The sequence below is a fragment of the Brevibacillus composti genome, from assembly GCF_016406105.1.
Classification (GTDB): domain Bacteria; phylum Bacillota; class Bacilli; order Brevibacillales; family Brevibacillaceae; genus Brevibacillus; species Brevibacillus composti.
Genome location: NZ_CP066308.1, coordinates 3,610,001 through 3,722,492, shown reverse-complemented (window position 1 = coordinate 3,722,492; position 112,492 = coordinate 3,610,001). Strand labels below are relative to the sequence as shown.

Below are 112,492 nucleotides of genomic sequence, written 5' to 3'. Positions count from 1 at the left end.
GCCCTATCCGCCGGTTTCGCCCTATCCGCCCGTTGCACCCTATCCGCAGGTATCGCCGTTCCCGCCCTACCCGCCTGTAAGACCGCTGCCGCCGGCACCGCCGCCGGTCGTTCATCCTTTCGGCTCGTCGTCGTCTTCTTCCGGGGTGATACCGTATCGCCGTCGCCGCCGCTGCCGGAAAAAAGTGATTCCTTTGGCGCTCTTTTCCCTATTGTCGATTGCGCTGATATAGATCCCCCATCCACCATACATGGGAACAGCCTCAGCCGAACAAGCGGTTTTGAGGCTTTCTTCATGTTTTCAGCTGACGGGGTTCGCCGCCGCCGTGAGTACAACTCACCGGTTTGTCGCACACTAACGACACAAATACCGGAAAGGAAGCGATTGGATGAAAACCATTCAGAGCAGCCTGGCAGGCACGAGGGGGACTTACGGCTATTTTCGCGAGGCACTTGAGCCCGACGGCTTTACCCTGGCCAATTGGGATTACGATCAAGGGTATCTGGATAAAAAGCTGGACGATCAGGGGATGGTGTATCTGCGCATCCCCGTTCAGGTACAGGAGGGAGAGCTGGACGCAGCCGACGCCTGGCTGGAGATGGGGACACCTTTTGTCCTGAAGCACGTCTACCAACGAGACGTGGAGGAAGACATCGGCTACTACTCGGCTGTCGCTTCGGCGGTGATGAACCAGTTTCAGGAGCCGGTGGACAAGGATGACGCGGTGGAGGACCACTGGGTCCGCAAGGCAGAGGCGATCGTCCGGGACCTGGAAATCAGGTTTGAATAGAAAAGGAAAAAGCCAACGGGCCGGATGCATTGCTGCGGTCCGTTTTATTTTGCTTGGGCCCGTTTTTTAGGGAGGGAGGAGCATTTTGTTGCGATTGTCCGCATGGCATGGAGCGAGCAGGTGAGGTAAAATGGTAGCAGATGGAAAGCAAGTCTCACGGATAGGGGGGATGGGGCATGGCCTGGTATCATCCGTTGATCAGCTGGTACTGGCGCCTCAGAAAGCCTCTGACGTTGGGAGTCCGCTTGATCGTGACGGATCGGCAGAAAGGCGTGCTGCTTGTTCGCCATACCTATGTAAAGGGCTGGTATCTGCCAGGCGGGGGCGTGGAAAAGGGGGAGTCCTTTCAGGATGCAGCCAGGCGGGAGCTGTGGGAGGAGTGCAGGGCCGAAGCCAGGTCCATGACGCTTTGCCATTTGTACTACAGCGAGAGAGAAGGAAAGCGGGACTATATTGCTCTTTTCCACGTAGATGACTTTCGCCAGGAGCAGCACGAGCCAAATGATCCAGAGGTGGCTGAGTACCGCTTTTTCCCCTGGGATGGGCTGCCCCGGGAGATGACCCCTGCTACCAGCCGGCGAATTGAGGAGTTTTGCCAGCGGCACTACCCGACCGATCGATGGTGAGGGGCTGGATACATGCATCGGGTTTGCTGCTGTGTTATAGTGAAACCGTGAAAACTCGCAAAAGTCATGATCGTCAGGGGCTTTTGTTTTACTTTTAGCGCAAAGAAGGCTTCGCCGGCAGAAAAGGCTTGGCGAAGCCCCATTTGCCAACGAAAAAAGTGAGGGTGGAGGCACCATGAGAATCGCTACCGTACTGCGCAATGATGACTTTACACGGGAGGTCTGCCGGCAATTGCGGGAGAAGCTTCTCCGGCCGGGGAGCCCGTTTCGTTTTGTGGAACACCCGGATGAGGAGCCGGATATGGTCCTGTCCATCGGAGGTGACGGGACGCTCCTGGAGGCGGTCCACCAATACGGTTTTGAGCCTGCGTATGTGGGCATACATACGGGACATCTGGGGTTCTATGCCGACTGGCATCCGGACGAGCTGGATTCGTTCGTCGAGGTGCTGATGGCGGAGAACAAGCCGTATCTGGCGGAATATCCGATCGTACAGTGCCAGATCCATACCAGAGACGGACAAACCTATGACAAATGGGCGTTGAATGAGTTGGTGATTCGAAATAACTCGCTCTCCACCCTGGTAGCCTGTGTCTATATCAACGGAGACGAGTTCGAGACGTTTCGCGGCGACGGCCTGATCGTCTCGTCCCCCTCCGGCAGCACGGCGTACAACAAAGCGGTCAACGGGGCATTGGTGCACCCGTCGATCGAGGCCATCCAGCTGTCCGAGATCGCCTCGATCAACAATCAGGCGTACCGGACGGTGAACAGTTCGCTCGTCCTGCCTTGCCACCACGAAGTCGAAATCATCGTGATGAATCCGGAGATTATGATCGGACTGGATCGGGAGCAGGCAGTCTGGCAGGATGTGCGGTCGATCACCTGCCGGGTGGGAAGCCGCAAAGTGAAGTTCGCCCGCTATAAAAAAATGACGTTTTGGAGCCGGGTGCGCAAATCGTTTATCACCGGGTAGCCGCCGCGGCATGTTCAGAGAGAAAAAGAGAAGTGAGGGATTGAGGATGAAGAGGATCGGGACAGTCGGCCAGATTTACCGCCATCCGGTCAAGGCGATGCGGGGCGAGCAGCTTCGGACGAGCCTGGTGGACGGATATGGCCTGTACGGCGACAGAAGCTACGCTTTTTTGGATGAATCGCGCAATGGCAAGTATTTGAGCGCCGATGTCGTCCCGGCTATGCTCCGGTACTCAGCCAGGCTGCTTGCTGGCGAGAGCGAAGAGGCCTACCCTGAGGTGCAAATTGCGGCCCCGTCAGGAGCGGAATACGGCTGGGAAGAGGAGCTTTTTGCGGATGTCGCCCGCACGGCCGGCCGTCCGATTACGCCGCTGCGGTCCACCCCCCGGGAGGGCGGCAAGAACTGGGAGGACCATATCCTGCTGGTAACGGATGCCTCGCTGCGCGAGCTGGCTCGCCTGATCGGATGGGAGAGCATCGATCCAAGACGCTTTCGGGGCAATCTGATCATTGCCTTAGATGATGACCGTCCATTCGCTGAAGACGAGTGGCTGGGCAGACAGCTCCAGATTAACGATGTCACGCTCCAGGTGAACAAGCACTGCGAGCGCTGCCATTACGTCAATATCGATCCCGAGACCGGGGAGATCCACCCTGTCGTATTGAAGACCTGTGTGAAGCGGCATGACAATCATTTTGGGGTGTATGCGTCCATCGTCAGCCGGGGCCGCGTCACGGAGGGAGATGCTGTCCTCCTGCTGGACTAGTCCGGCGAATAACAGAAAATCCCCCGCCTCTTCGCCGCAGCAGCGAAGAGACGGGGGATTTTTACATGCTAGGCGGAGAAAGTGCGGGGCTGCTGCCGGTCTTGACCGCTCCGCGCCCTTCGCTCGATGGCGAAGCCGGCGGCGCTCATGATGGCGAGGAACAAACCGCTGACAAAAAAGAGCTGTTCGACGGGCCATTTTCCCAGCCACACGGCGCCCATGCTGCTGGATCCCATGCTGAACAAGGTGAACATCAGCATATTCAAGGCGTATACCTTGCCGGTGTGGGAATCTGCTGCCTTCGTCTGGATGGCCGTGACCGTCGGGATGCCGATCAAAGGGCCGCCCACTCCGGCGATGCCCGCCGCCAGGAAAGCCAGCCAATGATGTGCCAGACCCAGAGTGAGCAGGAGGAAACCGGCCGCCTGTATGAGCCACCCGAACAAGATGACGAGCAGGTGGCGCTGGTAGGAAAACCGGGCCATAAACAGACTGCCCAGCAGGTTGCCGACGCCGTAGGAGCCGATCAGCACCGCGAGCATGCTGCCGTCCCCCTGCTGCATGCCGTTCGCCAGAAAGGGGAAGCCGACATTCCAGCATACCTGCCAGACGAGAAAGCCCATATTGCTGAATAACAGTACGATAAACAGCAGGCGGTTGGTGCGCAGCTCCCCGATGCCTGCGCCGATGTCCCGCACGTACTGTCTGAAATGAAGCGGGCCTGTGCCCATACTTTGACTGCTTCGCGGAATGTTGCCCAGCGTGTAGAGGAAACAGGCGGAGAGCAGGTAGGCGAAGGCATTGATAAAAAACAGATGGGAGAGCGGCATCCAAGAAGCGATTACGCCGATCGTCATGGGCGCCGCGATGCGAACCGTGCGAAACGTCGTGTCGAGAATCGCGTTGGAGCGGCTGAGCTGTTCGACGGGGACGATCGCCTTGAGAGCCACTGTCCGGGCAGGATGAAACAGACTGGAAAAGACCCCGATCATAAATTGGGCGGTGAGGAAGAAGGCGAAATGCTTTACGCTCATGGCCGCCATGATGCCCACCAGTACAGCGACGGCGATCCGCGCCAGGTCCGCTCCGACCATGAGCGAACGCGGATGATACCGATCCGCCAGCACGCCTCCGACCAGGTAAAACAACAAGCCGGCCGTCATCTCCGGAATGGCAAGCAGGCTGAGCACCGTGCCGGATTGCGTGGCTTGCAGGAGATACCACAGCAAAGCAAAGCTATAGCACTGATCGCCGATATTGGCAGTCAGCTGCGCCAGCCACAGCTTGACAAACGACCGATTCTTCCAAAGTGACGACGTCACCACGCTAATCTCTCCGTCCCGCTTTTATTTGTACGCTTGTGAAGATGCTGACGATTGCATCGAATAAAAAGATTTTGATTAGATCAGCATAGCAGGAGGTCTCCTGGATGTAAAGGTGCACGGGAAGCGGGAGCAAGCATGCCGGAATGAAAAAAGAAGCCTGACTCCCAGGCTTCTTTGCTTCCTCACATCGGGCGTATTTCTTTTTTCTCCTGGTTTCGATGGGCTTTGGAGTTGCCCTGATTATCTTCCGTATGCGTGTCGTCAGCGACCGTGCTGCTGGTCAGCCCGGTGACAGCCAGTCCTTTTTGATTCAGGTTTTTGGCGCTTTTCCAGTTGGACATTGCGGTTCACCCTTTCTTGTTGATCCTACCGTTACGTTTCCATTCGAAGCGGTTTGCTACCCATCCAGATTTTGTAGCAGCGGTCCTTTTTTGGGTTTTTGGCTGTCCAGAAAAGTGAAGTATACTGGTCCTATGAAGGGGAACGGAGGGAAGTTGGCGATGGACGGGATACGGGCGATCATCGTAGAGGGAAAGACGGATCGGGAACAACTGCAAAAGGTGTTGGCCGAACCTGTGCTGTTTGTCTGCACCTATGGAACCTACAGCGAGGAAAAGGCGCTCCAGCTGGCCGAGCGGCTGGCGGAAGCGGACGAAATCTATATTTTTACGGATGAGGACGAAAGCGGGAGAAAGCTGCGCGCTCAGCTCCAGGAGGAATTCCCGGAGGCATCCCATCTTCGTACGCAAAGCATATACGGACAGGTAGCCCATACACCGCTGGAGGTGCTGGCCGAGATTCTCGTTCGGGCCGACTTTCAGGTGCGCGGGGAAAAGTGAGAAAAGGGATGCACGGCGGGGATAACTTGCCGGGAGAACGGCAATAACAACAAGAGATGGACTTGTTGGAGGTGTCGTTCGTTTGCGCAACCTGATGGCCTTTCTCAATCGGATGAATGTGTTCGTCTGGCTCATCGGCATTTTTCTGGCCCATGCCCTGCTGTATCTGTTCCTGGGAACGGTCACGTGGCTGGCCACGTCCCTGCTGGCCACGGCCTTTTACGGAATCGTCCTGCTCATCGGCAAACTGGTAGCCAGCCGTTATGAAGACCGTGGCGAGATCAAGTGAGCAAAGCTGGCGAATGGGCCAGCTTTTTGACGTATAGGGGACCCGTACCGCTATCACCAGCCCAGATACTGCATGGCCAGGATGAGGCCTCCGAGAATCCATACATAGACGGCAAAGCCCTTCATCGAGCCGGTGCTGATGATTTTCAGCATCCAGCGGATCGCGACATAGCCGGCGATGGCGGCGAAGCCGGTACCGACGATGAGCGGGATCAGCTCATAAGATTCGGCAGGAGCCTTCGCCAGCTTTACCGTCTGCAGCGCGGAGGCGCCGAGGATGGCTGGCAGCGACAGGAGAAACGAGAAGCGGGCCGCGTCCGCCCGTTCGATTCCGCGCATCAGGGAACCGGCGATGGTGAGGCCTGAGCGGGAGATGGCGGGCAGAATCGCAGCGCCCTGCAGCGTCCCGATCAGCAGGGCGTCGGTGTAGGTAATCTGCGCGAATTTGCGATTCCCCCGGCGCATCGACTCCACTCCCCAGAGAATCGCCCCTGTCGCCAGGAACTCCCAGCCGATGGTGACACCTGTGCGGGAGATCTCCTCAAAATAATCTTCAAAGGCCAGGCCGATCACCGCTGTCGGAATCGTTCCGACCACGAGCAGGCGGGCCAGCTTGCCGGCAGGATTCCGCAGGACCTGGGTGATTTCTGTCCAAAAGACGAGGACGACCGCAATCAGCGTGCCGAAGTGAAGCATGGTATCAAACAGCAGACCGGCTTCTTGCATCCCGAACAGTTTGCGGAATAAGACCAGATGACCCGTGCTGGAAATCGGAAGGAATTCGGTGAGGCCTTGTACGATCCCGAGAAAAATATGTTCCAGTAAGACAATCATCGTCTTCGCTCCCATCTCACGCGTACTTGTACACCATATGTATGACGGAATGGGGCAGACTTGCCTGTTTTTCGCGAAATCTGCCGAACAGCTGCAAAAAGGAGTGGTCATGCGTGGAGGAGAATGGGTATAGTTAGGGTACATATGGAAGCGAGGAAAGCAGAATGAACCAACGAAACCAAAGAAATTCGAGACATCAGGGGAATCGGCCGGGCGCGCGCATCCAGCGCAAAGGACGCGTCCAGCGCGACCTGACGGGAAAGCTGATCCAAACCGGTGCCAAAAAGAGGCCGTATACGCCACCCGCAGGATTGCAGGCGGGGATGCAGCTCGCCATGACTGTGGAGCGGGAGATCGAGCCCGGCTACTTTCTGCGCGCTGGCGAGGATGAAGTGTTCCTGCATCGCCGGGAAGCAGAGCGGAGGCTGTCCCCAGGGGACGAGGTGGACGTTTTTCTTTATCACGACCATGAGAACCGGCTGGCAGCGACGATGGAGCAGCCCTACGTCGGCTTGAATGAATACGGCTGGCTGGAGGTCGTGGACAGCATGCCGCAGATGGGTGTTTTTCTGGACAATGGCATCGGAAAAGACCTGCTGCTCTTTGTCGATGACCTGCCTAAACTCAAATTCGAATGGCCCCGCATCGGAGACAGGCTGCTCGTCTCGCTGAAGCGGGACAAGCTGGGACGTTTGCTCGCAAAGCCCGTAACGGAAGAGGAGATCAACAAAATAGCGGTCCCTGCCCCGGATAGCGCGCATAATCAGTGGGTGGAGGGAACCGTCTATAAAGTCATTAAAGATGGCGCCTTTTTGTTCACTGACGATGAATATGTCATGTTTGTGCATCGGGAAGAGATGACCGAGCCGCTTCGTCTGGGTCAATCCGTTCGCTGCCGGGTCAGCTACGTTCGCGAAGACGGCCGGATCAACGGTTCGATGCGCGTCCGCAAAGAAGTGCAGTACGGGGAAGACGCCGACAAGCTGTTGGCCTACCTCACCCAACGGGGAGGGGCGATGCCGTATACGGACGATACGCAGCCGGATGTCATCCGTGAGAAGTTTGCCATGAGCAAGTCCGCGTTCAAACGTGCCCTGGGCAAATTGATGAAGGAACGAAGAGTGGAACAGGCTGACGGCTGGACAAGGCTGATGGGTGAAGTGCGAGAATAGGCAAACGGGTCCCAAAAAAGGGGCCCGTTTTTCACATAAGAGGGAGGTCCGTTTCAAAAGATAAGCTGAAGGGGTGGTAGCCGTCATGCTTGTCTTTCATTTAGCCGTGATCTTATTCGCCTCGAAAATAGCGGGTGATCTCAGCGTACGGCTGGGACAGCCCTCCGTTCTGGGAAAACTTTTGATTGGCATTGTGTTGGGTCCGGCCGTATTGGGGATCATCACCAATCAGAATATTTTGCATCAGCTCAGCCAAATCGGCGTGCTTCTCTTGATGTTCATCGCCGGTCTGGAGACGGATGTGGAGGAGCTGAGACAGACCGCAAAGCCCTCTACATACGTCGGAATCGCGGGGATTCTGGTGCCCCTGGGATTGGGCTATCTGACCGGTCTGCTAATGGAGCTCTCGACGCTGGAAGCCATTTTTCTCGGCCTCCTGCTGTCAGCGACGAGTGTCAGCATCTCGGTCCAGGCGCTCAAGGAGCTGGATCGGTTGAAGTCCAGAGAAGGCATGACCATCCTCGGCGCGGCGGTGATTGACGATGTGCTGGTCATTATCGCGCTGGCTTTTGTCATGAGTGCGGCTGGCGGAGAAGTAAATCTGGCGGCACTGGTAGGGAAAAAAGCCGCTTTTTTTGGACTCGCGATCCTGGCCGGGTGGAAGGCGGTTCCTTGGATCCTGAAGCGGTTTGCGCCGCTGCGGGTGAGCGAAGCCGTCATCTCGGCCGCCCTGCTGATCTGTTTTTTCTTCTCTGCCTTGGCGGAATACGCCGGGGTGGCCGCGATCATCGGTGCCTATATCGCGGGTGTGGCGATCAGTCTCACCGATTACAAGCACGAGGTGTTTGAAAAGGTGGAGACGATCGGCTATTCCGTGTTCGTGCCGGTCTTCTTTACGACGATCGGGGTCGCTGTCAATTTTACGGGCCTCTCCCGCTATCTGTGGGTCATCGTCCTGCTCAGCGTGTTGGCCATCCTGACCAAGCTGGTCGGTTCCGCCATCGGCGCCCGACTCTCCGGATTTGGCTGGAGGAGCTCTCTCGGGATCGGGGCCGCCATGGTATCGCGGGGAGAAGTCGCCTTGATTATCGCCGCCATCGGCCTGGAAAGAGGCTTGCTTGCAGAATCGCTCTTTCCCGTGATCGTTCTCGTCGTCTTGGTGACGACGGTAGTCACGCCGCCGATGATGAAGGCTTTTTTTAAGCAGTAAAAAAACGGGCTTCCTTGTGGGAAACCCGTTTTTTTGCTTAAGATGCAGCGACTGTTGTATCGCTTTTGCGACCTTTGTAGAAAGAGATGGCGAAAACGACTGCCAAAAGGCCAAGACCTGTAATATCTGTCACCAGACCCGGAATGACGGCCAGAATACCGCCAGCAGCAGCCAACAAGCGCTCGAGCGGATTCAGCTTGGACATCCAGAACCCGATGATGGCGGCGCCCACGCCAATCATACCCAGGATCGAAGTGATCATCACCCACAGCGACTCCATGAAGGTGGTGTCAATGAGCAGCAATTGCGGCGACACGACAAAGATATACGGAGCCATGAAGGCGGCGATTGCCAGCTTGGTGGATTGAACACCGGTCTGCATCGGTTTCGACTTGGCGATGCCGGCGGCAGCAAAGGCCGCAAGTGCGACAGGCGGCGTAATATCCGCGACAATTCCGAAGTAGAACGTAAACATGTGAGCAGCCAGATCCGGAACACCCATCTGGATCAGAGCAGGAGCTGCAATCGTCGATGTAATGATGTAGTTTGCCGTAGTCGGCGTGCCCATCCCCAAGATCAGCGAGGCGATCATGGTGAAGAACAGGGTCAGGATCAAGACACCGCCAGCCAGATCGATCAGGCCGTTGGCCAGTTTCAGACCGATACCGGTCAGGGTGACGGTCCCTACGATAATGCCCGCACAGGCGGTAGCGGCAACGACGCCCAATGCCGTTCTGGCACCGGAAGCGAAGGCTTCCATAATGTCGATGATGGACATCCGCGTCTCTTTGCGGAATGCGCCGACGACGACGGTCGAAGCAATCCCGATAATCGCGGACAGTTCGGGCGAAACGCCGCTCATCAGGGTGACGATGATGACAAAGATCGGCAACAGCAGGTATACCCGCTTCAGGACCGCTTTTTTGTCAGGCAACTCTTCTTTTTTCAGCCCGCGAAGGCCCAGTCTTTTCGCTTCCAGGTGCGTCATGATCCAGACTCCCGTGAAGTAGAGAAGCGCAGGAAGCGCAGCGGCTTTGGCAATTTCAAAATAAGGGATGTTCAAGAATTCCGACATCAAAAAGGCTGCGGCTCCCATGATCGGCGGCATGATTTGTCCGCCTGTGGAAGACGCGGCTTCCACGGCACCCGCGAACTCGGGGCGGTAGCCAAGGCGTTTCATCATCGGAATCGTAAACGATCCGGAGGTCACCACGTTGGCAACGGAGCTGCCGCTGATCGTACCCTGCAGGGCGCTGGAGAATACCGCTACCTTCGCAGGTCCGCCGATGCGGCGTCCGGCTACAACGAGGGCCAGATCGTTAAAGTACTGTCCCACACCTGTCTTTTCCAGAAACGCGCCAAACAAGATAAACAAGAAGATAAACGTGGAGGATACCCCGAGCGGTGTTCCGAGAATCCCTTCCAGTGTGTAGAACGAGTGGCCGATGATGCGGTCCACATCGTTTCCGCGATGCTCCAGGAAGCCCGGCATCCACGGTCCGAAGTAGGTATAGAGCAAAAACAGCGATGCGATGATCGCAATGGGCAAGCCAACGACGCGGCGAGCCGCTTCGATCACCAGGACGATGGCAATGCCGCCGATGATCAGATCAAGCGTCGTGTAGTTTCCGGTGCGCACGACCAAGCCTTCGTAATCGTAGACCCAATACAGGGGCAGGAGGAAGGCGAAGATTGCAAGCACAATCCCGGCAATCCCGATTTTGTTGTTGTTTCGCTTGGTGCTGAGCGGATACATCAGATAAATCAGTCCCAGACCAAAGGCCAAGTGAATCGGTCGGTGAATTTGCGGCGGAAGCGCAAAGAAAATCGTACTGACCAGCTGGTATACGGTAAAGAGTACCAACAGACAAAAGGTAATCCACTTCATCGGTCCGATAAACTGGCGAACGGCGGATTCTTTGTCGTACTGGGCGATTAGCTGATCCATTTCTTGCTGACTCATGTGTTGTTGTGTGCTCATCTAGTACCCTCCAATCTCATTCAAAATGGAACGCTTCTCCACTTGAATGGTAACGGCCGCTCCCGGCTGATCCAGGCTGGCGAGCGGTATTTCCCCTCCAGCGAAAAGCAGTGTATGATTAGCCCTCACCTGACCGATGAACAGGTGCAGGGCAGGGAATACGCGATTCATATTGACGATGCGAAATTGGCCGTCTTGACTGATCAGCTGTTCACCGGGAGCCAACTCGCTTTCCATGCCGATGCCGTAATCCTGAAAAGTCAATTCGGATAAGAGAATCTGCCCGTTTTGGATGAGGTAAGTCTCCACCACGGGAGAGCGGTGAATGGAATGAGTCCAACGGATCTGAAAGGTGCTGTTTTCTTCGATTCGGCTGCTCCAGACGATCCGGTTCGTCTCATTGTCCCGGATGACTAGAGTCGGAAAAAGGGGGATGATAAGAATAGAAAGGACAGCGATCAACAAAAGTAAGGAGAAAAGGCGGAACGAGGTCCGCCCTTTCCCGCTACCAGGTTGTTTTCTGTGAAGCATAAGGTGTTTATTTTACGCCTTTTTCTTCAAAGAATTTCTTCGCACCAGGGTGAACCGGCAAGCTCACACCAGCAAGTCCTTCTTCGATCGTGATTTCTTTCGCTTTTGCATGGCCCAGTTTGTCCGTGTTTTCGAAAATGGCTTTGGTTGCCTTGTAGACCAGATCTTCGCTCAGGTCAGCACGGATAACGAGCATCGCTTTTACAGATACGGTATTGATTTCTTCCGGAACAGTCGTGTAGGTGTTAGCCGGAATGGTGGTCTTTACATAGAACGGATATTTTGCGATCAGCGCATCGATCTTGTCAGCATCGACCGGGATGATTTTCACGCCTTTGGTAGCAGCCAATTCGGTAATGGCAGCAGTTGGCGTACCAGCTGTTTGGAATGCTGCATCCAGCTTGCCGTCTTGAATCGCTTTCGCGGAGTCAGCGAAGGAGAGGCGCTGCAGTTGCAGGTCTTCAAATTTCAGGTCATACATTTCCAGGATTTGCTGCGCGTTCATCTCGGTGCCGCTTCCAGGAGCGCCTACAGAGACGCGCTTGCCTTTCAGGTCAGCTACGCTGCTGATGTTGCTGTCGCTGGATACCACGATTTGGATGGTCTCATTGTACAGAGAACCCATCGCTTGGAAAGAGTCGATTTTGCCGTCTTGCGCAAACATGTTTTCGCCTTTGCTCGCGTAGTCAGCGATGTCGCTTTGCGTGAAAGCGATATCAGCCTTTTTGTCGCGAATCAGACGGATGTTTTCAGCAGAAGCGCCTGTTGCTTGTGCAGTAGCGGTGACGCCGGCGTTTTTGCCGATCAGGTCAGCCATACCGCCGCCAAGCGGATAGTAAGTTCCGCCGGTACCGCCCGTTGCGATGATCAGCTGGGACGGATCGTTGCTTTCGGCTGCACTTCCGCCGTTGCTCCCTGTACCGCCGCTGTTGCCGCCTGCACTGTTGCCGCCACCGCCGCCACAGGCTGTTACGAGCGATGCTGTCAGGAGCAGCGCCAGAGAGAGAAGGAGACTGCGTTTTTTCATGAAAAATCCCCCTTACGATAATTTTCTTTACATTTCCTATAGTCCCTGGTCATCGCAATCATACACGATTTTTGCGAGGACAAAGGAACTACCATCTAGCAGTGTAAGCGCATACCTATAAAAAACTACAAAAAACTATAGAAAAGTATAGTAAAATAGATATCAAAATCATTCGACAAAGAAAGCGGACGATTATGAGAGAAAGCTTGTATATTTTGCTAGTGATGCTTTTGGCCGTTCCCATCGCGGGCGAGTTGAAGTTTCATCCCTTCCAGGATGACTTTCGCATCAGTTTTGGAACGACGGCGTTTTTCTTTTTTTTGCTGTGGCTGCGCAAAATCCCTGCGTATCTCACGGGCACGCTGACAGGACTGGCCGTCGTGTTGTTTCGGCTGGGGCTGGACTGGCTCACCTACGAGTCATTTGACCTGGTCTCCTCTGTTCAGATGCATTTTCCTGCTTTTTTCTTTTACGTGACCTTTTCGCTGATCTTTTCACTGGCCCGCGTCAATCAGCTTCACCAGTTCCCGCTTCTCGTCGGGATTCTGGCGACGGTAGCCGAGATCGCCGCCAATCTGGTGGAGCTGGCATTTCGATCCCCTCACTGGCACGCCATCTTTCAGTGGGAAGTGATCAGTCCGGTCGCGGTCATCGCGCTGATCCGCAGTTTCTTCGTCCTCAGCTTCTTCAACATGATTCAGCTTCGGCAGGCCAAGTGGATGGAGGAGCAGCAGCGGGTGCGAAATGAGCACATGCTCATGCTGGTCTCCAATCTATACGAGGAATCGATTCATCTGAAGAAGACGCTTCAGGACGTGGAGGAAATCACCCGGGACTGCTACGAGCTCTACCGCCAGTTGAAGCAGGATGAGGCCGGCGGGCAGGGGGAGGAGTATGCGCGGCAAGCCCTGCGGATCGCCGGGCAGGTCCATGAAGTGAAAAAGGACAATCAGCGGATCTTTGCAGGCTTATCCAAGCTGATCTCCGATGAGAATGACCGCGATTACATGCCGCTGGGCGAACTGATGAAAGTCGTCGTGCGGGCGAATGAAAAGTACGCCAGGCTGCTGGGCAAAGACATCAGCTTTACGCATCAGGTGGGGTCTCCTTACCTCGCTTGCCATATCTTTACGACCTTGTCTCTCCTGAACAATCTGGTGGCCAATGCGGTAGAGGCCATTCGCGAGCGCGGCACGATCGCCATCGAGGTCAAGCTGGACGCGGACAAGGACTTTCTGTTTACGGTGAAAGACGATGGTCCGGGAATCGTCGTCCGGGATCGCGAGCTCTTGTTCATGCCCGGCTTTACGACCAAGTACGACGTGTCCGGAAATCCGTCGACGGGAATTGGGCTTTCTTATGTAAAGGAAGTCGTGGAAAACCTGAAGGGGCAGGTAGAGTTATTGGAAGGTACAGAGGGGTATTCGACTGTCTTCAGGATTCGTTTGCCGATCGCTAATCTTGTCCAGAAAGGTTGATAGTATGCGATACTTCATCACAGATGACGATCCGGCGGTGCGCTCGATGCTGATGCAGATCATCGAGGACGCGGATCTGGGAGTCGTAGCGGGAGAAGCGGAGGACGGCTCGCAAATCGATGCGGATTACTTGCACATGAAGAGGGTAGACATTCTTTTGATCGATCTCTTGATGCCCAACCGGGATGGGATCGAGACGATCCGGCAGCTGCGGGACTTCGAGGGGCGCATCGTGATGATCTCCCAGATCGAGTCCAAAGAAATGATCGCCGAGGCCTACTCGCTCGGTATCGAATACTATATCACGAAGCCGATCAATCGGCTGGAGGTCTTGAGCGTGCTGCAAAAAGTGCAGGAGCGGATCCTCTTGCAGCGATCGATCGAGGGCATCCAGCGCTCGCTCAGCGTGCTGGGCGGGGGAGCGGCGCGAGAAAAGAAGGAGCAGCCCTTTACCGAAAAAACGATCCAGACCCCCGGAAAGTTTTTGCTCACAGAGCTGGGGATGATCGGGGAAAGCGGCAGCAAAGACCTGCTGGAGATGCTTGGCTGCCTGCACCGGGAAGAGAAGGTAGCTGCCGGGGATTACAAGTTCCCTTCTTTAAAAGACATCTTTCTCCGCGTCGCCCGCCAGAAGCTGGGCGACGCGGCGAGCGAAACCGAACTGCAAAAGGAAGCAAAAGCGGCCGAGCAGCGGGTGCGGCGGGCGATCTACCAGGCGCTCTCCCATCTGGCCTCACTCGGTTTGACCGATTACGCCAATCCCAAATTTGAGAACTACGCTTCTACCTTCTTTGATTTTACGGAAGTCCGCAAACGAATGAAGGAATTGGAGGACCATGTGGAATCGGCTCCGTCCACCACCCGGATCAACGCAAAAAAGTTCATCTACGTGCTGTATCTGGAAGCAAAACGCTTGTTGGGATAACTGTGGGGCAGGAAGCAATCCCTTTTGGAGCGGGCCGGTATTTGTGGTAAGATATCTCTATTGAAGGGAAGGAAATCCAACATCGCCCAACAGGCCTTATTGGATTTGCGATACGGGTGCAACAGTGTTGCCGGCGAGGAGGGAATGACGTGAGAGAGCTACGACATCCGTGGCAATTACTGTATCGGATGTATCGCCATATACAGCCCGTCTTGGAGCGGGAGTTCGGTGCCTGGTACGAGCGGGCGCAAAGAATCGATGATCCGGAATTGCGCAAGCAGGCGATGGCCAGCATGGAGAGTAAAAAATTTCATTGCCAGGGCGGATCGGTATACGCGACACAGGTGATTCCTCACGCGGAGGTCATCGTGCCGCTGATTGTGGCGTACCAGACGATCAGCGACTATCTCGACAATCTCTGCGATCGGAGCACGTCGCTGGACCCCGTGGACTTTCGCCAGCTGCATGTGTCGATGCAGGACGCTTTGACGCCGGGGGCTCCGCTTCGGGACTACTACCAATACCGGGATGAAAAGGACGACGGGGGATTTCTGGCGGAACTGGTGCTCGCTTGCCAGCGGTATGCGGCCCAATTGCCCGGCTACGAAAAAATCAAGCCGCATGTCCTGAGACTATCCTGTCTCTATAGTGACCTGCAGGTGTACAAGCATATTGCTCACGATCAGCGGGAGGCACGGCTGCTCTCGTGGTGGGAGGAACATAAGAGCGAAAACGAGGGGCTTTTCTGGCAGGAATTCGCGGCCGTGACGGGCTCGACGATCAACATCTTCGCCTTGTTCTGCATGGCGACGGAAAAAGAGGTAGCGGATGAAGAGATTGCCGCTGTCAATCAAGCCTACTTTCCCTGGATCAGCGGATTGCATATCCTGCTGGACTACCTGATCGACCTGGAGGAGGACAGGCTCGGCGGCGATCTGAACTTCGTCAGCTACTACCGCTCCGAGCAGGAGGCGACCGAGCGCTTGCAGCACTTTATCAAACAAGCAAAGGCAAGCGTCGAAGGCTTGCCCAATCCAGCTTTTCACCGTATGATTGTGGATGGTCTCGTGGCCTTTTACCTGGTAGATCGCAAAGTAAACCGCAATCAGCCGCGCATTTACACGATCGCCAGACAGCTGTTAAAGCAGGCCAAAGGACTGCCATCCCTGTTGTTTTACGTAAACAGCCTGCTCGTGCGAAGGTAGAATCCGAGAGCTAGCGCATGTGTTTCCGCTTGTAGGAAAAACCGTATCCCATCAGGGCACAGGCGCCAAGGACTCCGCCTATGACACCGAGCGAGCTGCGCTCACCAATCGCAATGCCAACCCCGATGAAGCAGGCGGCTACGCCAAGAGCTAGCGCCAGAGTAACGAATTGATAACGACTCATCGGCATGGAAACCTCCTATCTGTCAATGTTCCCATTATACCTTATTTCCTCAAGAAATGACTCACTTTCATCTGATTGGAAACATGCAGTAAATTTTTTTGTGAAGTGGTGGAGACAGTAGATGGAAAGCTTCTTGCAGATAAAAAAAGGGAAGCAATTTTTTGAAGGCAGCGTTACATACGGGGAGGGAGACCTGATTGAAGTCGTATTTCAGGAAGCCCTGGAGGTTGCCGTGGGCGACCAGCTGCCCTGTTTGCTGACGGATAATTATGAGACCATCAGCAATTTTGAAGCAGTCGTGATCGCCAAGGAGAAAAACCGCCTGTTTCTTTTCCATTCCCCGACCATGATCGAATATCGGGAACAGAGGCGCCGTTATCCCCGCTTTGACGTCAGTCTGGATGCCTGGATTCAGTGCAACTCAGTACCCGGGCAAGGAAATTTTTCCATCTATACCCAAAGGGTGGAGTTGACCAACCTGAGTCTGGGAGGGGTGGCCTTGCGCGCGGACAAGCCGATCCCGCATGAAGAACAGCTGATCTTTTCAACCGAGCTGTACGGCCGCCAGCGAAAAGACGGCGTGGTTCGGGCGGAACTGCAGGTCATCCATGAGCGCAAGGACAAAGAGAGCTATTATTACGGTTGTAAAATAGTTGGAATACAAGCCCGCTATTTTCACACCCTGCGCAAGTATATTCTGGAGAGACAGCTGGAGGAGCGCCGCCAGCTGAAACTCTGAGCCGTTTACTCAACGGGAAGGGACATTTCTCCTCTCTTGGCCTCTTCTCTTTGCCAAATCCATTTTTGCAGCACGATGCCGCAGGTGCCGATGATGCCAATCAGCACCCCGATCCACTGAAAACTGAAGCTGACACCCCAGCTCTGGACCAGCCATCCGCCCAAAAGCGGAGCGATAATAAAGATCGCGCTGCTCAGGGAATCGAGGATGCCCGTGACGCGGCCGATCGCTTCCTTTGGCGTCTCTTTTTGTCGCAGGAAGCTGGAGCCGACGGACGTCAGACCGGTTCCGACTCCCCCGAGGAGCGCTGCGCCGAGCAGCGTCAGCGGGCCATTCTCCGGCTGATACATGCCGGCTGCCGCTACCATGATTCCGATCAAAAGCACGCCTCCCCCTAAAAGCCACCCATACGACTTGATCTCCTTCCTGCGAGACAGCCAGGTCACCGCCAGCAAAGCGCCCACCCCGATCGTACTGACGACATATCCCAATAATTGCGGCTGGTCCGGTGCCTTTTCGCGCAAAATCGTCACAAACTGGGCATCGATCAGTTGAATCGCAGCCAAGGCCAGCAGTGAAAAAATAGTGCTGACCAGCAAAATCCGGTTGGTGAGCAGGATCCGCCAGCCGTCCTTCCAGGTAGTCCGCCAGCTTGTCTTCTCCGGCTGCTGCACGGCAGGTGTCGCCTGACGCGGCGCCGATTCCCGAAGCGGACCGATCCAGAGGAGACAGACCGCTGACAGCAAAAAGCTGATCGCATTGATGATTAGACAGACCGTGGGCGACGTGAAGGCGACGATGGTTCCGCCGAGCAGCGGCCCGATCAGCTTGCCGGATTGAAAGACCGTGCCGTTTAGGGAGGCGGCCTGGAGCAGCTGCTCTTCGGGCACGACATGTCTCGTCAGCGCCTGATGGGCCGGTGCGTAGAAAATCTCGGCTGTGCTGCGGAGCAGAACGAGACTGAGCAGCCACCAGGGATTGGGAGCCAAGGTCAACAGGATCGTCAACACCGCGCGGATCAAATCGGTGCCGATCATCACCCGCAGCTTGCTGCTGCGGTCAGCGGCGATCCCGGCGAACTGGCTGAACAGCACGCTGGGCAGCGCGTAGGCAAGCGGAACCAGGGCGAGCATCATCGGCTCCGCTTTCCAGACGTAGCCGAGCAGCATCGACAAGGCGATGAAGTCAAACCAGTCTCCCAGCGTAGAGAGCCCGTAGGCTGCGAACATTTTGGCGAATACGCGATTTCGTAGCAGCGTCATAAAAAAACCCCCTTCTTCTCAAGAATCAGAATAAAGGGGATTTGTCAGAGCAATATCAGGGGACGATCGGTTAGAGCTGGCGAGCGAACAGCTCCTCCAGCTGCTTGTGAAGCTCCCCGAGGCGGTGCTCCTCCCAGAGTCGTGCCCATTCCTTCCGGTATTTTTGCTGCCAGGCGCTGTCGCCGGGGTAGATTTGAAAAAAGCGCTCTACCTTGCGGACAGCGTAGAGATAATGGGGGACAAATCTCGTCTGCCGGAGGATGTCGATCCCTTCATCGATGAGCCGGCGGGCGCGCGCCTGCTCTCCCCGTTGAAAAGCAAGCATCCCTTCCAGTCCGAGCAGCATTCCTTGTTCCCGCTGCATCGGCTTTTCGGCCAGCAGGCATTTGGCCTCCTCCAGCTTTTTCTGGGCAAGCGCCAGTTCTTTCCGTCTGAGCAGGTATGTCATTTGTTGAAACCAATACGTCAGGGTGTAGCTATTGGATCGCAGGCCGGAGATAGTCTCCGCCAGCTTTTCGATCTGGCTCTCGGCGTGTTGCCACTGCCCCGTTTCCACGTAGAGGGGGATCAGATTCATTTCCAGCTCTACCTCCCACATCCCGGGCAAATCCTCTTTGCGGCTGAGGACCTGCTTGCACAGCGCCAGCGCCTTCGCGGGATCTTTTTCCGTCAAGATGTAGAGATGGGACAGGTAAAACAGCCGCTCCCGCAAAGGGATCTCGGCGGCGCGCAAGAACCAGGCGAACTCCCCCGTCACGAAGCGCACGTACACGGCGTAGAAGGGGTCCAGCGTCAAGCCGAGCACATCCTTGTGCGCAGAGAGTGTCTGCAGCGCAGCGCCCATCCCCAGTCCGTGATACATCTCCAGCATCTGCTTGATGTGCGAAGCAAACTCGGGGTGTACATCCAGCACATTGGCCGGCTGGGGCTCCTTCCAGTGGAGGCGGTAGCCGACTCCGCGCACCGTCTCGATGGACAGCAGATGCTGCCAAAATTGCAGCTTTTTGCGCAGGCGGTACACATGGTCATCCACCGTGCGGTCGGTCGGCATCTCCAATCCCCAGACCCGGTCCAGCAGCTCCTCCCGGCGAAACGCCTGATTGCGATGCAGGTAGAGAAAGCGGAAGAGGAGGTATTCTTTTGGAAGCAGGGTGATGGTTTCGCCGCCCCAGCTGACCTGATGGGTGCCATCATCCAAATAGAGCATGGCCATTGGTCTCAATCCTCGTCATATTCCGTATTTTTTCATTTTATTATACAAGGTTCCCCGCGAGTAACCCAGCAGCTCCGCGGCTGCTTTGCGATTTCCGTAAGTCCGCTCCAATGCCGCCAGGATCCGCTCACGCTCGGATTCTTCCCGGGCGGGCGGGGCGAATCCGGCGAATGCAGGGGCAGCCTGCGCGGCGAAGGAATGGCCCCGCACTCCCGCAGCCAGAGGGGGAGCGGCAGCTTCGCCGGACGGAGCGTAGGGAGCGTGCAAATAGGAAGTCTCCTGCTGCTGTTTAATCGCGGACGGCAGCTGCTCGTAGCGGATCAGCCCGCCTTCCTGCAGAATGGACAGGCGCTCGATCACATTGCGGAGCTGCCTGATATTTCCCGGCCAGGAATAGTCGATCAGAGCCTGCATGACCTCCGGCGTGATGCGCGGCACCGGATGCTCATGGGCGATGGCGTATTCCTGCAGGAAGATATGCACCAATTCGGGAATATCCTCGCGCCTCATCCGTAGTGGAGGAATTTCCAGCGTAAAGACATTCAATCGGTAGTAGAGGTCCTCGCGAAACAATCCTTCGGCCACCATCTGTTCGAGATTGCGGTTGGTAGCGGAGATGATGCGGGTATTCACGGTGATCGGCTCGGTCCCGCCCACGCGGTAAAACTGTCGCTCCTGCAGGGCTCTGAGCAGCTTTACCTGCAGCTCCAGCGGCAGCTCGCCAATTTCGTCCAGGAACAGGGTGCCGCCATGGGCGAGCTCCAGCTTGCCGGGCTTCCCCTTTTTCTCCGCACCGGTAAAGGCGCCGCCCTGGTAGCCGAACAGCTCGCTCTCAAACAGGGCGGCGGGAATCGCGCCGCAGTTGATGGCGATAAACGGTTGATCCCGGCGGCGGCTGGCCTGATGGATGGCCTGGGCAAACAGCTCTTTGCCCACGCCGCTCTCGCCGTCAATCAGCACGGTGGCATCGGTCTGGGCCACCTTGCGCGCAGATTGGATGGCGGATTGGATCTGGGAGGAGTGACCCTTGATCGGAAAAAAGGGATCGTCCGCAGGATGAAAGCGGCTCATCTCCTGCTGCAGATTGTGGAGATGGGCCGTCGTGTGAGCCAGCTCATCGTTGAGGCGGACCAGCTCCGTAATATCTTGTTCAATCGAGATGGCGCCAATGATTTCCGCTTCCTTGCGAATCGGAGCGGCATTGATCAGCACGTGGCGGTCCGGCCGCGGCACATGGTACACCCGGTAGACGGATTCGCCCTGCGTGAGCGCGTCCAACAGGCGGATCGATTCACTCGCGAAGTGCTCGTCCAATCGGGTGCCGACGACTTGGCTGCGATCGATTTCATATATTTTTTCGGCCGCCGGATTCCAGTACCGCACAATATTGTCGGTGTCCACAATCGTAATCGCTTCGCTCAGCGTATCCAGCAGCGTCCGCAGGAGGATGTCCTGGTTGGCCGAGATGGAGATGTAGGCAGCAAGCAGACGCTGGGCCGGTATCCATCCGGTGACGGTGCCGTCGCCATCCACGGTGATGACATCGCACGGCGTATGCAGCCGCTCTGCGTCTCCGAGAAGCTGTTGGCCGGCCGCGGCCAGGGTGGTCGTCTCCGGCAGCAGCCATACGTTCTCTTCGCGATCGCCAATGCGGCGCACACCTGTTGCTTCGTCCCGGCGTAAGCTGATAGAAGCGGGGTCGATCGGATCCGCCAGGCAGGAGATTTTATCGTTCAGGGAAAATAGCGGTTTCAAATCATCACTTCCGATCCAAACTAAGTAGTATACAGACACGAAGTTGACTATAAGCAAAAGTGTACAACAATAAACACGATCTGTACATATATGTACAAAACATGGATGGGCGTAAGGAGAAATTGTCGTTTATTTTTCGATATTGTCGATTGGCACGGTTCATGCTAATAAAAAGGACGCAGATGAATCATTGAGGAGGAGACCGAAACACCATGGAACAATTGATGAAGGATTTTTTCCTGTTCCTTTCCAAGAACAAGGCGCTGAATGCCGCTGCTAAAAAATGGGGCCTGCGCTTTGGCGCCAATCGGTTCGTGTCCGGCGAAACCATCGAAGAGGCAATCACCAAGGTACGTGAACTGAATCAAAAAGGACTGGTCTGCACGCTGGATCACCTGGGCGAATTTGTATTCAGCACAGAGGAAGCAAACGAGTCGGCCGACTACTGCATCAAGACTTTGGAAGCGATTCACAAATCAGGCGTGGATTGCAACCTGTCTTTAAAAATGACAAGTTTGGGCCTGGATATCAGCCGTGAACTGTGCATGAACAATATGCGCCGGATTCTTCAATTCGCCCGCGAACACGGCAACATTTTCGTGCGGATTGACATGGAGGACTACGCTCACAAGAACATCACGCTGGAGATTCTCCACGAGCTGCTGGAAGACTACAGCAATGTCGGAACCGTAATTCAGGCGTATCTGTACGATACGGTCGCTGATATCGAGGCGCTCAAGGATAAAAAAGTAAACCTGCGTCTGGTAAAAGGGGCGTACAAGGAATCGCCCGAGGTGGCCTATCCGAACAAGGCTGACGTGGATGAGAACTACAAGAGAATCATCAAGCAGCATCTCCTGAACGGCAACTACGCCGCTGTGGCGACCCATGATGATGCGATCATCGACTACGTGAAAAAGCTGGAGAAGGAGTACAATATCCCGCGCACCCAGTTTGAATTCCAGATGCTCTACGGCATCCGCACCCAGACGCAGATCGATCTGGCGAAGGAAGGCTACAAAATGCGCGTATACGTCCCCTACGGCAACGACTGGTACGGCTACTTTATGCGCCGTCTGGCAGAGCGCCCGGCCAACGTGGCGTTTGTCCTGAAAGGCATGTTTACGAAGTAGGTTCATTCAATTGTTTCCAAGGCATAAAAGAAGCCCGGCCTCTGGACCGGGCTTTTTGGAGCCATGAGCTACACAAGCACAACAGCTGTCATCCGAAATCGATCGGGTGACAGCTGTTTTTCATCGAACAGACGGCTATTGCTGATAACCCTGCATCGGCTGGTGGTAAGGGACCTGCTGGTACACCTGGCCCAGGGTGGAGACAGTCTCGGCCGGAGCCATCGACACCGCATACCAGCCTTTGCGCACCATGTACTGCCACACTTCATAAGCCTGGTGGGAACACATCCGGAAGGCATCCTCCAGGAAGATGCGGAGCGGGGGAGTGGTGGTCTCGAAGGCTGCCCAGGCGTATTCCCGGCCTGAGCGCTTCAATGTGAGCAGGTAGGAGGTCGCAATCGCCCGGTCATCCAGATGGCTCAGCTTGATCTGCGGCTGAATCGGCTGGTATTGATGCCCCGGAGCGGGCGAGAAGCTCTGGCCGGCGATCGACGGGACATTCAGCGTATCGCGGGAGCCCGCCTGCTGCGTCACGAATTCGACTTTCATGTTGTAGTCTTGTACGTGAGCCGAATAGTGGCGCAGGATCATCGAGCGCAGCTCCGGGTCTTGCGCCTGATTGATAAACAGGGCCATGCTCTGAATCGAGTTGGTGCCGTTTTGTTTTATCTTGCCAGTGGGACAGGAATTGCCCGTATGGAACAAAATGCATAATCCCCGTCTGGCCACACATACTACAAATCCATACGAATCGCTGATCTTCATGTGCTGAAAAAAAATATATTTGAAAAATATCTTGTTTCGTACTATAATCTTTGTTCAGTTGTACTATATGAAAATTTCGCAAAATTTAAAAACTAGAAAGGCATGTGGAGAGGACAGAAATGAGAGAATTATCCAAAAGAGAAACCGTCACAATTGGACTTATGCTGTTTGCCTTGTTCTTCGGGGCTGGAAATATGATTTTTCCACCGGCTCTCGGTCAGGCGGCCGGGACTCATGTCTGGATGGCCATGCTTGGCTTTATCATTACCGGAGTCGGGCTCCCGCTGCTGGGCGTAGTCGCGGTTGGTCTGGCCGGCGGCGGGTTGTCGACGCTGGCGAACCGCGTGCATCCGCTGTTTGGGGTCATCTTTACGGTGATCGTCTACCTTGCGATCGGACCATTTTTGGCGATTCCCCGGACAGGGACCGTATCGTACGAGATGGCGGTGCTGCCGTTCCTGCCTGCATCGGCCGGCCAGAGCTGGCTGCCGCTCTTTCTCAGCACGCTCGTCTTTTTTGCCGTAACGTTCTGGCTTTCCTTGCATCCGTCCAAACTGGTGGACCGGATCGGAAAGCTGCTGACCCCGCTTCTTCTGCTGACGATCGCCTTGATGTTCGTCAAGGGTGCACTGAGCCCCATCGGCGAAATCGGCGCGCCTGTCGGGCCATACGAGAAGACGCCGTTCTTTAAAGGCTTTCTGGAGGGCTATCTGACTTTGGACGCCCTCGCGGCCATGGTGTTTGGCATCGTCGTCACGACAGCAGTCAGGGAGCAGGGCATTACCGACCGCAAAAAGATCTCCCTGGCGACGGCCAAGGCCGGGATCGTCGCTGCACTGGGGCTGGCGTTGGTCTACCTGGCTCTGGGGTATCTCGGAGCGACCAGTCAGGTGCTCGGCGCTTCGGATAACGGCGGACAGATTTTGAGCGGCGTAGTGGCGCAGTTATTCGGTCAGGGCGGCGCATTGCTGCTCGGTGTCGCTGTCACGCTCGCCTGCATTACCACATCGGTCGGACTGGTCACGGCCTGCAGCCGCTACTTCTCTGATCTGTTTCCCGCGATCTCGTATAAAACGATGGCGGCCATCTTGTGCGTTTTCAGCACGGCCGTTGCCAACGTAGGCTTGACGCAGCTGATCAGCTTCTCCGTGCCTGTGCTGATCGCGATCTATCCGCTGGCGATCGTGCTGATGCTGCTCTCCTTCCTGCACACGGCATTCAGAGGCTACTCCTCGGTCTATATCGGAGCGATCATCGCGACTGCCGCGATCAGCCTCATCGATGGCCTGGTGCTGCTCGGGGCGAAGCTGGATCAGATCACCGCTGTGTACAAAAACCTGCCGCTGTATGAGGAAGGCATCGGCTGGCTTTTACCCGCCATTGCCGGCAGCTTGCTGGGCTTCCTCTGGGGAAGTCTTCGTCCGCGCCGTTCGCAGGAAAAAACCGCATACCGGGAAAAAACAAGCGGCACACCCTAATCGGGTGTGCCTTCTTTGTTTTCAGCAGATTGTTGCAGATTGGAGAGCGCCACGCCCAAAAAGATAAAGGCAGCTCCGGCAAAAAAGCCGATCCCCAGATGTTCTCCCAGCAGCAGCCAGCCCAAGGCGGCGCCGACGATCGGCTGGACGAAGAAAAAGCCCGCGCCGCTGCCTGCCTGCATCAATTCGAAGCCTTTGTTCCACAGGTAAAAGGCGCCGGCGGTCGAAATGATCCCGATGTACAGGACGCCCGCCCAGATTTTCCAGCTAAAATGCCACGAGACCGGCGTGACGGACAGCTCCCAAATCATCACGGGACTGGTGAAGATCATCCCGAACAAGGCGACATAGGTGGTAACTGCCAGCGACGAGTAGCGCATCGTCGCTTTTTTGCTCATCACCGTGTACAGGCCCCAGCTCACGGCAGCCACCAGCAGAATCAGATTCCCGATCAGGGAAGACTGGGCGTCTGCCTCGTCCGGAACGCCGATGACGATCAGGACGCCGACCGTCGCCAGCAGGATCCCCGCGATCTGCTTGCGGTGAATGCGCTCCTTCAGCAGCGAGACGGCGAAGATGGCGATAAAGGCAGGGGAAGCGGCCGTAATCAGTGCCCCCATATGGGCGGTGGAGAGCTTGGTCCCCAAAAACTGCGCGCCAATCGAGATGGTCACGCCGACGAAGGCGATGGCCATGATCATCGGAAAATCCCGTTTGGCGATAAATTCGCGCCGCGCGACGACAAAGACGCCCAAGACCAGCGAAGCGATGGCAAAACGGATAATCAAAAGGGTGAACGGCGGAATGACCTCCAGCACGACCTTGCTCACGACGTAGACGCCGCCCCAGATAGCCGCGGCCAGAGCCAGGCAAACCCCTCCAAACAACTGCTGTTTCCATACGGTATTCATCGTAAATAGCCCCTCCCGGAAAAATGATTGCTTTTTCTTTTTCCCAGCCGGGGGGACGCTAGTCAGCCGTTCCCTCTCCGACTAGGTGAGGAGAACGCCGGGTACATCACACTCAAAACGCGGACGTGCGATCATGATTTTCACCACCCTGCCCTCTACAGGCGATTCATTATGTTCTATTGTTCTATTATAGAGAAGAAGAGGAGAAAATACAGCAACATCCTCAGAATATTCCGAAAGGGTGCCGAATGAATATTCACTCAGTTGCTCTGATTCGGTATACTGAGAAAAAGAGAAGAGGGGAGCGATCCATGTGACGCATCAGTTTGATTTGGTCGTCCGTTCCACGGATATTGATTTTATCGGGCATGTAAACAACGCCAAGTACCTCGAGTACATGGAGTGGGCCCGTTTTGACTGGATCTGTCAAAAAGGCTTTACCCTGGACGAACTGCAGCGGCGGGGGCTGATGCCGGTCGTCGTCAATCTCAACATCAACTATCGGAAAGAATTGCGCATGCTGGAGCAGGTGCAGGTGCGCACGCAGGTCTTGGCAGTAGGCGAGAGGAGCTTTGTCATTCGCCAGGAGCTGTACACAGCGAAGAATCAGCTCGCTGCGGATGCGGACGTGACGATGGTGATGATCGATGGACAGACCCGGCGGGCAGTTACGCTGCCGGCGGATCTGGCTGTAGAATTGAAGCAAGCGATGATGCTGGAGGAATGATCGTGGGAGAGAAAACGCACAAGCTGATCCTGTTTGATCTGGATGACACCTTGTTTGACTATACGAAATCGTTTGAGGCCGGCATGCGGCAGACGATCCGGCAGCATCGCCTGTCTGCCGATCTGGACGAGGATCGTTTTTACCGCAGGCTGAAAGCATACAGCGAAGAGCTGTGGCCGGACTTGATCGAAAATCGGATCAGCCTGCAGGAGTACCGCCATACGAGACTGGTGAAGACCGCTGCGGAATGGGGACGGACCGTAGGCGAGGAAGAGAGCCGGGATTTTCAGCGGATGTTTCTGGCGGCCTGCTTCGAGGCGATCGTGCCGGAGCCGAACGTACAGGCATGCTTACACGAACTGGCTGCCGACTACCGGCTGGGGATTGTCACCAATGGACCGGAGGACATGGCGTATACCAAAGTGGAACGGCTCGGCATCGCCCATCTCTTCCCGCGCGAGTCCATCGTCATCTCCGAGAAGGTGGGGCATCACAAGCCGGATCCGCGTATTTTTTCCGCGGCGCTGGAGATATTCGGCCTGCAGCCGGGAGAGACCCTGTTTGTCGGAGACAACTGGGAGGCGGACGTAGCCGGTGCGATGGCGGCGGGCATGGACGCTGTCTGGATCAATCCGCATAAGCTGGCGCCGCCGTCCGGGCCTGTCCCCTATGCCGTCGTCGAGAGGCTGGTTCAGCTGCCGGCACTTCTCGCCCGCCCTATGTAAAAAAGGGAGCCGCGCTCCCTTAGTCCGCAGATCTGGAGGAATTGGTGCCGTTTCCGGTCAAGCCTTGAAAAGTCCTCATCACTTCGGTCGCCATTTGCATCCCGTTCAAAATTTGTCCGATATCCAATGGGGGAAGCCGGAAGAGCGCCGACGCGCGAGGCTTCCTTTTTCGATTCATTTTCGTCCATTCCTGATGGTATTGGTCCAAGAGATCCGGATTCCGCCGAAGCCGTCTCCTGGATACTCCTTTTGTCTTGACCCAGCCCCAAAATTCAGGAGAAAAGCCGTCACTTGCCTGATTAGTCCGTCTGGCCAGCTGATTTCACCTCGCTTTGCCTGCAAATGAAAAATGCAAAGAGAGACGAAAAACAACAGCTCCCCCTTTGCATATCCCTGCTCTTTTTATCTCTCTCTCGATCAGTCACAGTCACAGCCGACGATGACAAGCAAAATGAACAGAACGAGAATCAGCGTAAAGTCGTCAGATCCGTTGAAGATACCCACTTTTCCTGCCCCCCTTTCATTTCGTATTACTGTATGTGGAGTGGCAGGGTCTTGCTTGCGCGGGTGCCTACATCGGGGAAGTAGATGCGCGGAAATTGCGAGAGTCGGGAGCGTGCCAGACGAGGGGCTTATCCGGTCAAATCGATTTTCATCAAGGGGAGCTCGCGGTCCGGGAAGACGGTAGAGCGGACATCCCCGGCGCGAACGGCCCCCATCTTGGCATAAAATCCTTCCGCGTGGGGGTCGCTGTGAATCCAGACGCGCGCAATCTGTTGGGCTCGGGCCAGCTCCAGCATGTGAAGCCACAGCTTTTTCCCCACCTGTCTGCCAATGGCGGCGGGATCGACGAAGAAATCGGCCAGCTCTGCCTCATGTTCACGGGGCGACAAACGGTAAAACCCCAGGAGAACCCCGTCTTGTTCGGCTGCGCGAAGATGACAGCTGGACAGATGCGCAGGGAGAATCGTCAGTTCCTTGCGACAAGCCTCCATGAATGCCTCGTCGTAGCCCCAGTAGGCTTTGGAACGAAAGGCCAGATCGCTGAGAGCCTCGGTTTCTTCCGGGCGAACAGCGCGAATGATCATGGTCAACACCTCCTGATCAACCGTCTATCCTCCTATTCTAGAAAAAAGAGCTGCCGGCAAAAGGCAGCTCTCTCATCAATCATCCGCTAGTGAATGTCACGTTTTTTAAACTGTCCGCCCCGTACATCGTGAATATTGCCAACTGCCAGAAAAGCGGAAGGATCCACTTCCTCGACGATCAGCTTCAGTTTGGCCTCTTCCAGCCGGGTTATGACGCAGAACACGACATTTTTGTCGTCTCCGGAGTAGCCGCCTTCTCCTTTTAAATAAGTGACCGTGCGGCCGAGCCGGGCGACAATCGCGTCACCGACATCTCTGTAGTTGTCCGTGATAATCCAGACGGACTTCGACCCCTGAAATCCTTCAATCGTCAAATCAATCATTTTAAAGGCGATGTAATAGGCAATCAAGGAGTACATGGCTCGATCCGGGCCAAATACCAGAGCTGCGCTGCCCAGGATGAACAGGTTAAAAAACATCACAATTTCGCCAACGGAAAACGGCGTTTTTTTGTTGATCAATATTGCAATAATCTCCGTTCCGTCCAGCGAACCCCCATAGCGAATGACGAGACCTACACCAATCCCCAGAATAATCCCGCCGAAGACTGCGGCCAACAGAGAGTCATCGGTTACGCCTTGGACATCATGCAGCAAAGAGCTGACGATGGACATGGTGCTTACGCCCAGCAACGTGGACAAGGCAAAGGTTTTGCCGATCTGCTTGTAGCCGAGCAGCAAGAACGGCAGGTTGAGGACAAAGAGAAACAATCCGAGCGGCAGCCCCGACAGGTGAGAGGTAATAATGGCGATCCCGACAATCCCGCCGTCAATAATGTGATTGGGGACCAAAAAAATTTCCAACCCCACCGAAAACAGGGTAGAACCAATCAGGATAAACAGGGCCCGCTTAATAAGCTTGGCGATGGATAGCTTTTGATGTGCTGATTTTCCTTGGACTCCTTCCAAAGGCAACTCCTCCTGTATCATTCAATATATTCTCTCTCGTTAAATTATAACATAGCATCAAAAAGCGGCTGTAATCGGAATGGAAAAGAATGTACGGTCAAAGGTCAAATTCCCCCTGACCATCACCTGCTCGCTGCCTTCGCGCAGCTTTGCCTCGACGCGTGACGGCTGGAAGCGGTCGGGATAAAAGAAGAAGCCAATCCGCTCAAAATCGCCGGGGATGTGGGATTCCATCGGAGTAATGGGCATGCATCTGATAGAAGGCCATATGCGCACCTGCTTTCCTAAGGAGAATGAAACAGCTGGAACTGCTTTCCGTTTTCCTCTTTCTCGCGATAGCGGCCGCCTGTATACTCCCCGATGGTTTTTCGCCAAAACGCTTGTGCGGGCAAGTTGGTTGTAAGCTGAAAGACCTCCCACCGGCCGGGAAACATGCGAAAAATCTCATGGGCGACCGCCTTGCCAATCCCCGACCGGCGGTATTTGCGGATGATGAAGAACTCGGCGATGGAATAGGAGCTGCCGGCATCGGGATGATCTCCCGCGATCTTCCTTACCAGGACAAAGCCTGCCCATTTTTCCCCCGATCGAATGAGAAACGGATGGCGATCCGGCTCCGTCCAATACATACCCAACTGGGGATAGCCATATCGCCCTTCTTCATCCACGTCAATCTCGATGAATTCACTGAAGTCGTGGCTGTAGAGCTCTAGCAGATGCTCCAGAATGTGTTTTTGCTCGAATGTGGCTCGGGCGATCGTGAATGACATACGTACGCCTCCTCGTATTTGCTCCCTACTATTTCTCGCAAACTTGGCGTAAATCCTAGGAGTAGTGGAAGTTTTTGTCGAAATATTGCAGTTGCCAATCAGTCGCAAGAGAGAGGGTCCAGAAGAACAAATGATCACAAGTGGGCATCGCGAAGTCACCAGAATGAGGACAAGGGGAATTCGGGAAAGGATGAAGCCGCGCAGCCGAATGAAAATTTGGATGATCGGCCTATTGCTGTTTATCTCCTGCGCTTTCCATATGGATTCGGCATCAGGCAGGGCAGAGGCGATCTTTCAACAACCCTACTATACAGCCGCTTGGGATTCGGGAGGGAATCTGCGCCTGTTGGACCGGTCGGGGAAAGAGATCCTTCGCTCCGTGCAGTATCTGGCGGAGTACGGCGATCTCTACAATCTGCTGGTTCCCCAGATTCCGGCCGGGACCAGCAAAATCAAGCTGGATGCAAAGCCCGTCATTCCGGCGGGCGCCGCAATCGAGATCCGTTCCGAATCATTCGGCGGGAGACAAAACGCGCCGCTCGTCCACCAGGCCAAAGTCACCCAAGTGCAGGGCGATGAGCTATCATTTGCCCCGCCATTGACCAAAGCGATGGATACCAATCTCTTTATCAAGTGGAACGGCACCGTCGTGCGCAACTATCAAAAGGCTGCGGTCCATGTCGAGCGAAAGCCGGAGGGGCTGCTCCTCAGGACCGTCGGCGAGACGCCGGTGGCCGAAATCGAGACAGAATACTTTTTTCACCAGCAAAAGCCGACGGTCGAGGTGCAAGTCAAAACCACCTACAAACAGCAGACAAAGGTCTTTCGGGAAGCGCTGGGCCTCCAGTTCGCGCCGAAGGTCTCCGAGGTGTACCGCAAAAACAGAAAGAGCGATACGCGGGCCTTTCAGAAGCATTATTGGCTGGATCGGGAAGGCGTGCGGTTCGGGCAGGGACAGCAGACCGCCCTCCTCTACCATACGCCGCACATCTCCTCCCTGGAGCTGGACACGGGGCAGAATCAGCTGCTCGTCAATCTGGATCACATGGGCGAACACCGCTATGTCGAGCAGATCTCCGGGAGGCAGGTAGGCAAGGTGCGCCATGCCTCCGAATACAAGCCGCTGGAGCAGCGCATCAATCGCTTCACCCTCGTCGTCGGGTACCAGCCCGGCGTCGTGCCGAGATTGATGCTGCAGCCGCATGGCTACCTGGCGACGCATGTCTGGACCGAGCATGCGGATGAACAGACGCTCGCCAGCAATCGCGCTGTCTACTACGGATCGGAGAGGATCACGAGCCCGGATAAAGCGGTGGGCGGATTTGTGCGATACGGCATCCCCGTCACGAAAAGCGTCTTTTTCGCCAATCCCTACTACCGTCCGGAGCGGCCGCTTCATGTCGCGATCAGTGAAAGTCCGGAATTCCTGCAATTTCTAAAGGATCTCCACAAGCGGGGGACGGAAATCGGCCTGCATACCGTCTATCCGTATGATCTCTATCTCTACGGCGGGGTGGCGGACGACGCTCTCTCTTTTATGAAAAAGGAGTTTCAAAGCGTCACCTGGATTGACCACGGGTATGTGAAGAGCAGCTTTGGCTTCCAGGGCTTAAATGTCCACACGCCTTCTTACCTGGCCGATTATTGGCAAAAACATGGCACCCGCTATTTCTGGCACTACAGCTCAGAAGACGGCACCAACATCAACCGCTCCTTCGATTTGCTGCAGACGCGGCTCGGAGATGGGAAACGGACGCCCCTGTACTGGTCTCACCCCACGGTGACGGGGCCCTTTTACTCCTGGGCAGCCGCGATCGTCCCCGACGATACGGTCTATGTTTATCACGACCAGAATTTGCAGCGGCTGGTTCAGGACCGGGGCGTTCTGATCAATCACGTCTATCCCGCGCGCGTGCCTGCAAACAAGAAGTCCTCGGCCTTTTTGACACGGGACCGACAGGGAGCCTTGGTCGTACAGCCCGGCTTTGACCAGATCCTGAAAAAAATGGCGGGGCTCCGCGATCAGAAGAAGCTGTATCTCACCACGGTGCGCGACATCATGAATTACTGGCTGGCGCTGGAGCAGGTGCGGATGGAGGTTCAACCCGACGGCTCGGTGCATGTGTACAATGACGGTCCGACCAAAATATCCGGGCTGTCGATGGCAGTCCGAAGTGCGCAGATCTACGTAAACGGAAAAAAGCCTCCACAAAAGAAAGACCAGGGAGACCTGATTTTCTGGTTTGATTTGGAAGCAGGGGCCCGGGCCGTGATCACCCCAGGCCCGGCCGTTCACTCGTCAAACTGATTGGAGGCGGTGAGCACGCGCAGAAACGAAAGGTCGGGCAAGCGATAGGAAACCGGGAGACGTTCAGCAAACAGATTCCAGCCATTCTGGTCCCAGCGATGATGGGGGCGGAAAGCGAATCGGGCTGAGAGGTCGTCCCGGTTTTTTCTTTTTTCGCCAGCCGCTGTCTCTACGGTTCGCAGGGAGGCCCGCTTCTCTCTCGCTTGCTGATAGACGCTCTCGATAGTTTCTGCCCAGCTGGCAGAGGACCAGGTTCTCATCCCGAAATTCCTGGCTTCCTTCCCCAGACGTATGGCCAGCAGCGAATCGTCCAGCAGCCGCAGGAGAGAAGAGGCGAGCTGATGACTGCTGCCAGCGCTAAACAGCAATCCCGTCTCGCCATCCCGGACCGCATCCCGGAGGGGGCCGGCATCGAGGGCCACTATCGCTTTTCCCGCCACCTGCGCCTCCATCAGCGGGAGGGGGATGCTCCGAGCCGGGGCCGGCCACACCACCAGATCGGTCTTGGCCAACAGAGAAGGCCAGTCCGGGCGCTGCCCCAGGAATTGGACATGACGCTCCAGATCGTTTGCCGTGCAAAAAGCCTCCAGCTCCCCCCGGGCGGGACCGTCACCGATGATCCACACGAAGAAGTCCTCCCGCTGCTGCTTCAGTATGCAGAGTGCCACCAGGAGGGTATCGTGACCATTTCCCGGTGCCAGCCCGTTTGGATAGGCGATCACTTTGCGGTCTACGGGCAGTTCGACCGGCGGATTCGCCATGTAGGAAAAGACGTAGCGGTCGATGGGAATGCCGCTCTCCCGGATGAGGTCCAGCCGGGGCAGCACGTCCAGCATCCAGTGAAAATAGCTGTCGCCGGCGGTGTAGGCGAGGTTTGCCCATGTCTCGTCACAGTATACCGGCGGGGGGAGGGAAGCCTTGCGAAAAACAGAATGCATCTCCGGCGGCTCAGCCGAATGTTCGATCGAAACGTCCCAGACCAGCTTGTCTTCCGGGGTCAGGACCGCCCCCCTGATCCCCCAGATCCGCCCGTCCGGGATCACGCCGACGAAGGGACTGAAATGATGGGAGTACGGCACCTCATGGATACGATATGTACATCCGGCCGCATCGGTATACGCAAACATAAGCAGCGGCAAAAAAGCGTCGTCTGACTACTAAGAATCGTTCTCATTTTTTTGGGGAAGATGCTTGACATCAGGCGGGTGTCCGAGTATGATCATAAACGAGACAGATAATAATTCTCATTATCAACATTATGATCATTTACTAGCGAAAGGGCGTATTACATATGACCAAGGGAAAACTGACTTCTTCCATTCTCAGTGTTGTCATGGCGGCGGGCCTGCTGGCCGGTTGCGGCACCAGCGGCGGTAATGCCGGCACTGGCACAGATACAGCCAATCAACCGGGAAAGGCAGCAGAAACTCCGGCGGCAAGCGGCGACCAGGTAGTCAATGTCTATACCGCAAGACATTATGAATCCGACGATAAATTGATGGAAGCCTTCACGCAAAAGACGGGGATCAAAGTCAATACCGTCAAAGGGAAAGCAGAGGAGCTGATCGAGCGTCTGAAGCGCGAAGGTGAAAGCACGGAAGCGGACCTGTTTATCACCGTGGACGGCGGCGTATTGAACACTGCCAAGGAAAACGGCGTACTCCAGCCGATCCAATCGGAAACGGTCGACAAGCATGTGCCGAAGCATCTGCGCGACAAAGACAATGAGTGGATCGGGATCGCTACCCGCGCACGCGTGATTGCCTACTCCAAAGAGCGCGTGAAGCCGGAAGATCTCTCCACGTATGAAGATCTGGCCACCGACAAATGGAAAGGCAAAGTGCTGGTCCGCTCTTCGACCAGCCTGTACAACCAGTCCCTGCTGGCATCCTTCATCGAACTGAACGGGGAAGCCAAGACCGAAGAATGGGCAAAAGGCATCGTGGCCAACATGGCGCAGGAGCCAAAAGGCGGCGACCGCGATCAGGCAAAAGCGATCGTAGCCGGCGTGGGCGACGTGGCGATCATGAACACCTACTACGTGGGACTGTTGCTCAATTCCAAAGATCCGGAAGAAGTAAAAGTCGGCGAAAGCATCGGCGTCTTCTTCCCGAACCAAGAGACCACCGGCACGCATCTCAACATCAGCGGGGTAGGTCTGACCAAGCACAGCAAAAACAAGGAAAATGCCATCAAACTGATCGAATTCCTCACCGACAAGGAAGCACAGAGCATGCTCTCCCAGTCCAACTACGAGTTCCCGGTGAATGCCGAAGCGGAAATGCCGGAGCTGCTCAAATCCTGGGGTGAATTCAAAGCGCAGGAGATCGATTTCGCGGCGCTGGGAACCCATAACAAAAAAGCGCTGGAAATCTCCAATAAAGTAGGCTGGAAGTAAAAATGAATAGTCGCACATTCCTGCAAGCCGTCAAACGGAACAGGAACGGGTGGATGGCGATTAGCCTGGTTGGGGTAGCAATTGTATTGCTGCCCAACCTTTATATTCTCATCAATCTGTTCCAGAGGCCCAACGAGAACTGGCAGCACATCCGGGAGTTTATGCTGAAGGAGTATGTGCTCCAATCGCTTTGGCTCGTTCTGTTTACGGGCCTTTTTACCGTGATCATCGGGGTGACGCTCGCCTGGTTGATGACGGCTTATGATTTTCCGGGGAAACGCCTCTACCGCTGGGCTTTTGTCCTGCCCCTCGCGATTCCTCCCTATATCGGCGCGTACACCTACAGCACGATGCTCAGCTACACCGGCGCGGTGCAAAAGGTGCTTCGCAATCAGTTCGGCATCACGCTGGATCAGAAGTATTTCGATTTCATGTCGATGGAAGGGGCGATCTTCGTCTTTACGATGTTTCTCTTTCCCTACGTCTATCTGATCACCAAGACGTTTTTGGAGAGACAAAGCGCCTCCTACATCGAAAACGCCCGCTTGCTGGGCAAAGGGCCGCTGCAAATCTTTTTTCAGGTCGTTCTGCCTCTCTCGCGCTCCGCAATCGTCGGAGGCGTGAGCCTTGTCATCTTCGAGGTGCTGAATGACTTCGGGGTCACCAGCTATTTTGGAATCAGTACGTTTTCCACCGCGATTTTCCAGACGTGGTTTGGCATGTACGACCTGGATTCGGCGATCCGTCTCGCCGCCTATCTGATGGTCGCCGTCATCGGCTTGTTCATCCTGGAGAAGTATCTCCGCAATCGTCAGAAGTTTAGCTCATCGACCAGCAAGGTCAGGCCGCTGACCCCGAAAAAAATGGGCCTCATCGCCGGCGGAGCGGCTTCGCTCTTTTGCCTGCTGATTTTTGCCTGTTCGTTTCTCATTCCGTTTGTTCAGCTTATTGCCTGGGCCAAGCTCAGCTATGCCCACGTACTGAACGATCAATTCGGCCGGCTGGTCTCCAATACGCTGCTGGTCTCGCTGATCGCGACGGCGATCGTCGTCTTTTTTGCCGTCGTCGCGGCCAATGTCAGCCGCATCCAGCAATCCTTCTTTTCCACAATCATCGCCAAGCTGATCGCGATGGGCTATTCCGTGCCGGGTGCGGTCATCTCCATCGGGGTGCTGGCTGTCTTTATCTCGTTGGATAAGAGTCTGGCCGGACTTTATCGCGGACTGGGCCTGGGCGATCAAAAGCTGGTGCTCAGCCTGTCCATCGTCATGCTGATCGTGGCCTACGCGATTCGTTTCATGGCGATCGGCTTCAATTCAGTAGAGACGGGTTTTGAAAAAGTAGGGAAAAAATATTATGAGGCATCCCGGCTGCTGGGCCTGGGGATGACGAGAACCTTTTTTGCCGTCGATCTGAAAATGATCAAAGGGGCGATCCTCAGCGCGTCGATCCTCACCTTTGTGGAGATCATCAAGGAGCTGCCGCTGACTCTGCTGCTCCGCCCTTTCAATTTCGAGACGCTGGCGACCAAGACGTATCAGTACGCCAATGACGAGCAGATCATCGAGGCATCCATACCATCCCTGCTGATCATTGGCATCAGCATGATCACGGTACTGCTATTCCACCGATTCGGAGAGGAGAAGAGTGAGCGATGAATTTCTGTGAAATCAAGGAGCTTTCTTTTTACTACCCCAAGGCAAAGGAAAAGACCATTCAAGACTTCACGCTCACGATCTCGCAGGGAGAAATCGTCGGGATTTTGGGACAGAGCGGGAGCGGAAAGAGCACCCTGCTGCGCCTGATCTCCGGCCTGGAAGAGCCCGCGGGCGGCTCGATTGTGATCGCCGGAAAAACCGTCGTCGATGAGCGCAGGTTCGTCGAGCCGGAGGAGCGCGGGGTCGGCATGGTGTTTCAGGATTACGCCCTGTTTCCTCATCTGACGGTGGCCCAAAACATCGTCTTCGGGCTGCACCGGCTGTCCCGCAAAGAGAGGCAGAAACGCCTCGACGAGATGCTGGAGCTGGTCCAGCTCAAGGGCTTTGAGAAGCGCTATCCGCACGAGCTGAGCGGCGGCCAGCAGCAGCGGGTGGCACTGGCCCGCGCGCTGGCACCCAAGCCGCAAGTCCTTTTGATGGATGAGCCCTTCAGCAATCTCGACGCAGACCTCAAAGAGCGGATCAGGGAGGAGCTTCGCGACATTCTGAAGAAGGCGAAGATCACCTGTATTTTTGTGACGCATGACAAGGAAGATGTGCATGCTATCTGTGATCGGACGGTTGTGATGGGGAAAGGAGCGTAGCGCTTCTGCAGGTGTAACGTGCAAAAGATGCAAGTGAAACGAAGGCTTCGCCAGGAGGTTTGGCGGAGCCTCGTTTTTTTATGCGTAGGTGGCGGGGCTGCACCGGTGAAGAAGCATGTTTCCCTGCTCAGCTCCGGGTTCCGCCCTGCGGGGGAGCATGGACTGTCCGCTCCGTGACGATTTTCGGGGGAGACGCAAAAGTAGTATCGCTCCGCGGTCATCCCAGGGTTGCGCTCCTTTTTCCCGAAAATCGCCACTCCGCTCGGCAGGGCTCCACAGTCGCACCGCAGGGAAACATGCTTCTTCATGTAACCATGGGTTAAAGATGTGTGGGTGAAGCTGCCGTCGAATAAAGAAGATTGAATGCTTGAGGGAGTACGCCACTAGAACGCCATACGTCTTTGACGGGAAGTGCAAAAATACAACCCGACGAAAGCTGGCTGCTCCGGTGAAGAAGCATGTTCCCATGCGCAGCGACTTTGCGGAGCCCAGCTAAGCGGAACAGCGGACCGCGGGAAAAAGGGGCGAAACGTGGGATGACCTCGGAGCGCTGCTGCTTTTGAGCACCCCCGCGGGCCGCTGTGGAGCGGACAGTGAATCATCCTAGCCGGGCGGAGAACGGAGCTTAGCATGGGAACATGCTTCTTCCCACTGCAGCCCCGTAACTCGCATTGGCATTAGGTAAACATAGGTAGCTGCTCAGCCTGCTGCGATGAAGAAGGTGCCGCATCCAGCCATTACATCACAGATTTTTTCTGCGCAAGATCAAAGGAATCATGCCGGCACAGCGGGCAGCCTTTGTTTTTGAGCACTTCAATCGTCGCAAAAGCAGCTTGAAAGCCGACCGTGATCTCTTGGGCGCACTTTTTGCAGCGGTACGTCCGCAGGGTCCGCTTGACCTCGCCGGTGTAGAGGGCGTCTTTGAATTCTCCCGTGAGGAGGGGAGCGGTCTTGTCTGTCGTTTTCAGAATGATCATCTGTCCCCGGTTGCCGATCATCTCAGCCCCTTCATATTCGTTAAACTGGGGAATCACTTCGCTGACCATCAGGCCCATGCGGATAAACTCGCGCTGCATCTCCAGCATGAAGTCGGGCGATTTATGGGCAAACGACAGATAGATCGGCTGTCCTGATTTTTTCTTCAAGACGCTGATGCCCCGAGACAGAAACAGGCTCATCCCCGGCAGGGTGTAGGGCGGGTCTGTAAAAAAGCAGTCAAACGTGCCCAGAGCTGTCCTCGAGAGCGGACGGCGCAGGTCGGCATGGCGGCACTCGATCGGCAGTCCTTCCCGTGCAGCGATCTCTCTGATGTACTGGAGAAAGCGCTGGTCGATGTCGACGACCGTGACCGCTGCCCGGTGATCGACCGCACGCGGGAACAGCCGCTGCAACAGCAGCCCGAGCGAGACGCTGACGAGATCATCGTCTCCAAGACACAGGATTCGGCTGCCGATGAGGGCATGATCTCGCAAGCAGAGGAGCGCTCTTTTCAGGCTGGTTTCCGGCGTGCATTTCGACTGGTCGATCTGCACATCCACCTGCGGACGGGCCTGGAAGATGTCGCCCAGCTTCTGCAACAGGTCAGCCAGCTCTGCGCGCCACGCTCCTTCTTCTTCCATCAGCCTGCGGTACAAAGGCAGATCCAGCCCATCCAGCCCCCATCTGCGGCTTACGTAAGTCTCTCCGTCCGGTGTGCAGCAAACGCCGCGGTCCTGACGCAGCGCACCCAGCCGGATCAGCTCCTTTTTGACGGCGGCCGCGACGGGAACAGGCAAAAGCAGCTGGCGGGCCAGCTCTTTCGTAGAGATGCCGGGTCGCAGATAGCAGGTCAAGAGGAGCTTTTCGATGGCCGGGGGACCTTCTTGCAGTTGTACACGTTTGCTTGCCAATTCGATATAATTTTTCAAGGAAATCACTCATTTCCGCGTTTTTTTAATCAGACAAAAAAAGGCAGAAGATGAACACAGCGTCATCTTCTGCCCTAACCTGATGTTGACCATACCCGCCCGGCCCGCGCCGCGACAATTACATGCAGGCACATGGGGAAGCCACACGCGGGACACAAACAAAAACCGTGCGTAAGAGCACGGTCGTCTGCAGTCAACAAAAAAGATTATTGAAAGGGATGCCGGTTCTTAACTAATGGGGGATCCCCTGTTTTTCTCATCACAAATAAACCACAAATGATGTGGATTTGAAAAAAGATGAGAAGCAGGAAAACCCTATCCAATTTGATTAGTTAAGAACCGACGCGGACATCAAGACATCCCCTACTGAGTAATTTGGTACCCCCATTATACCCGAAGAAAATTGTCAGAGGCAAGGGAGGCTTCCTAGGGGTAAAAGCGATCGCCCGCCTCTTTGGCACCCGATCGCTTTACAGCCGGCGAAGATCAAGATAACTTTAATAGGGAGCGTATTGTCTGATAGAAACAGAGGAATATGGAAATAACGTGAAGGAGCTAGACGCATGAATGCTGACAGAAAAAAAGATCCCTCTCTGCTGCCTGACGGAAGCATGGGGGGAGCGGATGAGCGCGTGCTGATCGTCGTCTCTGTACCCCCTGAGAGAGACGCAGTCTGGCGCGGACTGGACGGAGACGGCCGATTTGACGTGCTGGTAGGCGGCGTAGGGACTGCCCAAGCAGCTGCCAGCACCACCAGCGCATTGGCGAAAAGCGGGACGGCGTACAGCCTCGTCATCTGCATGGGCATTGCCGGCGGCTTTGCTGGCAGGGCGGCAGTAGGATCGCTGGTCGTGGCCAGCGAGATCATCGCAGCCGATCTGGGAGCAGAGACACCGGACGGATTTTGCAGCATCGATGAGCTGGGCTTTGGGTCGGCGCGTGTGGAGGTGGACTCCCGTCTGGCTGCTGCGGTCACCCGGTCAATCGGAGAGGCGGGGCTGCCGGTCTGCTCGGGGCCGGTGCTCACGGTCACCACTGTCACGGGTACAGCGGAGACGGCGGCCGCTCTGGAGGCCAGAGTGCCGGGAGCGGCGGCAGAAGCGATGGAAGGGTACGGCGTGGCAGTCGCCGCCAGAGCACATGGGGTGCCGGTCCTGGAAATCCGCGCAATCTCCAACGCTGTCGGCCCGCGCGACCGGGCAGCCTGGCGAATCAAAGAGGCGCTGGATGCCCTGCAAGCGGCATGCAGTGCCTTACGGGAGGTAGTACGATGAACATTGCATTTTCCCCTTGTCCCAATGACACCTTTGTTTTTCACGCCTGGGTGCACGGATTGATTCCCGGTGCGCCCAAGCTCGATGTGATGTATGCAGATATCGATATCACCAACGGTCTCGCCGCCAGCGGCCAGGGACCGGATGTGCTGAAGATTTCCTATGCGGCACTGCCGTGGGTATTGTCCGAGTATGCGCTGCTGCCTTGCGGAGGGGCGCTTGGCCGGGGCTGCGGTCCGCTCGTGCTGACAAAGGGAAGCCAGACCGCTGAAAAGGATCCGGCAGTCCTCTCCGGCAAGCGGGTGGCCGTACCCAGCGAGCGCTCTACGGCCTATCTGCTTTTCCGTCTCTGGGCCGCGCAAAATGTGCCGGGAGGAGTAGGCGAAATCGTCGTGATGCCGTTTCACGAGATCATGCCGGCTGTCCGCGACGGCCTGATTGACGCCGGACTGGTGATCCATGAGGCCCGCTTCACCTATCCGCAATATGGACTTTCACTGCTCGCCGACATGGGCAGCTGGTGGGAGGCCGAGACGCAGTTGCCGATTCCGCTCGGCGCGATTATCGCCCGCCGCTCCCTCGATCTGGATCAACTGGCTGCCTGGACCCGCGCTTCCGTGGAATATGCCTGGGCCCATCCGGAAGCCTCCCAGGCGTACGTCATGAGCCACGCTCAGGAGATGGATCCGGAAGTAGCGAAGGCCCATATCCAACTGTATGTGAACAGCTTCACGGCCAATTTAGGCGAAGACGGCTACGCCGCCGTAGAAGCTCTCCTCGGCCGTGCCCAAGCCGAAGGGCTGGTGCCGCCGTTCGAGATGGCCGCGTTGCGCAAATAATCGTTCTTCCCTGCGAGAAAACAAGAAAGCTCCTGTCCCTCGTTCGATGAGCGAAGGCAGGAGCTTTTCGATGTGAATAGACTTCCATATGAATCTTCTTCCATACGGGTGAGAAAAGCTTGTGAAAAGGCGAAAAAGAAACAATAATGGAAGCATGATCATTTACAGCAACAGAAAGGAATCCTATCCAGTGAAGTTACTCTCTCGTGTCTTCTTGGTTGTAAGCATCATGCTCGGCGTAGTCGGTTGCAGCTCGGATGACAGTTTGGCCAAAGCGGGGAAGGGTCGTCTGGCACAAAGCGAGTTCTATGTTCTGAACAAACAGATCGGCGATGCGATCTACTATCAGCCGGTAGATTTCAATAAGGCGATCAGTGCGCTTCCCGCGCATATGAAGGAAAACCTGAAGCTGATCGATTCGGCCAAGCTTCCCTTTCCCGTCGGACAGGAAACGGCGTATCTGGCTACCTTTCGCGTGGAACAGGAAGAAGAGGATCGGTATCAGGTGCAGTTTACCTACCTCCCCAAAAAAGAGGGGGGCTGGATGAATGGAGACGACTTTTTTATCATTCGCATGACGGACATCGGAGACGAACTGCCCGCCGGTTTTGAGGCCAGAGAAAGCGGTCTGGACATGTTTGGCAACAAAATTGACGTGGAGCATACCGAGAATGGCGTACGCCTGCATCATCACATCCATCAAACCAACAGCGGATACGTCTATACCTACTATAGCTGGGACGCCAAGGAAAACTACTTGGCGACGGTCGTGACCACCGCCAACGAGATCAATTTCTGCCACAATGGAATCTGGTATCAAATCGGTTATCATATCAACGGAAATCAAGTGGATGAGTCTGTACAAAAGCAGATGGCCGAACTGGCGAAGGAATTAATCGAGGAGTAAGCGATGCCTACTCAATCAGCATCTGGCGCAGATTGAGCAGGCATTTTTCTTCGATTCCGCACGCTTCTATCAAATACTCCTCGATCGTCCCGTACTCGTTCAAGACGGCAGTGAGCGTATCATCCAAATAATCGCGGCGCACCTCCATCAGTGGTTTCATTCGCTCAGGCGATATTTGGAAGAGGCTCATCCAGCGTATATACCTCTCGATTTTTTTCATCCGCGGCTGGATCAGGTCATTACTGGTCCTGGGCCATCATTTCCCGGTGTTTCTCGATCAGTGCCCGCTGTCCCTCCAGCGTGAAAAAGGATTCATCCCGCAGCGGGGTGTAGGTTTGGAAAAATGCGCGGTTTCTTCTCTCCAGATCCAGCATGGCCTCGGCATCTGTGCTCTCCAAAATTTTCACGAAAATTTTTGTTCCATTCAGTCTCATGTCGGTTGCCTCCCTTTTGGTTTTTAATAAAAAACACCACAGGTGTCCCTGCGGTGTTTGGGTAGATCGGTATGCAAACCACAGGGAAGCGACCCGTGGCGTTTCTATTCCCAGGACTTGCTCCGGAAAATCGCTAAGCGAAGGGTGCGAGGTCGCGCGTATCACTGATTTTGGACAGACTTCTCCCTTGGCTCGCAAATACAAAGAAAACGGCAGTCGAGTACCCTAATCCTTTAGCCAGTGATGTCATCGCTCTCTTTTTCATAAGGCACTCTCCTTTCCCGATTTCTGTGACTATGATAGCAAAACCCGGCCGCCTCTGGCAAGGTATGGAAATCCGGGTGGATCACATATTTCGGGCGTTCCCTTTTGAGGGTAGCAGCCGATTCTCTATTTTCTCATAAACGGCGAGCAGCCGGTTTAGAAAAGAGAGCTTCGGCGTCAACCGGTAGGCGATGAGTGCCGCCAGCATGCCAAACAAAGCGCCGACCGCGATATCGACCGGGTAGTGTACGCCGACATAGATCCGGGAGATGCCGACACAGACCGCGAGCGCCAGCCATAGCCAGCCTTCCCTTCCGCGGACGAGCAGAAAAGAGAAGCAAAAGGAAAAAAACAAAATGGTGTGGTCGCTCGGAAACGAGTTATCGATCTCATGGGGCACCAGCGCCGTCACATCCGGCAGGACGGCAAACGGCTGGTGATGGGAATAGAACTGCCCGGCGATGGTGCCGTAAATCTCCGCCAATCCAAAAGCCAGCACGGCCTGAACCACCATCCGCCTGTTTGGGGAGCTACGGGTAAACCAATAGACGACGACTCCTGCGGCCAGCACATACAGCGTGTACTCCGCCAGAAAAACCGCAAACGGGTTCAGGGCCGGATAGTGCTTGCCCAAGTCGTTGATCGAACGAAAAACTTCCTCATGCACTTGCGAAAACGACATCGCTCATTTCCTCCTACTGTTGCAAATGACAGATGCAGGCTGCATCGCTTCCTCCAGTTTACAGATGGATCATTTTGGGAGAAATCGATTTATCTTACAACTGGCCGGAGAAACCTTACAAGGCTGTAAGCTGCCGATCTTGAGAGGGGCGAACCGCCGGCGTTTGCGGCATGAATCATAGGAAAGAAGCGGATGCAGAAAAATAGGGAGGAAGGAAAAACCTGAGCTTGACATGAAACCAAATGGTTTTATAATCAAAGAAAGTGAAACCATTTGGTTTTCTATTTTCTTGGTTTTCTCTTTTCGATGAGAAAGAAGGAGATTGATCATGGAAACGAATCATCAAGATACCCTGCAGGATATCAAGCATGTGGTCGTCTTTGACGCGCCGATCCAAAAGGTCTGGGAAGCTGTCTCCACACAGGAGGGCATTGCCTCCTGGTTCATGCCCAATGACTTTCAGCCGGTACTCGGACATGAGTTTCACCTGCAATCCCCCTTTGGCCCGTCGCCCTGCAAGGTGACCGAGCTGGATCCGCCTCACCGCCTCTCGTTTACCTGGGATGTGAATGGCTGGTTCGTCACCTTTGCGCTGAAGGAGATCGGCGAGCAGACGGAATTCACCCTGATTCACGGCGGCTGGAAACAACCGACATCCGTCGTGCCGAAGGCCAATGAAGACGCCGCGGTCATTCGCGACCGGATGAATCAAGGGTGGGGCGGCATCATGGAGAATCTGCGGAAGGCAGTGGAGGCGTAAGGTGGCTGGAGCCGCACAAAAATACGACGTTTTTCAGGCCATCGCGGACCCGACGCGCCGAGAGGTTCTTCAGCTGCTAGCGGGCCGGGAGCTGCCCATCTCCGCGATCACTTCGCATTTTCCCATGAGCCGGACAGCCGTCGCCAAGCATCTCCACGTCCTGTCCGAAGCGAAGCTGGTCAGCGGACGCAAGGTCGGCAGGGAAAAGCTCTACCGGCTCCATCCCGAGCCTTTGTTGGAGCTGAAGCAGTGGCTTTCCTATTACGAGCACTTCTGGAATAACAAGCTGTCCATGCTGAAGCATGTGGTGGAACACAGGTGACAATCTGCATCTCTACGGATGACGCGGAAGTATCCAAAAAGTTCTTTGAAGCGCTGCAGGAAGGCGGCCAAGTGGGCATGCTGCTGCAGGAAACCTTTTTCAGTCCGGCTTACGGCATCGTAACGGACAAGTTCGGGGGTACCTTCCAGATTTATACGGAGGGCGCACATCAGTAGCAAGCCAGACGCATCCATAATAGTACGGACATATCCATCATGGCAGGAGCATTTGTTTGCAGGGGAGCTTTAGATCAGGCCCCCCTTTTCCTGTAGAAACGGCTTGTGGAAGGGGGAGGTTTTTTGCATGAAAACAATCAAGGTTTGCCACTATGAAGCATTTACCCGCGTCCCGCACAAGGGAAATCCGGCAGGGCTTGTCTTGGACGCGGACGGACTGACCGAGGAAGAGATGAGGGAGATCGCCGAACAGGTAGGGTTTACGGAGACGTCTTTTCCGTTTCCCTCCGATGTCGCCGACCTGCGCATCCGTTATTTTACGCCCGGCCATGAAATGGATCTGTGCGGTCATGCCACGATTGCGACGATATATGCGCTTACGTCGAGAGGGCTGCTGGGGGAGAAAAAAGAGCTTACGATTGAAACCAAGGCCGGCATCTTGCCGATTCGGCTTGAAGATGACGGCGCGGGCGGCATTTCGATCACGATGCAGCAGGCTGCCCCGCAGTTTCAGCCATTTGGCGGCTCCCTGCACGATGTGGCGCAAGCGATGGGAATCGAAGAGAGCGATCTGGATCCATCGCTGCCGGTCATGTACGGCAGTACAGGGATCTGGACACTGCTCATCCCGGTCAAAGGCTTGGAGCCTTTCCGGCGCATGAAGCCGCACAATGAGCGGTTTCCCGCGATATTGACAGAAAGGCCGCGGGCATCCCTCCATCCGTTCTGCCTGGAGACTTACCATCCGGACGCGCAAATGCATGCCCGCCATTTTTCCTCGCCGTATTCGGGGACGGTGGAAGACCCGGTCACCGGCACCGCCTCCGGAGCGATGGGGGCCTACTATGCGCAGTACATACGGGGAGGAGAGGATTCGTCCGTTCGGCTCGTGGTGGAGCAAGGCAGGGAAATGGGCAGGGACGGAAAGGTAGGGGTATCGGTTGCCAAGAGAGAAGGACAGTATGAGGTGGAGATTTCGGGCCAGGCTGTCTTTGTGGATGAATTGGAAGTGAAGATCTAACACGGCCCGGCCGCTCCCTTTTACAAGAGTGGTGGCAAGGGTAAGCCTCAGGCCTCTGATCCTAAACCAGAGTTGTCATGAGCCACTCCGGAACCCTTGACCCAGTTGGCGGAGAGATAGAGAATCTATTTGGGGATGAATCCTTTCATTAAATTAACGGATGTACGGTTGTACGCGATCTTCGAAGAAAATGGATAGCTGTAACAGGATCTGTCCCCAGTTTTGGACTCGGCCTGTCCATTTTCGTAAAACATCCATGGTTACAAGATACAGCATTTTGAGAAGAGCTTCATCCGTAGGAAATACAGCTTTTCCTTTCGTTACTTTCCGCAATTGCCGATGGTAACTTTCAATGACGTTCGTGGTGTAAATCAACTTTCGAATCTCTGGTGGGTATTTGAAAAACGTGGATATTTCTGACCAATTGTTTCGCCAGGAACGAACCAGTAAGGGATATTTGTTCCCCCAGGATTGTTCAAAATGATCCAGTTCTTCTAAGGCAACCTGCTCCGTTGGAGCCTTGTAAATCGGCTTCAAATCTGACGTAATCTTCTTCAAATCCTTGTACATCTTTGTGGCCATCCAAATCGATGCCAATGACCATATACGCTGCTTTGTTGACGATGGCATTTTGTTTGTCACGTTGGAAATGAGCGTTGGTGAGACCTCAATTCCTTAGAGTTGCTGCAGATGATCCTGAATGTCGCGAGTAGAAACGCCTTTGGCGTACATCGCAAGAATTTGATCTTCGATCCCTGTGATGTTCGACTGATTGGAAATATTTAATATGATTGAGCCTGCGCGTTGGAAGGTTAGCAGATTAGATGTTGCGTTTGATTTCCCTACACCTTATAAGGATTGTTTCTTATTGCCGCCGCCGACTAACCTTAGAATCAGAAGGTATGAAACAACCTTATATTATGGGGCGGCAAAGTCAGCGTTATCGGTCTGTCAGTACGATAAACAGAAGCAACTAAAGGAAGCTAAGGGTATTGATTCACTTCCAATGACGAGAATCGAGTTCCGAATGAGACCGAAACAAAAGCCGCTTACAGGATACGATAAGGAAGACTTTATAAAAATGAAAGGCTTCCGGTTCGTTTCCAATACAAAAGAGTTCATTGGTCTTCGATGCTTGCTCAAGAGCGTTATCAATGGTAAACGTGATTGGAGAAACCTAAAGCGGAAAGATAAACAGGCAATTACAGCGGCGGTCAAGGAAAGAACTGTTGACATGCTAGACTTGTTCCTAGAGTATATCGAGGGAGATATAGACGGCTTTATGCTTGACGGTCTTACCATTCCCGTACTCTCACACAAGCCATTCTATCAGGAAGTAGGATAGGTCAGGGCGGCTATATAGTGCGCCCTCAGACCTCTACAATTAGCTTCTAAGCTTACTTTCATATGGAAGGCACGGGTGCCTAGTCGTTTGCATATGAGGGATAGAAAAGTCTTTAGTGGCGTTCTACACGCCTGAAATTTTTCCGAAAATCCTTGTCGGACGTAAATAACCGCCCATTAAGGCGGTTATTTACGTCACGCTCCTTTTTCGTACCATTAACGAACCTAACGTTTTTTAATTCACACTCCAAAGCTAAGTTTACTTACTTTCCTTGAGCGATTGCTTTCGTTTCATGAACTGTACCATATGGGTGCTCAGGCGGTGCATAAATAACGTAAACTTTAAGAGGGCGATTACCTGTATTGATTACATTGTGCCATTTTCCAGCAGGTATCATAATTGCATAGTCGTCGTACGCCATAACTTGAAAATCTAAGCTATCTCTGCTGTCACCCATTTGAACAAGTGCCTGACCTTCTTCAATCCGTATGAACTGGTCAGTTGTTGGATGGACTTCCAAACCTATGTCTTCACCAACATTAATACTCATCAAAGTTACTTGAAAATATTTCCCTGTCCATAAAGCGGTGCGGTAATTGTTGTTTTGCTTGGTTGCTTGGTCAATATTTACTACAAATGGCCTTGTTCCATAATCTTGTAAAGGGATGTTTCCATAAGGATTATGGTAGTAGTTGTTTCGGTTGTAGTAATGGGGATTCCAATCATAACCCGATTTGTTATTCCAGTGGCATTGCATTGGATTATACCATTGATAGTAATAGCATGAATTAGGGTACATACTCATGCTCCTCTCGGTGATTTTCTTATTGACCATTTATCCTATGCAACTGCCTAGTTATATGTAAGCAAAATGGGCAAAAGCCCACTAGTTTACAACGATGAAAAAAAGAGGGGTTCGCCGCCCCTCTTTACAATTTACGCCAATACATCCCCGATTTATTTGTCCTTCCTCACTAACAGTGAACAGCACTCCACATGTGTTGAGTAGACAGCGATAACAATTTCTATTTCCTGCAGAAGCGGGAGTATTCACTTATGTATCACATAGAATTCTTCATGCAAAACGCTGCAGGAAGACGTTGAAGCGATGCGCGAAGAGCCGTGCTTGTGTCGTCAACAACGAAGGGATGGCTCTTTCGTCTTGTACAACTCTTATGAGACTTGCTGCTTCAGTATTGCCACTCTGGAGATTTTGTCCAGTATATAAATATCTTCCTTCATATGTTCTCGAGCTTGAATTCCGGAGTCCTTAATGCATTTTTCGATCCGATCGAGTTCCTTTGCCCTCTTAACAGTTTTAAGAGCATTGACCTTATCGTGAACTAATCCGACTAAGGCTAAAGCGAACGACTCCTGATAACTCAAGGGAAGAAAGCCGGCGCCGCCCAGCATCATTTTGACGAATCCCCCAGAAGACCGCCCCGACGCCTCCACGACTTCGAACAACAAATCGTTGTATTCGTTGATGGTTTGCCTGCGAGTCGCGTCGTCCATCGCGTCCAAACGGTGGAGCAAATTACGGAACGCTTTGGGGGTATCGTACTCGTCCGCCAACAAAGCCACCTTCGTTGCCTTAACATGAGGGTTGGTCTCAAATAGTTTCAAATAGTTGTTTTCCGAATGATTCCGGTCAATAAGGCGTTCGATTTGTTCCAAGTTGGACGCGTCGTACCAATACATTTTTAATAAATCTCCCATCAGATTGGAAACTGCTTGATCGCTGTACATGCCGTCAGGCGTCCTTAACTTGAACGGAAAATAAGTCGATTGCAACGCCGTAGCGAGGTGCGTGCTATCTGCATTCACCATTAACTCAAACGAAATTTGTTCATGAAGGTCCGAACCACGAAAGCTTTCTTCGACAATAAGATTAACTCCGAAATTGGCGACTGACATTGGGCTGTGCTGGTGCAAGTAGCGAAAGCTGGCCGCCGCCGCCGTCACGGGCCAGGCTAACAGCTGGGCGAAGCGTTGCACGAAAGGATCTCCCTCTCTCTTCCCCCGAAGGAACAGTTCGGAGGACGCATCGTAAATGTTCGGATATCGTTTTTCGTATTGTGTCTTCGTTTCGACAAGATGGGCGGCCAATAGCGCATTTAGACCTCGTCGCCCGACGACAGACAGCGGATTGCATTGATAGGCTTGTAGCAGCAGGTTTTGGTCGTATCTGGTCTCTTGATTTGGTAACACAATGACGACCTTCCCCATGTCGACTAGTTCGACTAGATCGGACGCTGTCATGTTCTGTTGCTCCAGAAACGAATCTAGATGATTCTCGATCGGAAGTGCCAAATAGACCGTATCGTATAGTAGCAACACGTCCCGTAGGTCGACGGTTTCGAACACAGAGGCGTTGAGGAAACATTTTTGCAACCCTTCACGAAAAAAAGGGATATCCTGTCTCCCTGTCTTTCCGGTATAAATATCTTCGGCATGCTCGAACCAAAAATCAGCTTCATTGATCGTGAACGGAAGTTGCTTATATAATGATAGGTTCATAACGTTGAAAGAACCAAGTAGATTGTTTACCGTTTCATGACCTGCGCGATCCGCTCCCGCATTTGTCGGTTGCCTCGGGAAATCCTCATGCTTGATTGTTATCCTATCGGTTCCCAAGTCGGCCTGTAGCAGATAATTTTGCATCTGCTCCATCATTTCCGCCGTTGTATCTTCCGAAACCGAAACCACGATTTCAAAGCCTAAGCCGCGATGCGGGATATCCACATTCGTCACATTGATATAATGGAATTTACTTTCCACAAAATTACGAATGTCGCTTTCGGTAACGCAGGTTGCCTTGAACCCGTCCACAACGTTTGATAAGGAAATTCTTTCGATTCTTTGTTTGAACGATTCCGGCGGAGTTTTCGTCAATTCGACATTCGTCCCCATGTGCCTTATAGATGAGTTGAAATCGTCGGCAAGTTCCTCAAAATCACCCTCGTAATTTTCGCAATAAATAACAAACCTAAAGTCATCGAGCTGATATACTTTGGTTTGCAAACCGAGATATTTGATTCGCAATTCGAGATCCATTCGTTTGACTTTACCTTCTAATTTAAGCACCCCAAACACCCCGCGCCTTTATTTTTCCTAATTATACCACACTGGTGATGAGCGCTATAATTTGGGTGTACATTCTGGGTTGCCTCCACTATTTTTGAGAGGCCATACGCTCTATATGTTCCATATTTACTCAACTCCAGATTAGCATTATGAAACATCCCTAGTACGTTCTTCCAAAAAGATTCAACACAATTTCGGTTTTCTGCTTTTATATTTCCTGTCTTTCAAAGAATTGACTCTAGAAATTCTTCATCGACTGATTAACCGTATAGAAATAGAAGCAGACGGGTCGAGTATCTTCCACAGATTCTTGAACCCATATGCTTATTCTTTACTTCTTTCTATCAACGCACAGCTCTCCACATGCGCCGTATGCGGAAACATATCCACCGGCTGCACCTGTACCAGTTCATACCCGGCCAAGAGCTGGGCAATATCCTTCGCCAGCGTAGACGGATTGCACGACACATAGACGATCCGCTTCGGCTTCACCTCCAGCAGCGAGCGGATCAGCGCATTATCCAGCCCGGTACGGGGCGGATCGACCACGACCACATCCGGCTTTACGCCTTGCTTCGCCCACTTGGGCATCAGCACCTCGGCGCGGCCCACATGGAACTGCGCGTTGGCTGCTTGGTTGCGCTCCGCGTTTTTCCGCGCATCCTCCACCGCTTCCGGGATGATCTCGATTCCGCGCACTTCCCGGGCGTAGGGAGCGAGCCAGAGCGCAATCGTTCCCGTCCCGCAATACAGGTCAAACAACAGCTCGCTGCCGGTCAGTCCGGCGGCTTTTTTTACTTCCTCATAGAGCTTCTTCGTCTGTTCCGGATTCAGCTGGAAAAAGGCGCGTGCCGACAGATCAAAAGAGAGCTCGCCCAGCTTTTCCGCGATGGAGGGGCGTCCCCACAGCTCGCGGGTGGTGTCGCCGAAGACGAGGGAGGTCTTCTTCGGGTTGATGTTTTGTACGATGCTGACCAGCTCCGGCAGGCGCGTGCGAAGCTCCAGGATCAGTTCCTTGACGCGGGGGATCTCCGGGGTGGCCGTCACCAAAGTGAGCTGCGTCTCTCCCGTAGCAAATGCGGCCCGCGCCACGACCGTCCGGACGACACCGGTCCGTTTGCGTTCGTCGTAGACGGGGATGCCGAGCTCCTCCATGACGGCTTTGGCCGTGCGGACGATGGCCGTGGTCGCCTCATGCTGCACGTGGCAGGTCTCCAGGTCCACCAGGCGATGGGTGCCCGTCTGATACAGTCCGGCCACCAGCTTGCCGTTTTCCCGGCCTACCTGAAACTGCGCTTTGTTGCGATAGCCCCAGGGGTTGTCCATGCCGATCGTCGGGGCCACCGGCGGATTTTCCAACCGGGCGTATTTGCGCAGCGATTCGCTGACCAGCTCCTGCTTGGCGGCCAGCTGGGCCTGATACTCCATATGCTGCAGGCTGCATCCGCCGCACTGCTCATACACAGGGCAGGGGGGCTGGACGCGAGCCGGGGATTTCTCGACGACACGCAGCAGGCGGGCGGTCGCGTATTTTTCCTTGACCTCGGTCACTTCTGCGTGGACCACCTCGCCGGGGAGAGCTTTTTCGACGAAGACGATTTTCCGCTTGAAGTAGCCGATGCCCTCGCCGTTGATCCCCAGGCTTTTGATCGTCAGGGTCATTTGCTGGCCGACCCTTATTTGCGCATCTTCCTGCCGCGGCGCCTTCCGCTGTTGAGCTGCTGGTCGTTTCATAGGTCCGTTTCTCCTTTTGCTGCTTACTGGTTGTACCTATTATACCGCGATTGCGCAAGAGTCCCAAACCAGCTGCCCGGATGCAAGAACAGGAGAAAAGAACGAAAAGCCAAGGAATGCCAACTTTCTCCCTCGACGCCTTTTTGCTATAATAGGGCAGAGAAAAATGAGGGAGTTGTGACGGAAGATGCAAGAGCTGTTCGATAAAATGAAGGAATACCTGAACATGGACACGGAAATTTCCTTCGACGAGTTTGATGGATACTATAAAAAAGTGACCGCGTTCTTGAACGACAACTGGACGAACTTGAACGAGGACGAGACCATGCATATGCTCTTCATCCTCGACAATCTGAAGTCCAACGGGGAAGACCGCGCCAAGCGCAAGACCAAGGAAGCGAAAAAGTACACCAAGATGACGCAGCGCTGCGAAATCTGGGCGACCGCTCTGATCAACCGCCTGCGCGAAGCGGGCCTCACGGACGAGGAGATCGGCAAGCGCTACGAGGTTATTTACGAGGCTGTCTAAGACGAAGACAGAAGAGCCAGATAGAAGTGAGTGCCATAGCGGAGGAGGCGCCGAACCCCCTCCGCTTTTGTTCCTTTTTGATCGAGCGGGCAGGTTCCCTTGACAAATCGCCCATTTCCCTCTATACTTTCTAACTAATTTGAATATGATGTTTCGATTAAAAACAGCGTAGATAAGGAAGAGTAAAAGCAAAGACGACGCATAGAGAGCCATCCCCCGCGCTGAAAGGATGGACGTCCGCTTGCTTTGAAAATCACCTTGGAGCTGTGTTCTTGAAAGGATGGCGCGATTCGTCCGGGAAGCGTCTGGATGAAGCCCGGTCCCGATCCGAGTAAAGAGCAACGGAAGCCGCCACCGTTACAAGGCGGAGTCTCTAGCTGTCACCGGAGACTCATGGAGTCTGTTTTTCGCAAGGAAGACAGAAAAGCTGAGTGGTACCGCGATGCCCTCGCCTCAGCCAGTCGTGTACATGTTGCACGGCCGGCTGAAGGCGGGGGCTTTCTTCATTTTCGCAGGTCTGCACAGACTGCACAGACTGCACAGACAGACCGCCATCCATACAGACAAACAAACAGACAAACAAGCGCATCCGGGGAGGAACGAAACATGCATACTGTCAAAATGGAAGAGATCATGGTCGCCAATCACTTGCTGAAAGATGTAATCGAGAAAACGCCGCTGCAGCTGAACAAACGATTGTCGGAAAAATACGGCTGCCATCTGTATCTGAAGCGGGAGGATCTGCAGGTGGTCCGCTCCTTCAAAATCAGGGGGGCCTATAATCTGATCCGCCATCTCTCGGATGAGGAGCGCGAGCGGGGCGTGGTTTGTGCCAGCGCCGGCAACCACGCGCAGGGCGTGGCGCACTCCTGCCAGCTCTTGCAGATTCGCGGCACGATCTTCATGCCGGCGACGACCCCGCGGCAAAAGATTTCCCAGGTCAAGCTGTTTGGCGGCTCTTTCGTCGATGTGGTCCTGGTGGGCGACACTTTTGACGACTCTTTTGCCGAAGCGATGAAATTCTGCTTGCAGGAGAACATGACCTTCGTCCATCCCTTTGACGATCCCTACGTCGTGGCTGGGCAAGGGACGGTCGGCGTCGAGATCATGAACGATATCGAAGAGCCGATCGACTACGTGTTTGCCAGCATCGGCGGGGGAGGCCTGGTCGCCGGGGTCGGCACCTATGTCAAAGGAATCAGCCCCGCTACGAAGATCATCGGCGTCGAGCCGGCCGGGGCGGCGTCCATGACCGAAGCGCTGGCTCATGATGACGTCGTGACGCTGGACGAGATCGACAAATTCGTTGATGGCGCAGCCGTGAAACAGGTGGGACAGCTCACCCGCGAGATCTGCAAAGAAGTTCTGGATGATATCGTGCTGGTGCCGGAAGGAAAGGTCTGCACCTCGATTTTGGAGATGTACAATGAAAATGCGATCGTCGTCGAACCGGCCGGAGCCTTGCCGATCGCCGCGCTCGATCTGTACCGGGAGCAAATCGCCGGCAAGAACGTCGTCTGCGTCATCAGCGGCGGGAACAACGATATCGACCGGATGCAGGAGATCAAGGAGCGCTCGCTTTTGTTCGAGGGGCTGAAGCACTACTTTATCATCAATTTCCCGCAGCGGGCCGGCGCTTTGCGCGAGTTTATCGACGACGTGCTCGGACCGCATGATGATATCGCCCGCTTCGAGTACACGAAAAAGAACAACAAGGACAACGGCCCGGCCCTCGTCGGAATCGAGCTGAAATGCCAGAGCGATTACCAGCCGCTGATCGAGCGGATGAAGAAAAAAGGCATCCGCTATGTCGAGATTACGCATGACCCGTATCTCTTCAATCTGCTGATCTGAGAGAAGAAATGCATTCAGGGCGCGGTTTTTCAGGTGTTGTAAAACAGCAGGGAATAGTCGAAAAAGTGTTAATACAGCGAAAACAGAAGGAAACAGCAGCGAGAGAGAGCATATCTGTGATAATACAGCGTAATGTCTTATAACAAAATTTTATAAAACACATGCTGTTATAATACAATAACCTCAACGAACAAATTCGGGAGGTTATCACCATGACACCAATCACGACGTTCTTTCGCAATCTGGAATCCAAATGCTGTGCCGCTTGCGGGCAAGTCATGTCAGAGCAGGCCGAATCCTACATGACGGAGTGCTTTTCCTGCCAAGACCTGGCGACTCGAGATGCCTATCTGTATTACCACACAAAAAAATAAGCGCCCCCCGGAAAAGCGGAGAGCAGCCGCGAAATGATGACCTGTCGGTGCGCAATCGAATGTCTTCACCGGATCGATTCCGGCGCGAATCAGCTCGGAAAAAAGAGGGAGAGAGAAGCAGAGACCCACTCTGACGACTCTATCCCTTTTTTGCTTTGTCCGCCTTTTCCTTGACGTAATCGATCAAGCCGAGCTGAAAGCCGCGGTTTTCCAGCAGGCGCTTGGCCTCGTAGGGGCTGGCGTAAAAGGCGTGCACATGGGGATCGGTTTCCAGCACTTCCCGATACGCCTCTACCTGCCACAGCTCCCGGTACCAATCCGCTTGCTTGATCAAAGCCACGAGCTCCTCATAAGGGGGCTCCGGCTTCTTCCACGGATTCAGCCGATGAATGATTTCTGCCAGGATGGCGACAACTACCAAAATGCCGATCAAAAACATTGCTACACAGCCCAGTTCCCGTTCCGGAAGAGAGGTTCCCGGGTGCCATCAGCCGTAATTCCATCGATGTTCATCTCACCTGAACCGATCATGAAATCTACGTGGGTCAAGCTGGTGTTCAAGCCGCGCTTCTCCATCTCTTCCTGAGTAAGTGACGCTCCTCCCTCAACGCAGACGGGATAAGCATTGCCGATCGCCAAATGATTGGACGCATTTTCGTCGAACAGCGTCTGAAAAAAGATCATTTGGGACTGGGAAATCGGCGATTCATGCGGGACCAGGGCCACTTCTCCGAGGTAGTGGGAGCCTTCGTCCATCTCGATCAACTGCTTGAGCACCTCGTAGCCCGTCTCCGCGCTGAAATCGACGATTCTTCCCTCCTGGAAGGTGAGCGAGAAGTTGTCGATCAGATTGCCGTTATAGCTGAGCGGCTTGGTACTGCGCACGACGCCGGACACGCCTGTTTTCAGGGGAGCGGTAAACACCTCTTCCGTCGGCATGTTAGCCATAAACGGTACGCCCTGGGCATTTTGTTCGCCGCCGCCGATCCAGATGTGCCGCTCCGGGAGCTGGATCGTCAAATCTGTGCCGGGCGCCTGGTAGTGCAGCGCGTGATACTGCTTTTGGTTCAGGTATTCCACTTTTTGGTTCAACTGCTCCTGATGCTCTCTCCAGGCCTGTATCGGATCATCCCGATCGATCCGGGTAGCGCGGAAAATCGCTTGCCACAGCGCGGGGATCCGCTCCTCGGCCGGCAGGTCGGGAAAGACCATCGCCGCCCATGCAGGGGAGGGAGCGGCGATCACAGACCAGCTCACCTGGTTGCTCATGGTGTAGGAGCGGAATTTGTACAAGGCTTTGCCGGCCGATTTTTTGGCGGCGGCCAGGCGCTCGGGGTGAACGCCTTTGAGCAGATGGGGATCGGAATCGAGTATCGTGAGAAAAGCGGCCCCCTCTTCTGCCAGCGCCTCCATGGAGTTGGCCTTCCAGCGGGGATACTCCGCAAAGGCCTCGTCGGGAGCGAGATCGTACTTCATCCGCGTCAGTTCATCGTCCCGCCATTCGATATGTACATCCTTGGCCCCGGCTTCGTATGCTTGTCGGGCAATCTTCCGCACAAAATCTGCGGACACCAGCGATGCGGTAATCACCAATGTCTGCCCCGGCTGGACATTGACGCCGACTTTTACCGCCAGCGAAGCGTAGCGATCCAGCATGGTGTCGAATGAATGCATCATATACCTCCTTGCCTTCGTCCAAATTTTCCTGAAACGGATACGCAGGATCAAAAAAGGCGATGATGTTGATGCTTATTATAACAGAGCGGAACATGGTTATGCCTGTTTTTGCGGGGCCTCTCTTGCATTCCGGGCCAAAGAGAGGCACTCTTGATGGAAAAGGCATGCGGGAAAAAGGAGGAGGGACATGTTTCACCCGCTTATTTTTGACAATATCAAAGTCGTCCTGGAAGGGGCGGTCTACGATCGGGACTTCGACGGGACGATCCTGATCACAGGGCGGACAGACAGCATGGATCTGGCTACCTACCATCGGCTTTATCAGATCGATTTTCGGCTCGCCGGGGAGAAGCGGGACGAAGAGGAGGTCTATGCGCAGATGCAGCTGTGCACCTCTCTGCCGGATATTGCCGGGGAGCTCTTGGAGAAGCCCTTGACCGATCCGATCGGGTGCACGATCTGCATCCATTTCTTCCTCACGGTCGCCGAGGTGGAGCAGGAGACGGAAGCGATCGCCCGGCTGTTGAATGAGATCTGGGGCAATCGGCCGTACATCACCCAGACGATCAAGGCCAGGCTGAAGGAATACCAGCACAAGTGGCCGCCGGAGCGCTTCGAGAACCAGATCACACTCGATTTTCACCGCAAGATCGACGAGGGGAACATCGAGGATCTGCGCGGCCTGGTCGAGCATACGATCGCATCCTTGGAGCAATTGCAGCAAAGAGAGAACAGACGCTGATTCCGAGGGCGGATATCGCAGGCAGCATTGACTGTTTACAAATGAACAGACAGGCAGTATTATTTTGTTAACGGAAATTATAAATTGGTTAACAAATAAGGAGGACCTCATGAGAAACGAACGTTTGAAATGGTTGATGCTGTCTGCGATATTTGCTGCCCTGACGGCTGTCTTGTCTCAAATCACCATCCCGCTTCCGCTCATTCCGATTACGGGCCAGACGCTTGCCGTCGGTTTGACGGCGACGATTCTCGGAAGCCGCTGGGGGACGGTATCCATCCTGATCTATGTGCTGCTGGGCGCGGTCGGCCTTCCCGTGTTCTCCGGCGCCAGCGGCGGACTGCAGGTGCTGGTGGGCAAGACAGGCGGCTACATTTTCGGATTTATTTTCACCGCCTACGTCACCGGCCTGATTCTGGAGAAAACGCGCTTCCAGTTTGCCTGGGGATTGGTCGCCAACATCGTCGGCATGTTTGTCACGCTGGCCTTTGGCGCCGCCCAATTGAAGTACGTCATGGATGTCCCGTGGAATCTGGCGATGGCCTATGGCGTTACCCCCTTCCTCGTGGTAGGTGTGGTCAAAGCGGTGCTGGCCGCCTGGATTGGCATCAAAGTGAGAGAGCGTCTGATCTCCTCCCGTCTCCTGCAGGTGAACAGCAGTCCGCTTTCCCAGTAAACCGTCCGGGGAAGCCGCCATTTAATTCCGTCCGATTTGGCAAACGCCATCTCGTCCATCTCGTCCATCTCGACCGTCCGCCCCTTTGCGGACGGTTTTTTCATGTGGTTCTGGCTTGGGCCATCCCGGCCTGCCCGCATTAAAGAGGCGAGTCGGTCAGATACTACAGACGGAGGAACGGAAAAAAATAGCGGAACATAGGGGGAACTTGCCAATGAACATAACGACTATCCCAGGCCCCAAGGGTTTGCCCATCACGGGCAGTTTGCTTGCGTTTCGCCGCGATCCGCTCCAGTTTCTGCGCGATGCGGCCAAGCAGCATGGCGATGTGGCCCATTTTCGCTTTGGCCCGGCCCGCCATGTCTACCTGATCAGCAGTCCGGACCTGATCAAAGAGGTCCTCGTCACCAAGCAGGCCCATTTTCGCAAGGGAAAAGGCCTGCAGGTGGCGCGTGCGGTGGTGGGAGACGGCATCCTGACGAGCGAGGGACAAAAGCATCTGCGCCAGCGCCGGTTGATGCAGCCTGCATTCCACCGGGAGCGTATCGCTTCTTACGGGGAGAGCATGGTACAGCAGGCAGTCAGTCTGATGGAAGAGTGGACGGACGGCGCGGTTCGCGACGTGCATGAGGATATGATGAAGGTGACGCTGGCGATCATCACCGAGACGATGTTCGGCAAGGGATTGAAGGAGGGGGCGGACAAAATCGCCCGTGCGATCGACATCGGCTTGAAGTATGTGGCGACCAAAGCGACGTCCATCATCGACATTCCGCTGAATGTGCCCACTTCGAGCAATCGGCAGTTCCAGGAATCTGCCGAGGTGCTGGATAGGGCGATCTACGAGATTATCGAGGAGCGGCGCCGGGAAGGGGATCAGGGACGGGGGGACCTGCTGGCCATGCTGCTCTCGGCACGAGACGAAGATGACGGCCAGGGCATGACCGATGAACAGGTTCGGGACGAGGTGATGACCATCTTTGTCGCCGGACATGAGACGACGGCCAACACGATGTCCTGGACCTGGTATCTCTTGGCCACTCACCCCGAAGCGGAACAAAAGCTGTGGGCGGAGCTGGACGAGGTGCTCGGCGGCCGCCTGCCGATGGTAGCGGATATCCCGCGCCTCCCGTACTGCAGCCAGATCATCAATGAAACCCTGCGGCTGTACCCGGCCGCCTGGACGCTCAACCGCGAAGTGGTAGAGCCCGTGGAGATCGGCGGGCATGCCTTTAAGCCCGGGGATACCCTGATGATGAGCCAGTACGTGATGCACCGCAGCGACCGCTATTTTGAGCGGCCGGATGAGTTTATCCCGGAGCGGTTTGCCGGCGATTTGCTGAAGCGCATTCCGGCCTACGCGTATTTTCCCTTTGGCGGCGGCCCGCGGGTCTGTATCGGGAACAACTTCGCCCTCATGGAAGCGGCGCTGTTGCTCGCCACCTTCGCGCAGCGCTACCGCTTCAGGCTGGCCGATCCGGGCAAGCCGGTAGAGGCGGAGCCGCTGATCACGCTGCGCCCCAAAGGCGGGCTGATGATGAAGCTGGAGGAGCGTACCCGCTGATAACAAAGAAAAAGACACGGACCCACGTCAGAGGTTCGTGTCTATTTTATCGCTACAAGATGATCGGCACTTCACGCGTGCTTCGCTTCCAAATCAGATGGTCAAAGCCCTCTCCCCAGTAGTCGCGCAGCACGTAATTTGGCTCTCCCAATCTCTTTTTCCATACCTTTTGCGCTTCTTTATAGCCGCTGTCCAGGCAAAATTCGCCGATCCCCCTGGCCTGCAGGGGGCAGATCATCAGGTTGAGGAGCAGACTGCCGATGCCGCGCCGTTGGGATAAAAAAAAGCATCTGTCCACCGCAACGATTTCGCCTGGTGCCAGATACCGAACTTGGGGTAATTTATCACTGAAAACGAAAAGCTAATACGATTACTTTATCAAACAATTATAAAAGAACAATCAAACGATTATAAAACAATATAAACTCAGTGCTGGGAAAAGGGAATCGTGAAGGAAAAGGAACTGCCTATGCCCAGCTCGCTATTGGCCGTAATCATGCCGCCGTGCCGTTCGACGATGCTCTGGCAGATCGTCAGACCCAGCCCCGTCCCGCCGTTATTGCGGTTCCGCGATTTTTCCGCCCGGTAAAATTTGGTGAATACCTTGGGCAGGTCTTCCGCAGAGATGCCTTCTCCTTTATCAATCACCGAAAACAGCACATGTCCCTCCCGCTGGTCGCAGGTCAACAGGATCGAGCCGCCCGGCTTGTTGTAGTAGATGGCATTGTTCAGGAGATTTTCCAGAACCCGGCGCACCTTGGTCTCGTCTGCTTCGATGTGCAGCTCATTGGAGATGCGCAGCTTGCATTGAAAGTAGAGCCCAGCTTCCTTTATGCGAACCTGATAATCCTCGATGATTCCTTTCAGGAAGTTCTTTACGTTGAAGCGCTTGACGTTCAGCTTCAGCTCCGTACTTTGCGTGGTAAAGTCCTGCAGCTCATCCAGCAGCACTTCCAGATCATCCGTTTTTTGCTCGATTTTCTTCATCTGCTTCTGGATCCGCTCCAGTTCCTGAACACGTCCGGAGGCGATATAGGAAGCATAGCCTTTGATCGTCGTCAGCGGCGTGCGGAAATCGTGGGCGATGGCGGCGATCACTTCGGATTGCCGCTCCTCGGAGAAGCGTAGCTGGTCCACCATGTCGGAAAAATAGCGGAACAGGCGGCCGAACTCGTCCTCGGAGTGGTACGTGAAGGAAACCAGGCGCTTCCCGGCGCGAATCTCTTGGGTGACACGCGACAGCTCGTTGACCGGGCGGAGAATCCAGCGGACGAAGAAGCCGAGCAGCACCAATCCCACCAGGGCGATGCTTCCGTAAATATACATGAGCATCATGCTGACGCCTTTTGTGGCCATGATGTCGGAATCATCGGTATAAAAGTAAATGATCGTCTGCCCCTTTTTGGGAGGCTCGTGCTGATAGTGATATTCGGCCACGACCTTCAAATCCGTATTTTCCCGGTTGGTTTTGCGCGGCGGGTTTTTGAGGTTATAGGCCTGCGAGGTCTTGCTGTAGATCGTGTTGCCATTGGCATCCTTGACGACCATCTTGTAGACCAGATCCTCAGGCAGCTGTTTTTCCAATTCGCTTCGGTCCGTGGGGTCTTTGAAGTTGCTCGCGCTGAGCAGTTGATTGACACGGACCTTTTCCGCTGTTTCCTTTTCGTAGCGGTATTGATTGTGGCGGTCTGTTTTCAGCTGCACGACGATAATGTCCTCGAAGACGAATTTGAAGACGAGGATATTCAGCGCAATCAGTGCGAAAAACGAGAGAAACAGCTTGTTGCGAATGCTCATCTACACTTTCTCCCCGATGAATACGTAGCCCGTCCCCCATTGCGTTTTGATGTATTGGCGCTCGCCCTCCAGCTTTTCCCGCAGGTTCTTGATGTGTACCGTCACCGTATTGAGCGAGCCGTACCCATAGCCCCAGACGCGGTCGTAAATCTGTTCGCGCGTGAAGACGATGCCGGCGTTTTCCGCGAGAAAGGTAAGCAGTTGAAATTCCTTGGTGGACAGATCTACTTTCTCTTCGTTCACATAGACAGAGTAGGTTTCCTTGTGAATTTCCAGCCCTTTGAACTTCAGGACGGTAATGGCGGAATTGGACGTCTCCTTGTCGGAATGTTCCTCCGTATGTTTGCGGATGCGCTCATAGCGGCGCAGATGCGCACGGATGCGGGCAAGCAGCTCCTCCGTGTCAAACGGCTTGGTGATGTAGTCGTCGGCACCGATCTCAAACCCGACGACCTTGTCCACCGCTTTCCCCTTAGCGCTGAGGAACAGGATCGGCAGGTCGGATTCGCGGCGGATCTGCGAGCAGAGCTCGTAGCCGCTCATATTGGGCATCATGATATCGAGCAATATCAGATTCGGCTTCAGGCCCTGCTTCAGCAGCTGCAGTGCGTGTTCGCCGCTTTCCGAGGAGGTCACCTCATAGCCTTCATTGACCAGAATCTCTTCCAGCAGCTCTATGATTTCAAGATTGTCATCGACAAGCAAAACATGTTCCTTCACAGGTATTCCCCCAGTAATCTCAGATCTCCAGCAGGTTTCTTATCTCTATCCAATCATATCACGGTTTGCCGGACGAAGGGCATAGAATCCAACTCTTTCCATTCGTAATCTTGCAGGAAAATGGCGCTTTGCGGCGAATGGGCCTACCACTTCCTCTTGACACCAGGTACTAAATTGCGTCAGAAAAAGCCAGAGACCTAATGTCCCTGGCTTCATTCATGTAACGGATCTTACTTGACAGGCGCATCTGCCTGCGGTTCGGGAGTGGGTACGTCTGCTGCTTGGGCAGGTACCGCTGTCTGTTGCTCAGGTTGTGGCGCTTCTGCTTGAGCGGCTCCCGCCTGTGCCTGCTGCACGGGCTGTTCAGGTGTGGAAGCTGCTTGTACCGCTTTCTTGGCGGCCGGAGCGGCTGTCGGGATGGCATTTGCCTGGAGATGCACGGATGAAATCCGCTTCGCTCCGACAAAACGCTTGCTCCAGTAGTAGGGGTCGCTCAGCTTGGTGTTGACGACACCCCTGCCAGACTCCGAGTGCACAAACGTGTCATTTCCGATGTAGATGCCCACATGCGAGATGCTTCGCCCGTTCGTCTTGAAGAAAACGAGGTCGCCCGGCTGCAAGTCTTTGCGGCTTACAGGCTGGCCTACCTGGTATTGGGAAGCGGAGTTGTGAGGCAAGTCTACACCGAGCGCTTCAAATACATAGCGTGTAAAACCGGAGCAGTCAAAACCCTTTTTCGTGGTTCCGGAAGACTTGTAAGGGACACCGTAAAGGTCTTTGACGACAGTCATCAGGGGGGGGCCCTCCTGAGCATGTGCTGGGACGGTACCCATTGCAAGCAATCCGGCAATCAATAAAGAAACTACCGTCTTGCGCAAAAGAAACTGCTCCTCTCCTGAGCCTACGAGGTTAGCTGAAGGGTTCGGTTGAAAGGATTTCCCTAGACTGCCCGAGATGGCAGCCATTCACCCCAAAGTAAAGTGGGTCCCCCGTTTCCGCGAGCGGAATTCGGCTATTTATCGATGTTTTTTTACACGCACCTCCACATAGTTCACCATGACGCCGGTATTTCCTTTTTTTAGCCTTGTTTGTTCACAAATTTGTCACAAAATTTTGTCATACGCTGTAACGAACGCGACGAGGATGTTCGTCTACGCAGCTTGTCCAAAGGGGGACGGAAGCCCGTCCGGTCGAGGAAGGACACGGCATCCGTCCCGGGACGGAGACGAAAACCAACCGCACGCCCGTTATCCCGAATACCTTCTCCGTCTACAATGAGGTCATAAGGTTCACGCCATACCCGCAACACAACAATCAAGACGATTGGAGGGAAGGAATGATATGAACGAGCGGTCTGGCAAGGTGCTCTTGGGACTGGCTCTCCTGTTGACCGGAGGATTTGTGCTTTTGGATCTTCTGGGCATCGACGGCGGCCATTTCCTCGGTGTGCTGATCCCCGGGCTGATCATGTTATACGGAGCCCGCAAGGTCATCAAAGGTTCCGGTTCCCGCTTCTTTGGGATACTGGTCTTTCTGTTCGGGCTGTTAATGATGATCGGCAAGCTGCATCTGCTGTTCAACGTCATACTCGCGATTGGAGTGATTTACCTGGGCTATCGCCTGATCCGCCGCCGAGACAAGTCAGACGAACACATGCCGACACGATGGGAAAGACAGTGGGCGCAGCAGGTATTAAAGGAAGACGCTTTGGATCGGTGGGAACGCCAAACTACCCAGAAACAGCCGTATTGATCCGCGAGCAGCACCCTTCGCCAAAAAACTTGGCGTAACCAAGAATGCAAGTGATATGATAAGGAGGAACCTAACAATGGGTATCTTTAAAAGACTGCGTGATTTGACAGTAGCATCGGTGAATGACGTCCTGGATTCGATGGAAGATCCGGTAGTCATGCTGAATCAGTATATGAGAGATATGGAAGTGGAGATTGGTCAAGTAGAGGTGGCAGTAGCCAAACAGGTTGCTTTGGAGAAAAAATTCCGCCAACAATGGGAGGAAGCCGTGGCACTCGCGGAGAAGCGCGATCGTCAGGTGAAGCTCGCCCTCGTCGAAGGGGAGGACCTGCTCGCCCGCCGCGCTCTGGCCGACAAGAAGCAGTACGAGCTGCGCGCACAGGAATATGAGACACTGTACCAGACCGCTTCCGAGGCCGCCCAGCAGATGCGTGAAAAGCTGGCTGAGCTGAAAGAAGAATTCTATAAGATGAGAGCGAAGAAGTTCACGCTGATGGCCCGTGCACAGGTCGCCAAAACGCAAAAGCAAGTCAACCATGCGATCGTGGGCATCGGCACCCAGACAGCGGGCAAGGGCTTTCAGCGCATGGAGGAAAAAGTCCTGCGGATGGAAGCAGAGGCCAATCTGAGCGGCCAATGGCGGCAAACGACTGCCGGCCTGGAACAGTCTCTCGACGCGCTGGAAAAAAATGATCTGGACGAAGAATTGGCGCAAATCAAAGCTTCCCTGCAACAGAAAAAGGATGCACCTCCAGTGAAAGCAGAAGCGCCAAAACAGGAAGATAAACCTTCTGTGTAGAATAAATGTGGCAACCAGGCAGCCTGTGTAACAGGCTGCTTTTCCCCTAGGAGGTTCTATCCTTGGCAGACTTTATGGTCTTTTTACGAAGATTTTTTGCCGAACCGGGGCGCGTCGGGAGCATTATTCCGAGCTCGCGCTTTTTATGTGAACAGATGCTCCGCAGCGTCAACTGGGACCAGTCCGATGTGATCATCGAGCTCGGGCCGGGAACCGGCGTCTTTACGCAGAGCATCCTGCAAAAGAAACGGGCGGATGCCACCTATGTGGCGGTCGAACGAGATCCGCTGTTCCGCGATATGCTGATCCGCCGTTTTCCGGATATGACGATTTGGGATGAAGCCCTGAAAATAAATGAGTATCGGGAGAATGCCGGGATCGGAAAGGCAAATGCCATCATCTCCGGACTTCCGTTTGCCAATTTCCCGGAAGAATTGCGCACAGGCATCTTGGATCAGGTGCAATCCGCACTGGTTCCGGGTGGTTTGTTCATTACGTTTCAATATTCCCTGCAATTGAAAGCTGAGCTGCAACAGCGGTTTCAGCGGGTAGAGATTACATTTACGCCGTTGAATATTCCGCCAGCTTTTATTTATACATGCCGCACGGACGGTACGGGAAGCCGGCATGGGGCGTAGGAGAGGAGACCCTTTGTGAAATTGTCCCGCTTGCACAAAATGACGGCTGGTGTCCTGATCATTTTGACAGGTATTGGCCTTTTCCTTGACAGCTTGAATCTCATTCAATTTGGCCTGTTTGATCTGTGGCCGTTGGTGCTCGTGTATTTCGGCGTGCGATTGTGGGAAAATCACAAGCGTTTCCGGGGCGGCCTCCTGATTGCGCTCGGCACGGTGATTGCACTGGACATGTGGCTGCAGGTCAGTCTGTTTAAGCTGATCATTCCGATTTTGTTCATCTACTTCGGCTTCCGGCTGGTGCGTGGGCGCTCGGGTGAAAAAGACGAGCGGCCCGGCCTCCCGAATGACGATGAATTTTCGCACGCTCGCCCAGAGGGTGAGCCGCGCCACTGGCGAAAGAAAATGGAGCAACGCGCGTCCTTTGGTTCGGCGGATCACAGCCGGGAAAAGACATCGGCCTTTGGCACAGGCAGCATCTTGTCGCCAAAAGAGACGAGGAGCTCGTTGATCGGCGACTTTCATTTGACGTCCGGCCGGTTTGAGCTGAGCCAAATGCATATCTGGCACGGAATCGGCGGCGTCGTCATCGACCTGTCCCGGGCGATGCTGATCGAGGACGAAGCGTTTCTCGTGATCGACGGTTGGGTGGGGGACGTCACGATTTACGTTCCGGTAGACATGCCCGTCGCCGTATCCGCTGAGGTAAGCGTAGGGGATGTGGAAGTATTCGGGCACCGGCAAGGGGGCATCAGTCGCAGCGTGATGGTCCGCTCCGAACAGTACGAACACGGAACTCCAAAAATCCATGTACAGATATCGCTGCTCGTCGGCGATATCAAAGTCAAGTACATTTAGGGGTACGGACAAAATGCCGCGACAGCGATTGGCCAGTATCCAATGGCAGTATGTACGCTACGGCTTGCTGCTGGCTGTAGGCTCGGTGACAGCTGCGATGTTATCGGGTTTGTGCGTGTACCATCTGGTGGTGGAGGATCCTGTCATTACAGACTGGCTCGCCGCCTATCTTCATATTCATTTGCCTGCTTCCCTGGATTGGAAGGTGCTGATTTCCTTTTTTCTGCTTGCGCTGCTGGTAGCGGGGGTCATCGGTCTGATCGCCGGCTATATCTGGGGCAATTTGCTCAAAAAAAGGCTGCATGTGCTGTGGGAGGCTGCCACTCATCTGGGGCGGGGCATCCTGTCTTCGCGCGTCCCGGAGCTGGGCGTAGACGAGATCGGCGAGCTGGGCTGGCAGCTGAATCGATTGGCGGCCCAGTGGGAGGAGCAGGTGGCGTCCCTGCAGCGTCTCTCCAACCACAACGCCGCACTGGCGGAGCAATTGAAGCATACCGCAGTGACAGAGGAGCGGCAGCGGTTGGCCCGCGAGCTGCACGATGCCGTCAGCCAGCAATTGTTCGCGATTGCGATGACGACGGCGGCGATGAAGCGGCTGGTGGAAAAGAATCCGCAGCGGGCCGCCCAGCAAATCGAGCTGGTCGAGGAGATGGCCGCTGCCGCCCAGTCCGAGATGAGGGCGCTCTTGCTTCACCTGAGACCGGCCACTTTGCAGAACAAGACGCTGAAAGAGGCGATCCAGGACTTGCTGGAAGAGCTGACCCGCAAAAACGCGATGGACATCAGCTGGGAGATCGAGGATACGAGCAATCTGCCGAGCGGGATCGAAGACCATCTGTTTCGGATTTTGCAGGAATCCTTGTCCAATACGCTGCGCCACGCGCGGGCAAGCCAGATCCAGGTCAAACTGTTTACTTTGCAGGGACAAGTCCGAATGCGGATCGTGGACGACGGCGTCGGCTTTGACCCGGACGGCGAGAAATTGACGTCCTACGGTCTTCGCACCATGCGGGAGCGCGTAGCGGAGCTGGGAGGCTCTTTTGATATCTATTCGGCTGTGGGCAAAGGGACGCAGATTGAGGTGCGGGTCCCGATCATGCTGGATACGGACACGGAAACAGAAAGGGAAGAGGGAGAGCGGACATGATACGAGTGTTGCTGGTGGATGATCATGAAATGGTGCGGATGGGCCTGGCTGCCTATCTGTCGACCGAGGACGATATTGAGGTGGTAGCGGAAGCCTCCAGCGGAGAGGAAGGCGTGAAGCTGGCCGAGGAGCTGAAGCCGGACGTGGTGCTGATGGACCTCGTGATGGAGGGAATCGGCGGCGTCGAAGCGACCAGGCGTATCCGCGACAAGAACCTCTCATCCAAGGTCATCGTCCTCACCAGTTTTATTGACGATGAAAAAGTGTATCCCGTAATTGAAGCGGGAGCGTTTAGCTATTTGCTCAAAACCTCCCGCGCTTCCGAGATCGCCCGTGCCATCCGTTCGGCAGCAGCAGGGGAGCCGGTTCTGGAGTCCCGTGTCGCCGGCAAGATCATGGCCCGTTTCCGTCATGGACAGGAGGCCCAGCCACATGAGCAATTAACGCCGCGGGAGCTGGAGGTATTGAAGCTGATCGGCCAAGGCAAGTCCAACCAGGAAATCGCCGACGAGCTGATCATCGGCATCAAGACCGTCAAAACGCATGTGAGCAATATCCTGGCCAAGCTGGGGGTAGAGGACAGAACGCAGGCGGCCATTTACGTGCATACGCACAATCTGGATTAGCAGATAGACTCACCCGGAGGGGTGGGTTTTTTTGTGAGAAGCTGGTAAAAATAGAAAGTAGGAAAAAGCGGAAAGGAGTGCGGGCAATGAGGCATAAACCGCGTACACGCGCCAAGATCATGAACGGTGATCAGGGTGTCGATATCGTAGGCGATGTGCACGCCTGCTATGGCGAGTTTTTGGAACTCTTGCAGCGCCTGGGGTATGTGCGGTGCCATGATGGCACGTACCGTCATCCTGCGGGCCGAAAGCTCCTTTCCCTCGGAGACATAACGAGCCGTGGTCCCGATTCGATCCGGATGCTGCAATTTTTCGTGCGTCACGTGGCGGCCGGTTTGGCAGAGATGGTAGACAGCAACCACGGCTGGAAAATCGCGCGCTGGCTGGACGGACGCCCGGTTATGCTCGGGCATGGGGATGAAAAGGTGGCAGTGGAATTTCAAAAGTTCGAGCAGGAGAACGGAACCAGACGGGTCAAACAGTTGAAGGACCAGAGCAGGAGGCTGCTGTTTACCTCCCCTTCCCACATGATGATCCACTACCGGGACCAGCTCGCCGCAGTCGCCGTGCATGCGGGCATCCGCGACGATTACATCGGCAAGGAAACGCCGTCGATCCAGAGCTTTTGCCGCTATGGCGAAGTGGCGGGCACCGCAGCGGACGGCAGGCCGATCCGCAGGGACTGGGCGGCAGAGCGGACCCGGACAGAGCCTCTGATCGTCTGGGGACATGACCCTCGTCCACAACCGGAGCGAAAAAACGGTACGCTCAATATCGACCAGGGCTGCGTCTTCGGCGGGCTCTTGACCGCCTATCGCTTCCCGGAGGACGAGATCGTGAGCGTACCTGCGCAAGAAAATTATTCAGGGCTGGAAGAGACTCCGTTGACGCGGTATCGTGCGGAGTCGAGCTGATCTAGACGCGTTGTTCCGCGGAAAGCGGCTCCTCCTCAAGTGCGGCGGGTGCCGCCTCGTCGATCATGCTGGGCATGCCGGCGCCAGTTGCGCCCATGCCGCTCGTGCTTCCGATGCTGCCGCCTGAAGTCTCCCGGATCGTCTCTGTTCTCTGGCTCCCGGTTTTACCTCTCTGCCCCCGGAAAAGAGTGAACTGCTGCATTGTATTCTTGGCCGTGGAGTGAATGCCGACGGCGGAAAGCGCAGCGGTCCCTCCTTGGAGAAAAGCGGTTTTCCAGTCAAAGGCGGGCGCGTACAGCCACTGGTTCACCATGTACAGCGAAACGATCAGCAGCATGGCGATCCAGCCCCGCAATTTTTCCGGAATCCGCAGGAAATCGGACAGGTTGGCTGAGGCCGCGAGAGCCAGTGCGATGATCAGGCCAAGGTCAAACCCCATGGGCAGTCACCTCCTTAACGCGAAGCCCGCAGTTTTTCGTACAGCCGCTTCAGGATCACCGCTTCGGCCCAGAGCGGCAGCGGAGTGTCGGGCTGATTCCGCCAGTCCTCGTTCGTGAGCAAGCCTTCTCGAAACAGCCAATCAATCGCTTCCTGCTTCCATTCGGGCACGGCAGTCCCACCTCCCGGGGTTGGAATGGCCACTGGGGTCGGAAGTTTGTACGGATGGCCGATGTATTCGCAAAACGCTCTCACGACGCCCTCTGCAAGCGGGCGCCAATCGCGATGGAGCTTTTCCGCATCCAGCGCATTGTCAGCAAATCCATACTCAATAATCACGGTTTCCACGCTGCCGGTCTCCCGGTGCATGAAGTAATAGTCTTTGCGTGGATTGTCAGGAAGGGTCCGCGTAAAAATACGTCGGTTCGGCATTCCCGCTGCTTCCAGTTCATCCTGAATCAGAGTGGGAAACGTCGCCTTGGCGTAGATGGAATAAATGACTTCGGAGCCTCGGCCGCCGCCCGCGTTGATGTGATTCGAGATGCAGTAGCGGGCGCCGCTGTCGCGCACGCGGGCAGCGCGGGCGTCGCTGGTCAGGGTGGTATCGCCGGTGCGGGTGATGGCGACAGGGATGTTCAGTTCTTTGAAGCGGTTGAATTGGTAGAGGGAGATTTGCAAATTCTTCGCTTTCTCTGTGAACAATGAGTTGGAGCCGCCGCCTGGATCGATTCCGCCATGTCCCGGATCCAGAATCAAAATGGGGGGCATAGGGAAAAATCACCTCCTGGTTTAGCATATGCCGAAAAACGTGGAAACGCCGAAGGGCGGACGAATCATTTTCCCTGCGGCGGCGATGTACAGCGCCCCCAGATGTGGTACAATAGGGGAGAATGTATTTCCCAAAAGAGGATGGTAATGTATTGATGGCTTGGTACAACTGGGTAATCCCGATCGTAACGTTGCTTCTCGGCCTCGTCGGAGGTTTTTGGGGAGGGACGTACTATCTGCGCAAGCAAGTGGAAAATATGCAAATGGATGACAAGCAATTGCAGGCGATGGCCCGCTCCATGGGCATGAATCTCAACCAGAAGCAGCTGAAGCAAATGAGCCGCAACATGAAAAATATGAAGATGCCCAAGAAATTTGGAAAGTGATGACAAAAAGGGGATGACGACATGGGTCCGACCCGTTTGCGTTATACGATGATCGGCTTTATCGTCGGCGTCGTCATTGTCTATTTAAAAGCGCTTCCGATCAGCGAGGGTGTACGCTTCGCGACTCCGTTCTACGGGGCGGGCATCGGATTATTGATCGACGGTATCATTCTGCGCGTAAAGCAGCGAAAAGGAAAAGATGGATAGGGCAGTCAGAGTTCGCTCTGCTGTCCTATCCATCTTTTTTTGGTTTCTTCATGCCGGGCTTCGCCGGAGCCTTGCCTTTTTTAGGGACCGTAGTCAGAAAAAGCAAGTTTCCCTTCTCTGCTCCGGGTTCCGCCCTGCGGGGAGGCGCAGACTGTCCGCTCCGAATATAGAAATAGAATCCGGTTTCCACCCTGCGGAGAAACGCAGCCAGTCCCGTAGAAGAAGCATGTTCCCATGCGCAGCGACTTTGCGGAGCCCGGCTAAGCGGAACAGCGGCCCGCGGGAAAAAGGGGCGCAACGTGGGATGACCTCGTCAGCGCTGCTCCTTTTGCGTACCCCCCGAGGGCCGCTGTGGAGCGGACAGTCCATACTCCTTCGCAGGGTGGAGAACGGAGCCAAGCATGGGAACATGCTTCTTCTCACCACTGCCTCGTTACTCGTCATTTGTGCACACCGATTCGGTCAAGGCGTAAAGAACAGCTCGTACACCATTTTCGTAATCAACGTGATCGAGACGAGCAAAAACAGCGGACGGACGTAGCGGACTCCTGTTTTGATCGCCACGCGCGCACCCAGGCTGGCACCGAGCAGCATCGCGACACCCATCACGAGGCCGGTGATGAAGATCACTTTGCCCTCCATGATAAAGACAAACAGGGCGGCGATATTGCTGGCCAGGTTGAGGATGCGGCCATTGCCTGCCCCGATGACGAAATCATAGCCAAACAACAGGACCATCAGAAAGACGAAAAAGGAACCCGTGCCCGGACCGAAAAAGCCATCGTAAAATCCGATCAAAAACGTAATCGGAATGCCGAGTCCCAGTGTAAAACGGGTGTAGCCCTTGAAGCTGGAGTTTTCGCCAAAGCGTTTGTTCAGCAGGGTGTAGACGAAGATGGCGGCCATCATGATGATAACCAGCACTCTGAGGAACTCCTGCGGGATGAACAGCACGGTCTTGGCTCCCGCATAGGCGCCGATCAGCGAAAAGGGAAAGAGGATCGCCATCAGCTTCTTGTCGAATTTGCCCATGCGGATAAAGGTAATGGAGCTGGTCGCCGAGGAGATCGTACCGGCCAGCTTGTTCGTTCCCAGCGCCAGATACGGCGGGATGCCCAACCCCAGCAGGGCCGGCAGGGAAACCAGGCCGCCTCCGCCTACGGTGCTGTCAATAAAAGCGGCGACAAATCCAAAAAAGGCCAAAAACAGGATGGATGACAGGTCTAAGTCCACAAATGATCACCTAACTCTAGCAAGATGGTGGAAATGAATAATCCAAGTCTAGCACTCTCTACCTAGATAGCAAGATACTAATTTTTGATATATGCGGTGGAAGATTACGAGACTTTGCATACCACTTTGTTGTAAAAGTGAGCGCTTTGCATTATAATAAGGTGGAAGCTTGACCCATACATATCACGAAGGAGGAATGAAAATTATGGCACATCAACTTCCTGAATTGCCGTATGCTCATAACGCGTTGGAGCCTCACATCGACGCTCAAACCATGGAGATCCATCACGGTCGCCATCATGCTACTTATGTGAACAACCTGAATGCTGCACTGGAGGCTCACGCTGACCTGCAATCCAAGTCTGTAGAAGAGCTGATCAGCAATCTGGATGCACTTCCAGAAGACATCCGCACAGCTGTCCGCAACAACGGCGGCGGCCATGCCAACCACGCTCTTTTCTGGCAAATCCTCAGCCCGAACGGCGGCGGCGAGCCGACCGGAGCACTGGCTGATGCGATTAACCAAGCGTTTGGCAGCTTTGACAACTTCAAAGCAGAATTCGCCAAAGCGGCAACGACCCGCTTCGGTTCTGGTTGGGCTTGGCTGATCGTCGATGGCGGCAAACTGGCCATCACGTCTACTCCTAACCAAGACAGCCCGATCATGGAAGGCAAAACGCCGATCCTCGGTCTGGACGTGTGGGAGCATGCCTACTACCTGAAATACCAAAACAAACGCCCTGACTACATCGGAGCATTCTGGAATGTCGTGAACTGGGATGAAGTCAGCAAGCGTTATGAGGCTGCTCGCTAAGAGAAAAGCTGCATGCGCAAAACAAAAAGCATGTCGGGAAAACCCGGCATGCTTTTTTTGTTGCCTATGGTTCGACGACTGACATGCAGCACCGCGGCGTGCTCCGGGAGCGTCGCATCTTCTTCAATCCATCTTGCCGAGCGATGCACGCTTTTGCACAGCGACGGGAATGCGAAAAGAGACGATGGTCCCTTCGCCCGGCTGGCTGTAGATGGATAAACCTTTTCCGTACATTTGCGTGAGCCGCCGGTTCGTATTGGGCACCCCGATGCCGCTCCTGTCCTTCACTGACAAATCTAGCAGGGCGTGCACCTTCTTTTCCTCCATCCCGATGCCGTTATCTCTCACCTCGATCAGCGGCTGGATCGTCAGCGGAGGCAGAGTCAGGTCGATCTGCGGATCCACCTTCCAGACGACAGTCAATCTTTCTCCGAAGCGCTCTTTTTCGATAAACAGATAGGCTTCAACAAGCGCCAGCTCATGGGACAGCGACACGAGCTCCTCTGCATTGAGGAAGTCAAAACTGATCCGCAGGTAGGAGGCAAACGCATCTGCCAGCTGTTTCATCTTTTCCGTGTCAATGTCGCCCAATGCGATAATCGCGTTTAACGTATTGAACAGGAAATGGGGATGGATTTGCGCTTGCAGATAGGCGGCCTCCATGCGCAACCTCTCGTGCACCGATTGCTTTAATGTTGTGAGAGACCAGATGCGCGACTTCAATTCCAGGGCGTCCACCGGCTTCGCCACGTAGTCGTTGGCACCCGCCATGAACCGGCATAAATATCTGCCGGCTGGTTGCGGGCCGTCAGCAGCAGGACAGGCAGCTCCGAAATCGCGAAACGCGTCCGTACCCTCCGTGTCAGCTCGTACCCGGACATTTGCGGCATCATGACGTCCGTGATGAGCAAATCCCAGCGCTCTGTATTGAGCAGCTCCAGCGCTTCCTTGGCTGAAGTGGTCGATCTCACGTAGTAGGGCTCCGAGGAGAGTATGCTCTGGAGCACCTTCAGGAATCGATTTGTTGCTGATGATCAGTTGAAGCATGTTAAAGACCCCGGAGGCGACTGACTGTATCAGCAAAGGCTCCTTGTGAAGCAGAATCAGATTGTTCTGAAGCCGAACCACATCGAGCAAATCGTTAAGCAGATGGGACATTTGGCGGCTGATCGTCACGAGCAGCTCCAAATCCTGATGGCTTTTTTCATCCATGGTCTGCTTCTCTTTGAACGCGACGGTATAGAAAATCAACGATGGCGTCGCACACAGAAGAAACACCGTGTACAGGCCGAGTGCGCCGATGTAGACCTTGATGACTTTTTCACCCGCGGCGCTTCCCGATAGTGAACGGGCCATGAGCAGCAGGAAGAAAGCAAAATACAGATAAGAGAGTATTTTTATTTTTAAAGCCCAGGCATAACCCAACGGCAGCCAAATCAACAACAAGGACTCATGATCCGATATGATCGTCAGTTCGGCTGACAAGAGCAGAAATAAGAACAGGAGGAAAACCTTTTGCCGCGGATTGAACAAGAACATCATGAAGGCGTACAGCCCGTGAAGGAGCAAGATGAGAAAGGTCGAGAGCTGAAAGCTGATCGAGTACCAGCGTTCACTGTCGATGGCCGCCTGTGAGCCAAACCGAATGGATTTGATGATGCCGCCTTTGAATGGGTGGTCGAAGTTCGCCACGCGCACAAGCAATTCGATTTCCTTTGCATCTTTCAAGGTGTGCGATTCCGTGTAAGAGACGGATCTGGGCTGATATTCCTCGGCACGCTCGGCAAGATCGCCGAAAGAAACCGAAGGATCGCCATTGATCTCTACAAAGGAAGAGGCTTAGATCTGCTGAAACCAGAAGGTGTAGGGCTGCTCCAACGGCTGATCAACGAGAATGCGTATGCGATACGTCCCATAGCCGTATGAGGAGCTCGCTTCCTCCGAAAATCCGTCGCTCCAATCGCCGGGAACCTGGACATAGCGAGGCTGTACATCTTCGGGAGACGGCTTGTCCTGGCGGGAGAGAAAAGCATGGGGATAAAACTCCCATTCCCCATTCAGCGGAATCGAAGGAGAGCGCTCGAAATCCCAGCCCCGCAAATCAATTACGCCTCGCGTGACGGGCGGATGTTCAGGAGTCGAAAATGTTGTCTGCCACATCGAGCGAATCCCCAAGAGAATGGATAGCAGCAAGAGAAAAATCGTGACTTCTTTTAGCAGAGAGAACTTCCCCGTCAGCATTCTTGTCGGCAAGTGCATATACCCCTTTATTGGATATCATAAAACGAAGACGCTCCGCGCCCTCTGGCGCAGGAACGGTCGGCACGGAAAAATATCAGGTGCGATGGATCACATTAGTATAGGGTTATACACCTTCCATTTCTAGGCTCAGAATCACCGCAACGGGCAAAAAGGGAAAGGAAGGACTGGCGCAATCGGCAAAGTCGAGGTATAATACTTACAAAAAGTAACCTAATGTACAAAAGGAAGGTGTCCATCATGACCATGCCATCCCTTTTTCTCGCTCACGGCGCACCATTGCTGGCGATTGAGAAAAATGAGTATACCGAAGCGCTGCGGCAATTGGCGGAAGAATTGCCGCGTCCCAAAGCCATCCTGATTTTTTCCGCTCACTGGGAAAGCCGCACGCAGGCGGTCGGCACGACGGAAAGTCACGCTACCATTCATGATTTCGGCGGCTTTCCGCGCGAACTGTACGAGATCCAGTATCCGGCCAAAGGCGACCCGAAGCTGGCGGAAGAGGTCATGGGGCTGCTGGAGGCGGCAGGAATAGAGGCTCAGGCGGATCCGGTACGCGGTCTCGATCACGGGGCTTGGGTCGTCCTGCGGCAGATGTATCCCGCGGCCGATATCCCGGTGGTATCGCTCTCCGTCAATCCCTCGCTGATGCCTGCCGAGCAGTACGCGATCGGAGCAGCCCTGCAATCGCTGCGGGACCAAGACATCCTGATCATCGGCAGCGGCGGGACCGTGCATAATTTTGCTTACATCAACATGCGCTCGAATGAAAATGCGGGGGACGCCTGGGCCGTGCAATTTGAAGAGTGGATCCGGGAAAAGGCGGAGGCCTGGGACATGGATGCGCTGTTCCGCTATGAGACGGAGGCTCCATACGTCCGCCAAGCGGTGCCTGTGCACGGAAACGAGCATTTCGTCCCGCTCTTTTACGCCATGGGCGCGGCCGATGCGGCGAAAACGGCCAGCCGGAAGCATATCAGCTTTCGCTATGGCAGTCTGAGTCATGTCATCTGGGAGTTTGGCAAAAACTGATTTTTTTCCGGCGATTTCTTGTCACAACTCATTAGGGGCACTCGTTATAGGAATGAACAAAAAACATTCTGAAACGAGAGGATCGATGCAGATGAAACGGAGATTGGTGCATCACCAGGCAAACCCCCAAGCATTTCAGGCCATGCTGCAGCTGGAAAAGTTCGTGCGCACAAGCGGGCTGGACGACAGGCTTTTGGAGCTGATAAAAATCAGAGCGTCCCAGTTGAATGGCTGCGCCTATTGCCTCGACATGCACACCCGGGAGGCGAGGGAAAAAGGGGAGAGCGAACAGCGCCTCTACCTGCTCAATGCCTGGAGAGAGGCGGCGATGTATACTGATGCCGAGCGGGCTGCGCTGGCGCTGGCCGAAGCGGTGACCCTGATCGCCAAGGAAGGTGTGCCTGAGGCGGTTTTCGAAGAGGTGCGCAAGCATTTTAGCGAGGCAGAGATCGTCTCCTTGCTTATGGCGATCAATACGATCAATGCCTGGAACCGTCTGGCGATTGCCACCGGGATGAGCGCCCCGGCCGACCTGCCGGCCCGGTAATCCAGCTGGCCGGCTCATCCCTGATTAACCCGCACCGAGAGTATCTGCCCATACGAAAAAGACAGGTGTGCCCCATATCGGGCAGAACCTGTCTTTTTTTTGTGAGGCTGAGTTTATCCGATGTCCATGTGCAGAGTCCGCCCGGGATAGAAGCTGTGCGTTTCCGACGGAGGATTTCCCTTTGCCGTGATAGATTCGGGCTTGATGCGAAAAACGGCAGCGGCGCTGCCCATGGAGGAGCGGTATTTGATCACATGCTGCAGGGAGAGCGGCTCCGGATAATAGCCCGGCACGTACTTGTCCAGCATGGCTTGCAGCGCATCCCGCATCTCTTCGGGCTGCTCCACCCGCTCGACGGTGCCGAACACCATCGCGCTCATGTAGGCCGTATCGGTCATGGCGGGCACCGGATCGGCGATCGTGCCGTACTCGTCGGTCACGCAGAAGCAGACGCGGTTGTTTTGGCCGATCAGGTCGACCTTTCGGCCCGAGTCGGCGCCGTGAAAATAGAGACAGCCGTTCAGCCAGCTGAAATTAAGCGGAACCACGTAGGGCTCGCTCCCGTCAGAGAGGCCGAGGTGGCCGACTCTGGCATGTTTGAGAAACGCGTCGATTTGCGCTTCGTCCGTGATGGTGCGCTTGGAATAGCGGATCGGAAACAAGGGAATTCCTCCGTTCGTGTCATATCGGTCTTGCTCATCGTTGGACTTATCTTAGGGTGTTTTTGACCTGTCGGAAAGGGTCAAATTCTGATTTTTTGAGCAGGTCAAAACTGGTCCGCAGCGTCGAAACGGTCCGATACAGTCCGATACAGTCCGATACAGTCCGATACGACAAAAAAGACGCCTGCTCGACAGCAAGCGCCTCTTCTTTTCCGATTCCGTTCAAATCAGGACATTTGAATTTCTTTTTCGGGGTCCAGCTTTTTCGCCAGCTGCTCTTCTCCCCGGTGAATCCAGCCCACAAACGAGTCGCGGATATTCCGCTCTTTATCCAGATAGACGACCGCGACAAACATGTAGTGGCTTTTCCCCGGAAAGCGGGCCCGATAGCGCAAGTCAAACCATCTGACTTCGTAGCCGAACGGCTGTTCCTTGGCTTCGACGTGCGCATACCGCGTAAAGGAGAGGAAGGATTGCACCTTGTGGTCGGCTTTGGCCGCGGCGATCAGGTCGTTTTCCGGCTTGATCGAAAAGACATCCAGGATGCTTACCTCGCCGCCGTGTACTTCGCCGACGTACCAGTGCTGATCCGTCTTTACCACAAAGGTCCACAGGTTCCAGGAAAGCGTGGGAACCACGGTGTAGGTGCCGTCTTTGCTGACGGAGCGGCGCACCGTTTCGACGGTCTTTTTATGCGCCTGCCAGCGCCAGAAATAGTACGGAATTAAAGAGAGATAGACCCACATGAAGACCTGGCCGGGGTCCGCGCCTGCCCCCCACAGCATCAGACCGACGAGATGGGCGGCAAAAATAAACGGGTCGAAAATGAAGATCACATTCCAGGAAATCCACGTGTCGCGAAAGGGGTAAAAGCCCTTTGTGCCATAGGCGTTGAAGAGGTCGACGAAGACATGCAAACAGACGGCTGCAAAAATCCAGCCGAGCAGATGCAGCCAGTGCACCTGCGGGGAGATCGCCTGCACGAACGCAAAGATAGCGGCCGTCCAGACGGCCAGGGCCGGAATCGAGTGGGAGACCCCGCGATGGTTCCGGATGTAGGTGGCGCTTCCGCGAAAGCGGGTAAATCCGTCCAGATCAGGTGCTTGCGAACCGATTACGGTTCCGACCATGACGGCTTCGGCTAATCCTGGTGTAGAGGCCACAACCGGGTCGAGATGGGCGAGCCCTGCTAACCCGAAGCCCATAGCAAAGTGTGTCGCTGTATCCATAAGGCGCGCATGCTCCCCCTTTTCAATCGCAAATCCGCGGTCATATCCAAACCTGACGGCAGGTTTTCTTATCAGTTATTATAGCGTGTTAGGCGGGAGAATTCCCGCTTCTGGGGAAAAAAAGTATCCTTGTCCCCAAAGAAATAGGCGGGTATGATGAAAGAGACTTGAGAGGAGAGAGAATCGATGATCACCGTTTTTATCGAATACAAAACTGTCGAATCCAAGCGTGACGAGCATCGCCGTCTGCTCGCCGAAATGCCGGCGAGGCTGGAGCGGCTGGGAGCCAAGGAATACCGCAGCTGGGAAGGCTGGGATCAACCCGGTTTGTTCGTCGAGGCCTTTCATGTAGCAACGATTGACCAGTACGAAACCATAAAAGCCTGGCGGCTGGCTGACCGTGAATTTTGCGCGTGTATCGCGGGCGGTGCTGAAAAACTGCATGTGTGGGCGTTTCAGCCGGTTGAGCTGGCGTAAAAGAAAGGGAATGTTCACAAGCGTATGGCCAGAGGGAAACGAATAGAACTGACGTATACATTGCCGGAGGAGTTTCATGTCTTTGGATTCTCCCGCGATCTGCTCAGCTGGTACGACGGACAAAAAAGGGATCTCCCCTGGCGGATCAACCGCGACCCGTACCGGATCTGGGTATCGGAAATCATGCTGCAGCAAACCCGGGTGGAGACCGTCAAGCCCTACTACCTAGCCTTCATGGAGAAATTCCCGACGGTAGAGGCGCTGGCCGATGCCCCCGAGGATGAGGTGCTGAAGGCGTGGGAGGGGCTCGGGTATTACTCGCGAGCCCGCAACCTGCAAAGCGCTGCCCGGGAGGTAAAGGCCCGCTACGGCGGCGTCGTTCCTGACACGCCCGAGGAGATCGCCAATTTGAAGGGGATCGGTCCCTATACAGCAGGGGCGATCCTCAGCATCGCCTATGAAAAGCCGGAGCCGGCTGTAGACGGGAATGTCATGCGGGTCTTCTCCCGCCTCCTCTACCTGACGGATGACATTGCGAAGCCCGCTACGCGGATCAAGGTGGAGCATCTCGTCAGACAGGTCATCCCTGAAGGGAGAGCCGGAGATTTTAACCAGGCTTTGATGGAGCTGGGCGCACTGGTCTGCGTGCCGCGAACGCCCCAATGCCTGACTTGCCCGGTATTTGACTACTGTCTGGCCCGGCGCGAAGGCGTTCAGGAGGAGCTGCCTGTAAAAGGAAAGGCAAAGCCGCCCCGTCCGGTTAACCTGCAGGTGGCCGTCGTATGGCGGGACGGCCGCGTTTTGATGAACAAAAGGCCAGAGCAAGGGCTCTTGGCTGGCATGTGGGAATTCCCCATGGTGGAGACGAATGCCGACAGCGCCAACCTCAAGCGGGAAGTGCTGCAAGATGGGCTGCGCAGCCGGTTTGGGCTGGACGCGGAGGTGCTGGAGCCGCTGATGGATGTCCAGCATACGTTCTCGCATCTGCACTGGAATCTGGAGGTGTGGCGCTGTGACTGGATCGAAGGGGAGGAGCTGCCGTCTGCTGCGCGGTTTGTGACCCTGGAGGAGATTTCGTCCCTGACCCTTCCGGTGGCTCACCAAAAAATCGCTGAAAAGCTGAAAAGCGACCGATGATGGTCGCTTTTCGTTGTTATCCGGCAGTCAGCACCGCTCTATGCGTTTACCAGCGAACGTATTCAGGGAACATGGCCTGCTGGTTCATGCGCCTTTCTTCCCATTCCTTGATCGCCAGGTCCTGGCGGTAGAGGGCTTCTATTTCCTCTGGAGAACGTTCCCGCTTTTTAATGAGTATGCTGAAAAAAATCATGGGAATATACATTTGTTTACACCCCTCCTGCAGGGTTACTTGTAGTCAGTCAGCCGCCTTCTATCGATTTGACTCCTGTAAATCTCATTTTCTGACGTCCAAATGTGTTAATCATTCTACATCCCTCCTATAGATTGTGTGGGCCATGCATTAGCCGCGAATGGCGAAGTCCGGGTATTGCGCCGCTTGCAGCGCGTGCGCTTCGGCGCGTTCCTGCAGGTAACGCTCACAGGCGTAATCCGCATGACGCTGTTCGTCGTTAAAACGCTCGATTTTCACTGTGAAAAACAGAAAGTTGAAGACCATCTCAAATCACCTCCCTTCAAGGAAAAAAATGGATAAAAAAACCGCGGGCATATGCCTGCGGTCCTTTTGTGAAAAGAAAAGACCACAAGCTGCAACGCCTGCGGTCTGGTATACGACGAGTAGGGTAACGTTAAGAAACGAAGTTCCTACAAAGGTTACAATTCGTTCGTCCAGGAGGCGCTGCCATATGAGATTGTTGCTGCTGCTGGTGTCATATCGAGAACTGCAACTGTTGCCTGAATCATCATGGTAGCCTCCTTCCTAAAAATGGTTCGATAAAAATCGTACTCTTAGAATATGGCAATTATTTCTGCTTGTAAAGTCTTTTTCGTCTAAAAGAGAAAAGAAAATGTATTCTGAAAATTTGAGTTGAGTTAAATTGTTTCACAAAAATTCAATAGCGTTGCATTAAATTCGAACCCTTCTCTGTTATTCTAAATTGTGCTAAAAATGTTAAATTAAAGACGTCCATTGCAAGAAAAAATCTCCATAATTAGGGTAGCAGGTAGTCCTGTCCAAATCCCTAATCATAGGAGATCACGCATGGACAAGGATACACTACTTTCGTCATTTGGTAAATGGGTTGCACCCTTAAATGCAAAAATAATTTCCGACTGGACCACAGAAACCGGCGAAGACAAGTATGTGAAGAAGCTTACCACTCTAGCGTACCTTCTCATCTTCATGGACGCTCAGCTGAATCAGCGCAAGGCTTTGCGGGACATTGTCACCGAAATTGAGAATAACGAAGCCTTCCAGAAAGAACTCGGCATCACCTCCATCAGTATTTCGCAGCTTTCCAGGAAGAACAACAAGCTGTCGCCGGAACTTTTACAGCAGCTATTTGTCGATCTGGTCGCTCAGGTCACTCGCATTCGCACGCCTGCCGCTGGGCGAGTCGGTACGGTTAAACTGCTGGATTCCACGACCATGAGTCTGTGTCTTAGCAAGTACAAGTGGGCAACGTACCGGAAAACGAAAGCCGGCGTGAAACTCCACTTACGCGTGACCTTCTGTGATCCGGATACGGTCTATCCGGAGAAGGCCGTGCTCACTCCGGCCAAGCCGTCAGATCGCACCCAAATGGATGCGCTCATCGATGAAACCGGCGCTACTTATGTATTTGACCGCGGCTACGTGGACTACGAGAAATACGACCAGTACTGCTGGGATGGAGTCTTCTTCGTTACTCGGTTGAAAGACAATGCTATTGTCGAAGTGATGGATGAATTTCCAACAGCGGAAGGCTCGGTCATGACTCGGGATCGCATGGTGAAGATCGGCAAAGGGGCCAAACAGATGAAGCATGTTCTTCGCCTCATCGAAACCGTCGATTTAAAAGGAAATCCCATCCGAATCATAACGAACCGATTCGATCTGACCGCTGAAGAAATCGGCGACTTGTACCGCAATCGCTGGAAGATTGAAACCTTCTTCCGATGGTTGAAGCAGCATCTGAAGTTGACGCGATTCTACGGTGAAGATGAAAACGCCGTATGGAACCAGATCCTGATTTGCCTGATTAGTTACTGCCTTCTGCTCCTGATGAAACTGGAGCTCTCGACAACTAAGTCGCTGCTTGATCTAAGCCGACTACTAAAATCGAATCTCACCAAGTCGTGGGAAGTTTTTAAAGCGGCTGTATTTCGAAAACCAGCACGCACTTCGAAAGGTCGGCAGAAGGTCGTGAAGAGCTAAGGCAACGCAAAGCAAGAAAAGGTAATCAGCACCTTGAAATCCTAGATATTACCAAATGGACAATGACTGCCTTGCATGCATAGCCCCCTTAACTTTTTAGCCTATACGGCGGCAGGTACGTTTTCAGAAAATTCTATAAATGATAGAAAAGCAATGTTTATGGTATGAGTAAAATGTTCGTGGGCAAACCGAAAAGAAATTTTTGAAGAAAAATCAGTTGGAGGGTATAGAAAAGGGCTTCTCTTCTTGGTAAAGTGTAAAGCGCCAAAACCAAACACACCAAGGAGGAGAAACCCTGTGAGCAAGTTTACCACGGAATTTCCCACAATGAAAGAGCTTGAAACGTTGTTGTTTCGAACGTTGCAGGAACAGTTCGCTGCCGGTATGGCTTATATTTTGGAAGCGTTGGACGAGTATCTGATGCATCAACGGGATCATTCACGCTTTCGGCTGAAGGACCAACGAGAAGTCCAGATCGACACACTCTTTGGTACGGTTCGATTCAAACGGCGATTGTATCAGGATCGCGTGAAGGGTCAACATGTGTATTTGTTGGATCGTATGCTGGCCTTTGACGGGCGGGAGAAGCTAAGCCCGTTTTTGGAAGAGATAGCGATCGAATTTGCTAGCCAAGGCCCCTCGTACCGGGACAGCGCAAAACGCTTGGAAGCGTTACTGGGGTATCGGGTACTGAGCCATGAGGCCATTCGGGACAAACTAATCACGCGGGTTGAACAAGCATCAACCATCGTGTCGAAAGCGACCCGAAGGTCGGTTCGCGTATTGTTTGTGGAAGTGGATGGACTTTACACCTCATTGCAGAGGCAACGCCAGCGGGGAATGGAAAATCGAATGGCGATTGTGCACGAAGGATGGGAACAAGAGGGGGACCGAGTGCGGCTTAGGTCGAAACGCCATTACCTGCATACGACGAAGGGAGAGTTCTGGGAAGGGTTTGGCGACTTTCTGGTTCGTCATTACGACATGGATGAAAACACATGGATCGTAGTCAATGGGGATGGGGCCAATTGGATTGGAGAATGCGAATCCTACTTTCACCGCTGTATTTACACACTGGATCGCTTTCATGTGGCGCGAGAATTGCGCCGATTCCTGGGTCAGTTGCCAGAGACGTGGCAGACGGTAAGGCAGGCGTTGGCGGCCTTTGAAGCGGATATCTTGCTGGCGACAGTAGAGTCCGTACCGGAGGAAAAGATTCTGGAAGAGCACCGGAACGAATGGCGGAAATACGTGGCCTATTTACGGCGGCATCGAAGGCATCTTATCGACTATCGAAAGGTTCTGGGTGAAGCTGGTATCGACACGACGGGCATGCGTCCAATGGGGAGTGCGGAAGCGCAAATGCGGGTGATGGCAAAAAGGACCAAACGAGGCGGCTACAGTTGGAGTGTACGGGGAGTACAAGCGATGTTGCGAGCCATTATGGCACGACAAGAGGGAAGTCGTTTGAGCGGCCAGGCGATAGCGAAGAAGCAAGTGTTACAGCCCAACCCAATGGTCCGAGTGAAGGACTTGCTACGGGAAGTGAAAGAGCAGGCAAAAGGCTATATAAACGGGACGATCCGCCTGTTGCACGGGCCATATCAAAGCAGCCCTACCGGGCTGGCCTTAAAAGCCCTTCGCGGATGAGGCAAAAATCGAGTGGAAGAAAGGAATCATACAAAAATAAAGCGCTTTCAAGAAGAGGAAACCAGAAGTCTTATTTTGGAGACAAAAAAATCCTGCCCACTATGGCTTGACTCACACTGTTTATGCAACGCTATTGACAAAAATTACATTTACAGTTAGAATATATAGCGTGGTAATATTTTTGTTTGTCATTTTTTAGTAATTGTAAAGTTTTTAGAAAAAGATCATGGGGGTAAAGGTGTTTTGAGAAGTGGCAAGGTTTCAGTCAAGACAAAATTAATTTCGACATTCGCGGCAATTTTGCTGATCCCCGCTCTTTTGATCGGGTTTCTCTCCTACCAGAGCGCAAAGGAACAGATTACCCAACAGCTCTTTCGAGCGGGACATGAAAATATTGCCCTGGTGAATGAACTGTTGAGCCAAACCGTACAAGCCCAGGAGCAGTCGATCCGGCATCTGGCGCAAGTGATCGGGGCCGGCCAACTGGAGCCGGACCAAATCGACGGGCTGCGGCATAGCCTAAAGATTTTTGCGCAGGAACATAAAGACGTGGCCGAAATTTACATCGGCACGGAAGCCGGCGTCATGATTATGGGATCGGATGCAAAGCTGCCCGAAGGCTTTGATCCGCGAAAGAGGCCCTGGTATCAGGCTGCGATGGCAACACCGGGAGAGACCATTGTAACCGATCCTTACGTGGATGCCGTTACGGGAAACATCATTATAGGGGTTGCTCGCGCTCTCGCGGACCGAAGCGGGGTGGTCAGCCTCGATATGCAATTGGAAACGCTGGAGGCGGTAGTCAAGCAGGCGAATATTGGAGAAAGCGGTTATATGGCCATCTATGACAAGCATGGCGCTACACTCGTTCATCCGGCCTACGATCCGGGCGAGGAACACGCGGAAGCCTGGATGGAGCAGCTCTACGCGCAAGAGGAGGGCCGCTTTGCTTTGCGCGATGGGGAAAAGCCGGCCCAAGCCGTCTTTGTGACCAACCCGCGCACCGGCTGGAAGGTGATGGGGGTCATGTATGAGGCAGAGGCTGACCAGGTGGCCAGTCCGATCTTTCAAAAAACTTTAGGGGTCATCGCCATTGCGATGGGACTCGGCAGCATCATCGGCTTTGTCATTCTGCGCGGCATGATCCGTCCGCTCCGGCTTCTCACAGAGGCCGCAGAGCGGGTCAGTCAGGGTGACATCACAAAGCGGGTGGAGATCGCTGCGGATGACGAATTCGGCAAGCTGGGAGCGAGCTTCAACCGGATGGCCGAATCGCTCGGCTCCTTGCTGGCGGCGATTCAGCAGTCCGTCGAGCGCTTGGCCGCGGCTGCTGAGGAATTGTCGGCCAGCTCCGATCAGACAAGCATGGCGACGGCGCAGATTGCCTCGACTGTTCAAGAGATCGCTCACGGCACAGATCAGCAGGTCCGATACGTGCAAGAGGGCTCCGATACTTCCGGCCAGCTTGCGGAGCGGATCGAGAGCGTGGCCGCGTACAGCAGTCAGGTAGCCGGCGCCGCCCAAGAGACCGCCCGGCTGGCGGAAGAGGGCGACCAGGCGGTGCAAAAAGCCGTGCGCCAAATCACAGACTCCCATCAGACGGTGGGGGTACTGGCGGAGGTGATCCAGCGGCTGGGCAATCGCTCGCAGGAGATCGGACAAATCGTGGAGCTGATCGGGAATATCGCCAAGCAGACCAATCTGCTTGCGCTGAATGCGGCGATCGAGGCTTCGCGCGCAGGCGAGTCCGGCCGCGGTTTTTCCGTCGTAGCCGATGAGGTGCGCAAGCTCGCGGAACAGTCGGCCGATTCTGCCCTGCAAATCGCCGCGCTCATCTCCGGGATTCAGGAAGAGGCAGAAAAAGCCGCATTGGTGATGCAGCAAAGCCGCCAGGAAGTAGAAGCAGGGATCGATCAGGTATTCGTCGCGGGCCAGACCTTCACCCGCATACGCGGGTCGGTAGGAGCAGTGGCTCAGCAGATGGGGGAAGTATCGGAGGCGACGCAGGAGATGGCAGAGAGAACCCGGCAGTTGACAGCGTCGATACACCGAATCGCGGACATCTCCGTCGAGAATGCAGCCTCGACGCAAAATGTGTCCGCCGCAGCGGAAGAACAATTTGCCTCCATGGAGGAGATCGCGTCTTCGGCGGTCGAGCTGGAAAGACTGGCAGAACAGCTGAGGGAGCAGGTTTCCCGGTTCCGGACCTGAGGTGTGCAGCCTGAGGGGATGAAGAAACAGAAAAAATAAGCCGTTAGAAGCAGATAGGCCGGCCCTTGAGAGTAGCGACATCTCCAAGGGCCGGCCGTTTTTCGATCTTCGATCTGCCCAACCATGGGGAGCCTTTCACGAGATGGCTCCCCCGTCTTTGTTTGGTTTGGTCACATCCGCCAAAACATGAAAATCAAGCCGACCATGGCGGCTACACTAAATGCCACGATGGCAATGATGGTCCCCATTTGTCGGGTTTTGGTCTTCATCGCTTTGCCTCCTTTCTCTCGCGGGCGGCTTAATCGTAAATCGGTTTGGATGAGTGATCCCATCCCCCGCTGTCTCCGCCGACAGGCCCCCTGGACTCCAGCTCCTGTATGATTTTTGCGTGCAGGCTCGTCCCTTCTGCGTTGAGATAAGCAGCCAGCTGCGACATGGAATGGTGGTAGTACATAAGCTCATTCAATTCCCAATCATCCAGAGAAATCATGGTTAATTGGGGCAAGTCGCGACCAATATACATAGAATGAAAGCCTCCTTTCCGACCAACATCTCTTTTGGGGTTAGTATGTCTGACCATCTGCCTTCCCATCCCATCGTCTCATGGATCGGCTAGGCATCCGGTCCTGTCTGGCGATCCTGTCTGGAATTTGCCCGAGCAGCGCGTTATAATGAGAGATGGAATATTTAGTACCTGCTATTAATAGCAGGTGTATGGGAGGGCTACCTTTATGTGTACAACCAAAAAAGTGGCACTGGTCACCGGCGGCACGCGCGGAATCGGCAAGGCCATTGCACATCAACTGGCCGAACAGGGCTACGATTTGGTATTGAACTATCTGCGGAACCGCAGCGCGGCCCGCGAGGCAGCGGCCGAGCTGGAGGAAAAAGGTGCCCGCGTACATCTGGTGAAAGCCAATGTGGGAGACGTGGAAAAGATCAAGGAGCTGTTTGCGGAGATTGACCGCGAGTTTGGCCGCCTTGATGTATTCGTCAACAATGCCGCATCCGGCGTGCTTCGCCCGCTGATGGAGCTGGAGGAAAGCCATTGGGATTGGACGATGGATATTAACAGCAAGGCGCTGCTGTTCTCCGCGCAGGAAGCAGCCAAATTGATGATCAAAACAGGCCAAGGCGGAAAAATCGTCAGCCTCTCCAGCCTGGGCTCCATCCGCGTACTCGACAACTACACGACGGTCGGGGTGTCCAAAGCAGCTGTCGAAGCGCTCACCCGTTACCTGGCTGTCGAGCTCGCGCCGCACAACATCGTCGTCAATGCCGTCTCCGGCGGAGCCGTGGATACCGATGCCCTGCGCCATTTCCCCAACCGGGAAGAACTCCTCTCCGATTCGGCAGCGCGCACGCCTGCAGGCCGGATTGTGGAACCGGAAGACCTGGCAAATGCTGTCATGTTCCTGCTCTCCGACAAGGCCTGGATGATCCGCGGTCAGACCCTGATCGTCGACGGAGGCATTTCTCTTCTTACGTAAACCCCTCAGGAAAATTTTTTTCGGAAATTTTTTCTGCCATGCCGCCAGATACTATTTACATCACCTCTACCGCCGCAAAGAGGGGACGGATGCGATGATCGCTCCCCCCTCTTTCGCATCTTCATACGCAGACAAACTTGTCCTTTTTGGTGTACAATAGAAAAAGAAGGCATCGAAGGAGGCAACGTATGTTGATTCGTCCGTTTCGGCTCGGTGACTATTCGGCGATTACGCGCATCTGGCAGGAAACTGGCCTGGATGGGCAGGAGGCAGAATCGCTCAATGATCTGGCCAAGCAGCTGGCATGGGACAGCGATTTGGTCATGGTGGCAGAGCAGGAGGGCAGAGTAGTCGGTGTCGTGGTCGGTACGATCGACGGGACACGGGCCTATTTCTACCGGCTTGCTGTTCTTCCCGAATTGCAGGGTACAGGCATAGGCCGCATGCTGGTGGAGTCGCTGGAGAAGCGCTTCAAGCAAAGAGGCGTCAATCGGGTCCTGATCATGGTGAATCAGGACAATCCCGAAGTTCTCCCGTTTTACCGCGCACTTGGCTATGAGATGCAAAAATATGTTACACTTTCCAAAAAACTCTCTTCCTAAGGGAGGCTGTCCCCAATCAAACAGAGAAGAGAAGAAAGGGGAGGGTCATGTCGCCAGCTCCAGGCTCAATCATACGCATAGAAAGCTATAAACACGACCACTCCCTGCATCGTATCTGGGACAAGACGACCCTGATCCATACCAGCGATGCAGTAGTGATTGGCGGCAACGATCGAGTAAAGGTGACAGAGTCTGACGGCCGGGAGTGGCGGACACGTGAGCCGGCAATCTGCACGTTTGGTCGCGGACAGTGGTTCAATACCATCGCGATGATTCGGGACGATGGGATTTACTACTATTGCAACATCGGTTCCCCCTTCAGCCTCAAGGGGAATCTCTTGAGCTACATTGACTATGACTTGGATGTCAAAGTGTTTCCCGATATGACGTACACGATTCTCGATGAAGAGGAGTTTCTCTTGCACGGCAAGCAGATGAACTATCCTCCCGTTGTGGTGGAGCGGGTACAGCATGCGTTGCGGGAAGTGCTGGATTGGGTGCGCGCCAGAAGAGGCCCTTTTCAAAACGGATTTGTCCAACGCTGGTACGAGCGCTACCTGTCTGTGCGTGTGGACGAGGAGTAATCCCTTTCCCGGTAAAACGGGGGAGGGATTTCCTTGTTTGACCGGCATTGTCCGGTTGCATATGCACGGGCTGCACAAAAAGAATGACGCGCCATTCGATGATGGATTCAAGGAAAGGGGTGTGGTCAGGCATGAGCATCCGTCGCTACATGAAGTTTGTGAGACCCTATGTAAAGCAAATCGTGGGCACCATTTTTATCGGCATTATCAAATTTTCCATTCCGCTCCTCTTGCCTCTGATCATCAAGTACGTAATCGATGACCTTTTGCCCAGCCCGATTCCGCGGGAAGAAAAGCTGACGGAGCTGTTTTGGCTGATGGCAGGGGCGTTCCTCGTATTTACTGTGGTCCGCGCTCCTGTGGAATACTATCGGCAGTATTTTGCCCAGTGGGTTTCCAGCCGGATCCTGTTTGACATCCGCAACCAACTGTTCGATCATCTGCAGCGGCTGTCGATGCGGTACTACAACAACCACAAGACAGGGGAAGTCATTTCGCGGGTGATCAACGACGTGGAATCGACGAAAAGCTTCATCGATACGGGGCTGATGAATCTCTGGCTGGATCTGATCACCATCGGCATGACCCTGGCGGTGATGCTCTACATGGATGTGAAGCTCACGATCGCCGCGATCCTGGTGTTTCCGCTGTACGGCTTTTCCGTCAAGTATTTCTACAAAAGACTGCGTCAGCTGACCCGGGAGCGGTCGGCCGCACTGGCCAAGCTGCAGGGGCATCTCCATGAGCGAGTAGGAGGCATCTCGATGATCCGCAGCTTTGCCCTGGAGGAGCATGAGAACAAGGTATTCGCCAAAGAGAACAACCATTTTCTCAAAAAGGCGCTGGCTTTGACGCGCTGGAATGCCAATACATTTGCCGTCGTCAACACGGTTACCGATATCGCCCCCCTGCTGGTGATCTCCTATGCGGGCTATCAAGTGATCCACGAAACGCTGACGATCGGGACACTGGTGGCCTTCTACGCTTATCTCGACCGCCTGTATACGCCGCTGCGCCGCCTCGTCAACTCTTCGACGACGCTGACGCAGGCCGTCGCCTCGATGGATCGGATGTTTGAGTTTATCGACGAGACGTACGATATTACCGACAAGCCGAATGCCGGCGTGCTGCCAATCGACCCTGAGACCGGACGAGTCCGCGGCGAGGTCCGCTTTGAAAACGTCTCCTTCCGCTATCGGGAAGAAGGGCCGCTCGTCCTAGAAAATGTCAATCTGACCATCCAGCCCGGCGAGACCGTCGCGATCGTCGGCATGTCCGGAGGCGGGAAGTCCTCGCTGATCAGCCTCTTGCCGCGTTTCTGGGACGTGACGGAAGGGCGCATCACCATCGACGGGATCGATGTCCGCGATCTCCAGCAGAAGAATCTGCGCAGCCATATCGGCATGGTGCTGCAGGACAACATCCTGTTCAGCGAATCGGCCCGGGTCAACATCCTGATGGGCAACCCGGAGGCGAGCGATGAAGCTGTGATCGAAGCGGCCAAGGCTGCCAATGCCCATGACTTCATCATGGAGCTGCCGGAGGGCTACGACACAGAGCTGGGCGAGCGGGGAGTGAAGCTCTCTGGCGGGCAGAAGCAGCGGATCGCGATTGCGCGGGTCTTCTTGCGGGACCCGGGCATTCTGATACTGGATGAGGCGACCTCTGCTCTGGACCTGGAGTCGGAGCACATGATTCAGGAGTCGCTGGCCCGGCTGGCGAAAGGGAGAACTACGATCATTGTGGCGCATCGCCTGTCGACGATCACGCATGCGGATAAAATTGTCGTGATGAAAGACGGGCAGATCGCAGAGATGGGAAGCCATGAAGAACTGCTGGGGAAAAAGGGCGTCTACCACCACCTGTGGAACGTCCAGGACTTAGGCACTGCAAACGAGCAAGAGCCGGTCTCATAACAAGGAGGGAGATTGCCGGATGGAAGCGTGGCGACGCAACCTGTATGTATTGTGCGGAGCGCTGTTTCTCGTGATGATGGCGATGAGCATGATCATGCCGTTCCTGCCTTTGTATATTCAACGCGATTTTGGCGTAGAAGATCCGCATCAAGTGACGGCCTGGGCCGGAGTGATCTTCGGAGCCAACTTCTTGACGGCCGGACTGGTTTCCCCGATCTGGGGCAATCTGGCCGACAAGTACGGGCGCAAGATCATGATATTGCGCTCCGGCTATTTCATGTCCGTCATCATCGCCGCGACAGGCTTTGCCAGCTCGCTCTGGATGCTTCTAGGCCTGCGGCTGCTCAACGGGATGGTCGGGGGGATTATTCCCGCCAGTACCGCCCTGGTCGCCTCATCCGCGCCCAAGGAGCAGATCGGGTGGGCGCAGGGGCTGCTGCAATCCTTTATTACCGCCGGCTCTATCATGGGGCCGCTGTTTGGGGGGCTGCTGGAGCCGCGCATCGGATTTCGGATGATCTTTGTCGTCACGGGCTCGTTGATTTTGCTCGCTACCTTGATCATCACTTTTACGGTCAAAGAGACGTTTGTGCCGCCTCCCGCCAAGGAGCGGACCAGTCTGCGGGAGGATTTCCGCATGATTTTCTCCTCCAAGGAGCTGCCCGTGCTCTTTTTCGTCACGGTGATGATCCAGTTTGCCCTCTTCAGCATTATTCCGATCCTGCCAATCTACATCGGCATCCTCTTGGGCAGCGCGGGAAATGTCGCGCTCTGGGCAGGGATCGTCCAGGCCGCGATGGGTACGGCCAATGTGCTGGCAGCCCCTCATCTGGGCCGTTTTGGGGATCGATTCGGCTCGCAGAAGGTGCTGCTCGGCTGTCTGGTGCTTGCGGGCATCCTGTTCATCCCGCAGGGGCTGGTCTCCGCGGTGTGGCAGCTGGTCTTGCTCCGTTTTCTTTTGGGCTTGTCGCTGGGGGGATTGCTGCCCTCGGTAAACGCGCTGCTGCGGAGAGCCACGCCGCAGCACATGGTCAGCCGGGTCTACGGCTACAACAACAGCTTCGTCAGCATCGGCAGCATGCTGGGGCCGATGATCGGCGGCTTTATGGCCGGGTACCTGAGCATCAACGGCGTCTTCTTCATGACCAGCGCGTTTTTGCTGATCAATGCCGGCTGGGTGTATTTCAGCTATTTTCGGAAAAAAGAAGTCTTGCAGGAGGGCAGCTGATCCGGCAAGCGTGCTTGTACATAGCATCGTCCGGGAAAACAAACAGGCTTCGCCGCGAACTGGGCCGGAGAAGCCTGTTTGTTTGGATTTCCTACTTCTGATCAAAATAGCGGAGAATCGCCATCAGGTCCAGCTCGCCCAAGCCGTTCTCCAGTGCGGCGCGATAGCTGGCTGCGGCGGATTCCGCCAGCGGCGTGGAGACGCCTGCCTCCCGGGCGAGGCGCAGATCCTTGGCCATATGCTTCAGGGCAAAGGCAGCCGGGTAGTCATCCACCAAAATGGAGGCAGCCTTGCCCCGAATCAGCGGCGTGCCAACCGCACTCTCAGAGATAATCGTCAGCATCTGCTCGGGAGGGATGCCCATCCCACGTGCGAACAGCAGCGTTTCGGCTACACCCTGGACCGTAATTGCGAGCAGCAGATTGATGGCCAGCTTGGCGGAGGTTCCGGCACCGTTTTCACCGAGATGCAGCGCAATTTTGCCCAGCTTGTCCAAGAGCGGCTTGGCCTGCTCAAAGTCTTCGGCCGCCCCGCCGACCATAATCACCAGTTGTCCGGCTTTAGCCGGCCCGACGCTGCCGGAGACAGGCGCATCGAGAAAACGGAGACCGGCTTCGCGGGACTTTTCCGCGAGGTAGCGGGAGGTCTCCGGGGAGACAGTGCTCATATCCACGGCCAGCTTGCCGCGGACAGCCGCCGTGAGCAATCCTCTCGGGCCCGTGTAGATGGCTTTGACCGCCTCATCATCGCTTACCATCGTAAAGATCACGTCGCTTTCGGCGACCAGATCGTCCATGCTCTCCGCAAAAGAAGCCCCCAGGCGAAGCAGCGGCTCCGCTTTTTCCGGCGTGCGGTTCCATACCCGCACGTCATACCCGGCAGCGAGCAGATTGCTTGCCATCGGGATGCCCATGTTTCCAAGTCCGATCCATCCGATTTTCACTGTGATTCCCCCTTCTGGGTAGGTGTTTTGCTGGTGTGGCTGTCGTTTTGACGCCGTACCAGTTGTTTGAGCAGCGTGTGTTTTTCCGTTGTCATGTGCAGTAGGTCGTCAAAGGCGCGAGGGAGCGTCCTTCCCAGTACACTTAGCCCTTCCTGCGTAATTCCGCCTTTGGTCGCGACGCGCTCGATCAACTGGTCGAATCCCAGCCCCTGTCGCTCCAATAGCAGTGAGGTGCCGATCATGGTCTCTACCAACATTCGCCGGGCACTGTCCAACTCCAGCTCTGGCGTATGACGTACGGCAGCTTGGGCAAACTCCTCCAGGATACCCGCAATCAATCCTGGGGCACTGCTGGTCAAGATGGTCGCTGTTTCGATGGCCGCTTCCGTGATCTCCTCCACAGTCCCGAGAGCTTCCAGCAATTGCAGCAGCGCAGCTCGTTCTGAGGGAGTCACCTTTGCGTTGTTCATGTAAAGAGAGACGCCGCGATTCTCCTCCGAGGTGACGGTCGGGATCACTTTGCTGACCGGTCCGCTATGTACGCTCTCCAGGTCGGCCAGGCTTACCCCGGCAGCAACAGAAACAAGATGGAGGTGAGGCGGGAGAGATAGCTCACGCAGCAGAGGGAGCATATCCAACGGCTTGGTGCAGAGAAAGAGTATATCCGCTTTTTGACAAACGGTCTGGGCACACTCCGCCACCTGAAAAGGATACAGCTGCCGGAGCGCTGTCGCCTTTTCTGCGGTGCGGTTGTATACGATGAGGTCCCGCGGGGAGATCATGCCGCTTTTGCACAGCCCTTTGACCAACATTTGCCCCATGTTTCCCAGTCCGATAATTCCGATATTCATAGTAGAGATACCCTCCTCTCTTTTCACTATAACAAAAGAGATGGAAAAAGGTACAGCCCCCGAAAGGGCGTGTACCTTCGTGCGATGGAGAGGCGGCAAATGGCGATCGGTCAATTTTGAATAGATATGGTTTTCCCAGTCGTCGCATCGATCAAGGAGCGCTCCTGACTTCCGTTCAGCTCTGAGGTGTACATCAAGACAGGGGCATTCGAACCTGAGCCGCTGCCTCTTTCCACGAGATAGGCAAGCTGATAGGAATGGCGCTTCAGGTACTCAGCTGCGGCTGCCTCGGGTGATACCACCTGTTTTTTACTCGGCAGGTTGGTTGCGGAGAGCGCCTTTGCCGGAACATGGAATTTTTGGAAACCGAGAAATGCGCCCGTGGAAGAATCGATATTTATGCGATAGGCGATGTCCTGATCCGGCGACAGGACCACCGGAATGCCCTCATGGCTGGCCATGAAAAAGAACGAGTACATCCCTTCATTTCCTGAATGACTGAAGTGGGCGATCTGTACTTCTCGTACAAATGGGTCTGCATACTGTTGCAAATAGCGGATCGCTTCCGCAGCAGCCTTCTGCTCCGGAAGATTTCCTCTGATTGATGGGGGGCCTTTCAGGATTTCCACCAGTTCGCCTGTGGTCGGCTCCACTAACACACTTACGGATTCATCATGTGCCCATACATACCGAATGTAGGACTTGGTGTCTCCTCGTTTTTCCTTCTTCTCTTTTAGGTCCTCACTTGAAATCTGGAGGTGAAAGGCTTGATTTAAAAGGATAGCCGCCTCTTTTTTGGAGGGGACGGCAACCATTTGTTCTGCCGCTCTCACCGGAATCGGTGTGACTCCCTGACTGCTGTCGCGATCGTAATTGGAGGTGTACCTGATTTTCCCTGAGTCGGCGTAAAAGCTGACGCTTCCGGAAAATCTCACCGCTGGCGTATATTCGAGAATGGGTCCCGTTTGAGCAACCTCGCCGGTAAAGGGGTTTCTCACCACGATATTTTCAACATAACGCAGCCGCATATGGGATGAGATGGACTTTTTTAATGCTTCCACCGATATCGCGTCGGCAGGGTCTGCGGCTTTTGCCAGATCGACCTCCATATCTCGACCGGATGTTGAATAACCGATCACTTTGCCAGTTGAATCAACCTGGATGGAGATTTGGCTGCCCAAGAGTGGAATGCCGTTGATGAAGCGTTGGAAGACCACGGCATGAGAATTCGAGATGATTTTGTACGAGCGGCTGTCCGCACCCAGCATCCCATAGAGAAATGAAGTGGCTTTCGTTTTTGCCAGAGTGGTGGAGGGGTCCATGGGACTGAGCTGGGGAGCCCGCTGGTGGAACTGATACCAGAGCAATTCTCCCGTTTGGGGATGTATGCTGATATGGGCTTGCTGATCTTCAGCCTTATACAAGCGAAGGTCGTAGACAGTATCCAAGCTCTCACTCTGAACGGTCAAGCCTTTGAGTTCAGGCACTTCACGATACAGCTTCGCCAAGGTATGATGGGCCAAATCCCCTATGTCGCGTGTAGTCATCCGCACAACTTCGGGAAAAGGGATGTGTTCATCCTCACTTCCATGAACGATCAAAAAGAAGGGAATCAGCAGGCTGAGGCAGACAAAGGCGCTTTTCGCCATCCAGAGCAGGCCCGTTTGCCGCTTTCGCCGGTAGGGCAGGGAGTTCTCATGCTTGCGTAATGCCTCCCTTATGTTTTGTTGGGCTTGTTGCCCCAGTCGGTAGCGGGGGGCTTGCTTTAACAGGTTCATGAGCTCATCGTCATTTGACAGAGGACGCAAGGATATCCCCTCCTTTCTCCGGTTGCGTCATCAATTTGCGCAACTCTTTTAATCCTCGATGCAAAGTAACATGGACCTTCGATTCGCTCCAATCGAGGATCTCCGCCGTCTCCGCAACGGAGAACCCTTGAATCCCGCGCAACAGGATGACTTCCCGATGGGTTTGTTTGAGCTGGCGAATCGCTCCGTACAAGAAGTGAAACTCTTCGTTACGCTCCGCAATCTCATCCGGCCCCTTTTCTTCGCTGCGAAAAAAAGGAAGGAAGGATGACAATACGGATCTTCTCCATTTCTCCTTCCTGACATGATCAATAGCCAAATTTCTGGCGATGGAGAACAGCCAGGTTTTGCGTGCAGCTCTCCCCCGAAACTGATGCTTGTTGAGCATGGCTTTCATAAATACTTCTTGTACGAGATCCTCTACATCGTGATGTCCGGTAAAATAGACCAGGAAGTTATACAGATCGTGACTATACAAGGTAAACCAAGCCTCAACATCGTGTTGAGTCTCCTCCAAAGTGACCCCCTCCTATGTTCGTTATGTATTAGACGAATCACTCCTATTTTCCTTACATGAATATTCCCTAACAAAAAGACAGGGCATCATGCCGCTGAACGGAAACAAAAAAAAGGTACAGTCCCCGGTTGGGAAACTATACCTCGCCTTCCTTTTTGGTGAAAGACTTTTCGTTTATGACGCGCTGCAGATTAGTCGTCGTTGGAGCTGTTGAAAATCATGACGTATTTGACCAGCTCCAGCACGGAGATCAGGGCTGCGGCCACATAGGTGAGGGCTGCTGCGCCCAGTACCTTGTTTACGCCGCTCTCTTCGTAATTGCGGATAAAGCCCATTTTTACCATCATCGTTTTGGCCCGGCTGCTGGCGTTGAACTCGACCGGCAGGGTGATGAGCTGGAAAGCGACCGCTGCCGAGAAGAAGATAATGCCCAGGAGCAGCAAGTTGGTCATCTGGAAGAAGAAACCGCCCAACAAGAGCAGAGGCGCTACACCGGATGTCAGGTTGACGATCGGGAAAATGCGGTGGCGCGCAACCAGCATCGGATAGGATACCTTGTGCTGCACGGCGTGGCCCACTTCGTGGCACGCGACAGAGATAGCTGCAATCGAATTGCCCATATATACGGGGTCGGACAGACGAACGACACGGGAAATCGGATCGTAGTGGTCTGTCAGCGTACCCGGGATATGCTCCACCGGAACATTGGTCAAGCCGTTGGCGTCCAGCATGCGGCGGGCGGCTTCGGCACCAGTCATGCCGGATGAAGCGGGAACATCAGCGAAGCGGTTAAACGTGCCCTTGACGCGGAATTGCGCCCAGAGGGACAGGCCAAATGCGATGATGATCAGAAAGTCCATCGGGTGAAAAAACATGAGAAACCACTCCTCATTCTTCTCATTTACAAATAATTAGGAACGAAGCATACAACCTATTCTGCCCTACACCTAAGTCTACGATCAAATGCTGCGGCAGTTTCATTTTTTCTCTGATCTTATTGTACAATCACTGACCAACTTTGACAATATTCATGAATGCTTATATGCGAATATAAAAAAGGCTCTCCGGGTGCGGAGGCCGTTTTGAGAGGGCCTTTTTGAAACGAAAATCGCATGCCCCTCGGAGCGGGCACATGCGATAAGCATTCTAACGATCGTGATGTTGGGTTTTATGATGCTCCGTTTTGCGCGGATTTTGAAAGCCGACGACCTCCATCATCTTGGAGCTCATCTTGGGATCCATCGTTTTTTCCGGTGCTTGCGGGTAGGTCTTCTCGCCTTTGGACATCGCAATCCCTCCTGCTGTGGTATCCTGTCGCCGTTAGTATGCGCAGGGGAGAGATTCGCCGGACAGGGAATATCTTCCTCTATCCTGCCTACAGCGCCGCAAACGAGCGGTCTACCGCAGCAATCGTATCCTGGATGTCTTTTTCCGTGTGAGCGGTCGTTACGAACCAGGCTTCGTACTTGGACGGAGCCAGGCAGATGCCCTCGTCCAGCATCAGTTGGAAGAAGCGGGCAAAGCGTTCCCCGTTAGCAGCCTGCGCGGTATCGTAATCGTAGACGGGCTGGTCGGTAAAGTAGACGGCAAGTGCCCCTTTGACGCGGTTCACTTGAATGGAGACACCGTGTTTTTCCGCAGACTGTCGGATTCCGGCTTCCAGCATCGCCCCGAGGCGCTCGAACTCCTCGTAGACGCCGGGCTGTTGCAGCACTTCCAGGCAGGCGATGCCCGCGCGGATCGACGCCGGGTTTCCGGCCATGGTGCCGGCCTGGTAGGCGGGACCGAGCGGAGCCACTTGTTCCATGATCTCGCGGCGGCCGCCGTAAGCGCCGATCGGGAGTCCGCCGCCGATGATTTTGCCCAGTGCCGTCAGGTCCGGTTCGACGCCGAGCAGATTTTGCGCCCCGCCGTAGCAGAAACGGAAGGCCGTGATCACTTCGTCATAGACGACCAGCGCCCCGGCTGCATGGGCGATTTCATTCACGCTTTCGAGGAAGCCGGGCTTTGGCTCGACGATGCCGAAGTTGCCGACGATCGGCTCCACCAGAATGCAGGCCGTCTCCGCTCCCCAGACGCGCATCGCTTCGCGGAAGGCCTCGATGTCATTAAAGGGCACGGTGATCACTTCATTGGCGATGCTCTGCGGGATGCCGGCGCTGTCCGGGATGCCCAGCGTAGACGGGCCGGAGCCGGCCGCGACCAGCACCAAGTCGGAGTGGCCGTGATAGCATCCGGCGAATTTGACCACCTTCACCCGGCCTGTGTAGGCGCGGGCGACGCGGATGCAGGTCATGACTGCCTCGGTACCGGAGTTGTTGAAGCGAATCCGCTCCATCGACGGAATCGCCTCGCGAATCATCGTGGCGAACTTGATCTCCCATGGGGTGGGCGTGCCGTACAATGTGCCGTTTGCCGCCGCTTCCGCGATCGCTTTGGTGACATGCGGATGGGCGTGGCCGGTGATGATCGGGCCGTACGCTGCCAGGTAATCAATGTATCGGTTTCCGTCTACATCCCAGAAGTAAGCGCCTTGGGCGCGTTCCATCGTGACGGGGGCGCCGCCGCCTACCGCTTTGAACGAGCGGGAGGGGCTGTTAACTCCCCCGAGAATCACATCCAGGGCCTGTTCGTGCAGACGGGCTGATTGATCACGTTTCATTTCTTTCCCTCTTTCCTCGCAAAAGTCCATCCCCATCTTATCACACTTGGGCTTGGGGCAAGAGCGCGAAAAAGGAAAATGTCCTGCCGTGGATGTCATCTTCACGAAGGATCGCCGCCGGACAACCCCAAACAATTCCCAGCACATTGATTTTTGCAGATTTCTCCCTGCTCATATACACTATCAATGGTGTCTTATTCAAATGTGCACAAAAGGGCGGTTTTTCATGATACGAGTCAACCATTTGCAAAAAGAATTTCGCATTCATCAAGCCCGTGCAGGTTTGAAGGGTGCGATGCGCGATTTGTTCAGCAGGGAGTACAAGACGGTAAAAGCGGTCGATGATCTCTCCTTTTCCGTAGAAGAGGGGGAAATGTTCGCGCTGATCGGCGAAAACGGAGCGGGCAAGTCGACCACGATCAAGATGCTGACGGGCATTCTCAACCCGAGCGGCGGCGAAATCGTGATCAACGGCCTCGTCCCGCAGAAGCAGCGGGAGGAGTACGTCCGCTCCATCGGCGTGGTGTTCGGACAGCGCTCCCAGCTCTGGTGGGACCTGTCGCCGCTGGAGTCATTCCGGCTGCTCAAGAGCGTCTACAAGGTAGACGAGGCCGAAGGGCAGCGCTGGCTGGACCGGCTGATCGAAGAGCTGGACATCGCCTCTTTTGTCAGCCAGCCCGTGCGCAAGCTGAGCCTCGGACAGCGGATGCGCTGCGAGGTGGCGGCCGCTCTGATTCACAAGCCGCGTCTCTTGTTTCTCGATGAGCCGACGGTTGGCCTGGATGTATTGGTAAAACAGAAGATTCGCGAGTTTTTGCGGAATCTGAATGATACCGAGCATATGACCATTCTGCTAACCACCCACGACGTCAGCGATATCGAAGCCCTCTGCAAACGGGTGCTGGTAATGGACAAAGGCAAGCTGATCTTCGACGGCCTGCTCAGCGACCTGAAGGAAAAATGGGGGAGCGGGACAGAGGTGGCTTTTCAGTTTAAAAAACGAACGACCCAGGACCAGCTTCGGGCAGCCCTCGGGGAACTGCCCTGCGAGATCCTGCAGGATAATGACTTTGCCCTGCGCGTCAGGGTGACCCGCAGCCAGGAGATGCTGCCGTATGTCCTGTCGACCGTCATGTCATCGTTTGAGGTGAGCGATGTGAAGATTCTGGAGGCCAGCACCGAGGATATCGTGCGGAATATCTACTCCACCGACAGCGAGGTAGCCAGCCATGGGTAAGCTGTACCTGGAGCTCATCCGCATCCGTTTTCTCACCATGCTGGCGTACCGGGTCAATTACTACAGCGGGATTATCATTTACGCGATCAACATCGGCGCCTACTACTTCCTCTGGGGCGCGATCTACGGGGGACAGCAGCAGCTCGGCGGACTTTCCGTGGAGCAGATGACGGCGTACGTCGCCGTCGCGTGGATGTCCCGGGCGTTTTATTTCAATAACATCGACATGGAGATGGCGCAGGAGGTGCGGGAGGGGAAAGTGGCGATCGAGATGATCCGCCCCTACAATTACCTCTCCGTCAAAACGGCGCAGGCTTTTGGCGAGGGGATCTTCCGCATGATCTTCTTCGCGCTGCCAGGCATTTTCCTGATCAGCCTGCTGATTCCGTTTCAATTTCCGGGGACGCCTGCAGCCTGGGGGATGTATCTGATCAGTCTGATGTTTGCCTTTGTCATCAATACGCAGATCAATTTGCTCACCGGCCTGTTTACCTTTTTCCTCTTCCGCAATGACGGCATGATGCGCGCCAAGCGGGTGATCGTGGATCTCTTGTCCGGACTGGTGCTGCCGATCAGCTTTTTCCCCGGGTGGGCGCAGACGGCGATGGGCTATCTGCCTTTTCAGGCGATCAACTACTACCCCAGCGTCATATTTACCGGGGCGATCCCGCCTGAGCGGGCCTGGCAGATGATCGGCCTGCAAGCGGTTTGGGTCGCGGTCATTCTGGTGCCGATCCTGGTCTTGTGGCGCAAAGCCCAGCAAAAGCTGGTCGTGCAGGGAGGGTAGAGAGATGCGCGAGTGGAAACATATCCTCGGCATTTTTGCCGATTATCTGGGACAGTATTTCAAAACGAGGCTGGCGTACCGGGCCGATTTCCTCGGCGAACTGGCCTCCAACCTGATCTATGAGCTGATCAATCTGGTGTTTATCGTGGTCGTCTTCCAGCATGTGCCGCTCCTCAATGACTGGTCGCGGGACGAGATTATCTTCATCTACGGATTTTTCCTCATTCCGTACGCGCTCTTTTCGATGTTTTTCGGGTTCTGGGACTTCAACGAGCGCTACATCATCCGCGGGGAGATGGACCGCGTCCTGACCCGGCCGCTCAACAATTTGGCCCAGGTCTGTCTGGAGTCCATCGCCCCCGACCGCATCTTCGGCGTGGTGACCGGGCTGATCATCATGGGCTATGCGGCTATTCGGCTGGAGCTGTCCTTCACCTGGTACGACCCGATCATCTTCCTGGTGCTGGTCGCAAGCGGGGTGCTGATCTACGGCGGCGTCTACACGGCGATCGCGGCGGTCAGCTTTTTCTCCGACTCCCGCACAGGGATCTCGCCGATGATCTGGAATATTCAACAGTACGGCCGCTATCCGGTGGACGTCTACAACAAAGTGATTCGCATCGTATTGACCTATATCTTGCCGTTTGCTTTCGTCGGGGTGTATCCGGCGGCCTACTTCCTTCGCAAGGAAGCCTGGTATGTCTACGCCGCCTTTACGCCCATTGTCGGAATCGTCTTTTTCGCCATTGGGATTTTCGTGTGGAATTGGGGCGTTCGCAAATACAGCGGTGCGGGGTCTTGATCGATCGGATGATGGCCCCTTGACCGCCGGCGGTTGGGGGGCTTTCTCGTGTTTTTTGCCTGGTACTACGAAAAAGTTATCGCTGTTTTCCTGGAGCTGTTGCCCTTGTTCATCATCCTTTCTCCGTACCTGCTTACGGAGGTGTGGACCCGCCTGTCCAGGCGAGGGCATGTCTGACGGGAGGGTACGCATGGAGTGCAATTGGCAAACTTCCCTCATTGTCAAATCCGGGAAAGCCACTTATAATACGTGTGTATAAAAAATAAATACATTCCTTCGGGGCAGGGTGAAATTCCCGACCGGCGGTGATCGCCGTGCGATTGGCACAGCGTAAGCCCGCGAGCCTCCCGGATGCGAGATGTCATCTTGGAGTGCAGGATCTGGTGCAAGTCCAGAGCCGACAGTACAGTCTGGATGGGAGAAGGATGACGACAGTACGTGTATGCAGCGTGCTTGTTTGCTTGTGCGCGGGTCGCGAGATTCAGGGGTTTTTGGCGTTTGCCGGTACCCTCTGGTTTCTTGTACCCGAATGTGCAGGTTTCTTTCGTTGTCTTTGCCTAGCGGTCTACGCCCTGAGGAGATTTATCCTCAGGGCTTTTCTGCTTTCAGAATGGTTGGAATCGCCGAAAAGGAAAGCAGGAAGGATCGAAAAGGCGAGGGCTTGCGATGGCCAATAGGAAAGCCGACGTTTTATTCGGCTGGACATCGCCAGGCTCAGACGAGAAAGAGCACAGGCGCGAGGCATGGAGACGCGTGTGCTGTTGCCATTCCTCAAAGAAGGAAGAACCACATGAGGAGATGGTTGCAGATGAGAGAAACAGCGATTCCAAGATCGCAAGCGACGCAGCGGCTGGTGACGATTCCCATGCTGGCGGCGGTCGCATTCGTGCTGCAGTACCTGGAATTTCAGGTGCCGCTGATGCCGACGTTTTTGAAGCTTGATTTTAGTACGTTGCCGGGTTTGATCGGGGCCTTGATGTACGGACCGATGGCCGGCGTGATCGTGGAAGTGCTGAAAAACGCTCTCCACATGTTGTTTAAAAACACAGACGGCCTATTGATCGGGGAGCTGGCCAATGTCGTGGCCGGCGCCAGCTTTATCGTCGCGGCGGTCTCCCTTCAGCGCTTGGGACAGGGGAAAAAGAATTTCCTCGCCGGCCTCGCTCTGGGCACGCTGCTGATGACAGCGGTCATGGCTGTTGCCAATGCCTATCTGCTGCTGCCCGCTTACGCCGCGCTCTACCAGGTATCGCTGGAGCAGCTGGTGGCTCAGTTCCAGGCGGAGAGTGTCTGGTCTTTGGTCTTGTACGGCATCGTGCCGTTTAATCTGATAAAAGGCGTGCTCCTGTCGCTGGTGGCCTATCCGCTGTACGCCAAGCTGGCTCCGCGGCTGCGCATCCGTTCGGGAAATTGACTTTCGAATATCCTTTTGCTACCATAAGGCTAGAAATTTTGGCTGCGTCTCCCCTATTGGCGAGCGCGCCTGACCATTGATTAAAATCAAAAGCAATGAACGGAATCGCAGGTCCGATCGTGCTGCAGAGAGTCGACCCTTTGGCTGCAAGGTCGATGCACTGATGGCATCTGCTCCCCATCCGGAAGCTGCTGGCGAAGAGCCATGCCGGTGTGCCCGCCGTTAACGGGTCATGAGCGGATCGCGATGTGCATGCATGCACGAGCGGTCAATCAGGGTGGTACCGCGGGTTTCTCCCCCGTCCCTTTGTGGGATGGGGGATTTTTTCATTTTTTCCAAGGAAAAGACCAAAAGGAGTGAGCCTACATGAAAGAGGAAAAATCATTTGTCAAAGAAATTACCCCGCAGGCGGAAGACTTTTCCCGCTGGTACATCGACACAATCAAAAAGGCGGATCTGATGGATTACACGCCTGTGCGCGGCTGCATTGTGTTCAAGCCGGACGGGTACGAGCTGTGGGAGCGCATCCAGGAGGCGATGGACAAGCGGTTCAAGGAAACCGGGCACCGCAATGCCTATTTCCCGATGCTGATCCCGGAATCGTTTTTTCAAAAGGAAAAGGAGCACGTCGAAGGCTTCAATCCGGAGCTGCCGTGGGTGACGGAGGCGGCTGGTGAAAAGCTGGAGGAGCGGCTTGCCCTGCGTCCGACCTCGGAGACGATGATCGGCCATATGTACAGCCAGTGGATCCAGAGCTATCGCGATCTGCCGGTGCTGATCAACCAGTGGGCCAACGTCTTCCGCTGGGAAAAGCGGACGATGCCGTTTCTCCGGACCTCCGAGTTTTTGTGGCAGGAAGGGCACACCGCCCATGCGACGGAGGAGGAGGCCCGCCAGGAGACGATGCAGATGCTGGATGTGTACAGCGAGGTCGTCGAAGGGCTGCTCGCCATTCCCGTCTGGAAGGGACAGAAGACGCCGAGCGAGCGTTTCGCCGGAGCGGTCGATACCTACTCCATCGAAGCGATGATGAAAGACGGCAAAGCCGTGCAGGCAGGCACCTCCCACTACCTCGGGGAAAATTTCGCGAGAGGCTTCGAGATCAAGTACCTGGACCGCGACAACCAATTCAAATACGTACATACCACCTCCTGGGGCACTTCCACCCGCCTGATCGGTGCGATGATCATGGTGCACGGCGATGACCGGGGACTGGCGCTGCCGCCGCGGATCGCACCGACACAGGTCGTGATGATACCGGTCGGCCCGCTCAAGCTCCGGGAAAAGGTGATGGAGGCATTCGATCCGCTCTTTGACCAGCTGAAAGCGGCGGGTGTCCGGGTGCGGGCGGATCTGCGCGAAGAGACCCCCGGCTGGAAGTTTAACGAATGGGAGATGCGCGGCGTCCCGATCCGCCTGGAGATCGGCCCGCGCGATGTCGAAAACGGCCAGGTGATTCTGGCCCGCAGGGATACAGGAGAGAAGATCACCGTCGCCCTTGCGGATGCCGTATCCGCTGTGGGCAAGCTGCTGGAGGAGATTCAGCAGAATATGTACCAGCGCGCCGTCGAGTTCCGGGAGGCCCACTCTCACTACGACATCGACAGCCTGGAGGCTTTGAAGCAGCATACAGAGGAAGCGGAAAAGGAAAACCGTGTCGCCGGGTGGGTGCTCGCCGGCTGGTGCGGCGATGACGGGTGCGAGGCAAAGGTAAAGGAAGAGACCAAGTTCACCTCCCGCAACATTCCATTCCATCCGCCTGTGCAAAAAGAAAGCTGCATCTGCTGTGGCCAGAAGGCAGCGCATACGGTCTGGTTCGGCCGTGCCTATTGATCGACGATCGGCGGGCTGCTCGCCAACGCGCGGGTAGGCCCCGCCCAAGCCGGTCATTGGCTGCGAAGGGCTGGCAAACAGAAAAAAGCCATGTCGAGAGCAGAGGTCTGCAATCGGGATGGCTTTTTCGCGCGGGTCACTTACTCATTTCCGAAGAGGAGCTCTTTCATGCCTCGTTGTCTTCAAAATCCTCGTCAGCGCTGTCGCCTGTTGGTTCGGGGGGCGTCAGCGGGAACAAGACATCAAAGAACTTAAACTTCCGGCGGTCTCCTTCGTTTTTGTGCCCTTTGTACTTTTTCAGAAGTTTGCTAATTTCCTCGACAAACTCGTTTCTTTCATCCTGGTTTAAATAAAATTCAGTCAAATTGTAAGCGAATGTATCCTTGTACTCCTTGCGTACATCGACATCACTGGCTACAAAGCGATTGAGGGTTCGCACCAGGTCTTTTTCCGTCGTGCGAAAAGGGGTGAACATGATATCGCTCAATTGCTGCGCATTTTCTTCGATCATGAGGCGCAGTTTGACCTGAATCACTTTAGCCACAGGCTCGTAGTATTTTTCTACGATCGAGCCCTTTACTCGTGTGTCTACCTGCTGCAGCAAACCGACGCGCACGAGTTCTTTCACATGATAGTGAAGACGGGCGGCGTTTTCTCCCAGTTCGGTTGCAATTTGCTTAGCTGTTCGAGGCTCCAAGTCCTCAAACAATTGCAAAATTTTCACACGTTCAGGTATAGCAAGTGATTTAAGGGCTTCTGGGTCGGTTACATCAAAAAATTCTTTCATCGCCATTCTTCACCATCCAGCTGACTTTCGCAAATTTTATTTTTCTTTATGAACACTATCCCTTAATTCTAGCGTTTTCTTGTCCGAAGCGCAATGCCGGATGAAGATGAAGACAATGTCAGCATGTGGTAAACTTAAAACCAAAGAGGCGCAAGCCATCTTGAAAGGAAGGGATTGGAATGGTCGCAGTAGGACAAGCGGCGCCGGATTTTACGCTGCAGGCGAGCAATCAGCAGGAGATATCGCTCCGGGATTATCGCGGCAAATCTGTTGTGCTTTATTTTTATCCAAAAGATATGACACCGGGATGCACGACGGAAGCGTGCGATTTTCGCGATTTCCACCCCGATTTTGCCAAGCTGGATACGGTTGTGCTGGGGATCAGTCCGGACGATGTGAAATCACATGACAAATTTACGGCAAAGCATGAGCTGCCTTTTCCGCTGCTTGCGGACACCGATCACAAGGTGGCGGAAGCCTACGGCGTCTGGGTGCTGAAAAAGATGTACGGACGGGAGTACATGGGGATTGAGCGAACCACATTCGTCATTGATCCGGAGGGAAAGATCGCCAAAGTGTGGCCCAAGGTGAAGGTAAAAGGGCATGTGCAGGAGGTTCTCGCCTTCATCCGCGAAGAGCTGAAGCCCTAAGCGGAGCGGGAAGAGAATCAATCTGAAGATCGGGAGTGTCGAATCATGAGTCTGTCAACCGCATATATGGTAGAAACCTTTTGTCAACTGGCGAACACGCCAAGCCCTACCGGCAATACATACAAAGTCATGAACTGGATTCAGCAAGAGCTGGAGCGGCTGGGGGTTCCCCATGTCGTGACCCATAAAGGGGCCGTGCTGGCTACCGTGCCGGGGACCGACGACCAAAAGCACCGCCTGCTGACCGCCCATGTGGATACGCTGGGAGCGATGGTGAAGGAGATCAAGGGCAACGGCCGGCTGAAGCTGACCCTGATCGGCGGCTTTACCTTCAATGCCATCGAAGGGGAGCACTGCACGATCGAAACAGACAGCGGCCGCCTGTACACGGGCACGATCCTGTCTACCAAAGCATCGGTTCACGTCTACCGGGAATCGGGGAAAATGGAGCGAAGCGAGAGCAACATGGAGGTCCGCCTCGACGAGAAGGTGAAGACCAAGGAAGACGTGCTCGCTCTTGGGATTCGCGTCGGCGATTTTGTCTCGTTTGACCCCCGCGTCACCGTCACCGAGTCCGGCTTTATCAAATCCCGGCACATCGATGACAAGGCGAGTGTCGCCGTCTTGCTCGGGGTGCTGAAGCACATTCGGGAAACCGGGCTGACGCTTCCTTACACCACTCATTTTCTGATCAGCAACAATGAAGAAATCGGCTACGGCGGCAACTCCAATATCCCGGAGCGGGTAGTCGAGTATCTGGCCGTCGATATGGGAGCGATCGGGGACGGACAGACGACCGATGAGTTCTGCGTGTCGATCTGCGCCAAAGATTCTTCCGGTCCGTACCACTATGGACTGCGCAAGCATTTGGTGCAGCTGGCGGAAGAGCAGGGACTTCACTATCAGGTGGATATTTACCCCTACTACGGCTCCGATGCCAGCGCGGCGCTCAAGTCCGGCCATGACATCGTGCATGGCTTGATCGGGCCGGGCGTAGATGCCTCCCACTCTCATGAGAGAACCCACACGGAAGCGCTGGAGAATACGGGCAAGCTGGTGCTGGCTTACCTCCAGTCGGAAGTCATGCAAGCATAGGAGAGATAGAGAATGGGCGATATGTACCGCTGGGCGGATTACTACGATTTGACACAACGCGGGGTGGCGGGAGACGTCGAATTTTACCTCGACATGGCGCGCCAGGCGGACGGCGAGGTGCTGGATTTGGCATGCGGCACAGGGCGCATCAGCATTCCGATGGCGCAAGCGGGCCTGTCCGTGACCGGTCTCGATTTATCGGCCGAGATGCTGAAGCGGGCGCAGGAAAAAGCCGAGCAGCAGGGAGTGAGCGACCGGCTGAAACTGGTGCAGGGAGACATGCGCTCGTTTGATTTGCAAAAAAGTTTCTCCCTGATCATGATCCCGTTTCGCTCTTTTCTCCATCTCCTGCATATACAGGAACAGATGAAGGCGCTCAGTTGCATCCGCAAGCATCTGGCTCCGGGAGGAAAGCTGGCATTTAATGTATTTGTTCCAAAAATTAGCCATTTGTATGAGGAAAGCGAGAGAATGTCGCTGCGCAGCACCTATCGCCTGGAGACGGGAGAAGAGGTGGCCATGTGGGATTACACACGCTACGACCATTTTCAGCAGCTGTCGGAAGTGACGCGCACCTACGAGCGGATCTCTCCGGAAGGGGTCGTCTTGGAGAAGGTGGTGGGACGATTCACCCTCCGTTACATTTTTCCGGCGGAGCTGCATCATCTGCTCCGACTGAACGGTTTTAAGGTGACGCAGCGCTACGGTTCATTCGCCAAAGCGCCGTTCGACGCTTCCAGCAGCGAATTGATTATTGTGGCTGAACTTATTTAGACAGTGGAGAAAAATCCTGCTGTCGATTTCCGGGGAAATAACAAGAATGGGGGTTCGGGCATGAAAATTTACACCAAGTCAGGCGACAAAGGGGAGACCTCGCTGGTATTCGGCGTACGTGTGCCGAAATTTGCTGATCGTGTCGAGGCGTACGGAACCTGCGATGAAGCCAATTCCAGCATCGGCTTGGCCTTGTCTTTGCTGCCGGAAGGGGAGGAGTGGAAGGAGCTGCGCCAGGTCTTTCACATCATCCAGACCAAGCTGTTCCACATCGGAGCGGAGCTGGCTACGCCTGCGGGCAAACAGGTGGGCTGGCCGATTCAGGAGGAGGACGTCCTCTTCCTGGAGGCGGAGATCGACAAGCTGGACGCGACGCTGCCCCCGCTGGCCAACTTCATTCTGCCGGGAGGACATCCGGCAGCCGCTGCGTTTCATATCGCCCGCACCGTCGTCCGCAGAGCGGAGCGCAAGGCCGTCATGGTGGCGCAGCAGGAGGAAGTGAACGGTGCCGTGGTCAAGTACCTCAATCGATTATCCGACTATCTGTTTGTCGTGGCGAGGCATGTGAACCGCACGACGGGTCATGTGGACCAGAATTTGCACGAGTAGGATACAGATCGGGGTGCCCGGTCGCTCGTCAGCAGGTGGCAGGTTGTTCCGGGTGGAGCAGCTTGCCACCGCTTTTCCCGCCTCTATATCTATGAACCGTCGGACAAGGAGGCGCTGCTGGAGACGTTGAGGGAAAAAGGATACCGCCTGGAGTCGCTGCCGTTTCCAGTGCAGCTGTGGTCGGGCAGACGGGCTGTCGGTACACCAGCGGACGGAATCGAGATCGAAGCGGTGACTGAGGCGAACTTTGAGGAGTGCATGCAGGTCGAATCGATTGCCGAGTTCGGCGGCCGGGAGATCCGGGAAAAGGCTTTCGCCATGGAGTTCGCCCATCCTGATTTTGTTCACTACCTCTTGCGCGTGAAGGGAGAGCCTGCGTCTTCCTTGTGCCTCTTTCGGGCGGGGCAATATGTGCGCGTGGAAAATGTGGCGACTCTCCCTGCCTATCGTGGTCAGGGGCTGATCGGACACTTGCTCCATCACGTGCAGCAGGAATTTGTCCGCATGGGAGGCGAGCAGCTCTGGGTCTGTCCCATCAATGACAGAGTGGAGCGTGTCTACAGCAGTTACGGGTTCGAGACGGTAGGCCAGCTGCCGTTTGTCCATGCCTTTTTGGGCGGAGCGGGCGTGCTGGAGCTTCGCGCTTAGCGGAGGTAGGCCCGTATCCCTTCGTCAAATGGAATTTTTTTACTCCCAAATGTCTGGTACAGCGTCTCCGTATCGCTGCAAGCATTGCCCTCCAGCAGCATGATTAGTTGGGTCCGGGTAATGGGAAAGAAGGCGAATCCCTCCATGGCATGGATGACCGGCCGCATCAAACCGAGCGGGATATGGGCTTTCCGCACTTTTCTTTTGCCCAGCGCTTCCCCGATCGCGTCCAGAATGCCGCCGTAGCTGATCGGCTCCGGTCCTCCCGTCTCAAAAATGTTCCCGACAGCGGCGTCCAGCGTCAGGGCTTTTACAAATACGTCCGCGACGGTATCTCTGGCGACCGGCTGCAGGAGGTACGAGCCGTCTCCAATCACCGGCGTGATCGGCATGCGGACCAGATCCGCCAGCATATTCACGAATTCATCGCCCGGACCGAAGATCACAGAGGGACGGAAGATGACAGCGGGAATGCCGCACTGCCGGACGAGCTGCTCCGCCTCGTACTTGCTCTGGTGATACGCGCTCGTGGCGTTTTGCCGTGCGCCGAGAGCGCTCATATGGACAAAGCGCCCCACCCCCCGGGATTTGGCTGCTTCGAGGACATGTTTCGTCCCTTCTACATGAATGCGGGGAAAGGTGATCCCTTTCTTCTTCTGTTCGCGAATGATCCCCACCAGATGAATGACCGCTTCGCAGCCTTCCATCGCCTGGTAGAGCGAATCCGGATCAAAGAGATCGCCTGTAGCCGCCTCGATGCGGGATGCTGCGCCATGCTGACGGCGCCATTTCTCCTCCGAGCCGGGTCGAACCAGACAGACGGCTTCATGGCCTTCGGCGACGAGCCTCTCCAGGATGCCTTTGCCGACAAATCCGGTGGCTCCCGTCAGGAATACTCTCATCATTATCCCTCCTGGTACCTGCTTCCATTTTGATTGTACATCAGTTCGCTTGGCACGCTCCATTTTCCTGCGGATTTTCCCCGTGGATTGACGAGGAGCGTATAATGAAAGAAAGGAGAGGAGGACAAAGGAATGGCACAGCGTAAAATCCCTGTCGATGAAATATTGGACATCTTGCAGCAGACCTACCCGGATGCGCATTGTGAGCTGAACTACCGGTCGCCTTTTGAATTGTTGATCGCCACGATCTTGTCAGCCCAATGTACGGACAAGCGCGTCAACGAGATTACCGCCCCGCTGTTTGAGCGCCACAATAAACCGGAAGATTACCTCCACCTGTCGCAAGAAGAGATGGAGGAGCATATAAAAGGGCTGGGTTTGTATAAGAATAAAAGCAAGAACATCCTGGAGACCTGCCGCATCCTGTACGAAAAGTACAACGGCGAGGTGCCGCAGACCCATGCCGAACTGGAGGCGCTTCCCGGTGTCGGGCGCAAGACGGCCAACGTCGTCTTGTCCAATGCTTTCGGCGTGCCGGCCATCGCGGTCGATACCCATGTGTTTCGCGTCGCCAACCGTCTGGGATTGGCCAAAAGCGACAATGTGGACGAGGTAGAGCGGCAACTGATGAAGCGCATCCCTAAGGAAAAATGGACGGATGCCCATCATTGGCTGATCTGGCACGGACGGCGTCTCTGCTCGGCCCGCTCGCCGCAGTGCGGAGCCTGTCCGCTTCAAGACTTGTGCCGCTATGCGCAGGCCGAAGCGAAAAAGGCAGCCCGCCAGAAGCCAGCGGAGAAAAAGGGAAAAGCAGCGTCAGCCGGGAAGTCCGGCAAGGCAGGAAAGGGCGAGAAAGCAGCTGCCAAGGAACCAGCGGCCAAGGCACCAGCGGCCAAGGCATCCGCTGCAAAGGCATGATCCAGCAGCGCTGATTGCGAACAACGAAAATAACGGCATCGCATAGAGCATCCCGTACTGTACGGCAAAGCTCGCCGGCCGATGTCCGTCCTGTGTCAGGCGGCTTGGCTCCCCTTTCTTCAGGGATAAAAGGAAAGATGTCAACTTTTTCCGTTGAATGCATATTGACAGCTCTCCCAGATTAGACGTACACTTTATTTAAAGTAATTCTAATCAAAGGGACAGGAACATTTTTGTGCATGATATCGTGCAAAAGACTGTGAGGTGCAGCACTATGTCACAGCGTGTGGAAAAAGCTGTAGAAATCCTGAAAAATACCGGAGTACGGATGACACCTCAGCGCCATGCCATTTTATCCTATCTGTTAGAGACCATGAATCATCCGACAGCAGATGAGATATACAAGGCTCTGGAAGGGAAATTCCCCAATATGAGCGTAGCTACGATTTACAATAACCTGCGCGTCTTTAAAGATGCGGGGCTGGTGCGCGAGCTTACTTATGGGGACGCTTCCAGCCGATTTGACGCCAACGTGGAGGAAGACCACTATCACGCGATCTGCTCGGAATGCGGCTCGATTCGCGACTTCCATTTTCCGTATCTCCGCGATGCCGAAGCATCGGCCGCCGAAAGCATTGGATTTCGTGTAACCGGACACCGGATGGAGGTATACGGGATATGCGAAGACTGCCAAAAGAAGACGCATTGAGTGGTGAAATCAGCGAAGAACACCTTCTGCTTCAACGGACTGTTTGTTGAAGAGAGGGTGTTTTTTGTTGCGGCAGGTCCTGCAAGAGCCGGCAAAAGATGACGACGGATGTAACCTTTTGCCGCCTGCTGCGTCATTCTTGAAGGAACCTTTCGGCGATTTCCATTTTCTCGAAGGTTGTGAAAAGAGTAGGCGAACGGTACCATCGAAGCCATAGACAACGGCTCATCAGATGGGCATTTTGCCGGGAAAAAGAGGAAGAAGAGAGGGGGAGGCAGATGAGTCTGGAATTGGAATTCGAGAGACGGCCGAGACGCAGAATACGACGAAAGCGCAGGGCTCCGCTCTTTCTCCTGATGCTCACGATTCTGGCGGCTGCGGCCGCGTATGCGTATGTAAAATGGATGCCTTCCTTTGAGCAGGTCATGCCGTACGAGGGCAACAAACAGGCAATTGTCTTCGAAGGCGAGCTTTTTGACCGCTCTTACCAGTTGGAAGGCGAGCAGATTTTGCTTCCCTTCGAATTTATCCAGGAACATCTCGATCCGCATATCCACTGGGAGGAACCGGGCCAGCTGGTGATCATCACGACCAAGGACAAGGTTCTCAGGATGCAGAGCGGCGAGCTGACTGCTTATTTGAATAAAAAGCCGGTCGATTTGCAGGTGCCGGTGACGATTAGGGACGGGGATCGCTACATACCGCTCGCTCCGCTGGAAAAGCTGTATCCCTATGCGTTTACGCGCCACGAGGGAAGCGGTGTGCTGCGCGTCGAGAAAAACGGCTATGAGATTCAGCAGGCGCAGGTGAAGCCGGAGAAAGAGCGGGTGCGTCTGCGACAGGAGGCCACTCACCAGTCCCCGTATCTGCTGGAATTGACGGGCGGCGCTGTCGTCGATGTGATGGGAGAGCGGGAGGACTGGTATCGCGTATTGACCGCTGACGGGGTATCCGGTTATCTGCCCAAAAAGGCCATGGAGCCGGGGGAAGCCCGCCAGGTCGTGCTGGAGATGCCGCCCGCATCGCTGCCAGCCCGCTGGAAGCCGGAAGGGAAAAAGATCAATCTCACCTGGGAACATGTCGTCAAACAAAATCCGAACGTGGCGGAGATCGGCAGCATGCCGGGCGTCAATGTCGTTTCCCCCACCTGGTTTGAACTGACGGACGCCGAGGGGACCCTGTCGAACAAGGCGGATGCGGCGTATGTACAATGGGCGCACAGCCGGGGGTACCAGGTATGGGGGCTTGTGACCAACGGTTTCAACCCGGATTGGACGCGCGCGATTTTGTCCAGCTACGACAAACGGGAGAAAGTCATTTCGCAAATTTTGCACTACGCCTACCTCTATGAGCTGGATGGCATC

118 protein-coding genes, 4 pseudogenes, 2 riboswitches and 1 other annotated feature (2 of these 125 cut by a window edge) are annotated in these 112,492 nt (G+C 54.8%); of the genes and pseudogenes, 71 read left to right on the top strand and 51 right to left on the bottom strand.

All coding sequences use genetic code 11. The features are described from left to right. From JD108_RS18760 to JD108_RS18740, 5 genes are all read left to right on the top strand, one after another. Positions 1 to 232 carry the 3' end of a hypothetical protein gene (locus JD108_RS18760; protein ID WP_198827476.1) on the top strand. It extends 668 nt beyond the left edge of the window, so 232 of the gene's 900 nt are visible here — the last part of the coding sequence; its start codon lies off the left edge, out of view; it ends in the stop codon at positions 230 to 232. A 156-nt stretch (positions 233 to 388) separates the two neighbouring features. Further along, on the top strand, positions 389 to 790 hold the full coding sequence (locus JD108_RS18755) for a YugN family protein (protein WP_198827475.1): 402 nt from the start codon (positions 389 to 391) through the stop codon (positions 788 to 790). Positions 791 to 966: 176 nt separating this feature from the next. Then, complete coding sequence (locus JD108_RS18750; RefSeq protein ID WP_198827474.1) at positions 967 to 1,416, top strand: NUDIX domain-containing protein; 450 nt, start codon at positions 967 to 969, stop codon at positions 1,414 to 1,416. Between the two features lie 175 nt (positions 1,417 to 1,591). Next, positions 1,592 to 2,392 (top strand): NAD kinase, encoded by an 801-nt coding sequence (locus JD108_RS18745; RefSeq protein ID WP_198827473.1) that lies wholly within the window; start codon positions 1,592 to 1,594, stop codon positions 2,390 to 2,392. Between the two features lie 46 nt (positions 2,393 to 2,438). Then, on the top strand, positions 2,439 to 3,158 hold the full coding sequence (locus tag JD108_RS18740; RefSeq protein WP_198827472.1) for an MOSC domain-containing protein: 720 nt from the start codon (positions 2,439 to 2,441) through the stop codon (positions 3,156 to 3,158). A 68-nt stretch (positions 3,159 to 3,226) separates the two neighbouring features. On the opposite strand, the gene JD108_RS18735 is transcribed toward JD108_RS18740, so the two are convergent. Together JD108_RS18735 and JD108_RS18730 are read right to left on the bottom strand one after the other, a co-directional pair. Further along, positions 3,227 to 4,489, bottom strand: a complete 1,263-nt coding sequence (locus JD108_RS18735; protein WP_198830181.1) for an MFS transporter — start codon at positions 4,487 to 4,489, stop codon at positions 3,227 to 3,229. Positions 4,490 to 4,665: 176 nt separating this feature from the next. After that, the gene (locus tag JD108_RS18730; protein WP_198827471.1) at positions 4,666 to 4,824 is read right to left on the bottom strand and encodes a hypothetical protein; all 159 of its coding nucleotides are present in this window, start codon (positions 4,822 to 4,824) and stop codon (positions 4,666 to 4,668) included. Between the two features lie 159 nt (positions 4,825 to 4,983). On the opposite strand from JD108_RS18730, the gene JD108_RS18725 reads away from it, so the two are divergent. Then, a complete protein-coding gene (locus tag JD108_RS18725) occupies positions 4,984 to 5,322 on the top strand; it encodes a toprim domain-containing protein (protein WP_198827470.1) in 339 nt (112 codons plus the stop codon). 82 nt (positions 5,323 to 5,404) lie between these two features. Further along, positions 5,405 to 5,611 (top strand): hypothetical protein, encoded by a 207-nt coding sequence (locus JD108_RS18720; RefSeq protein ID WP_198827469.1) that lies wholly within the window; start codon positions 5,405 to 5,407, stop codon positions 5,609 to 5,611. A 53-nt stretch (positions 5,612 to 5,664) separates the two neighbouring features. Here the strand turns inward: JD108_RS18720 and JD108_RS18715 are convergent, their stop codons facing one another. Next, positions 5,665 to 6,444 (bottom strand): undecaprenyl-diphosphate phosphatase, encoded by a 780-nt coding sequence (locus tag JD108_RS18715; protein ID WP_198827468.1) that lies wholly within the window; start codon positions 6,442 to 6,444, stop codon positions 5,665 to 5,667. Between the two features lie 323 nt (positions 6,445 to 6,767). Here JD108_RS18715 and JD108_RS18710 point away from each other — a divergent pair, with 323 nt between their 5' ends. Then, positions 6,768 to 7,616: a CvfB family protein gene (locus JD108_RS18710; RefSeq protein WP_407649446.1), complete on the top strand. Its 849-nt coding sequence runs from the start codon at positions 6,768 to 6,770 to the stop codon at positions 7,614 to 7,616. An 85-nt stretch (positions 7,617 to 7,701) separates the two neighbouring features. Then, complete coding sequence (locus JD108_RS18705; protein WP_198827466.1) at positions 7,702 to 8,826, top strand: cation:proton antiporter; 1,125 nt, start codon at positions 7,702 to 7,704, stop codon at positions 8,824 to 8,826. Positions 8,827 to 8,863: 37 nt separating this feature from the next. Here JD108_RS18705 and JD108_RS18700 read toward each other — a convergent pair whose 3' ends face one another. From JD108_RS18700 to JD108_RS18690, 3 genes are read right to left on the bottom strand one after another with little or no spacing between them, the layout of a single operon-like run. Then, positions 8,864 to 10,807: a TRAP transporter permease gene (locus tag JD108_RS18700; protein ID WP_198827465.1), complete on the bottom strand. Its 1,944-nt coding sequence runs from the start codon at positions 10,805 to 10,807 to the stop codon at positions 8,864 to 8,866. Further along, complete coding sequence (locus tag JD108_RS18695) at positions 10,808 to 11,338, bottom strand: DUF1850 domain-containing protein (protein ID WP_198827464.1); 531 nt, start codon at positions 11,336 to 11,338, stop codon at positions 10,808 to 10,810. A 7-nt stretch (positions 11,339 to 11,345) separates the two neighbouring features. After that, complete coding sequence (locus JD108_RS18690) at positions 11,346 to 12,365, bottom strand: TAXI family TRAP transporter solute-binding subunit (protein ID WP_198827463.1); 1,020 nt, start codon at positions 12,363 to 12,365, stop codon at positions 11,346 to 11,348. Positions 12,366 to 12,559: 194 nt separating this feature from the next. On the opposite strand from JD108_RS18690, the gene JD108_RS18685 reads away from it, so the two are divergent. From JD108_RS18685 to JD108_RS18675, 3 genes are all read left to right on the top strand, one after another. Beyond that, positions 12,560 to 13,843 (top strand): sensor histidine kinase, encoded by a 1,284-nt coding sequence (locus tag JD108_RS18685; protein WP_198827462.1) that lies wholly within the window; start codon positions 12,560 to 12,562, stop codon positions 13,841 to 13,843. A gap of 4 nt (positions 13,844 to 13,847) precedes the next feature. Continuing rightward, positions 13,848 to 14,768, top strand: coding sequence for a response regulator (locus tag JD108_RS18680; RefSeq protein WP_198827461.1), 921 nt, complete (start codon positions 13,848 to 13,850; stop codon positions 14,766 to 14,768). Positions 14,769 to 14,917: 149 nt separating this feature from the next. Then, positions 14,918 to 15,973, top strand: a complete 1,056-nt coding sequence (locus tag JD108_RS18675; protein ID WP_198827460.1) for a tetraprenyl-beta-curcumene synthase family protein — start codon at positions 14,918 to 14,920, stop codon at positions 15,971 to 15,973. A gap of 10 nt (positions 15,974 to 15,983) precedes the next feature. Here the strand turns inward: JD108_RS18675 and JD108_RS18670 are convergent, their stop codons facing one another. Next, entirely contained in the window at positions 15,984 to 16,157 is a 174-nt protein-coding gene (locus JD108_RS18670) for a DUF5325 family protein (RefSeq protein ID WP_198827459.1), read from the bottom strand. A gap of 121 nt (positions 16,158 to 16,278) precedes the next feature. On the opposite strand from JD108_RS18670, the gene JD108_RS18665 reads away from it, so the two are divergent. Then, positions 16,279 to 16,896 carry a PilZ domain-containing protein gene (locus JD108_RS18665; protein WP_198827458.1) on the top strand — a complete coding sequence of 206 codons (618 nt, stop codon included), beginning with the start codon at positions 16,279 to 16,281 and terminating at the stop codon, positions 16,894 to 16,896. Between the two features lie 5 nt (positions 16,897 to 16,901). On the opposite strand, the gene JD108_RS18660 is transcribed toward JD108_RS18665, so the two are convergent. From JD108_RS18660 to JD108_RS18650, 3 genes are all read right to left on the bottom strand, one after another. Then, on the bottom strand, positions 16,902 to 18,158 hold the full coding sequence (locus tag JD108_RS18660) for an MFS transporter (RefSeq protein WP_198827457.1): 1,257 nt from the start codon (positions 18,156 to 18,158) through the stop codon (positions 16,902 to 16,904). A 70-nt stretch (positions 18,159 to 18,228) separates the two neighbouring features. Then, positions 18,229 to 19,371, bottom strand: coding sequence for a winged helix-turn-helix domain-containing protein (locus JD108_RS18655; RefSeq protein ID WP_198827456.1), 1,143 nt, complete (start codon positions 19,369 to 19,371; stop codon positions 18,229 to 18,231). 15 nt (positions 19,372 to 19,386) lie between these two features. Next, positions 19,387 to 20,874, bottom strand: coding sequence for a sigma-54 interaction domain-containing protein (locus JD108_RS18650; RefSeq protein WP_407649445.1), 1,488 nt, complete (start codon positions 20,872 to 20,874; stop codon positions 19,387 to 19,389). A gap of 464 nt (positions 20,875 to 21,338) precedes the next feature. Here JD108_RS18650 and JD108_RS18645 point away from each other — a divergent pair, with 464 nt between their 5' ends. Beyond that, a complete protein-coding gene (locus JD108_RS18645) occupies positions 21,339 to 22,259 on the top strand; it encodes a proline dehydrogenase family protein (RefSeq protein ID WP_198827454.1) in 921 nt (306 codons plus the stop codon). A gap of 135 nt (positions 22,260 to 22,394) precedes the next feature. On the opposite strand, the gene JD108_RS18640 is transcribed toward JD108_RS18645, so the two are convergent. Next, positions 22,395 to 22,964 carry a spore coat protein gene (locus JD108_RS18640; RefSeq protein ID WP_228728205.1) on the bottom strand — a complete coding sequence of 190 codons (570 nt, stop codon included), beginning with the start codon at positions 22,962 to 22,964 and terminating at the stop codon, positions 22,395 to 22,397. 179 nt (positions 22,965 to 23,143) lie between these two features. Here JD108_RS18640 and brnQ point away from each other — a divergent pair, with 179 nt between their 5' ends. Then, complete coding sequence (gene brnQ, locus JD108_RS18635; RefSeq protein ID WP_198827452.1) at positions 23,144 to 24,502, top strand: branched-chain amino acid transport system II carrier protein; 1,359 nt, start codon at positions 23,144 to 23,146, stop codon at positions 24,500 to 24,502. Here the strand turns inward: brnQ and JD108_RS18630 are convergent. Next, complete coding sequence (locus tag JD108_RS18630; RefSeq protein WP_198827451.1) at positions 24,499 to 25,413, bottom strand: DMT family transporter; 915 nt, start codon at positions 25,411 to 25,413, stop codon at positions 24,499 to 24,501. The two genes, brnQ and JD108_RS18630, sit on opposite strands and share 4 nt — an antisense overlap. Positions 25,414 to 25,726: 313 nt before the next feature. Here JD108_RS18630 and JD108_RS18625 point away from each other — a divergent pair, with 313 nt between their 5' ends. Both JD108_RS18625 and JD108_RS18620 read left to right on the top strand, forming a co-directional pair. Then, positions 25,727 to 26,140 carry an acyl-CoA thioesterase gene (locus JD108_RS18625; protein WP_198827450.1) on the top strand — a complete coding sequence of 138 codons (414 nt, stop codon included), beginning with the start codon at positions 25,727 to 25,729 and terminating at the stop codon, positions 26,138 to 26,140. Between the two features lie 2 nt (positions 26,141 to 26,142). Beyond that, entirely contained in the window at positions 26,143 to 26,865 is a 723-nt protein-coding gene (locus tag JD108_RS18620) for an HAD family hydrolase (protein ID WP_228728204.1), read from the top strand. A gap of 417 nt (positions 26,866 to 27,282) precedes the next feature. Here JD108_RS18620 and JD108_RS22870 read toward each other — a convergent pair whose 3' ends face one another. From JD108_RS22870 to JD108_RS18600, 5 genes are all read right to left on the bottom strand, one after another. Then, entirely contained in the window at positions 27,283 to 27,369 is an 87-nt protein-coding gene (locus JD108_RS22870; RefSeq protein ID WP_407649444.1) for a YjcZ family sporulation protein, read from the bottom strand. A 128-nt stretch (positions 27,370 to 27,497) separates the two neighbouring features. After that, on the bottom strand, positions 27,498 to 27,953 hold the full coding sequence (locus JD108_RS18615; RefSeq protein WP_198827448.1) for a GNAT family N-acetyltransferase: 456 nt from the start codon (positions 27,951 to 27,953) through the stop codon (positions 27,498 to 27,500). A gap of 86 nt (positions 27,954 to 28,039) precedes the next feature. Next, the gene (locus JD108_RS18610) at positions 28,040 to 28,942 is read right to left on the bottom strand and encodes a YitT family protein (RefSeq protein WP_198827447.1); all 903 of its coding nucleotides are present in this window, start codon (positions 28,940 to 28,942) and stop codon (positions 28,040 to 28,042) included. A 36-nt stretch (positions 28,943 to 28,978) separates the two neighbouring features. Beyond that, positions 28,979 to 29,155 carry a hypothetical protein gene (locus JD108_RS18605; RefSeq protein WP_198827446.1) on the bottom strand — a complete coding sequence of 59 codons (177 nt, stop codon included), beginning with the start codon at positions 29,153 to 29,155 and terminating at the stop codon, positions 28,979 to 28,981. A gap of 50 nt (positions 29,156 to 29,205) precedes the next feature. Continuing rightward, positions 29,206 to 29,691, bottom strand: a complete 486-nt coding sequence (locus JD108_RS18600) for a GNAT family N-acetyltransferase (protein WP_198827445.1) — start codon at positions 29,689 to 29,691, stop codon at positions 29,206 to 29,208. Between the two features lie 190 nt (positions 29,692 to 29,881). Here JD108_RS18600 and JD108_RS18595 point away from each other — a divergent pair, with 190 nt between their 5' ends. Beyond that, positions 29,882 to 31,999: a hypothetical protein gene (locus tag JD108_RS18595; protein ID WP_228728203.1), complete on the top strand. Its 2,118-nt coding sequence runs from the start codon at positions 29,882 to 29,884 to the stop codon at positions 31,997 to 31,999. Here JD108_RS18595 and JD108_RS18590 read toward each other — a convergent pair. After that, entirely contained in the window at positions 31,984 to 33,138 is a 1,155-nt protein-coding gene (locus JD108_RS18590; protein ID WP_198827444.1) for a glycosyltransferase family 4 protein, read from the bottom strand. The genes JD108_RS18595 and JD108_RS18590 overlap by 16 nt on opposite strands. Positions 33,139 to 33,290: 152 nt before the next feature. On the opposite strand from JD108_RS18590, the gene JD108_RS18585 reads away from it, so the two are divergent. From JD108_RS18585 to JD108_RS18575, 3 genes are read left to right on the top strand one after another with little or no spacing between them, the layout of a single operon-like run. Continuing rightward, positions 33,291 to 34,397 (top strand): Fe(3+) ABC transporter substrate-binding protein, encoded by a 1,107-nt coding sequence (locus JD108_RS18585; RefSeq protein ID WP_198827443.1) that lies wholly within the window; start codon positions 33,291 to 33,293, stop codon positions 34,395 to 34,397. Positions 34,398 to 34,399: 2 nt separating this feature from the next. After that, positions 34,400 to 36,055, top strand: a complete 1,656-nt coding sequence (locus JD108_RS18580; protein ID WP_228728202.1) for an ABC transporter permease — start codon at positions 34,400 to 34,402, stop codon at positions 36,053 to 36,055. Then, complete coding sequence (locus JD108_RS18575; RefSeq protein ID WP_198827442.1) at positions 36,052 to 36,699, top strand: ABC transporter ATP-binding protein; 648 nt, start codon at positions 36,052 to 36,054, stop codon at positions 36,697 to 36,699. Before JD108_RS18580 ends, JD108_RS18575 begins: the two co-directional genes overlap by 4 nt. Before the next feature lie 737 nt (positions 36,700 to 37,436). Here JD108_RS18575 and JD108_RS18570 read toward each other — a convergent pair. Further along, positions 37,437 to 38,606 carry a bis-aminopropyl spermidine synthase family protein gene (locus tag JD108_RS18570; protein ID WP_198827441.1) on the bottom strand — a complete coding sequence of 390 codons (1,170 nt, stop codon included), beginning with the start codon at positions 38,604 to 38,606 and terminating at the stop codon, positions 37,437 to 37,439. Positions 38,607 to 39,217: 611 nt separating this feature from the next. Between JD108_RS18570 and JD108_RS18565 the strand changes: the two genes are divergently transcribed. From JD108_RS18565 to JD108_RS18555, 3 genes are all read left to right on the top strand, one after another. Continuing rightward, positions 39,218 to 39,880, top strand: coding sequence for a futalosine hydrolase (locus JD108_RS18565; RefSeq protein WP_198830178.1), 663 nt, complete (start codon positions 39,218 to 39,220; stop codon positions 39,878 to 39,880). After that, entirely contained in the window at positions 39,877 to 40,719 is an 843-nt protein-coding gene (locus JD108_RS18560; RefSeq protein WP_198827440.1) for a 1,4-dihydroxy-6-naphtoate synthase, read from the top strand. Before JD108_RS18565 ends, JD108_RS18560 begins: the two co-directional genes overlap by 4 nt. Positions 40,720 to 40,909: 190 nt before the next feature. Beyond that, positions 40,910 to 41,626, top strand: coding sequence for a hypothetical protein (locus tag JD108_RS18555; RefSeq protein WP_198827439.1), 717 nt, complete (start codon positions 40,910 to 40,912; stop codon positions 41,624 to 41,626). A 7-nt stretch (positions 41,627 to 41,633) separates the two neighbouring features. Here the strand turns inward: JD108_RS18555 and JD108_RS18550 are convergent, their stop codons facing one another. The 3 genes from JD108_RS18550 to JD108_RS18540 all read right to left on the bottom strand — a co-directional run bounded on the left by JD108_RS18550 (position 41,634) and on the right by JD108_RS18540 (position 43,006). Continuing rightward, positions 41,634 to 41,816, bottom strand: coding sequence for a tyrosine-protein phosphatase (locus JD108_RS18550; RefSeq protein ID WP_267459282.1), 183 nt, complete (start codon positions 41,814 to 41,816; stop codon positions 41,634 to 41,636). Positions 41,817 to 41,865: 49 nt separating this feature from the next. Beyond that, positions 41,866 to 42,060 carry a hypothetical protein gene (locus tag JD108_RS18545; RefSeq protein ID WP_198827437.1) on the bottom strand — a complete coding sequence of 65 codons (195 nt, stop codon included), beginning with the start codon at positions 42,058 to 42,060 and terminating at the stop codon, positions 41,866 to 41,868. A 346-nt stretch (positions 42,061 to 42,406) separates the two neighbouring features. Further along, a complete protein-coding gene (locus JD108_RS18540) occupies positions 42,407 to 43,006 on the bottom strand; it encodes an undecaprenyl-diphosphatase (protein ID WP_198827436.1) in 600 nt (199 codons plus the stop codon). A gap of 328 nt (positions 43,007 to 43,334) precedes the next feature. On the opposite strand from JD108_RS18540, the gene JD108_RS18535 reads away from it, so the two are divergent. The 4 genes and pseudogenes from JD108_RS18535 (at position 43,335) to JD108_RS18520 (ending at position 45,285) form a co-directional block, all read left to right on the top strand. Further along, positions 43,335 to 43,766, top strand: a complete 432-nt coding sequence (locus tag JD108_RS18535) for an SRPBCC family protein (protein WP_198827435.1) — start codon at positions 43,335 to 43,337, stop codon at positions 43,764 to 43,766. Between the two features lies 1 nt (position 43,767). Beyond that, positions 43,768 to 44,088 carry an ArsR/SmtB family transcription factor gene (locus tag JD108_RS18530; RefSeq protein WP_198827434.1) on the top strand — a complete coding sequence of 107 codons (321 nt, stop codon included), beginning with the start codon at positions 43,768 to 43,770 and terminating at the stop codon, positions 44,086 to 44,088. Further along, positions 44,076 to 44,264 (top strand): annotated as a pseudogene (locus tag JD108_RS18525) (VOC family protein); the annotation flags it as partial. The gene JD108_RS18530 and the pseudogene JD108_RS18525, both read left to right, overlap by 13 nt. Before the next feature lie 127 nt (positions 44,265 to 44,391). Next, entirely contained in the window at positions 44,392 to 45,285 is an 894-nt protein-coding gene (locus JD108_RS18520; RefSeq protein WP_198827433.1) for a PhzF family phenazine biosynthesis isomerase, read from the top strand. Positions 45,286 to 45,438: 153 nt separating this feature from the next. Here the strand turns inward: JD108_RS18520 and JD108_RS18515 are convergent, their stop codons facing one another. Then, positions 45,439 to 45,927, bottom strand: a complete 489-nt coding sequence (locus tag JD108_RS18515) for a transposase (RefSeq protein WP_228728201.1) — start codon at positions 45,925 to 45,927, stop codon at positions 45,439 to 45,441. A 145-nt stretch (positions 45,928 to 46,072) separates the two neighbouring features. On the opposite strand from JD108_RS18515, the gene JD108_RS18510 reads away from it, so the two are divergent. Further along, entirely contained in the window at positions 46,073 to 46,630 is a 558-nt protein-coding gene (locus JD108_RS18510) for a hypothetical protein (RefSeq protein WP_198827431.1), read from the top strand. Positions 46,631 to 46,892: 262 nt separating this feature from the next. Here JD108_RS18510 and JD108_RS18505 read toward each other — a convergent pair whose 3' ends face one another. From JD108_RS18505 to rlmD, 3 genes are all read right to left on the bottom strand, one after another. Next, positions 46,893 to 47,429 carry a cupin domain-containing protein gene (locus JD108_RS18505; RefSeq protein ID WP_198827430.1) on the bottom strand — a complete coding sequence of 179 codons (537 nt, stop codon included), beginning with the start codon at positions 47,427 to 47,429 and terminating at the stop codon, positions 46,893 to 46,895. Positions 47,430 to 47,803: 374 nt separating this feature from the next. Beyond that, positions 47,804 to 49,717 (bottom strand): hypothetical protein, encoded by a 1,914-nt coding sequence (locus JD108_RS18500; RefSeq protein WP_198827429.1) that lies wholly within the window; start codon positions 49,715 to 49,717, stop codon positions 47,804 to 47,806. 324 nt (positions 49,718 to 50,041) lie between these two features. Next, positions 50,042 to 51,451, bottom strand: coding sequence for a 23S rRNA (uracil(1939)-C(5))-methyltransferase RlmD (gene rlmD / locus JD108_RS18495; protein ID WP_198827428.1), 1,410 nt, complete (start codon positions 51,449 to 51,451; stop codon positions 50,042 to 50,044). Positions 51,452 to 51,638: 187 nt separating this feature from the next. Here rlmD and JD108_RS18490 point away from each other — a divergent pair, with 187 nt between their 5' ends. The 3 genes from JD108_RS18490 (at position 51,639) to yhfH (ending at position 54,208) form a co-directional block, all read left to right on the top strand. After that, positions 51,639 to 51,980 carry a hypothetical protein gene (locus tag JD108_RS18490; RefSeq protein ID WP_198827427.1) on the top strand — a complete coding sequence of 114 codons (342 nt, stop codon included), beginning with the start codon at positions 51,639 to 51,641 and terminating at the stop codon, positions 51,978 to 51,980. A 160-nt stretch (positions 51,981 to 52,140) separates the two neighbouring features. Next, positions 52,141 to 52,439: a binding site (T-box leader), on the top strand. Positions 52,440 to 52,586: 147 nt separating this feature from the next. Then, positions 52,587 to 53,834: a threonine ammonia-lyase IlvA gene (gene ilvA, locus JD108_RS18485; protein WP_198827426.1), complete on the top strand. Its 1,248-nt coding sequence runs from the start codon at positions 52,587 to 52,589 to the stop codon at positions 53,832 to 53,834. A gap of 212 nt (positions 53,835 to 54,046) precedes the next feature. Then, positions 54,047 to 54,208: a protein YhfH gene (yhfH, locus tag JD108_RS18480; protein WP_198827425.1), complete on the top strand. Its 162-nt coding sequence runs from the start codon at positions 54,047 to 54,049 to the stop codon at positions 54,206 to 54,208. A gap of 139 nt (positions 54,209 to 54,347) precedes the next feature. On the opposite strand, the gene JD108_RS18475 is transcribed toward yhfH, so the two are convergent. Then, complete coding sequence (locus JD108_RS18475) at positions 54,348 to 54,647, bottom strand: hypothetical protein (RefSeq protein WP_198827424.1); 300 nt, start codon at positions 54,645 to 54,647, stop codon at positions 54,348 to 54,350. A 2-nt stretch (positions 54,648 to 54,649) separates the two neighbouring features. Further along, positions 54,650 to 55,882 (bottom strand): aminopeptidase, encoded by a 1,233-nt coding sequence (locus JD108_RS18470; RefSeq protein WP_198827423.1) that lies wholly within the window; start codon positions 55,880 to 55,882, stop codon positions 54,650 to 54,652. 190 nt (positions 55,883 to 56,072) lie between these two features. On the opposite strand from JD108_RS18470, the gene JD108_RS18465 reads away from it, so the two are divergent. The 3 genes from JD108_RS18465 (at position 56,073) to JD108_RS18455 (ending at position 58,867) form a co-directional block, all read left to right on the top strand. Then, positions 56,073 to 56,627, top strand: a complete 555-nt coding sequence (locus JD108_RS18465; RefSeq protein ID WP_198827422.1) for a hypothetical protein — start codon at positions 56,073 to 56,075, stop codon at positions 56,625 to 56,627. A 109-nt stretch (positions 56,628 to 56,736) separates the two neighbouring features. Continuing rightward, entirely contained in the window at positions 56,737 to 57,303 is a 567-nt protein-coding gene (locus JD108_RS18460; protein WP_198827421.1) for a biotin transporter BioY, read from the top strand. Between the two features lie 214 nt (positions 57,304 to 57,517). Next, positions 57,518 to 58,867, top strand: coding sequence for a cytochrome P450 (locus tag JD108_RS18455; protein WP_198827420.1), 1,350 nt, complete (start codon positions 57,518 to 57,520; stop codon positions 58,865 to 58,867). A 52-nt stretch (positions 58,868 to 58,919) separates the two neighbouring features. Here JD108_RS18455 and JD108_RS18450 read toward each other — a convergent pair. From JD108_RS18450 to JD108_RS18435, 4 genes and pseudogenes are all read right to left on the bottom strand, one after another. Further along, positions 58,920 to 59,141, bottom strand: a pseudogene (locus tag JD108_RS18450) (GNAT family N-acetyltransferase); the annotation flags it as partial. Positions 59,142 to 59,293: 152 nt separating this feature from the next. Next, on the bottom strand, positions 59,294 to 60,664 hold the full coding sequence (locus JD108_RS18445; protein WP_198827418.1) for a sensor histidine kinase: 1,371 nt from the start codon (positions 60,662 to 60,664) through the stop codon (positions 59,294 to 59,296). After that, the gene (locus JD108_RS18440) at positions 60,665 to 61,384 is read right to left on the bottom strand and encodes a response regulator transcription factor (RefSeq protein WP_198827417.1); all 720 of its coding nucleotides are present in this window, start codon (positions 61,382 to 61,384) and stop codon (positions 60,665 to 60,667) included. It lies immediately after the preceding gene. A gap of 347 nt (positions 61,385 to 61,731) precedes the next feature. Beyond that, positions 61,732 to 62,262: pseudogene (locus tag JD108_RS18435) on the bottom strand (C40 family peptidase); the annotation flags it as partial. Positions 62,263 to 62,267: 5 nt separating this feature from the next. Beyond that, a riboswitch (cyclic di-AMP (ydaO/yuaA leader) is annotated at positions 62,268 to 62,408 on the bottom strand. 317 nt (positions 62,409 to 62,725) lie between these two features. On the opposite strand from JD108_RS18435, the gene JD108_RS18430 reads away from it, so the two are divergent. The 7 genes from JD108_RS18430 to JD108_RS18400 all read left to right on the top strand — a co-directional run bounded on the left by JD108_RS18430 (position 62,726) and on the right by JD108_RS18400 (position 68,115). Then, positions 62,726 to 63,136, top strand: coding sequence for a LiaF transmembrane domain-containing protein (locus JD108_RS18430; RefSeq protein WP_198827415.1), 411 nt, complete (start codon positions 62,726 to 62,728; stop codon positions 63,134 to 63,136). Positions 63,137 to 63,212: 76 nt separating this feature from the next. After that, positions 63,213 to 63,935 (top strand): PspA/IM30 family protein, encoded by a 723-nt coding sequence (locus tag JD108_RS18425; RefSeq protein ID WP_198827414.1) that lies wholly within the window; start codon positions 63,213 to 63,215, stop codon positions 63,933 to 63,935. 62 nt (positions 63,936 to 63,997) lie between these two features. Continuing rightward, positions 63,998 to 64,573 carry a class I SAM-dependent methyltransferase gene (locus tag JD108_RS18420; RefSeq protein ID WP_198827413.1) on the top strand — a complete coding sequence of 192 codons (576 nt, stop codon included), beginning with the start codon at positions 63,998 to 64,000 and terminating at the stop codon, positions 64,571 to 64,573. Between the two features lie 15 nt (positions 64,574 to 64,588). After that, on the top strand, positions 64,589 to 65,428 hold the full coding sequence (gene liaF, locus JD108_RS18415) for a cell wall-active antibiotics response protein LiaF (protein ID WP_198827412.1): 840 nt from the start codon (positions 64,589 to 64,591) through the stop codon (positions 65,426 to 65,428). 13 nt (positions 65,429 to 65,441) lie between these two features. Next, positions 65,442 to 66,575, top strand: coding sequence for a HAMP domain-containing sensor histidine kinase (locus JD108_RS18410; protein WP_198827411.1), 1,134 nt, complete (start codon positions 65,442 to 65,444; stop codon positions 66,573 to 66,575). Beyond that, positions 66,572 to 67,201 carry a response regulator gene (locus tag JD108_RS18405; RefSeq protein WP_198827410.1) on the top strand — a complete coding sequence of 210 codons (630 nt, stop codon included), beginning with the start codon at positions 66,572 to 66,574 and terminating at the stop codon, positions 67,199 to 67,201. The genes JD108_RS18410 and JD108_RS18405 overlap by 4 nt, the downstream gene beginning before the upstream one ends. An 86-nt stretch (positions 67,202 to 67,287) precedes the next feature. After that, positions 67,288 to 68,115, top strand: a complete 828-nt coding sequence (locus JD108_RS18400) for a bis(5'-nucleosyl)-tetraphosphatase PrpE (protein WP_198827409.1) — start codon at positions 67,288 to 67,290, stop codon at positions 68,113 to 68,115. Between the two features lies 1 nt (position 68,116). Here the strand turns inward: JD108_RS18400 and JD108_RS22445 are convergent, their stop codons facing one another. Both JD108_RS22445 and JD108_RS18390 read right to left on the bottom strand, forming a co-directional pair. Next, positions 68,117 to 68,554 (bottom strand): hypothetical protein, encoded by a 438-nt coding sequence (locus JD108_RS22445; protein WP_228728199.1) that lies wholly within the window; start codon positions 68,552 to 68,554, stop codon positions 68,117 to 68,119. Between the two features lie 14 nt (positions 68,555 to 68,568). Beyond that, entirely contained in the window at positions 68,569 to 69,321 is a 753-nt protein-coding gene (locus tag JD108_RS18390) for an N-acetylmuramoyl-L-alanine amidase family protein (protein ID WP_198827408.1), read from the bottom strand. A gap of 155 nt (positions 69,322 to 69,476) precedes the next feature. Here JD108_RS18390 and JD108_RS18385 point away from each other — a divergent pair, with 155 nt between their 5' ends. Both JD108_RS18385 and JD108_RS18380 read left to right on the top strand, forming a co-directional pair. Continuing rightward, positions 69,477 to 69,707, top strand: coding sequence for a YneF family protein (locus JD108_RS18385; RefSeq protein WP_198827407.1), 231 nt, complete (start codon positions 69,477 to 69,479; stop codon positions 69,705 to 69,707). 21 nt (positions 69,708 to 69,728) lie between these two features. Continuing rightward, positions 69,729 to 69,914: a hypothetical protein gene (locus JD108_RS18380; RefSeq protein ID WP_198827406.1), complete on the top strand. Its 186-nt coding sequence runs from the start codon at positions 69,729 to 69,731 to the stop codon at positions 69,912 to 69,914. A gap of 462 nt (positions 69,915 to 70,376) precedes the next feature. Here the strand turns inward: JD108_RS18380 and JD108_RS18375 are convergent, their stop codons facing one another. Next, positions 70,377 to 71,147 (bottom strand): TSUP family transporter, encoded by a 771-nt coding sequence (locus tag JD108_RS18375; protein WP_198827405.1) that lies wholly within the window; start codon positions 71,145 to 71,147, stop codon positions 70,377 to 70,379. 205 nt (positions 71,148 to 71,352) lie between these two features. Between JD108_RS18375 and JD108_RS18370 the strand changes: the two genes are divergently transcribed. Then, positions 71,353 to 71,961 (top strand): superoxide dismutase, encoded by a 609-nt coding sequence (locus JD108_RS18370; RefSeq protein WP_212138833.1) that lies wholly within the window; start codon positions 71,353 to 71,355, stop codon positions 71,959 to 71,961. 123 nt (positions 71,962 to 72,084) lie between these two features. Here JD108_RS18370 and JD108_RS22865 read toward each other — a convergent pair. Together JD108_RS22865 and JD108_RS22720 are read right to left on the bottom strand one after the other, a co-directional pair. Next, a pseudogene (locus JD108_RS22865) lies at positions 72,085 to 72,974 on the bottom strand (response regulator); the annotation flags it as partial. An 826-nt stretch (positions 72,975 to 73,800) separates the two neighbouring features. Then, complete coding sequence (locus tag JD108_RS22720; protein ID WP_323958383.1) at positions 73,801 to 74,214, bottom strand: hypothetical protein; 414 nt, start codon at positions 74,212 to 74,214, stop codon at positions 73,801 to 73,803. 246 nt (positions 74,215 to 74,460) lie between these two features. Here JD108_RS22720 and JD108_RS18360 point away from each other — a divergent pair, with 246 nt between their 5' ends. Together JD108_RS18360 and JD108_RS18355 are read left to right on the top strand one after the other, a co-directional pair. Continuing rightward, the gene (locus JD108_RS18360; protein WP_198827404.1) at positions 74,461 to 75,252 is read left to right on the top strand and encodes a dioxygenase family protein; all 792 of its coding nucleotides are present in this window, start codon (positions 74,461 to 74,463) and stop codon (positions 75,250 to 75,252) included. Positions 75,253 to 75,343: 91 nt separating this feature from the next. Beyond that, entirely contained in the window at positions 75,344 to 75,799 is a 456-nt protein-coding gene (locus JD108_RS18355) for a carboxymuconolactone decarboxylase family protein (protein ID WP_198827403.1), read from the top strand. A 113-nt stretch (positions 75,800 to 75,912) separates the two neighbouring features. Here JD108_RS18355 and JD108_RS18350 read toward each other — a convergent pair whose 3' ends face one another. Then, entirely contained in the window at positions 75,913 to 76,461 is a 549-nt protein-coding gene (locus JD108_RS18350; protein ID WP_198827402.1) for a pyridoxamine 5'-phosphate oxidase family protein, read from the bottom strand. Positions 76,462 to 76,688: 227 nt separating this feature from the next. After that, complete coding sequence (locus JD108_RS18345) at positions 76,689 to 77,690, bottom strand: metal-dependent hydrolase (RefSeq protein WP_198827401.1); 1,002 nt, start codon at positions 77,688 to 77,690, stop codon at positions 76,689 to 76,691. Between the two features lie 186 nt (positions 77,691 to 77,876). On the opposite strand from JD108_RS18345, the gene JD108_RS18340 reads away from it, so the two are divergent. Next, a complete protein-coding gene (locus tag JD108_RS18340; RefSeq protein WP_198827400.1) occupies positions 77,877 to 78,167 on the top strand; it encodes a hypothetical protein in 291 nt (96 codons plus the stop codon). 24 nt (positions 78,168 to 78,191) lie between these two features. Further along, positions 78,192 to 79,304, top strand: coding sequence for an A/G-specific adenine glycosylase (gene mutY / locus JD108_RS18335; RefSeq protein ID WP_198827399.1), 1,113 nt, complete (start codon positions 78,192 to 78,194; stop codon positions 79,302 to 79,304). A gap of 46 nt (positions 79,305 to 79,350) precedes the next feature. Here the strand turns inward: mutY and JD108_RS18330 are convergent, their stop codons facing one another. Then, positions 79,351 to 79,509 carry a YrzI family small protein gene (locus JD108_RS18330; RefSeq protein WP_198827398.1) on the bottom strand — a complete coding sequence of 53 codons (159 nt, stop codon included), beginning with the start codon at positions 79,507 to 79,509 and terminating at the stop codon, positions 79,351 to 79,353. A gap of 138 nt (positions 79,510 to 79,647) precedes the next feature. After that, positions 79,648 to 79,803, bottom strand: coding sequence for a hypothetical protein (locus JD108_RS18325; RefSeq protein WP_198827397.1), 156 nt, complete (start codon positions 79,801 to 79,803; stop codon positions 79,648 to 79,650). Between the two features lie 543 nt (positions 79,804 to 80,346). On the opposite strand from JD108_RS18325, the gene JD108_RS18320 reads away from it, so the two are divergent. The 3 genes from JD108_RS18320 to JD108_RS18310 all read left to right on the top strand — a co-directional run bounded on the left by JD108_RS18320 (position 80,347) and on the right by JD108_RS18310 (position 85,362). Beyond that, complete coding sequence (locus tag JD108_RS18320; RefSeq protein WP_198826839.1) at positions 80,347 to 81,501, top strand: IS4 family transposase; 1,155 nt, start codon at positions 80,347 to 80,349, stop codon at positions 81,499 to 81,501. Positions 81,502 to 81,798: 297 nt separating this feature from the next. Beyond that, complete coding sequence (locus tag JD108_RS18315; RefSeq protein WP_198826639.1) at positions 81,799 to 83,151, top strand: ISLre2 family transposase; 1,353 nt, start codon at positions 81,799 to 81,801, stop codon at positions 83,149 to 83,151. A gap of 243 nt (positions 83,152 to 83,394) precedes the next feature. Next, entirely contained in the window at positions 83,395 to 85,362 is a 1,968-nt protein-coding gene (locus JD108_RS18310) for a methyl-accepting chemotaxis protein (RefSeq protein ID WP_198827396.1), read from the top strand. Between the two features lie 298 nt (positions 85,363 to 85,660). Here JD108_RS18310 and JD108_RS18305 read toward each other — a convergent pair whose 3' ends face one another. Continuing rightward, on the bottom strand, positions 85,661 to 85,885 hold the full coding sequence (locus JD108_RS18305; protein WP_198827395.1) for a hypothetical protein: 225 nt from the start codon (positions 85,883 to 85,885) through the stop codon (positions 85,661 to 85,663). Between the two features lie 208 nt (positions 85,886 to 86,093). On the opposite strand from JD108_RS18305, the gene fabL reads away from it, so the two are divergent. The 5 genes from fabL (at position 86,094) to JD108_RS18280 (ending at position 91,182) form a co-directional block, all read left to right on the top strand. Next, the gene (gene fabL, locus JD108_RS18300) at positions 86,094 to 86,852 is read left to right on the top strand and encodes an enoyl-[acyl-carrier-protein] reductase FabL (RefSeq protein WP_198827394.1); all 759 of its coding nucleotides are present in this window, start codon (positions 86,094 to 86,096) and stop codon (positions 86,850 to 86,852) included. A 188-nt stretch (positions 86,853 to 87,040) separates the two neighbouring features. Further along, entirely contained in the window at positions 87,041 to 87,454 is a 414-nt protein-coding gene (locus JD108_RS18295) for a GNAT family N-acetyltransferase (protein ID WP_198827393.1), read from the top strand. Positions 87,455 to 87,501: 47 nt separating this feature from the next. Beyond that, positions 87,502 to 88,038 carry a DUF402 domain-containing protein gene (locus JD108_RS18290; RefSeq protein WP_198827392.1) on the top strand — a complete coding sequence of 179 codons (537 nt, stop codon included), beginning with the start codon at positions 87,502 to 87,504 and terminating at the stop codon, positions 88,036 to 88,038. A 131-nt stretch (positions 88,039 to 88,169) separates the two neighbouring features. Then, positions 88,170 to 89,954, top strand: coding sequence for an ABC transporter ATP-binding protein (locus JD108_RS18285; protein WP_198827391.1), 1,785 nt, complete (start codon positions 88,170 to 88,172; stop codon positions 89,952 to 89,954). A 19-nt stretch (positions 89,955 to 89,973) separates the two neighbouring features. Beyond that, positions 89,974 to 91,182 carry an MFS transporter gene (locus JD108_RS18280; RefSeq protein ID WP_198827390.1) on the top strand — a complete coding sequence of 403 codons (1,209 nt, stop codon included), beginning with the start codon at positions 89,974 to 89,976 and terminating at the stop codon, positions 91,180 to 91,182. 91 nt (positions 91,183 to 91,273) lie between these two features. Here JD108_RS18280 and JD108_RS18275 read toward each other — a convergent pair whose 3' ends face one another. The 7 genes from JD108_RS18275 to JD108_RS18245 form a co-directional block, all read right to left on the bottom strand. Further along, positions 91,274 to 92,125 carry an NAD(P)-dependent oxidoreductase gene (locus JD108_RS18275; protein ID WP_198827389.1) on the bottom strand — a complete coding sequence of 284 codons (852 nt, stop codon included), beginning with the start codon at positions 92,123 to 92,125 and terminating at the stop codon, positions 91,274 to 91,276. Beyond that, positions 92,122 to 92,976 (bottom strand): NAD(P)-binding domain-containing protein, encoded by an 855-nt coding sequence (locus JD108_RS18270; protein WP_198827388.1) that lies wholly within the window; start codon positions 92,974 to 92,976, stop codon positions 92,122 to 92,124. The genes JD108_RS18275 and JD108_RS18270 overlap by 4 nt, the downstream gene beginning before the upstream one ends. Positions 92,977 to 93,086: 110 nt before the next feature. Beyond that, positions 93,087 to 94,784: a YcdB/YcdC domain-containing protein gene (locus JD108_RS18265; RefSeq protein WP_198827387.1), complete on the bottom strand. Its 1,698-nt coding sequence runs from the start codon at positions 94,782 to 94,784 to the stop codon at positions 93,087 to 93,089. Beyond that, a complete protein-coding gene (locus JD108_RS18260; RefSeq protein ID WP_198827386.1) occupies positions 94,765 to 95,301 on the bottom strand; it encodes an RNA polymerase sigma factor in 537 nt (178 codons plus the stop codon). The genes JD108_RS18265 and JD108_RS18260 overlap by 20 nt, the downstream gene beginning before the upstream one ends. A gap of 191 nt (positions 95,302 to 95,492) precedes the next feature. Next, positions 95,493 to 96,176 (bottom strand): zinc metallopeptidase, encoded by a 684-nt coding sequence (locus tag JD108_RS18255; protein WP_198827385.1) that lies wholly within the window; start codon positions 96,174 to 96,176, stop codon positions 95,493 to 95,495. A gap of 271 nt (positions 96,177 to 96,447) precedes the next feature. Next, positions 96,448 to 96,588 carry a hypothetical protein gene (locus JD108_RS18250; RefSeq protein WP_198827384.1) on the bottom strand — a complete coding sequence of 47 codons (141 nt, stop codon included), beginning with the start codon at positions 96,586 to 96,588 and terminating at the stop codon, positions 96,448 to 96,450. Between the two features lie 88 nt (positions 96,589 to 96,676). Next, positions 96,677 to 97,963, bottom strand: a complete 1,287-nt coding sequence (locus JD108_RS18245; RefSeq protein ID WP_198827383.1) for a glutamate-1-semialdehyde 2,1-aminomutase — start codon at positions 97,961 to 97,963, stop codon at positions 96,677 to 96,679. Positions 97,964 to 98,189: 226 nt separating this feature from the next. Between JD108_RS18245 and JD108_RS18240 the strand changes: the two genes are divergently transcribed. From JD108_RS18240 to proS, 6 genes are all read left to right on the top strand, one after another. Then, positions 98,190 to 99,200 (top strand): ABC transporter ATP-binding protein, encoded by a 1,011-nt coding sequence (locus JD108_RS18240; RefSeq protein WP_198827382.1) that lies wholly within the window; start codon positions 98,190 to 98,192, stop codon positions 99,198 to 99,200. Further along, positions 99,193 to 99,987, top strand: coding sequence for an ABC transporter permease (locus tag JD108_RS18235; protein ID WP_198827381.1), 795 nt, complete (start codon positions 99,193 to 99,195; stop codon positions 99,985 to 99,987). The genes JD108_RS18240 and JD108_RS18235 overlap by 8 nt, the downstream gene beginning before the upstream one ends. 4 nt (positions 99,988 to 99,991) lie before the next feature. Next, positions 99,992 to 100,789 carry an ABC transporter permease gene (locus tag JD108_RS18230; RefSeq protein WP_198827380.1) on the top strand — a complete coding sequence of 266 codons (798 nt, stop codon included), beginning with the start codon at positions 99,992 to 99,994 and terminating at the stop codon, positions 100,787 to 100,789. Between the two features lie 48 nt (positions 100,790 to 100,837). Beyond that, a complete protein-coding gene (locus JD108_RS22620) occupies positions 100,838 to 100,966 on the top strand; it encodes a hypothetical protein (protein WP_267459281.1) in 129 nt (42 codons plus the stop codon). Positions 100,967 to 101,057: 91 nt separating this feature from the next. Continuing rightward, a riboswitch (FMN riboswitch) is annotated at positions 101,058 to 101,219 on the top strand. Between the two features lie 378 nt (positions 101,220 to 101,597). Further along, a complete protein-coding gene (locus JD108_RS18225; protein ID WP_198827379.1) occupies positions 101,598 to 102,203 on the top strand; it encodes an ECF transporter S component in 606 nt (201 codons plus the stop codon). A 366-nt stretch (positions 102,204 to 102,569) separates the two neighbouring features. Continuing rightward, entirely contained in the window at positions 102,570 to 104,036 is a 1,467-nt protein-coding gene (gene proS / locus JD108_RS18220) for a proline--tRNA ligase (protein WP_198827378.1), read from the top strand. A 166-nt stretch (positions 104,037 to 104,202) separates the two neighbouring features. On the opposite strand, the gene JD108_RS18215 is transcribed toward proS, so the two are convergent. Continuing rightward, complete coding sequence (locus tag JD108_RS18215) at positions 104,203 to 104,823, bottom strand: winged helix-turn-helix domain-containing protein (RefSeq protein WP_198830176.1); 621 nt, start codon at positions 104,821 to 104,823, stop codon at positions 104,203 to 104,205. A gap of 179 nt (positions 104,824 to 105,002) precedes the next feature. On the opposite strand from JD108_RS18215, the gene bcp reads away from it, so the two are divergent. From bcp to JD108_RS18190, 5 genes are all read left to right on the top strand, one after another. Beyond that, entirely contained in the window at positions 105,003 to 105,473 is a 471-nt protein-coding gene (bcp, locus tag JD108_RS18210) for a thioredoxin-dependent thiol peroxidase (protein WP_198827377.1), read from the top strand. A gap of 45 nt (positions 105,474 to 105,518) precedes the next feature. Further along, the gene (locus tag JD108_RS18205) at positions 105,519 to 106,568 is read left to right on the top strand and encodes a M42 family metallopeptidase (protein WP_198827376.1); all 1,050 of its coding nucleotides are present in this window, start codon (positions 105,519 to 105,521) and stop codon (positions 106,566 to 106,568) included. Between the two features lie 12 nt (positions 106,569 to 106,580). Continuing rightward, a complete protein-coding gene (locus JD108_RS18200) occupies positions 106,581 to 107,342 on the top strand; it encodes a class I SAM-dependent methyltransferase (RefSeq protein ID WP_198827375.1) in 762 nt (253 codons plus the stop codon). Positions 107,343 to 107,402: 60 nt separating this feature from the next. Continuing rightward, positions 107,403 to 107,951 (top strand): cob(I)yrinic acid a,c-diamide adenosyltransferase, encoded by a 549-nt coding sequence (locus JD108_RS18195; RefSeq protein WP_198827374.1) that lies wholly within the window; start codon positions 107,403 to 107,405, stop codon positions 107,949 to 107,951. Positions 107,952 to 108,077: 126 nt separating this feature from the next. Continuing rightward, positions 108,078 to 108,599, top strand: coding sequence for a GNAT family N-acetyltransferase (locus JD108_RS18190; RefSeq protein ID WP_198827373.1), 522 nt, complete (start codon positions 108,078 to 108,080; stop codon positions 108,597 to 108,599). On the opposite strand, the gene JD108_RS18185 is transcribed toward JD108_RS18190, so the two are convergent. Continuing rightward, the gene (locus tag JD108_RS18185; protein WP_198830175.1) at positions 108,596 to 109,501 is read right to left on the bottom strand and encodes a complex I NDUFA9 subunit family protein; all 906 of its coding nucleotides are present in this window, start codon (positions 109,499 to 109,501) and stop codon (positions 108,596 to 108,598) included. The genes JD108_RS18190 and JD108_RS18185 overlap by 4 nt on opposite strands. Positions 109,502 to 109,633: 132 nt before the next feature. On the opposite strand from JD108_RS18185, the gene nth reads away from it, so the two are divergent. The 3 genes from nth to JD108_RS18170 all read left to right on the top strand — a co-directional run. After that, complete coding sequence (gene nth / locus JD108_RS18180) at positions 109,634 to 110,419, top strand: endonuclease III (protein WP_228728196.1); 786 nt, start codon at positions 109,634 to 109,636, stop codon at positions 110,417 to 110,419. A gap of 274 nt (positions 110,420 to 110,693) precedes the next feature. After that, positions 110,694 to 111,128 (top strand): peroxide-responsive transcriptional repressor PerR, encoded by a 435-nt coding sequence (gene perR / locus JD108_RS18175; protein ID WP_198827372.1) that lies wholly within the window; start codon positions 110,694 to 110,696, stop codon positions 111,126 to 111,128. 278 nt (positions 111,129 to 111,406) lie between these two features. After that, a protein-coding gene (locus JD108_RS18170) for a glycosyl hydrolase family 18 protein (protein ID WP_198827371.1) crosses the window boundary here: on the top strand, positions 111,407 to 112,492 show its 5' portion. 654 nt of this gene lie beyond the right edge of the window; only the first 1,086 of its 1,740 coding nucleotides appear in the window; its start codon is at positions 111,407 to 111,409; its stop codon lies off the right edge, out of view.

Bases quoted from the DNA above. Each gene is read 5' to 3' on its own strand.
- JD108_RS18755 (WP_198827475.1), top strand. From the start codon at position 389: ATGAAAACCATTCAGAGCAGCCTGGCAGGCACGAGGGGGACTTACGGC.
- JD108_RS18750 (WP_198827474.1), top strand. From the start codon at position 967: ATGGCCTGGTATCATCCGTTGATCAGCTGGTACTGGCGCCTCAGAAAG.
- JD108_RS18745 (WP_198827473.1), top strand. From the start codon at position 1,592: ATGAGAATCGCTACCGTACTGCGCAATGATGACTTTACACGGGAGGTC.
- JD108_RS18740 (WP_198827472.1), top strand. From the start codon at position 2,439: ATGAAGAGGATCGGGACAGTCGGCCAGATTTACCGCCATCCGGTCAAG.
- JD108_RS18730 (WP_198827471.1), bottom strand. From the start codon at position 4,824: ATGTCCAACTGGAAAAGCGCCAAAAACCTGAATCAAAAAGGACTGGCT.
- JD108_RS18725 (WP_198827470.1), top strand. From the start codon at position 4,984: ATGGACGGGATACGGGCGATCATCGTAGAGGGAAAGACGGATCGGGAA.
- JD108_RS18715 (WP_198827468.1), bottom strand. From the start codon at position 6,444: ATGATTGTCTTACTGGAACATATTTTTCTCGGGATCGTACAAGGCCTC.
- JD108_RS18710 (WP_407649446.1), top strand. From the start codon at position 6,768: ATGCAGCTCGCCATGACTGTGGAGCGGGAGATCGAGCCCGGCTACTTT.
- JD108_RS18705 (WP_198827466.1), top strand. From the start codon at position 7,702: ATGCTTGTCTTTCATTTAGCCGTGATCTTATTCGCCTCGAAAATAGCG.
- JD108_RS18700 (WP_198827465.1), bottom strand. From the start codon at position 10,807: ATGAGCACACAACAACACATGAGTCAGCAAGAAATGGATCAGCTAATC.
- JD108_RS18695 (WP_198827464.1), bottom strand. From the start codon at position 11,338: ATGCTTCACAGAAAACAACCTGGTAGCGGGAAAGGGCGGACCTCGTTC.
- JD108_RS18690 (WP_198827463.1), bottom strand. From the start codon at position 12,365: ATGAAAAAACGCAGTCTCCTTCTCTCTCTGGCGCTGCTCCTGACAGCA.
- JD108_RS18685 (WP_198827462.1), top strand. From the start codon at position 12,560: ATGAGAGAAAGCTTGTATATTTTGCTAGTGATGCTTTTGGCCGTTCCC.
- JD108_RS18680 (WP_198827461.1), top strand. From the start codon at position 13,848: ATGCGATACTTCATCACAGATGACGATCCGGCGGTGCGCTCGATGCTG.
- JD108_RS18670 (WP_198827459.1), bottom strand. From the start codon at position 16,157: ATGAGTCGTTATCAATTCGTTACTCTGGCGCTAGCTCTTGGCGTAGCC.
- JD108_RS18665 (WP_198827458.1), top strand. From the start codon at position 16,279: ATGGAAAGCTTCTTGCAGATAAAAAAAGGGAAGCAATTTTTTGAAGGC.
- JD108_RS18660 (WP_198827457.1), bottom strand. From the start codon at position 18,158: ATGACGCTGCTACGAAATCGCGTATTCGCCAAAATGTTCGCAGCCTAC.
- JD108_RS18655 (WP_198827456.1), bottom strand. From the start codon at position 19,371: ATGGCCATGCTCTATTTGGATGATGGCACCCATCAGGTCAGCTGGGGC.
- JD108_RS18645 (WP_198827454.1), top strand. From the start codon at position 21,339: ATGGAACAATTGATGAAGGATTTTTTCCTGTTCCTTTCCAAGAACAAG.
- brnQ (WP_198827452.1), top strand. From the start codon at position 23,144: ATGAGAGAATTATCCAAAAGAGAAACCGTCACAATTGGACTTATGCTG.
- JD108_RS18630 (WP_198827451.1), bottom strand. From the start codon at position 25,413: ATGAATACCGTATGGAAACAGCAGTTGTTTGGAGGGGTTTGCCTGGCT.
- JD108_RS18615 (WP_198827448.1), bottom strand. From the start codon at position 27,953: ATGATCATTCGCGCTGTTCGCCCGGAAGAAACCGAGGCTCTCAGCGAT.
- JD108_RS18610 (WP_198827447.1), bottom strand. From the start codon at position 28,942: ATGATACAGGAGGAGTTGCCTTTGGAAGGAGTCCAAGGAAAATCAGCA.
- JD108_RS18605 (WP_198827446.1), bottom strand. From the start codon at position 29,155: ATGGAATCCCACATCCCCGGCGATTTTGAGCGGATTGGCTTCTTCTTT.
- JD108_RS18600 (WP_198827445.1), bottom strand. From the start codon at position 29,691: ATGTCATTCACGATCGCCCGAGCCACATTCGAGCAAAAACACATTCTG.
- JD108_RS18595 (WP_228728203.1), top strand. From the start codon at position 29,882: ATGAAGCCGCGCAGCCGAATGAAAATTTGGATGATCGGCCTATTGCTG.
- JD108_RS18585 (WP_198827443.1), top strand. From the start codon at position 33,291: ATGACCAAGGGAAAACTGACTTCTTCCATTCTCAGTGTTGTCATGGCG.
- JD108_RS18580 (WP_228728202.1), top strand. From the start codon at position 34,400: ATGAATAGTCGCACATTCCTGCAAGCCGTCAAACGGAACAGGAACGGG.
- JD108_RS18575 (WP_198827442.1), top strand. From the start codon at position 36,052: ATGAATTTCTGTGAAATCAAGGAGCTTTCTTTTTACTACCCCAAGGCA.
- JD108_RS18565 (WP_198830178.1), top strand. From the start codon at position 39,218: ATGGGGGGAGCGGATGAGCGCGTGCTGATCGTCGTCTCTGTACCCCCT.
- JD108_RS18560 (WP_198827440.1), top strand. From the start codon at position 39,877: ATGAACATTGCATTTTCCCCTTGTCCCAATGACACCTTTGTTTTTCAC.
- JD108_RS18550 (WP_267459282.1), bottom strand. From the start codon at position 41,816: ATGAGCCTCTTCCAAATATCGCCTGAGCGAATGAAACCACTGATGGAG.
- JD108_RS18545 (WP_198827437.1), bottom strand. From the start codon at position 42,060: ATGAGACTGAATGGAACAAAAATTTTCGTGAAAATTTTGGAGAGCACA.
- JD108_RS18540 (WP_198827436.1), bottom strand. From the start codon at position 43,006: ATGTCGTTTTCGCAAGTGCATGAGGAAGTTTTTCGTTCGATCAACGAC.
- JD108_RS18535 (WP_198827435.1), top strand. From the start codon at position 43,335: ATGGAAACGAATCATCAAGATACCCTGCAGGATATCAAGCATGTGGTC.
- JD108_RS18520 (WP_198827433.1), top strand. From the start codon at position 44,392: ATGAAAACAATCAAGGTTTGCCACTATGAAGCATTTACCCGCGTCCCG.
- JD108_RS18510 (WP_198827431.1), top strand. From the start codon at position 46,073: ATGATTGAGCCTGCGCGTTGGAAGGTTAGCAGATTAGATGTTGCGTTT.
- JD108_RS18505 (WP_198827430.1), bottom strand. From the start codon at position 47,429: ATGTACCCTAATTCATGCTATTACTATCAATGGTATAATCCAATGCAA.
- rlmD (WP_198827428.1), bottom strand. From the start codon at position 51,451: ATGAAACGACCAGCAGCTCAACAGCGGAAGGCGCCGCGGCAGGAAGAT.
- JD108_RS18490 (WP_198827427.1), top strand. From the start codon at position 51,639: ATGCAAGAGCTGTTCGATAAAATGAAGGAATACCTGAACATGGACACG.
- ilvA (WP_198827426.1), top strand. From the start codon at position 52,587: ATGCATACTGTCAAAATGGAAGAGATCATGGTCGCCAATCACTTGCTG.
- yhfH (WP_198827425.1), top strand. From the start codon at position 54,047: ATGACACCAATCACGACGTTCTTTCGCAATCTGGAATCCAAATGCTGT.
- JD108_RS18475 (WP_198827424.1), bottom strand. From the start codon at position 54,647: ATGTTTTTGATCGGCATTTTGGTAGTTGTCGCCATCCTGGCAGAAATC.
- JD108_RS18470 (WP_198827423.1), bottom strand. From the start codon at position 55,882: ATGCATTCATTCGACACCATGCTGGATCGCTACGCTTCGCTGGCGGTA.
- JD108_RS18465 (WP_198827422.1), top strand. From the start codon at position 56,073: ATGTTTCACCCGCTTATTTTTGACAATATCAAAGTCGTCCTGGAAGGG.
- JD108_RS18460 (WP_198827421.1), top strand. From the start codon at position 56,737: ATGAGAAACGAACGTTTGAAATGGTTGATGCTGTCTGCGATATTTGCT.
- JD108_RS18455 (WP_198827420.1), top strand. From the start codon at position 57,518: ATGAACATAACGACTATCCCAGGCCCCAAGGGTTTGCCCATCACGGGC.
- JD108_RS18445 (WP_198827418.1), bottom strand. From the start codon at position 60,664: ATGAGCATTCGCAACAAGCTGTTTCTCTCGTTTTTCGCACTGATTGCG.
- JD108_RS18430 (WP_198827415.1), top strand. From the start codon at position 62,726: ATGAACGAGCGGTCTGGCAAGGTGCTCTTGGGACTGGCTCTCCTGTTG.
- JD108_RS18425 (WP_198827414.1), top strand. From the start codon at position 63,213: ATGGGTATCTTTAAAAGACTGCGTGATTTGACAGTAGCATCGGTGAAT.
- JD108_RS18410 (WP_198827411.1), top strand. From the start codon at position 65,442: ATGCCGCGACAGCGATTGGCCAGTATCCAATGGCAGTATGTACGCTAC.
- JD108_RS18405 (WP_198827410.1), top strand. From the start codon at position 66,572: ATGATACGAGTGTTGCTGGTGGATGATCATGAAATGGTGCGGATGGGC.
- JD108_RS18400 (WP_198827409.1), top strand. From the start codon at position 67,288: ATGAGGCATAAACCGCGTACACGCGCCAAGATCATGAACGGTGATCAG.
- JD108_RS22445 (WP_228728199.1), bottom strand. From the start codon at position 68,554: ATGGGGTTTGACCTTGGCCTGATCATCGCACTGGCTCTCGCGGCCTCA.
- JD108_RS18390 (WP_198827408.1), bottom strand. From the start codon at position 69,321: ATGCCCCCCATTTTGATTCTGGATCCGGGACATGGCGGAATCGATCCA.
- JD108_RS18385 (WP_198827407.1), top strand. From the start codon at position 69,477: ATGGCTTGGTACAACTGGGTAATCCCGATCGTAACGTTGCTTCTCGGC.
- JD108_RS18380 (WP_198827406.1), top strand. From the start codon at position 69,729: ATGGGTCCGACCCGTTTGCGTTATACGATGATCGGCTTTATCGTCGGC.
- JD108_RS18370 (WP_212138833.1), top strand. From the start codon at position 71,353: ATGGCACATCAACTTCCTGAATTGCCGTATGCTCATAACGCGTTGGAG.
- JD108_RS18360 (WP_198827404.1), top strand. From the start codon at position 74,461: ATGACCATGCCATCCCTTTTTCTCGCTCACGGCGCACCATTGCTGGCG.
- JD108_RS18355 (WP_198827403.1), top strand. From the start codon at position 75,344: ATGAAACGGAGATTGGTGCATCACCAGGCAAACCCCCAAGCATTTCAG.
- JD108_RS18345 (WP_198827401.1), bottom strand. From the start codon at position 77,690: ATGGATACAGCGACACACTTTGCTATGGGCTTCGGGTTAGCAGGGCTC.
- JD108_RS18340 (WP_198827400.1), top strand. From the start codon at position 77,877: ATGATCACCGTTTTTATCGAATACAAAACTGTCGAATCCAAGCGTGAC.
- mutY (WP_198827399.1), top strand. From the start codon at position 78,192: ATGGCCAGAGGGAAACGAATAGAACTGACGTATACATTGCCGGAGGAG.
- JD108_RS18330 (WP_198827398.1), bottom strand. From the start codon at position 79,509: ATGTATATTCCCATGATTTTTTTCAGCATACTCATTAAAAAGCGGGAA.
- JD108_RS18325 (WP_198827397.1), bottom strand. From the start codon at position 79,803: ATGGTCTTCAACTTTCTGTTTTTCACAGTGAAAATCGAGCGTTTTAAC.
- JD108_RS18320 (WP_198826839.1), top strand. From the start codon at position 80,347: ATGGACAAGGATACACTACTTTCGTCATTTGGTAAATGGGTTGCACCC.
- JD108_RS18305 (WP_198827395.1), bottom strand. From the start codon at position 85,885: ATGTATATTGGTCGCGACTTGCCCCAATTAACCATGATTTCTCTGGAT.
- fabL (WP_198827394.1), top strand. From the start codon at position 86,094: ATGTGTACAACCAAAAAAGTGGCACTGGTCACCGGCGGCACGCGCGGA.
- JD108_RS18295 (WP_198827393.1), top strand. From the start codon at position 87,041: ATGTTGATTCGTCCGTTTCGGCTCGGTGACTATTCGGCGATTACGCGC.
- JD108_RS18290 (WP_198827392.1), top strand. From the start codon at position 87,502: ATGTCGCCAGCTCCAGGCTCAATCATACGCATAGAAAGCTATAAACAC.
- JD108_RS18285 (WP_198827391.1), top strand. From the start codon at position 88,170: ATGAGCATCCGTCGCTACATGAAGTTTGTGAGACCCTATGTAAAGCAA.
- JD108_RS18280 (WP_198827390.1), top strand. From the start codon at position 89,974: ATGGAAGCGTGGCGACGCAACCTGTATGTATTGTGCGGAGCGCTGTTT.
- JD108_RS18270 (WP_198827388.1), bottom strand. From the start codon at position 92,976: ATGAATATCGGAATTATCGGACTGGGAAACATGGGGCAAATGTTGGTC.
- JD108_RS18255 (WP_198827385.1), bottom strand. From the start codon at position 96,176: ATGTTTTTTCACCCGATGGACTTTCTGATCATCATCGCATTTGGCCTG.
- JD108_RS18250 (WP_198827384.1), bottom strand. From the start codon at position 96,588: ATGTCCAAAGGCGAGAAGACCTACCCGCAAGCACCGGAAAAAACGATG.
- JD108_RS18245 (WP_198827383.1), bottom strand. From the start codon at position 97,963: ATGAAACGTGATCAATCAGCCCGTCTGCACGAACAGGCCCTGGATGTG.
- JD108_RS18240 (WP_198827382.1), top strand. From the start codon at position 98,190: ATGATACGAGTCAACCATTTGCAAAAAGAATTTCGCATTCATCAAGCC.
- JD108_RS18235 (WP_198827381.1), top strand. From the start codon at position 99,193: ATGGGTAAGCTGTACCTGGAGCTCATCCGCATCCGTTTTCTCACCATG.
- JD108_RS18230 (WP_198827380.1), top strand. From the start codon at position 99,992: ATGCGCGAGTGGAAACATATCCTCGGCATTTTTGCCGATTATCTGGGA.
- JD108_RS18225 (WP_198827379.1), top strand. From the start codon at position 101,598: ATGAGAGAAACAGCGATTCCAAGATCGCAAGCGACGCAGCGGCTGGTG.
- proS (WP_198827378.1), top strand. From the start codon at position 102,570: ATGAAAGAGGAAAAATCATTTGTCAAAGAAATTACCCCGCAGGCGGAA.
- JD108_RS18215 (WP_198830176.1), bottom strand. From the start codon at position 104,823: ATGAAAGAATTTTTTGATGTAACCGACCCAGAAGCCCTTAAATCACTT.
- bcp (WP_198827377.1), top strand. From the start codon at position 105,003: ATGGTCGCAGTAGGACAAGCGGCGCCGGATTTTACGCTGCAGGCGAGC.
- JD108_RS18205 (WP_198827376.1), top strand. From the start codon at position 105,519: ATGAGTCTGTCAACCGCATATATGGTAGAAACCTTTTGTCAACTGGCG.
- JD108_RS18200 (WP_198827375.1), top strand. From the start codon at position 106,581: ATGGGCGATATGTACCGCTGGGCGGATTACTACGATTTGACACAACGC.
- JD108_RS18195 (WP_198827374.1), top strand. From the start codon at position 107,403: ATGAAAATTTACACCAAGTCAGGCGACAAAGGGGAGACCTCGCTGGTA.
- JD108_RS18185 (WP_198830175.1), bottom strand. From the start codon at position 109,501: ATGAGAGTATTCCTGACGGGAGCCACCGGATTTGTCGGCAAAGGCATC.
- nth (WP_228728196.1), top strand. From the start codon at position 109,634: ATGGCACAGCGTAAAATCCCTGTCGATGAAATATTGGACATCTTGCAG.
- perR (WP_198827372.1), top strand. From the start codon at position 110,694: ATGTCACAGCGTGTGGAAAAAGCTGTAGAAATCCTGAAAAATACCGGA.